Source organism: Micromonospora sp. NPDC049051 (genome assembly GCF_043197575.1).
In the GTDB taxonomy this organism is placed as follows: domain Bacteria; phylum Actinomycetota; class Actinomycetes; order Mycobacteriales; family Micromonosporaceae; genus Micromonospora.
In genome coordinates, this window is sequence record NZ_JBICTL010000006.1 from 115343 (window position 1) to 230685 (window position 115343).

A 115343-nucleotide genomic window follows, 5' to 3' on the forward strand; every position below is an offset into this window, starting at 1 on the left:
CCGCGGCGGCCTTCGCGTTGGTCTTCGGGGTGGCCGCGCTGATCAGCGTGCTGACGGTGATCCTGTCCTGGATCGGCCTGCTGCTCGGCATCATCGGCGTGATCCTGGGCATCGTCGGGCTCAAGATGGCCGCTCGGCCCAACGTGACCGGCCGGGGCGTGGCGATCGGCGGCCTGGTGCTCAGCGCCCTGGCGGTGCTGATCGGGCTGGCCTTCGCCGCCGGGGTCACCACGTTCCTCAACGACCAGAGTGCCGTCGACCGGATCCAGCGAGAGGTCGACGACCTGCGCGACCGCCTCGACAGCTGACCGGGCGCCTCCGCCGCCGTCGGGTGCGGTGTCGCGGACGCGCCGCCGCACGGAACCGGTGCGCTGATCGCGCTGCGCCGGCACGGGTGTCCTGATCGCGCTGCGCCGGCACCGGTGTCCTGATCGCGCTGCGCCGGCGACGATGGCGGCACAGCGCGATCCCCCGTTCAGGTTGGCCGGTGCCGGACGGTTGCCGGTCCGTCGACTCCGGGTGCGACCAGCATCCCCGGCCGACGGCCGGAACGGCGGTCAGCGCATCGAACCTTGCGCATTTCTTGAGCTGCCGTCCGGCTGGTGGCGATCTTCGCGGTCGACCCCCTGAACGCAGGTGGTCCGGCGCGCGGCCGCCGGGGACGACCGTTTGACGATGCGGTCGTCGGGTAATCGCCGGAGCTGACCCGACATGAGGAGGGAACCATCCGATGGCTGCGCAGACCAAGGTCGCGGTGATCTACTACAGCGCCACCGGCATCACGTACCAGATGGCGCAGGCGGCGTGCGAAGCCGCCGGTGAGGCGGGTGCCGAGGTACGGCTGCGCAAGGTGCGCGAACTGGCGCCCGACGAGGCGATCCGCTCCAACTCGGGCTGGCACGCGCACCACCTGGAGACCCAGGACGTCCCCGAGGCGCAGCTCGACGACCTGTCCTGGGCCGACGTGGTGATCTTCGGGACCCCGACCCGGTACGGCGTGATGGCCGCCCAGCTCAAGCAGTTCATGGACACCACCGGGCCGCTGTGGTCGCAGGGCGCGCTGGCGGACAAGGTCTACTCCGCGTTCTGCTCGACGGCCACCTCGCACGGCGGGCAGGAGGCCACGCTGCTGTCGATGTTCCACGTCTTCTACCACTGGGGCGGGGTCGTGGTGACCCCCGGGTACACCGATCCGAGCCAGTTCGTCGCCGGCAACCCCTACGGCGCCTCGCACACCAGCAACAACGGCGAGACCGCGCCCGACGACATCGCGCTCGGCGCCTGCGCGCTGACCGCCAAGCGGGCCGTGCAGATCGGTGCGGCGCTGAAGGCGGGCCTGGGCGGCTGAGCCGTCACCACCGGCGGGCCCGCGCTGCCAGCTCAGGCGCTCGGGCCCGCCTGCCGCATCAGGTGGCGGGACCGCCCGGACGACCGGATGGTCGGGTTCCCCCGGACGACCGGGTGTCGGGCCGTTGTGGACCGACGGCCCGGGCGAGGGCTCTCGACCCGTCCGGACCGCCGGTCGCAGCACCTCTACCCCCCGATCGGGTCGGCTAAGCACGCTCGGCCGCTCCCGACGGCGTTCCCGGCCGCCGTGGAGGCCTGCGTCGCCGTTCCGGCCGCCGTCGACGTCCGCGGTGCCTTCCCAGCCGCCGTCGAGGGCTGCGCTGCCTCCCCGGTCGGCGTCGAGGGCTGCGCCGGCAGCAGCCCGCTCAGCAGATCGGCCAGCACGGCCATGCCGTCGGGGCTGAGCACCGACTCCGGATGGAACTGCACCCCCACGAACCCCCGCCCGCGCAGCGCGTGCACCGCGCCGTCCGCCGCGTCGCGGGCGAGCTCCACGGGGCCGTACCCGGTGGTCAGCCGGTCGGTGTCGGCGCGGGCGGTGAAGGTGGAGTAGAAGCCGACCCGGCGGCGAGTGCCGAAGACGTCCACCTCCCGCTGGAGCCCCTGGTAGGGCGCGTCCCGGCGGTGCGGCGCCAGCCCGAGCAGGCCGGCGAGGAGCTGGTGCCCCAGGCAGACGGCCAGGGTCGGCCGGCCCCCGGCGAGCAGATCGGCGAGCAGCCCGCGCATCGTCCGCATCTTCGGCTCGGTGCTGCTGCCCGGGTCGCCGGGGCCGGGACCGACCACCACCAGGTCGTACGTGTCCACCGGACCGGCGGCGTGCCACGGCCGCAGCGTCACGGCCAGGCCGAGCGCGCCCAGCTGGTGGGCCAGCATGCCGGTGAAGGTGTCCTCGCCGTCGACGATGAGCGCCCGCCGGCCGGCCAGCCCGGGCAGGACACCGGCACCGGGTGAGCGCTGGTCCAACCAGAACCGCGCCAGCGGCGTGTTGCGCGCGGCCAGCGCGGCCCGCACCTCCGGGTCGTCGGCGAGGCGTACGGCGGGATGCGGCCCGGTGTCGGGCGCCTGCGGGCCGAGACCCAGCGCGGCCAGCACGCCGGCCGCCTTGGCGTGCGTCTCGGCCACCTCGCCCTCGGCGGTCGAGTGCCGCACCAGGGTGGCGCCGACCGGCACCCGCAGCTCGCCGGCCGGCGAGATCTCGGCGGTACGGATCAGGATCGGGGCGTCGAGGGTCTGCCGGCCGGCGTCGTCGCGCCCGAGCAGCGCCAGCACCCCGGCGTAGTAACGCCGCCCGGTGCGTTCGTGCCGGGCGATGACGCGGCAGGCGTTCTCCATGGGGCTGCCGGTGACCGTCGGCGCGAACATCGTCTCCCGCAGCACCTCCCGCACGTCCTTCGTGCCCCGGCCGGCGAGCAGGTACTCCGTGTGGGCCAGGTGGGACATCTCCTTGAGCAGGGGCCCGACCACCTGGCCGCCGTGCTCGGCGACCGTGGCCATCATCTTCAGCTCCTCGTCGAGCACCATGTACAGCTCCTCGACCTCTTTGGGGTCGGCGAGGAAGCGCAGCAGCGCGGCGCGGTCGGCGTCCGCGCCGGTGTGCCGGAAGGTCCCGCTGATCGGGTTCATCATGACCAGGCCGTCGTCGACGCTGACGTGCCGCTCCGGACTCGCGCCGACGAGGACGCGGGTGCCGGTGTGCACCAGGAACGTCCAGTACGCCCCCCGCTCGCCCGTCAGCAGCCGGCGCAGTGCGGCCAGTGCGGCCACCAGCGGCGGGCCCTGCACGGTGGCGCGCAGGCAACGGTGGATGACGAAGTTGGCGCCCTCGCCGCGCCCGATCTCCTCGGCGAGCACCCGGCCGACGGTGGCGGCGTACTCGTCGTCGGTGACGTCGAAGCCGGCGTCGGCGGTACGGACGGGCACGTCGGGCAGCGCGGCGAGCGCCTCGGTCAGGTCGAGGCGCCGATGCCCGGCGATCTCGAGGAACTCCAGCGGGGCGCCGTCGTCGACGCACGCGAAGCCCCGCTCGGTGACCTGCCGGTAGGGCACCAGCGCCAGCGTCCGGGGGCCGGGCGCCCCGTCGGGCAGGGGCAGGTCGGCGAGCCGGTCGGCCGTGCGTACCGTGCCGGTGAACAGCTCCAGGTGCGCGGCGCCCTCGCGGCGGACGAGCGCGAACGGGCCGGGGTCGCCGCCGGCGCCGGCGGTGGCGAGCAGCTCGGTCAGGTCGGTCATCAGGTCTCCTCGGGCCGGGCGGCGCCCGGCGGGGCGACCGGGAGGGCCGGGAAGAGACCGGCGGCCGCCTCGTCGGGCGGCCGCGTGGGGAAGCTACGCGCGGGGGATGGCCGCCGGGTCGGCGGGCCACCAGCAGGACAGGTGCGCGAGCATGCGATCACCCTACGGTCCCGCGCCGGCACCGGAAAGCCGATCGGGCGTACGGCCCACCGGCTGGGACGACGGGACACGGCACACCGGGTAACTTGACCCGCGATGAACATTCTCGCGCTCGATCTGGGCACCTCCTCGGTACGCGGACTCGTGCTGGACGCGGACGCCCGGCCGCTGCCCGGCGCGCTGAGCCGGCGCAAGGTGAGTCTCGTCGTGCGCGACGACGGCACCGGCACCCTGGACGGCCCCGGCTACCTGGCCTGCCTCGCGCAGTGCCTGGACGAGTTGGCGGCCGGCGGGCACCTGCGTGACGTGTCGCTGGTGGCGACGTCCGCGCAGTGGCATTCGGTGGTGCCGATCGGCACGGACGGCGCGCCCCTCGGGCCCGTACTGACCTGGCTGGACACCCGCCCGGAGGCCCCCGCCGGGGCGGTCGGCCCGGCGGACCCGGAGGACTTCCACGGGCGTACCGGCACGTGGTGGCACCGCTGCTACTGGTCGATCCGGCTGCCCTGGCTACGCGGGCACACCGGCGGCCGGATCGCCCGGTTCGCCGGCCTGGCCGAGTACGTGCTGGGCGAGCTGCTCGACGCGGCGCCCATGTCGATCTCCCAGGCCTCCGGCACGGGCCTGCTGGACCTGCGCACGCTGGACTGGGACGCCGAGGCGTGCGCGCTGGCGAACAGCCGGGCCGACGAGCTGCCCGAGCTGGCCACGACGGGCTGGCGGGGTCGGCTGCGCCCGGCGTACGCGCGGCGCTGGCCGCAGCTCGCCGACGCACCCTGGGCCGGCCCGGTGGGCGACGGCGGGGCGTCGAACGTCGGCTCGGGCTGCGTGCGGCCGGACCGGGTGGCGGTGACGGTCGGCACGTCGGCGGCGGTACGGCTGATGCAGCGTGTCCCGGCGGGGCAGGCCATGCCGCCGCTGCCCGCGGAGCTGTGGCGCTACCGGGTCGACCACGAGCACGTGGTGACCGGCGCCGCGTACTCCTCCGGGGGCAACCTCTTCGCCTGGGCCGACCGGGAGCTGCGGCTGCCCGGGGGCGACGAGTTGCAGGCGGCCCTGGCGCGGGTGCCGTACCGGGGTGGCCTGCCGGTGAACGTCCGCTTCGGCGGGGACCGGCCGCCCGGGAGGGCCCCGGCCGGCTCGGGTGTCCTGGGCGGTCTGAGCTTCGACACCACCGCCGTGGAGATCCTGGCGGGGCTGATGCGGGGCCTGTGCGACCTAGTCGCCGCCGACCTCGCCGTGCTGGAGTCCAGCGTCGACAGCCCGGTGGAGGTGGTGCTCGGCGGGGGAGCGATGGCGGCCTCCGCCTGGTGGCGTACGGCGTTCGCCGCGGCGCTCGCGCCCCGGCCGGTGTGGTACGGGCGCAACCCGGAGGTCGGCGCGAGCGGCGCGGCGCTGGTGGCCCTGGGACGCGTCGGTGACGCTTCGCGGCTCGCCGCCATCGTCCGGACGGATGAGCCCGGCTCACCCTCCCAGTAGCACCTCAACCCGACCCGTTGACACAGCTCGCGGGCCTGGTTGGATGGACTCCGCTCCCCGGCTCGCGGCGGACGCGGGACAGGGAGGCGGTAGGAGTGGGGGTAGGTCCGGAAGCGTCCGGCGGGGCGCCGTCGCCGCACCGTCGACGCCGGTTCGACGTCCGGGTCGTGCCGCACCGCCGCCGCTCCCCGTTCCGCCTGCGGGACTGGCGGATGCGGACGAAGCTCGCCACGGTGCTGGTCATCCCGTCGGTCGCGTTCCTGGTGCTGGCCGGCGTGCAGACCCACACCCTGGTGGGGCGGACGACCGCCCTGGGCGACTTCGCGCAGCAGGTGGGCATCGGCCGGGAGATCGTGGCGGCGGTGCACCAGCTCCAGCAGGAACGCGATCGGGCCGCCGGTGAGCTGGGCGAGCTGCGCCGTGGCGGCGCGGGCGCCGACCGGGACGCCGCGATCGTCATGTTGAAGCCGTTGCAGGCCGCCACCGACGAGGCGCTGCGCGACCTGCGTCGGGCCGCCGCGCCGCTGGCCGACGCCGACGCCTCCTGGCGGGTCTCCTACCTGGAGGTGTTGCAGGCCTACGACCAGGTCGTCTACATCCGGGCGGCGATCCCCCCGGCGGTGCTGGGCAGCGACACCATCCTGAGCCACTACCACCGGGCCGTCGACGCGCTGCTGCGCCTGCTCGCCGAACCCTCCCCGGGCGAGGAGCGGCCGGCCCTGAGCGACGCGGTGCTGCGCTACGTGCAGCTCGCCCGGGTCAAGGAGCTGTCCTCGCGGGTGCGGGCCGAGCTCTACGAGGCCGCCCGCGCGGGTCGCTACGGCGTGGAGGACCAGGTGCTCCTGACCGACCTGCGCGCCCAGCAGTTGACGGCAATGGGCGCGTTCCGGGTCGCCGCCACCGCGGAGCAGATCCGCCGCTACGACGACACCTCGGCGGACCCGGCGTTCCTGGCGGCGGCCCGGCTGGAGGAGCAGAGCCTGCCGACCGGCGGCGTCGCGCCGGCCGTACTGCCGGCTCCACAGTGGTGGGCGGCCAGCGAGCAGCGTCAGGAGCTGCTCCGCCGGGTCGAGGCGTCGGTGCTCGGCGACGCCGTGGCGCAGGCCGACGAGGTGAGCACGTCGCAGCTGCGGACCACCCTGCTGGTCGTCGGCAGCGTCGTGACGGTGCTGCTGGTGGCTCTGCTCATCTCCGTCCTCGTCGGTCGGTCGATCGCCCGGTCGATGCGGCTGCTGCGCGGTCAGGCGCTGCGGATCGCCCAGCTGGAGCTGCCGGACGCCCTGGACCGGCTGCGTACGGTCAGCGGTGGCGTACCGGCGATCGAGGTGCCGCCAGCGGTGGTCCGTTCGCTCGACGAGATCGGCGAGCTGGCCGAGGCGTTCGTCGCGGTGCACCGCAGCGCGGTCAACGTCGCCGTCGAACAGGCGACCACCCGGCGCAACGTCAACGCGATGTTCGTCAACCTCGCCCGGCGCAGCCAGGTGCTCGTGGAACGCCAGTTGGAGCTGCTCGACGAGCTGGAGCGCGAGGAGAGCGACCCGGACCAGCTGGAGAACCTCTTCAAGCTCGACCATCTGGCCGCCCGGATGCGACGCAACGACGACAGCCTGCTGGTGCTCGCCGGGACGGAGTCGACCCGCCGGTGGAACCGGCCGGTGGGGCTCCGCGCGATGCTGCTCGCCGCGAGCGCCGAGATCGAGCAGTACCAGCGGGTCCGGCACGGGACGGTGGCCGACCTGCACGTCGTCGGGCACGCCGTCGGTGAGCTGGTGCACATCCTCGCCGAACTGCTCGAGAACGCCACCTCCTTCTCCCGCCCGGACACGGTCGTGGCGGTCACCGCCCGGGCCGAGGTCGCGGGCGCGGTCATCGAGATCACCGACCGGGGGCTCGGGATGAGCCCGGCCGCCCTGGCGGGGGCGAACGCCGTGCTGGCCACCCCGCCGGCCGCCGACGTGGCGACGGTCGAGCGGATGGGCCTGTTCGTGGTCAGTCATCTGGCGGCCCGCCTCGGCGTCGAGGTACGCCTGGACGGCGGCGAGGACGGGCTCGTGGCCCGCGTACGGCTGCCCGGAGATCTGCTGGCGCCCGCGCCGGACCGGGAGACGCCCGTGCCGGCGCGGATGCTGGCCGCCACCGCGGCCGGTGCGCCGCCGGCCGGCGAACTGCCGGTGGCCGGTCGGCCACCGGTGTGGGTCGGGCCGCGGCCGGCGGTTCAGCGGCCGGTGGCCGGGCGCCCTCCGGTCCCGCCCCGGCAGGCCCGCTCGGTCCCGGTGCGCGCCGACGACGTGCTCGCCCCGGCGGCCCGGCCGCCCGCGTCGACCGGTGGGGGTTGGTGGTCCCGCGAGGGCCCGGCGCCCGGTCCGGCACCCGGGACCTCACCCACGCCGCCGGCCGTGCCGGTCACGGGTGGGACCAACGAGCGTGGTCTGCCCGTCCGGGTGCCCATGGCGCAGCTCACCGCCAACACCCGGCCGGCGCGGTCGGAGCCGTCGGCGGTGCACCAGGATCCGGACCCGGAGGCGGTCGCGGGGATGCTGTCCCGGTTCTACAGCGGGGTACGGCGGGCCGAGGCCGAGGAGACCACGGAGATTGTCATGCCGCCGGGCGGCGTACGCACCGAAGGGAGACAGCGATGACGACGTTGAGTCGGGAGGCCCGCGACCTGAGCTGGCTGGTGAGTGGGTTCGCGGAGCGGGTGCCGGGGGTGGTGCACGCGATCGTGGTCTCCTCCGACGGGCTGCTGGTCGCGATCTCCGACCATCTGCCCCGGGACCACGCCGACAAGCTCGCCGCGGTGACCTCGGGGCTGATGAGCATCACGGCGGGGGCGGCGCAGATGTTCGACGGGGACGTCGTCAAGCAGACGGTCGTCGAGATGGGGCGCGGCTACCTGCTGGTCATGCAGGTGCGCGACGGGTCCATCCTGGCCACCATGGCCGGGTCGGAGGCCGACATCGGCGTGGTCGGCTACGAGATGGCGCGGCTGGCGAAGCAGGCGGGGGAGATGCTCACCCCGGCGCTGCGGGCGGAACTCCAGCAGGCCCTGCCCCGCTGAGCGGGCCGCCGCCCCACCCCGGTGCCGGTTCCGGCGCCGGGGTGGGGTGCTCCGCGGTCAGAGGCCGTTGGCGGCGATGACCTGGCGGTACCAGTGCGCGCTGCGCTTGAGCACGCGCCGCTGGGTCCGGTAGTCCACGTAGATCAGGCCCCAGCGCTCGTCGTATCCGGCGTCCCACTCGAAGTTGTCGAGCAGGGACCAGACGTGGTAGCTCTCCAGCGGCACGCCGGCGGCCAGGGCCCGGTGGGCGGCGGCGAGGTGTTCGCGCAGGAAGCTCACCCGCCCGGCGTCGTCGACCGTGCCGTCGGCGGCGAGGACGTCCGGGGTCGGCAGCCCGTTCTCGGTGACGGTCAGCGGGATCGGACCGTAGTCGCGGGTCACCCGGGTCAGCATGTCGTACATCCCGTCGGGGTAGATCTGCTGCCAGGGGGCCTGTGAGGTGGGCCAGCGCGGGGTCGTCGCGCCGTCGCCGGTGACGTAGTACGGCGTGTAGTACTGCACGGCGAGCAGGTCCACCGGGGCCGAGATGGTCGCGAGATCGCCGTCGCGGATGCCGCGGACGAGCCGGCTGTCGGGGCCCAGGTCGTCCAGCACGTCCTGCGGGTAGCGGCCGGTGAGGATCGGGTCGAGGTAGAGGCGGTTCTCGTAGCCGTCGTAGAGCCGGGCGGCCCGGGCCGCCTCGGGCGAGTCGTCGGCGGGGTAGCAGGGGTGCAGGTTGAGCGCCGGGCCGATCCGGCCGGCGCCGGTGGCGCGGTGCGCCGCGACGGCGAGCCCGTGGGCCAGGTGCAGGTGGTGGGCGACCAGGTACGCGGCGGCCGGGTCCTGCCGGCCCGGGGCGTGGTGTCCTTCGAGGTAGCCGTTCTGCACCACCGTCTTCGGCTCGTTGACGGTCAGCCAGACCGGCACCCGGTCGCCGAGGGCCTGGAAGACGATCTCGGCGTAGTCGGCGAAGCGGTGGGCGACGTCGCGTGACTCCCAGCCGCCGGCGTCCTGGAGGGCCTGCGGCAGGTCCCAGTGGAACAGCGTCGCCATCGGCGCGATGCCCCGGTCGTGCAGCCCGTCGACGAGGCGGCGGTAGAAGTCCAGCCCGCGCTGGTTGGGTGCGCCGGTGCCGTCGGCCTGCACGCGCGGCCAGGAGATGGAGAACCGGTAGCTGTCCAGCCCGAGGCCGCGCATCAGGTCCAGGTCCTCGGCGTAGCGGTGGTAGTGGTCGGCGGCGACGTCGCCGGTGTCGCCGTTGCGGGTGCGGCCCGGGGTGCGGCTGAAGGTGTCCCAGATCGACTCGCCCCGGCCGTCCTCCTTGGCCGCGCCCTCGATCTGGTAGGCGGAGGTGGCCGCTCCCCACCCGAAGCCCGGGGGAAAGCGCAGCCCGGCCGCCGCTTCGTCGGTCCGCGCCGTGGCGTCGGCGCTCCGTTCCCCGTCGTCTGCGGCGGCTGTCGCGGTGCCGGTCGTGGCGGCGGGGGCGGTGGCGGAGAGCGCGGCGCCGTGGGGCGGGCGCGGGGTGGGCATCGACATCGGTTCTCCTCATGGTCTGCGTGGCCACCGCCGGGCCGGGAGCGCTCCCAGCATAGAGCAGGGGACCCGTCGCGGTCGCTCCCGCCCGACAGGGGTGGGGGCGACAGGGGTGGTGGAGGGGATGTGTCGTACGCCCACGCGGGAGCGGGCCGGCGGCGGCGCGCCGGCGCTCGGATGGCCGGCCGCGGGACGCCGGGGCGCCGGGGGCGCGGGGCGTCGACCGGGCGGTACGGGCGGGACAGCGGACGAGGCCGGTCGGAACGGCGACACGGCCAGTCCCGTCGGCCTCTGTTCCCATCGGGGATGGGGGATTAGTGTGTGGGGACGGGGGAGGGCAACCCCCGTCCCCACCATTGCTGCACACGCACGGGCGGAATTGGCGTCCTGTCGTGCGTGTCGCGCGGGAGCCGGGCCACGCGAGTGGCTGGAGATCCACCTCCCTCCATGTTCGGTGGGATGGCTGACGGCGGTGTCCGGGCTGGCCCGCCGTCAGCCCTCGGGCTGAGTCCTCGAGTCGGCCGGGTGGCCGACCCAAGTGATCTTCTAGTTGGAACTCCGTCGATGGAAGCGCTCCCATCGACCGATGCTGCGACTGTAACGCCCGTCACGACTTTGTGAAAGCCCCAAAACGAGATCGAAACATGTTGCTGTGTCAGTGCGTCGCTGCCATTGTGGGAGCGCTTCCATGCGTGGCACACTGTCGCCACCGCGACGCGGAGCCAGATCGCGCAAGCGTGGGTCGCCGAGGGCAGCCGGTGTCTCCGGTACGGCATCCGACGCAGTCGGTGGAGTTGCCCCGCAGGGGCGCCGCCCGCCGCACCCCGGCCCCGGGCCGGGGCGACCACCATCCCGGGCGCCTCGAATCCCCGTTCGCGGGAGGCGCCCCGCCGGGACCTTCGCGTCCCCGGCCAGGTCCGAGGAGACACCGCGCACATGAGAAATCTGGCAAGACGTCGCCGCCTGGCGATGGTCGCCGCCGCCGCGCTCGCCATCGGCGGGGTGACCCTGCCGGCCGGCGCCGCGCAGGCCGCCCCCGCCTGCGACGTGGTCTACGCGACCACCGACTGGAACAACGGCTTCACCGCCAACGTCACCATCAAGAACCTCGGCGATCCGATCAACGGTTGGACCCTGAAGTTCGCCTTCCCCGGCGACCAGCGGGTGACCCAGGGCTGGTCGGCCAGGTGGAGCCAGACCGGCAACCAGGTCACGGCCACCAACGAGTCCTACAACGGCAGCCTCGGCACCGGCGCCTCGACCAGCATCGGCTTCAACGGCTCGCACAGCGGCACCAACCCGAAGCCGACGTCGTTCTCGGTCAACGGCGTCACCTGCGGCGGCGTCCAGCAGCAGCCGCCGACGGTCGCGCTGAGCGTGCCGGCCGGCCCGTTCGAGGCCCCCGCCGACGTGCCGCTGAGCGCCACCGCCAGCGACCCGGACGGGACGATCAGCAAGGTCGAGTTCTACCGCAACGGCCTGCTGGTCAACACCGACACCACCGCACCGTACGGCTACACGCTGGAGGACCTGCCCGCCGGCGCGTACACCGTGCAGGCCAAGGCGTACGACAACGCGAACCTGACCGCCACCGCGGAGAAGTCCTTCACCGTCACGGCCGCCTCCGGGCCGGTGCTGGTCGCCACCCCGTCGGCGGTGAGCGTCGCCGAGGGCGGCAGCTCGCCGGTCAACCTCAAACTCAGCGCCGCGCCGACGGCCAACGTGCCGGTCTCCCTCGCCCGCACGGGCGACACCGACATCACCGTCTCCCCGGCCTCGGTGACGCTGACCCCGAGCAACTGGAACACCGGGGTCAACGTGACCGTCGCGGCGGCCGAGGACGCCGACACGCTCGGCGGCACCGCCACCATCACCGCCTCGGCCACCGGGTACGCGCCGCTGGCGATCACCGCCACCGAGATCGACAACGACACCGGCGGCGGGGACGACACGTACGTCAAGCGGTTCCTCGACCAGTACGGCAAGATCAAGAACTCGGGCTACTTCAGCCCCGAGGGCGTGCCGTACCACTCCATCGAGACGCTGATCGTCGAGGCTCCCGACCACGGCCACGAGACGACCTCCGAGGCGTTCAGCTTCTGGCTGTGGCTCGAGGCGCAGTACGGCCGGGTGACCCAGAACTGGGCCCCGTTCAACAACTCCTGGACGGTGATGGAAAAATATATAATTCCGAATCATTCAGACCAGCCGACGGCCGGCGCGGCCGGCACCCCGCAGTACGCCGCCGAGCACGACCTGCCCAGCCAGTACCCGTCGCAGCTCGAGGCGTCCGTGCCGGTCGGCCAGGACCCGCTGCGCTCGGAGCTGCAGAGCACCTACGGCACCGGCGACATCTACGGCATGCACTGGCTGCTCGACGTGGACAACACCTACGGCTACGGCCGCTGCGGCGACGGCACCACCCGGCCGGCGTACATCAACACCTTCCAGCGGGGCACCCAGGAATCGGTGTGGGAGACCGTGCCGCAGCCGTCCTGCGACACCTTCGCCCACGGCGGCCGCAACGGCTACCTCGACCTGTTCGTCAAGGAGGCGAACGCGCCGGCGAAGCAGTGGAAGTACACCAACGCCCCCGATGCCGACGCCCGCGCCGTGCAGGCCGCGTACTGGGCCCTGACCTGGGCCAAGGAGCAGGGCAAGGAGGCCGACGTGGCGGCCACCGTGGCCAAGGCCGCGAAGATGGGCGACTACCTGCGCTACGCCATGTTCGACAAGTACTTCAAGAAGATCGGCAACTGCGTGGGCGCCAGCGCCTGCCCGGCCGGCACCGGCAAGGACTCGGCGCACTACCTGATGTCCTGGTACTACGCCTGGGGCGGCGCGTACGAGACCAACCAGAACTGGTCGTGGCGCATCGGCTCCAGCCACAACCACTTCGGCTACCAGAACCCGTTCGCGGCCTGGGCGCTGACCAACGTCAACGAGCTCAAGCCGAAGTCGCCGACGGCGGTCACCGACTGGACCAAGAGCCTGGAGCGGCAGCTGGAGTTCTACACCTGGCTCCAGTCCGCCGAGGGCGGCATCGCGGGCGGCGCGACCAACAGCTGGGGCGGCAACTACGGCCAGCCCCCGGCCGGCACGTCCACCTTCTACGGCATGTACTACGACGTCGACCCGGTCTACAACGACCCGCCGTCGAACCAGTGGTTCGGCATGCAGGCCTGGTCGATGCAGCGCATCGCCGAGCTGTACCTGCAGACCGGCAACGCCAAGGCCAAGGCGCTGCTGGACAAGTGGGTGCCGTGGGCGATCGCCAACACCACCCTGGGCACCGACTGGTCGATCCCGTCGGACCTGAAGTGGACCGGCCAGCCGACCACCTGGAACCCGACCAACCCGCAGCCCAACACCGACCTGCACGTCGAGGTCACGGTCAAGGGCCAGGACGTCGGCATCGCCGCCGCCTACGCCCGCACCCTCATCGCGTACGCGGCCAAGTCGGGCAACGCGGCGGCGAAGAACACCGCCAAGGGGCTGCTGGACGCCCTGCACGGGGCCAGCGACGCCCAGGGCGTCTCCACGGTGGAGAAGCGCGGCGACTACCGCCGCTTCGACGACGTCTACGACGCCGGCACCGGTCAGGGCCTCTACGTGCCGCCGGGCTGGACGGGCACCATGCCCAACGGGGACGCCATCGCCGCGGGCAAGAGCTTCCTCGACATCCGTTCCTTCTACAAGAACGACCCGGCCTGGCCGAAGGTCCAGGCGTACCTCGACGGCGGTCCCGAGCCTGAGTTCCGGTACCACCGGTTCTGGGCGCAGGCGGACATCGCCATGGCGTACGCCGACTACGGCAAGCTGTTCCCCAACGGCTGAACCGGCTCCTCCGGGTGGGCGGCGCGGCCCGCCCACCCGGGGACCGACCGGGCCTGGGGGAACGTCGAACGCCCGGTCGGTGGACGGCCCGACTCCCACGGTCGGGCCGGGGTGGGCCGGTCAACCGGCCGACGCAGCGGGGCAGCCGGCCCACCCCACCGACACCCGGATACGCACCCGACGCGAAAACGCCCGAAAAACCGGCCGGCACGGGATCACGTACGAGGCCGGAACGGAGTAACGTACGTCACCGGAGAGGCCGCTCCCCCCGTGGCGGCCTCTCCCTTATTCTTCGCCGGCGCGGCCGCTCACGTCTGCCGCCGGCTCCGCCGGCCTCCCGGCCGCGACGACCGGGTGGCGCAGCCCCGGATGACCGGCCGGCAGCGACCGGCGCACCACCACCCAGCTCACCGCGAGCACCGCCGCCACCAGCGGCCAGGACAGCGCGACCCGGGCCACCGTCAGCGCGACCACCTGGCCGCCGAGCCACAGCGGCAGGAACACCGCCACCCGCAGCACGTAGGTCGCCGCCCACACCCAGCTACCCCGGCCGTACGCGCGCAGCAGCGCCGGATCCCGCCGCCACCGGGTCCGCTGGCCCAGTACGGCGCCCACCACCACCCCGAGCAGCGGCCAGCGCACCACGATGCTGACCACCCAGGCCAGCGTGCTCGCCGCGTTGGACAGGAGTTGGACGAGGAAGAAGTCCTCGGCGCGACCGGTGCGCAACGCGATCAGCGCGGCCACGCAGACGGCCAGCAGCCCGACCAGCACCGAACGCGGGCGGTCGCCCCGGCGCAGCCGCCAGCCCGCCAGCGCGGCACCCGTGAGCACCGCCGCGCCCACCCCGCCCCACAGCGAGTGACCGCCGAGCAGCCAGCCGAGCGCGAACGCCACCGGCGGCAGGCTGGCGTCGACCGCGCCCCGGCGCCCGCCGAGCAGGTCCGCGAACGTTTCCGTCCGGTCCGCCGGGGCCGCCGCACGATCCGGTGTACGCGTCACCGTAACCTCCTCACGTCCGCCATCAACCTAGCCGTCCCGGACCGGCAGGCCACCCTTCGTCGGGGCGGTGCCTGCCGCTACGGTGTGCGGGTGCGAGCGACGGCGAGGGGTTGGACGGCGGTCTGGTTGGTCGTCCTGGCGATCGTCCAGACGGCGGCCTTCCTCGCGGTCTGGCGGGTCGCCGTGCACGTCGAGATCGGCCAGTGGGTCGACACCGTCGCCCTGACCGGCAACCGGATCGGGCAGGACCGCATCGACGGTCCGGTGGACCGCATCCTCAACGCCATGTCGGTCGTCTCGCTGCTGGCGGCGACCGCGGTGATCGGCTTCATCGCGCTGATCCGGGGCCGGATCGCCCTGGCCGTCACGGCGACCCTGCTGATCGCCGGCGCCAACGCCACCACCCAACTGCTCAAGTACGGCCTCGCCCGGCCCGACTTCGGCATCGACCCCGAACGCATCTACGCCGGCAACAGCCTGCCCAGCGGGCACGCCACCGTCGCCGCCTCCGTCGCGGTGGCCCTGGTGCTCGTCCTGCCCCGCACGGTACGGGTCTTCGGCGCGTTCGTCGGCGCCGGCTACGCCGCGATCGCCGGGGTGGCCACGCTCTCCGCCGGCTGGCACCGGCCCAGCGACGCGGTGGCGGCGTTCCTGGTCGTCGGGGTCTGGGCGGCGCTGGCGGGGCTGCTGCTGCTGATCACCCAGCGGGAGCAGGCGCAGGTGGAGTCGGCCGACGCCCACCGGGTCGCCGCGACGGTGCTCGGTGTCAGCGGGCTCCTGGCGGTGGTGGCCTGCGGGCTCGCGCTCGCCTGGCTGGTCGACCTGCGCGCCACCCCGCCCAGCGAACTGGCCCGCCGGCCGCTCTTCGTCGGGTACGCCGGCAGCGCCGCCGGGATCGTCGGCACGATGGGCGTGGTGATGGCGCTGGTGCTCGCCGCCGTGCACCGGCTGGTGCCCCGGGTCAAGGGCTGAGCGTCCAACGGAAGCAGCGGCCACCATCGTGTCCCGCCCGTGGGCGGAGGTCAGAAGGCCGGTTTGGCGTGCTCAGGAGGTCGCCTGAGGGCCTGAAGCTGGTCGAGGACGGCGATGATCAGCAGGATCGTCGCGGCCGTAGCAGCCAGCGCCAGCGGAGGCGTGTCGGACAGCAGTTGGCCCGTGGCGAGCAGTGCGGCGATGCCGATGACGCGCCGGCGGGACACTCGATCGAAGACCAGGTACTCCAGCCGGCTGCGTCCGAGCAGGAAGAGCACCGGCCCGCCGATGATCATTACCCGCCAGGACGGGAAGGTGAAGTCGGTGTGGTGGTGATGCACCAGGTAGTTGCCGATCGCGGTGGCCACCACCCCCAGCACCATCACGCCGTGCGCGAAACCGACGCGCCGTCCCCAACCCGCCGGGTCACGGCTGCGCTCGAAGGCGTCGGCGAGCAGGTCCCCGACGCGGAAGAAGTAGATGCGCCACAACAGCACCGTCGTGAAGAACGCCACCAGTAACGCGGCCGTCTGGTAGCCCCTGCGCGGACCTGCGGAGTATTCGATGCCGACCGCCAGAATGGTCTCCCCGAGCGAGATGAGCAGGAACTGTGGAAACCGGTCGGCCAGGTGCTGGCCCCCGTACCGCCAGGTCAAGGTCCGTTCGCGGCCGAGGCCCGGCACCGGCCACCCCAACCGGGCCGCCCCCAGATCCACGGCGACCGCTGCCGTCCACCACGCCACCCGGTTCCCGCCGGAGGCGAATCGCCCGACGATCCAGAACACGGAACTGACCGCGTACCACACCATGGCCCGCGCGTACTGGCGACGCAGCGCGTGCGAGTCGAGAAAGAGCACCAGCCCGGCCAGTCGGCCGAACTGCACCGCCACCAGAGGCACCGCGAACGCCAGCCCACCCACGGTGAACGCGTCAGGAACCGCCGCACCCATGAACAACAGGCCCAACGCACTGCCCACCACCACAAGCTGGGTACCGGGCCAGCGGGGCGCGAAACGCGCGGTGAGATAGGCCGTCGTCGTCCACAGCCACAGCAACGGCGCGAACAGCAGCAGCGTGCGCCCGACGTTGGCCCATCTCGGCGCGAACTCGTCGTTGTCGAACCCGGGCACGGCCTGCGCGACCAGGCGGGTCAGCGCGAAGACCATCACCAGGTCGAAGAACAGCTCGACGAAGGTCGCCTGCTGCCCACCGTTGGCCTCCCGCAGCAGACCTACGTGTGCCCCCTCACCTCTGCGTCGACGTCTGCCATGCCAAGCTGCCACCGTTCCATCACACCCGGTGCCGCCCGCGCGCACGTCAGAACGCGCCAGAACCACTCCCATCCGCCCTGACCGCTCGCCATCCCGCCGTACCCGGCCCCGGATGGGGTCCCATAGGCGCGCGCTCGCGGGTGCGCGAGGGGTCGGGCGTACGGTGGGGGACCGTGGAGGGCGTACGGTCGGCGTTCCGGGACGAGTGCGAGTGCCTCGGTGAGGTGCTGCGCGGCGTCGACGAGGCGGATCTCGACCGCCCGACCGCCTGCCGGCCGTGGACCGTACGCGAACTGCTGGCCCACGTACGCACCGGCGCGGGCCGGTTGGTCGACATGCTCGCCGCGCCGGCGCCGTCCCACGCGCGGGTGGACGCCGCCGGCTACTACGGCGCCGCGAAGTTCACCCCGCCCGTGGACGCCGCCCGCGTCGACGCCGGCCGACGGGAAGCCCGGGAACTCGACGGTGCGGCCCTGGTGACCGACTTCGACCGGGCCTGGCGCGCCGCCCTCGACGCCGTCGACGCCGCACCGCCGGGTCGGGTGGTCCGCACCCGGCACGGCGACGCGATGGCGCTCGGCGAGTTCCTGCGTACCCGCGTCGTGGAGGTCGGCGTGCACGGCCTGGACCTGGCGGCGGCGCTCGGGCGGCGGCCGTGGCTCACGCCCACCGCGGCGCAGGTCGTCGCCGATCTGCTGACCGACGGGCGGCCGGTCCCGCCCGCGCTGGGCTGGGACCGGCTCACGCTGATCCGCAAGGCGACCGGCCGGGCCGACCTCACCGACCGGGAGCGGGCCGCCGTCGACGCCAGCGGCTTCCGCTGGCTCTCCTTCGGCGGCTGACCCCCGCCGACCGATGGACCCGGGCGGGCGGAGAGGGCGAGGAAGAGCGCGGCGCCGAACCCGGCGGGTCAGGCGTCGGCGCCGAGCGGGTCCGCCGCCGGGCGGGGGGCGGGCACGTGCGGAACGGCCTTGCGCAGATGGTCCAGCACGACCGGGTCGATGCGGCCGGGCACCAGGCGCTCCTCCAGGTTCTCCAGCCCGGCCCAGGAGAAGAGGGCCTCCTCCGGCCCTGCCGGATCGACCGGGTGCCCGAGCGCGGCCAGCAGCGCGCCGACCTCGGCGGCGACCGCGCCCGTCAGGTCGAGCAGGGTGGCCGGGTCGGGCCGGGTGAAGAGCAGGGTGTGCACCGCGAGCAGCCGACCCAGCTCGGTGACCGGGTCGGGATGGTCGTCGACCCGAAGGTCGACCAGGACGTCGCCGGTGCCGTCGTAGCCGCCGCCGCGCTCGACCACCAGCAGCCCGGCGCTCTGCCGGCCGCGCCGGTCGCCGCCGGCCTGGTCCCCGGCGCGCAGCGCGGCCAGCAGCCGGTCGGCGAACGGCAGCGCGGCCCCGCCCAGCCAGGCGTCGCGGACCGCGTCGATCACCTGCGGGCCAGCCAGGATGTTGCCCTGCGCGCTCCAGCCGTCCCCGGCCTGGCCCCCGGCCCAGGGATGGCAGGCGGGGCCGGTCCAGGTGGCGCCGGCGCCGGTGGCGGCGACCACGCCGAGCTGGCGGTGGTCGCGGTCCGGGTCGGCGGCGACCAGCCCGGCCACCACGTCGGCGGCGGCCACCCCGGTGCGCAGCAGCGTCAGCCCCTGCGGCCGGTAGGCGAGGTTGACGTGAGCCTGGGTGGCGAGCGCGCCGACCTCGGCCTCGGCGGCCGGGACGAGCGCACCGGCGGCCAGGAACCGGCTGGCCACGACGACGCCGTGGCGGCGGCCGTCGTCGGAGCGGGCGACGAGCGAGAAGGTCACTCCTCGAGATTAGTTCCAGCGGAACAGGAACGCGGCGACGGTCGCACCGGCGACCGCGGTGATCGCCAGGCCTACCAGGTTCGACGCGTCGACCGAGGCCCCCGCCCAGGCGCTGGAGAGCGCCTCGACCGTGGCGCCGAACGGCAGCCACGCGGTCCTCCGGGCCGACGGTCGCGCCACCGCTTCGCCGCCACGCGTACGTCCGCTGGCTTCATGAGTGTGGGATCCTCAACGGGATCTTGCTCTGCGGCCCGGCGAACGGGCACCATCGACCGATGACGAAGCGATGGGGCATGACCGTGCCGCTGGACGGCATCCCGCTCGCCGAGCACGCCGCGGTCTACGCGGCCCTCGACCGGGCCGGCTTCACCGACGTGTGGTCCTCGGAGGTCAACGGGGCGGACGCGTTCACCCCGCTGGCGCTCGCCGCCGCCTGGCAGCCCCGGCTGCGCCTGGGCACCGCGGTCACGCCGGTCTTCACCCGGGGTCCGGGCCTGCTGGCGATGAGCGCGGCGGCGCTGGCCGACGCCGCCCCGGGCAGGTTCGTGCTCGGCATCGGCGCGTCCTCGCCGGTCGTCGTCGGCAACTGGAACGCCGTGCCGTTCGTCGAGCCGTTCCGCCGTACCCGCGACGTGCTGCGGTTCCTGCGGGCGGCGCTGTCCGGCGCGACGGTCGACGAGGAGTACGACACCTTCGCCGTGCGCCGCTTCACGCTGGACCGCAAGCCCGCCGTGCCGCCGCCGCTGCTGCTCGCGGCGCTGCGCCCCGGGATGCTGCGCCTGGCCGGCGCCGAGGCCGACGGCGTCATCCTCAACTGGCTCGCCGCCACCGACGTGCCCCGGGCGCTGGCAGAGGTGGGCGAGCGGCGCCCCGGCTTCGAGGTGGCCGCAAGAATTTTCGTCTGCCCGACCGAGGACGCTGCGCACGCCCGCGCGCTGGGGCGCCGGCTGATCACCAGCTACCTCACGGTCCCGGCGTACGCCGAGTTCCACCGCTGGCTGGGCCGCGAGGAGGTGCTCGGGCCGATGTGGCGGGCCTGGGCCGCCGGGGACCGGCGCGGCGCGGGCGCGGCGGTGCCCGACGAGGTGGTCGACGCGCTGGTGCTGCACGGTTCGCCGGAGCACTGCCGCGAGCAGGTCCGCCGCTACGCCGACGCCGGCGTGGACGTACCGGTGCTGGCCCTGCTGCCCACCCCCGAGGCCGCCGCCGGCGGCGCGGCGGCGCTGGGTGACCTGATCGTGCGCCTGGGCGGGGGTGGGTCGCGGTGAACCTCACCGACCGGGTCGTGGTGATCACCGGCGGGGCCGGCGGCATCGGCGCCGCACTGGCCCGCCGCTTCGTCGCCGAGGGCGCCGCGGCCGTGGTGGTGGCCGACCTCGACGCCGACGGGGCCCGCGCGGTGGCCGACGGGCTCGGCCCGGTCGCCCACGCCGTCGGGCTGGACGTGACCGACGAGGAACAGGTCCGCGCGCTGGTCGCCGACACCGAGCAGCGGTACGGGCGGATCGACCTGTTCTGCGCCAACGCGGGCGTCAGCTCGGGCGGCGGGCTGGAGGTCGACGACGCCGGCTGGGACCGCGCCTGGCGGGTCAACGTGCTCTCCCACGTCTACGCGGCCCGCGCGGTGCTGCCGGCGATGCTCGCCCGGGGCGGTGGCTACCTGCTGCACACCTGTTCGGCGGCGGGCGTGCTGACCTCGGTCGGCGACGCCCCGTACGCCACGACCAAGCACGCCGCCGTGGGCTTCGCCGAGTGGCTCTCCGTCACCTACCGCGACCAGGGGGTCCGGATCAGCGCGCTCTGCCCGCAGGGCGTGGACACGCCCATGCTCGCCGACGGGCTGGCCGCCGGACACCTGGGCGCCCGCGTCGTGGCCGCCTCGGGTGCGGTGCTCACCGGAGAACAGGTCGCCGACGCGGTGGTCGCCGGTCTCGCCGAGGAGCGCTTCCTGATCCTCCCGCACCCGGAGGTCGCCGACTACGCGCGCCGTAAGGCCGAGGACCCGGACGGCTGGCAGTCCGGCCTGCGCAAACTCGTCCGTCGCCTGAGGGCTTAGCCGCTGCCGTCGGGCGGAGGTCGACCGGCGACAGTGCAGGTCCGGCCGGGCCGTTTCTCGGCGGCGTGGCCGAAAGTCGTGCCGCGCGTGGGCGTAGCGTGGGCCGCGCCCGCCCGCGCGGCCCGGGCCGAATCCGCCGCGGCGGTGTCGGACCCGTCCGCTGCCGGCGGCGAACCGTAAGGACCAGGAGGCTCATGTCCCGCAGCAGTAGGTCGGTGGGCGTTCTCGTCGTCGACGACCAGGTGCTGATCCGCGCCGGCCTGGCCGCCCTGCTCCGGGCCGCTCCGGGGATGCGGGTGGTGGGCGAGGCCGCCGACGGCGCCGAGGCGGTGGCCGTGGCAGCCGCCACCCGGCCCCACGTGGTCCTCATGGACATCCGGATGCCTGGCCTCGGCGGGATCGCGGCCACCCGTGAGATCATCGCCGCCGCCGGGGACGATCCGCCCCGCGTCCTCGTGCTGACCACGTTCGACACCGACGAGTACGTCTACGACGCGCTGCGGGCCGGGGCCAGCGGTTTCCTGCTCAAGGACACGCCCCCGGAGCGGCTGCTGGCCGCCGTCGCCACCGTGGCGCGCGGGGACATGCTTTTCACACCCCGTGTGGTCCACCGACTCGTCGAGTCCCTTGCCGCCTCCGCCGCGCCGCGACCCGATGCGGCGCCGGCCCTCGACGTCCTCACCGGACGGGAGCGGGAGGTGCTGCGGCTGGTCGGCACGGGCCTCGACAACTCGGAGATCGCCGGGCGACTGATGATCGCGGAGGCGACCGTCAAGACCCATCTGAACCGGACGATGGCCAAGCTCGACCTGGCCAGCCGGGCGCAGGCGGTGGTCCTGGCGTACGAGTCCGGTCTGGTCCGGCCGGGCGAGAGGGCGTTCAGCGATCTGCCCTAGCTGCATGTCCTGCCCGCTTTTTAGGCGATTTGCTCCGCACGCTGCGCTTCTTCGCTCTGCAAGCGCGATCAGGGAGTCGGTTTGGTCGGCAGTCAGGGCGGTGTTCCGTCTGGTCTGGGAATACGCGCCAACCTCCCTGAAAGAACGGGAGGTCGGCGCGAATGGCGCTGTCTGGTGTGGTTGATCCGACTGGACGGGCGGAAGGCGTTACCCGGGTGAGTTGCCCGAAGCGCGTCGGGGCCGATGGAGCCCGACGTTGACCGCTCGGCGGTGGGCCCCGCTGACCTGCGGTTCACCGGCCAGCCCGCCCTCCGCGCGGAATTGCGAGTGGTTTTCGACGCGATTCTGTGCGTGCAGCGACCGGTATCGCCGGGAAAAGCCGCCCCGCGACTTCTCCTCGTGCCGCACGGTGCATGCCTACTGCGCGACCGGCGTCATGAGAGGGGCCTGGCGAAATCGGACACGGGCTGACCGGGCGGGGCCGGGTCGAAGAAGGATCGCGAGCCGAGGAGCCACCCGACGAAATGAAGCGCGGGTTGGGTGGCGGCTGCGATGAGTGCCCCGCCGCCTAGCCCGCGACCATAAGCCCTCCCCGCTGGCCGTAAAGTCATGATCCACTTTGCCGAGACGGCATCCTGGCCAACCGCATAACCGGCGAAAGCGCACCAACTTGGCGAGTGATCCGCTAACCCCACAAGGCGCGAAAGGCATGAATAAAAACGCTCTCTCAGGCAAAGCCGAAATTCGCTGTCCGCCCCGACAACCTCGCCCTCAGCGGACGCGGCCACCCCGTCCGCGAATACAGTCGGATAGTTTGCACTTCCTTGCCCATAGGCCCGTCGGCAAACCTGTGGCAGGATTCGATGATGAGCGCCATCGAAAACACAGTCGACGCCCTTGAGGTATTGGCGCAGGGCGATCCGAAACTGCTCCATACCGAGCTCGCGCAACGCCTGCTCCACTCGGCCATCCCAGCCCGGATGGCCTACACGTCGACCGATGGCTCGCCGAGGGTCATCCCGGTGTGGTTCCACTGGACCGGCGAGGAGATCGTGACAGCCGCCAAGATCGCCGGCCCGGGCGTGCGCCGTCCAGCGCGCCGCATCGCGGCCCTGCGGGCCAACCCGCACGTCGCCATCACCATCGACACAGAGGAGTTCCCACCGGAGATACTCCTGATCCGGGGACTGGCCACTGTCGACGAGGTCGCCGGCGTCGTCGACGAGTACGTCCTCGCCACCCAGCGGTACGTCGACGCGGAGGTGGCCAGCGCCATCCTCGGGTTCGTGGGCGGCGCGGGCACGCGGATGGCGCGGATCGCGGTGCGTCCCACCTGGGTCGGCCTCCTCGATTTCCAGACCAGGCTGCCCAGCGCCCAGGTGGCCGCCACGGAGTGAACGGTCAACGGGTCCGAGCGGCGAACGACGAGGCGGACAAGCGCGCGAGCGTGGAAGTCGGGCGCGTCGTCGGCTGATGTCGACGCGCGACCAGGTGCCGACGGGGCGGCCTCCGTCGCCGTCGGACTTCCCGTGACCGGCGTCTCCACGTACGCCAGGACCGTTCGCCAGCACCCGCCGGGACGCGCATCGAAGTGCGCGGACCGGCGGGTCGTCCCTCGGCGTCCGCCTCGGCCTGGAGCGGTGCGAGCCGCGTGGCTGCCCGGCAGTGGGACCGTCAGGTGGTGACGGTGACGGCGATCACCGGCTGGGCGCGGGTCAGCGGGGTCGTGACGCAGTCGCCTTGAAGGGCGACGCCCGACACGACGGTGCCGGTCAGGCCGCCGGCGAGGGTGGCGGGGAGTGGGGCGATGCCGGTCTCGGTGAATTGTCCGGCGATCGTCTGCATGCCCGCCGTGGTCGGGACCTTCAGCACGAAAATTCCGGTGAAGACGGCTTCGGCGCAGGAGCCGACACCGTGCAAGGCGTCGCCGAAGTGGCCAGGACCGGTGACCGGTCGGCCGTTGACGGTGCCGGTGCACACGGCGGTGCCGTTCGGCCCGTGGCTGGTGACGACCTGGTGGCGTGGCTCCATGGTCAGGCCGGGGTACAGGTTGATGGTCAGGGTGATCGAGCAGGTCAGATCGGCGTCGACCGTTGTCTGTGGCGTCGCGGCGGCGGGGGTGGCGGGCGCGACGCAGAGCGCGGCTGCCGCCAGGGTGAGCAGGCGTGGCGCACGCCGCATACGCCGGCCCGGGGTGCTCATCATTAATTCCTCCTGTGAAGGTCGACGGTTCGGGTTGGGCAATTTACCACGCAGACCACTGAAAGCACGGTCGTCGTGGCGACAAACGTTTATGTTCCGATTGCCCGGCCGGTGGACGCATACCGGATTTACCCCGAAGTAGTCACTTGATCGCGGTGGTAAATCGACATCCAGGCGGTCATCCCGCCAAAAGTAAAGTCGGTTGAATGCGGCCGGGATGCGTTGAGTGGGGCGGGAATGAGCATTTTGTTGGGAAGGTCGGGGCGGGGCGGCGCTGCCAATCCAGGCGTGGCGGGCGCGCCCAGCGGAACAGGACGTCACGGACCGGTGAATGGTTCTCCATGCCCGTGTCCCCCGTGCGGCCAGACCTCGCCGCGCGGGCCGAAGTGCGCAAGAAAGAAGATGCGCGCGGTGGCCGGTAGCCGCACGATCAGCCCAACATCCAGCTCGGATCATGCCAGCCGAGGCAGGGCGGGCCCTACGTCATGACGAAGCAACCTGCCGAAGAGCTGCTCGCACGGAAAGGAACGCCGGATGTCCCAGCAGATCGAAGCCGCGCAGGCCGAGGTTGACCGCGCGTCGGGAACTGAACGGCCGTGGTGGCGGCAGCCACCGATGATCGCCCTGTGGGTGCTGGTGCTGGCCACCCTGATTTACATCTGGTCGAACTACATCGCACTCGACCGCAGCTTGGCGAAGGTGCAACTGCCGGCCGCGTACCCGCTGAAGTATCCCATGGTGATCGCGCACATCTTTTTTGGCTCGGTCGCGTTGGTTGCGGGATCGTTCCAGCTATGGGGGACATTTCGGCGCAGGTATCCGACGGCGCACCGTTATCTCGGGCGGGTCTACGTCTTCGGCGGGGTGCTGCCCGGGGCGGTCTCCACTGTGGTGCTCCTGGGCTACACCGGCGGGCCGGGATTTGTGGGCCGCAGTGCGCTGGGGACGCTGTGGGTGATGACGACCGGGATCGCGTACTACATGGTCCGGCGCCGCCGGTACGCCGAGCACCGCCGTTACATGATCTACAGCTACGCGCTGACGCTCGACGCCTTCAGCGTCCGGGTGCTGGCCCTCGTCATCCCGGCGATCATGGGCTTGCAGAACCTCGACCCGACCATCTTCGTGGAGAGCGTCTCCTGGCTCGGCTGGCTGTTCAACCTGCTCGTCGCACACTGGTGGATCGAGCGCACCCGCCACCCCCAGCGCAAGGCCGTGCGGCCGGCCTAGATCTCCCGTACCCCATCGGAACTGCCCAGGGCATCTGCCGGAGCCGGTCACCGGGAGCTGCCCTGGAGTTCCTGGACAGGACGGGACAGCAGACAGAACTCGTTGCCTTCAGGATCGGCGAGCACGACCCAGCTCACGTCGGAGGGCTGTCCCACGTCGACGCGTCGCGCGCCGAGGGCGAGCAGCCGGTCGAGCTCCTCCTCAGTGGAGACGCCGTCGGCGCGCAGATCGAGGTGCAGCCGGTTCTTGATCGCCTTGCCCTCCGGCACCGCCACCACGTCGATCATCGGCCAGGAACGGTCGGCGGCCGCGATGGTGATCACCTCGTCGTCCTCGTCGACCACCTGCCAGCCGAGAACCGCGCACCAGAAGTCGGCGATCGGTCGTGGTCGTACGGCGTCGATGGCGATGACGGCGAGGCGGCTCGGCATGCCCTCATCTTCACCCACCCGCGGCGGCCCGGCAGCCCCGAAGGGTGGCGCGCCGTCGATCGGGCCTCAGGCGCAGGACGTGTCGGCCAGATCGGCCGGTCGGCGGGCCCAGTCCGGGATCCACACGTCATCGCATGTCTGCGGTCCTGAGGCTCGCAGGTGGTCCCGCAACGCGGTCAGCACGGGATGTTGGTCCCCGGTGCGCATGAGCAGCATGTGCGGGTACCGTCCAGGTGAGCGCGCACGCTCCGCTAGGCGGCCCGGACCGGGGGCGACGGCCGCCGACCGGTGACGAGCGGGCCCGCTCCTGGCTCTACGCCCGTATCGGCCGCGCCGACCGCCGGCTCGTGCCTGTCGGGTAGGACGACTCCGACGGGCAGGCTGAGGGTGACGGTGAAGCCGCCGCCCGGGGCGGTGCCGGCGTAGAGGCTTCCGCCGTACAGCCGTGCCCGCTCGCGCATGCCGGCGAGACCGTGGCCGTGCGCCGGCCCGCCAGGCGCCCCGGGACCGTCGTCGGCGACCCAGATGGTCAGCCGCTCCGACTGGCCGTAGTCGAGCGTCACGCTCGCCCGGGCGCCGCGCGCGTGCTTCAGGACGTTCGTCAACGACTCCTGCACCACCCGGTACGCGCACAGGTCCGCCCCCGGTGGCAGCGGGCGGGGCGAGCCCACGACCACCACCGTGACCTGCACGCCGGCGGCCCTGATCCGCTCGACGAGTTCGTCGAGCCGGCCCAGCCCCGGTGCGGGGTCGCGGCCGTCGCCCTCGCCTCGCGGGTCGGTGTCGGACACCCGGAGCAGGGCGAGCATCCGGCGCATCTCCTCCAGCGCTTCGTGGCTGCTGTCGGCGATGGTGTCCAGTGCCGCGCCCACCGTCGGCGGATCGGTGGCGAGGACGTACCGGGCCAGGCCGGCCTGCACCGAGATCACCGACATGTGGTGGGCGACCACGTCGTGCAGCTCGCGGGCGATACGTATCCGTTCCGCGACGACCGCGCTGCGGGCCCGGGCCTCCCGCTCCCGGCGCAGCTCCTCGGCCAGGGCGAGCAGTCGGTGGTTGCGGTCGGCCAGCCGTCGGGCCCCGGCCCCGAACAGCCAGGCCACCAGAGTCGCCACCAGCGCCTGCGCGAGCGCCGTCCACGGCGTGTAGACCTCGATCACCATGCCGCTGTAGAAGATCACCGTGGCCGTCGCCGCGGCCCCCGGCACAGCGTTGCGGGTGGGACGCGTCGCGGCCACGGTGTACATCGCGAGCAGCGGCCCGAACAGGTTCAGGCTGGGCACGTAGCCGAGGTTGAGGAACCACGCCACCGCGGCGCAGCAGGTCAGCAGGACGGCCATCGGGGCGCGGCGGCGTGCCGCGAGCGGGATGTTGGCCAGGCAGGTCAGGACCAGCGCGGCGGCGTCGAACTCGCGGAAGCCGGGCAGTTGGTAGTCACGCCCCATCCAGGCCGTGACCGTCACGATGGCGGTGGCGACCGCCGCGTCGACGACCGTCGCGGGCACGTCATGCAGTCGTTGCCGGAGCCGCTCACGGTGTGACACCGGTAGATCCTAAGTGGCCGATGCGACGCCCGGCGACGGTGACGGGGCCGGTGTGTCAGGTACCGCGCCGGTGGTAGGTGCGCGCTGGTCCGTACCGCGCAGGTGGCAGCGGAAAGCCAACTCGTCGGTTGACGCCCGCCACGGAACGTTGCGGAAGTATTCCGGCCAGACCGATCCCGACGGAGGTACGACCATGAGGATGCGCCGGTTCGTCGCGGCCGTGACCGCAGCGGCAGCCACGACGTTCGGTGCGGTGGCTGTTGCTCCGGCACCCGCCCAGGCGGCGACCAGTTGGAGCCTGAGCGGCACCGTCGGGGACGCCTACGGCGTCTGGGCGCACGGCACCTGGTGGTGGTCCGGCGGGCGCCTGTACCTGGAGGTGAAGGTCAAGGACACCGTTGCCGACGGTCGAGCGGCCATCTTGATCCTCAACGCCGAGTACAACGACGGCGGCACGCGGAGCGAGACCGTGATGAACCGCGGCGGGTCAGGCACGACCGTCACCCGGGAGTTCAATTTCGCTGGGAACGTCACCAAGATCATGGGGTACGAGTGCGCCCTGGCCCCCGGCGAGGGCTACGTCGGCCCGGAAGCCCGAATCTGGTGACGCGAATCGTTCGACCGCCGGGGTGCGGTCTCCCGCACCCCGGCGGTTGGGGTAGGCCCTGCTGAGGCCGGTGGCCGACCTCATCCTCCGGGCCGCTCACAGCCGGACGATCTGACCCACGCGTGGCGGCGTCCGGCCGGCGAGCGTCTCCGACCAGGCGCGTCGCAGGGCCTCGGAGCCGGTGTCGACCCGGACGTCGAGCCACCCGTCCACGACGCCGGTGAACCGCTGCCAGGCTTCGGCGAAATGCCGGTCGAGCCCGTCGCGGCCCCATTCCTGGCGGCGCTTGCGGATCCGTACGGGCGCGAAGAAGACCTCCCCGGCGGCGTCGGCGTTCGGGGTCTGGGTGGTGAGGCCGACCGCGACGTCCCGCACGAGCAGGTCGCCGAGGCGTGCCCGTAGGGCGGCGCGGGTGGCGGGGGAGCCGGACAGGTCGAGATAGACGGTCGGTACGGCGTCGAGGGCGGCGATGTCGTCGTAGGTGAGGACGTCGTCGTAGCAGCCGAGGGACTGCGTGAACGCGAGGTTGCCGGGGGAGGTGAGCCCGATCAGGCGGGGGCCCCGGCCGTGCAGTTCGAAGGCGGCGGCGTACGCGGTCTTGCTGGAGGCCGACGACAGCACCAGGGCCGTCGCCCCGTAGAAGTCGTCGTCGACGACCTGGTCGGCCAGCATGAAGGAGGTGAAGAACAGCGGCCGGAAGAGGACCAGCAGGTCCTCATGGTCCGCCCGGTACGCCGGGTCGCCGGTGGTCGACCGGTACCCGTTGTACGGCGAGGGCAGGTCGGCCCGGTGCTCGCTCGCGTCGCGGAACCCGGCAGCGTCCACGCGGTCCGGACGCACCAGGAGGTGGCCCGCCGGCGGGAGGTAGCCGTAGACCCGCTGCCCGACGGTGACCCCGTCGACCGCCGACGCGACCACCTCGGCGAAGCCCCACAGCGGCGGAAGTCCCCACTGTGGTCCGAGCCCGCGGGGGCCGGGCGGGAAGAACTGCCAGTAGCGCATCGCGTCGCCGAGCACGGCGTAGGTCACGTTGTTGGCGGTGAGGCCGACGCGGTCGACCCGCAGCAGCGCCTCGCCGTCGTTCGGGGTGGGCGTCGTGCCGTCGACGAGGGTGGTCCGGCTCAGGTCGTCGCGGGCCACGGCGAAGGTCCAGGAAGCAGGCATGATGCGACGCTAAGCAGCCCCCGAGGCCGAGACAAGTGCACTGTGAGTGCAAAATCCCACTGTCCGACCGGGTTGACGGAGCGCGGACTCAGCGGGGCCAGCGCAGGGGACCGGGGCGTACCGACCAGAGGAGCCGGCGCCACCAGGGGCGGGCGGCGCGCAGCGCGGCGACGTACTCGCCGGCCGTCGCCACCGCCCGGGCCGCCTGCTCCGCGCTGGCCGTACCCGGGGCGAACGCCGTCTGGTTGAACAGCCCCGCCAACTCCTCGACGCCGGCCTCGGTGGGGAGGACGGCACGGGCATGGGCGGCGATCTCGGAGGCGGAGAGGTCCTCGCCGATCGGGCTGCCGGCCAGCCGCAACGCGTCGGTGACCTCCCGCCAGGCGCCGGCGATGCGCTGGCCGGGGTCACCCCGCTCGAACCGGGTGCGGGTCAGCACGCGGCGCATCAGCAGCAGCGTGAGCAGGGCGGCCACGACCAGCAGCAGGGTGCCGCCCGTCGCGCCGCCGACCAGCAGCGCCGTCGACGGTCCGGCGTCGGCCGGCCGGCCCGGCGCGGCCACCGGCTCCGGCGGCACGGTCGGCTCGGTCGTGGGCTCCGGCACCTCCGACGGGGGCGGGTCCTCCGGCGTCGGGCGGAAGTCCTCCTCGACCGGGCGCGGCTCCTCGTCGGGGCGGGGCAGCGGGTCGAACGGCACCCAGCCGAGGCCTTCGAAGAGCACCTCCGGCCAGGCGTACGCGTCGCCGGCGCGGACCGGACCGTCGGCGGCGGGACGGAAGCCGACCACGACCCGGGTCGGCAGACCGGCCAGCCGGCCCAGTACGGCGAACGCCGCCGCGAACTGCTCGGAGGTGCCCCGCTGGCCGCCGGCGTTGCGGGGTCCGAAGAGGAAGAAGTTCAGGTTCGGGTACGCGTGCCCGCTGGGCGCGTCGGCGACGAGACGGTAGTGCTCGGCGAGGAACTGCTCCACGGCGGCGGCCCGGGCGTACGGGGCGCCGTTGGACTCGGCGAGCTGGGCGGCGAGGCGGCGCAGCGGATCGGGTACCCCGTCGGCGACCCGCAGCACCCGGGCCACCTCCTCACCGGCCGGCACCTCCGCCGTGGCGAGCAGGTTGGCGTCCGGTGTCTCCAGCGTCGACGTCACGCGGTAGCGCAGCCCCGGGAGCAGCCCCTCCGGCCGGATGAGCGTCCCCGTCGTCGGGTCGTACGCCACCCGCGCCCCGGTGACCTCGCGCGGGGTGGCGACGGCGGGCAGCAGCCGGCCGCTCAACCCGGCGACGGTGACCTCCTGGCGTACCGTCTCCACGGTGCTGTCGCCGGCCGGCGCCGTCACGGGCAGGATCCGCCCGGCGTTGCGGTAGGTGGCGCCGACCCGCCAGGTCACCCCGTCGTAGTCGCTGAGCACCGCCAGCCGGATCGGCACCGGGCGGGCGGTGGCGGCCGGCGCGGGAGTCGCCCCCGGCTCGGACGCCGGCACGGGGATCGGCGGGCCCGACCGTTGCGTGCGGACGTCGAGCAGCTGCTGGTCCGGGTGCAACGCCCAGCCGGAGATGCGGATGAGCGGGTTCTCGTCCAGCGTCTCCACCTGCGGCGGCTCCACGTACCGGCGGGGATCGACCGGCCGCCCGTCGACCTGGCCGGCGAGCAGCGGACCGAGCAGCGCGACCAGCCCGACCACCACCGCGAGGCCGGCGGCCGAGGCGGCGGCGAGCCGGGCCCGCACGGCTGCGCGCACCGCCGGCGCCAGCCCGGCGGCCGGATCGGCGCCGACCGCACGGCGTGCCGGAACCGCCAGGCCGAGCAGCGCCACGGCCACGAGGGCCAGCGTCGGCCCGATCGCGGGATCGGCGTTCGGGCCGACCACGTAGAGCGCGGCGGCGTAGAGCAGCACCGGCGGCAGGTAGCCGAGCAGCACCCGGCCCGCCCGCATCGCCACCTCCGCCGCGGCGAGACCGGCCAGCCACGCGGCCACCAGCGGCACCAGCACCGTGTCGGGGGTCGGCTCCACGGGGATCATCGCCGTCAGCAGCCGGGGGATGCCGTTCGCGGCGGCGTCCGCGGTGACCTCCGCCAGGCTGCCGGGCAGTTCGGCGCGGGTCGCGGTGAGCCGCAGCGACCAGGCCGTCCAGCCGAGCATCGCGAGCACCGAGACCGGTGCGACCAGCCACGAGGGCAGCCGGCGGGCGGCCACGCTGACCAGCACCGAGCCCACCGCCGCCCCGAGCACCAGCCAACTCAGCAGCGGGCCGGCGTAGACCCGGCCGAGCACCGCGCCGGCCAGGCCGATCATCGCGATCAGCGCCAGCGGCACCGGGACCGGGACCGCCCGCAGCGCCCGCCCGAGCGCCCGCATCACCCCGGCCGCCCCACCGCCACCGGCTGGTTCGGGGGCGCCGCCGGCCACCGTCACCACCTGCGCACCCCGTCCCACTCGGCGGCGAACGCCGCGCCGTCCGCGGCGTCGATCACCACCAGGCCGGCCGCGCCCGACGGCGCCGGCTCCGTCGCCCCGAAGAACCCCACGACCACCGACGGGTACGCGGCCCGCAGCGCGCCCACCGCACCCAGGTCGTCACGGCCACCCGGCCCGGTGAGGAAGACCAGCGTGTCGCCGAGCCGCTCCCGCCGCAGCCGGGCGGTGGCGGGCTGGAGGTCGCCCGCGTCGGCGAGCCCCGCCGCCGCGAGCCGGTCCAGCGGCCCGTGCGCTCCCACGTCGTCGCCGGCCGGTTCCGGGGCGACCAGCAGCAGCACCACCGGCAGCGCCTCGCGGTACGCGGCGACCAGCACCGAGGCGGCGGCCTCGCACGCCGACTCGAACGACTCGGCGACGCCGTCGAGGCGTTCCGGGTGGGCGACCGCCCGGTTGTCCAGCAGCACCACCAACCGGGGCAGGCTGGTGTCCACGTTCTCCCGCACCATCAGCTCGCCCACCCGGGCGCTCGTGCGCCAGTGCACCCGGCGCAACTCGTCGCCGACCACGTACTCGCGCAGCGAGTCGAAGGTGATCGACCCGTGTGGCACCTTGTCCACCCTGCCGTCCAGGCTGCGCCCCGCGCCGGTGGGCACCGCGTTCAGCGGGTGCACGCGCGGGTGCACCCAGACCGGCACCGTGCCGCCGTACGGGCGGGCCAGCGCCACCAGGCCCAGCGGGTCGCGCCGGGTCACCCGCAGCGGCCCCACCGGCACCACCCCCCGCCGCGTGGTCGGCACCTCGTAGCGGACCGTGGTGTCACGGCCCGGCCGCAGCCGCAGCAGCGGGACCGGGACCGTCCGGTCCCCGCACCGGTCCTCGGCCACCAGGCTGGCCGCCCGCAGCCGTCCGGCGTTGCGCACGGTCAGGGTCATGGTCGCCGGCTCGCCCCGCGCCACCCGGTCCGGGTCGGCGCTGCGGGTCACCTCCAGGCGGGGCCGCCAGGCCGCCGACAGCACGGCGTAGCCGACGGCGATGCCGGCCGCCGCCCCGAGCACCGTCAGCTCCGGGTACGCGAAGCGGAAGCCGACACCGAGCAGCACGACGGCGGCGACGAGCAGCCCGACACAGCGGGCGGTGAGCGCGGACACCGGCGTCGCCGGTCAGCCCTGGACCGGGGCCGGCCGGCCCGAGGGCAGCGGCACGGGCACCGAGGCGACCGCCTGGCGCAGCACCTCGGCGGCGGTCACCCCGCGCACCTGCGCGTCGGGGGTGAGCAGCAGCCGGTGCGCGAAGACCGGCTCGGCCAGGGTTTTCAGGTCCTCCGGCATGATCCAGCCGCGCCCGTCGATCAGCGCGTACGCGCACGCCGCCCTGGTCAGTGCGATCACGCCCCGGGGACTGACCCCGACACGTACCTGCTGATGGTTGCGGGTGGCCGCGGCCAGCCGCACCGCGTACGCGTAGAGCGGCTCGGCGATGTGCACCCGGCGGGCCATCCGGACCATCTCCCCGACGGTGGTCGTGTCGGTGACCGCCGTCAGCGCCTCGGGGGAGCGGACCGTCGCCCCGCGCAGCACCTCCACCTCGACCGACTCGTCGGGGTAGCCGACGGAGAGCTTCACCAGGAACCGGTCGAGCTGGGCCTCGGGCAGCCGGTAGGTGCCGTCCATCTCCACCGGGTTCTGGGTGGCCACCACGAGGAACGGCTGCGGCACCGGGTGCCGGACCCCATCGACGGTGACGGTGCGTTCCTCCATCACCTCCAGCAGCGCCGACTGGGTCTTCGGCGACGCCCGGTTGATCTCGTCGGCGATGACGATGTTGGCGAACACCGGCCCCGGGTGGAACTCGAAACCGCGGGTGGCCTGGTTGAAGATGGTCACCCCGGACACGTCGGAGGGCAGCAGGTCGGGGGTGAACTGGATGCGCCGCCACTGCCCCTTCACGGTGGCGGCGATGGCCCGGGCCAGAGTGGTCTTGCCGACCCCCGGCACGTCCTCCAGCAGCACGTGCCCCTGGGCGAAGAGCGCCGTGAGCGCCAGCCGGACGACCTGCGGTTTGCCGAGCACCACCGCGTTGACGTTCTCGGCCAGCTTGGCGGCGAGGGCGGCGAAGCCCTGCACCTCCGGCTGGGTGAGCGGTTCTGGGGGGTTCACGGCGGTGGTGCTCCTTGCCTGGGTGGGTCAGCAGGTGGGCAGGACCTTGATGTCGTCGCCGCCCTCCAGGTTGAGCCAGGCCCAGGGGATGTAGTTCCTGCCCCTGTACTCGACCTGCACCCACCAGGTGCTCTGCTTCTGGTTGTTGTAGATCCAGGAGTCGACGTGCTCACCCGACTTCCTGCAGTACGCCTTGAGTCGGGTGCCGGGCTTCGCCCAGCCGACCTGCCGGTCGTTGTCCTGCCGGGGCACCGAGAAGATCTCGTTGCCGTTGCGGCCGTCGACGTCTTTGTCGCAGTACGTGCGCTGGTCGCCGTCCGGCCCGTTGCGGCAGGTCGCGATCCCGTAGAGGGCGCCGGTGGCCTGGGCGCGGGTGGCGGTGCCCTTGCCGGCGGCGTTGCTCGCCGTCACGGTGAACGTGTACTTCGTGCCCGGGGTCAGGCCCGTCATCGTGATGCTGGAGCAGTTGCCGGTCTTCGCCGGCTCGCCGCCGGTGCCCAGCGAACAGGTGGCCTTGCCGCCGCCGGCGTCCACGGTGAACGTCACCGTCGCCGAGGTGGCGGTGGCCGAGGAGCCGGTGACGGTGATCCGGGGCTCGGCCACCGTACGGGCCGTGGTGGTGGCCTCCGGGCCGGGTCCGGCCTCGTTGACCGCCCGCACCTTCACGGTGACGTTCTGGCCGTTGCCCAGCCCGTCCACGGTGGCCCGGGTGTCGGTGACCTCGCTGCCGCGCCCGCCCACGTCCACGAGGTACTTCGTCACCGGGCGGCCGTTCGCCGTCGCCGGGGACCACTGCACCGCGACGGCGCCCGGCCGGTCGGCCACCGTGCTCGCCCGCAGCTCGGCCGGGCGCTCCGGGGCCGCGTACGGCACGACGGTGTTGCTCACCGGCGAGGCCGCCGAGCCGGCGCCCCGGTCGTTGACCGCCACCACCGTGAACGCGTACTGCGTGCCGTACTCCAGCTCGCCCGCCGGCACCACCAGCTCGGTCCGGCGGGACTCGCCGGCGGGGGCGTTGGTGCCCGCCGAGGTGGCCGTCACCACGTACTTGGCGATCCTGTTGCCCTGCCCGTTCGCGGCCGGCCACTTCACCAGCACCGTGCCGTCCGGACGCTCCTGCGCGGTGACGGCGGCCGGCGGGTCCGGCACCGCGGCCGTCGGCGTCACCGGATTGCTGGTACGCGCGGGACCGTCGCCCTTCGCGTTGACCGCGTGCACCGAGAACCGGTACGTCTCGCCGTTGGTCAGGCCCTTGATCTCCACGGCCCGCTGGTTGGCGCCCACCTGCACGCGCTGGCCCGCGCCCTGCACCACGTACCGGACGATCTCCGCGCCGTTGGCCGGGGCCGGCCGCCAGCTCACCCGCGCCTGCGCGTTGCCGGCGGCGGCGGTGACGCCGCGCGGCGCGCCCGGCTTGCCGACCTCGGGCTTCTTCGGCGGAGGCGGCGGCGGGGGCGCCGGTGGCGGGTCGCCGCCGAGCACGTCGTTGGCGTACTTGTCGACCTCGCGGACCTGGTGCCGGTCGTCCACCACCTGCGCGGTGGCCGAGTCGGGGGCGTTGATGAACAGGTGGTTCTCCCGCACCTCCAGCTCCAGCGGCCCGGTGCCCCGACCCCGGATGGTGCCGACGAGCTGCCCGCCGGAGTCGAACGCGTAGACCGTGCCGGACGCCTCGTCGGCGCAGTAGTAGCGGCCGGCCCACGCCACGGCCGGGCTGAGCTTGTCGCCCGTGCCCGGCACGGTGAACGCCCGCACCGCGCCGCCGTCGTCGACCACGTGCACCCGCCGCTCGCCGGGGACCGTCACGGGCACGTCCGGCCCACTGGTACGCGCCGGCAGGGCGCCCGGCGCGGTCATCGTCAGCGGCGTGGTGCGGACCTTTCCGCGCTGCACGGTGACCAGCGCCCCGGCGGTACGGTCCAGCACCGCGACGCCGTCGTCCAGGGTGGAGACGACCAGCTCGTGGCTCGCCGCCGCGACGTCGTACGTCTCGACCTTCTTCGGGCTGAGGCCGGCCCCGGCGGGGGCCGCCGACGCGGGCGCGGAGGGCAGCGGCGCGGCCGTGACCGCCGAGACGGTGCCCTCGCTCGGCACCGCGATCCACAGTCGTCCCTCGCCGTCGAAGGACCCACCGGTGATGCCCGGCGGGTAGCGCACCGGCTCGCCGACGGGGGTCAGCGACCGTGGGTCGAGCTGCCGGACGACGCCCTGCACGGCATCGACGACGAACGCCGCGTCCTCGTGCAGGGCGACGCTGACGCCCAGCCCCGGGGTCGTCGGGGTGGTGGCGGTGATCTGGAGGGTGGCCAGGTCCAGCGAGCTGACCTGGCCGGTGTTCAGGTCCCGCAGGACCAGCAGCCGGTCGGTCTGGGCGACCTGCACCGGGTGCCGCCGGGCGCCCGGGACCCCGACGCGGGTGTCGACCCGCGCGGTGATCCCGTTGACGCGGGCCAGCTCGCTGCGCGCCGCACTCCACAACCAGGAACTCGCGTCGTGGCTCGCCACCGCGTTGTCCGCCGCGCCGAGACCGTGCACGGTGAGCCCCATGGCGGCGAGCAGCGCGGCCACCGTCGCGATGGTGACGAGCCCGCCGCGCATCCGGCGGGGCCGGGGACGCGGGGAGCCGGCGGTTCCGGCATCGTCGATGGTGGCCACTACCGGCTGCCTCCCGTGTCGTCCCTGGCAGGTGGCGCGCCATGTCCGGCGACCCTCCCCTGAGCCGGCTGCCATCATATGGCCCGGTCGGAGGCGGGGAAACCCGCACCGTCCCCCTGTCGACACCCAGCGTGTGCGCCACGCCGTAGTGGACGGTCAGCTCGACGGCGTGTCGTTCTCCCGTTGCGTGCAGACCTGCCCGGACGTGGCGAACGAGTTGGTCGAGTAGACCGCCAGCACGGTGAAGCAGTAGTCGACCCGCGAGTTCAGGCCGTTGACCGTGTAGCTGGTCTGGCCCGGGTCCACGGTGGCCATCACGCCCAGCGCCTGCCCGACCCGCCCGCCGGCGACCATGAACGGCACTCCGCCGCCCGCCGGGTCCGTCCAGTTGAGGGTGACCGTCGCCGACTGGTCCTTCAACGTCAGCCCGCCCGGCGGGGGACCGGCGGCGGTCGCCGAAGATCCGGGGGCGGCACCCGGCGAGGCGGGCCCCGCCGGCGGTGCCGCCTCCCGGTTGAGCAGCAGCACGCCCACGCCGACGACCGCCGCGACGGCCAGGACCGCGACGACCACCGCGACGATGACCGCCGTCCGGTTCCGGCCGCCCTCCTCGGGCTCCGCCATCATCGGGTACGCCGGTGGCGGCGGGACGAGGGGCGCGGGCGGGGAGGCAGGGCGGCCGGCAGGCGTGCCGGCGCGCACCGGCTGCGCCTTCATCGGGAACGTCTCGTCGATGTCGAGGTACGCCGGCGGCAGGTCGTCGACCTTCTCCCGCTCCGGCTCGACCGGCTCCACCTCCCCCCGTTCCCGCTCGGACTCCGCCCGTTCCAGTTCCTCCTCGACGTCCGTGTGGTCGGCGTCGACGCCGGTTTCGGTCGCCGGGCCCGTCAGCGCCTGCGGCGGGGCCGTGCTGCTCCACGGCGGCGCGGACATGCTCCACGGCGGTGCGCTGACCGACGGGCCCCCGGGCGGCGCGCTCACCGGCTGCGGTGGCGCGCTGAACTGCGGCACCGGAGCAGGCGGCGCGCTGACCGGCGGCGGCATCACCGACGGCGGTGGCGGGATCGGGGGCAGCGGCGGCGAACTGACGCCGCGCGGCGGCGCGCTGAAGGGTGGACTGCTCGTCGGCTGGACGGGCGGTGCGCTGACAGGCGGCGCGGGCGGTGCGCTGACCGGTGGGCTGCTCGTCGGGTGGACGGGCGGCGCGCTGACGGGCGGCGCGGGCGGTGCGCTGACCGGTGGGCTGCTCGTCGCGTGTGCCGGGGGCGCGCTGACGGGTGGCGCTGGGGGTGCGCTGACGGGTGGGCTGCTCGTCGGGTGTGCCGGTGGTGCGCTGACCGTCGCGGCGGGTGTCGCCGGCGGCGGCGCGTCGGCTGGTGGCACCTCGGACGACCGCGCGGGGCTGACCGGCGCATCCATCCTGGCGGAAGCACCGGCGGCGCGAGCGATCTCCTCGGCGAGCAGCGGCTCGATCTGCTTGACCTGGATGGTCGGCTTGGCCCACCCGGGCGCCGGACCGGCCGGGCGCTCGGGCACCTCCGCCTCCGGACGTGCCGCCTCCGGACGTGCCGCCTCCGGACGTGCTGCCTCCGGACGTGCCGCCTCCGACGCGGGAACGACCGGTGCCTCGACGGAGGGCCTGGCGGGCCGCGCGGGCTCGACGGCAGTCGCCGCTGGCTCGAAGGGCGGCGTACCCACCGACGACGGTGGGGTGGCGGGCGGCTTGCTCGCCGCCGCCGACGGAGTTGCGGGCGGCGTGCTAGCCGGCGACGAGGGGGTTGCGGCCGGTCCCGCGGGCGGGGCGCTCACCGACGGCGGTGGGGCCGTGGTCGTCGTACCGGTGGCGGCCGGCGCTTCGGCTGCGGCCGCCGAGTGGCGTGGGGTGGGCGGAGCGGGCGGTGCCGCGGTCGTCGGCGACGACGGCGGGGCCTCCGGTACCGGCATGGCGGGCGGCGGAGCTGTCCTGGGGGACGGAACGACCGAGGCCACCCCGGCCGCCGCCGGCGGGGCGGGGCGGGGCGGGGGCTGCGGCGCCGGGGTGGACGGGCCCGGCTGGGCCGGACCGGGGGGAGGCGCCCAGGGGGACTGTGGCGGCGCCGGTGCGGGGCGTTGCGCGGGAACGACCGGAGGCGGCGGTACGGGCAACTGCGCCGGGGCGGCGGTGGACGCCGGCGGCACGATCGGGGGCGGCGGTATGGGCGCCACCGGGGTGTGCGGCTGCGCCGGGGCAGCCGCCGAGGTCGGCATGGCCGGAGGCGGCGGTACGGCGGCACGGGCCGGCCCCGGTGGCGCGGGCACGACTGGCGGCGGCGGGATCGTCGGTGGTGGCGGAATCCGCTGCGGCGGAGCGGCGTACGGGGTGGCCTGCCCCCGACCGGGAGCATGGGGTACCTGCGGTGGGGCTGGTACGTGCGGCGGTGGCACCGGCGGGGCCCAGCCCTGCTGGGGCGGGGCGGGCACCACAGGCGGGGGCGGAACCTGGGCGGCCTGCGGCGGGCCCGGGTACGGCTGCGGTGGTCCGGGCGGCACCTGCGGCGCGTAGTCGACCTGCCGGGGCACGTACGGAGACGCCGCAGGGTGTGGCGCGGGAGTAACGGGGGTGGCCCGCCCCACGCCGCGTACGCCCGGAACGGGTGGCGGCGGGACAGATGGGTTGTGCGGGTGTGCCGGCGCGGCAGGCGGGCCACTGGCGACGTGCGGCGGGACCGGCTGCGCGGACGGCGGCTGCGGCGGGCCGACCGAGGCCGGCTCGTGCGGTCGCCAGGCGGTGGAGAGCACCGCCAGCGACATCGTCGGCTCGGAAAGCGCCGACGTGGCGGGCCGCGCGAGCGGTGGGGCAGGCTGAGGGGCGGGAGCGGCGTCGCCGAGATACTGCCGTGCCGTGCGTACCGCCGGGTGGTCGACGCCGAGCACGGCGGGCCCGAGAGTGGCGACGCGGGTGTAGTTGCGGCGCGCCTCGTGGCGGTTGCCCAACTCGTCGGCCACCGCCGCCAGTTCGAAGGAGATCGCCAGCATCAGCGGATCGGACGGCGGCCAGAGCCGCTCGCCGTCGGCGAACGCCTCCTCCAGCACCCGGCGGGCGGCACCCGGGTCGTCCGCCTCCCGGTGCAGGCGGGCCAGCAGGTGCGCGGTGCTCAGCACATCCGGGTGATCCTTGCCGTACGGCGGTCGGGCGGAGCCGACGGCGTCGGTGAGCAGTCGGCGGGCGGAACTGAGATCGCCCGCGGCGCGCAGGGCGAGGGCCCGGTGCTGCACGGCGGCCAGGGGAGAGGGATGGGACACGTGGCCATGCTGCCGCGTGAGGCCCGCCGGACGCTACCCAGGCTCGCCGCTTTGTCACGGTTCGCGCGCGGCGAGAAGCCTTTCGACCTGGGTTGCTCCACCCCACGGAAGCCGATGTGCATGATCCACCCGGGGCGTGTACAGTAACTCCCCGTGCGGCCCACCAGGGCGGCCGACGGGTGAAAGATCACCTCGGCCGACACGGTAGGCTGGACGAGCAGGTCCGGGTGGCGGAATGGCAGACGCGCTAGCTTGAGGTGCTAGTGCCCGTATAGGGCGTGGGGGTTCAAGTCCCCCCTCGGACACAAATTTGCGGCATCCATGCCGTCTCTTACCTACTGGTGGTCAAGGCTCCTTGACCACGTGAATCTGATCTTCGCGACCAACCTCGCTGACCCTGTGTCGGTCGACGGCGGTGGTCGCTGTGGTTGAGCCCTCTCTGACTTCTGTCGTTCCCCCGGTTCTTCTGCCGGACCGTGGGCGAAGCAACCCTCGTGACTCCCACGCACCCCTGCGACGGGCTCCGTTACCGATGCCAGCGGTCGCGCAGCAGCGGACCGAGGCAAAGGTGTACCGCTAGCGGCGGTCGATGCCAGCGGCCGAATCCGTGATCAAGGCATCGTCCGTGCCCTGGCGTGGGAGCCGGGTGCCCGACTGGAGATCCGCGAGAGAGCCGGCGTCATTGTCGTGCGTCGGGATCCTGGTGGAGTCTTCGCTCTCACCGGTCAGGGACACCTGTTGCTGCCGGCTCCGGTGCGGCACTGGTGTGGGCTCAACGCTGGGGATCGGACCCTGTTGACCGCCGATCCTGTCGCGGACTTGCTCGTGGTGTATCCGCCGATGGCCTTGGACGACATGGTCGCTCAGGCTCAGCGTGCGGTGTTGGGTGGTGATGAGGCGTGAGCCCGGCGATGGCGGGCAGGGCGGAGTTGGATGCCGCGCGGGGTTGTTGCTGGCGCGGGTGGGGATCTCGCCGGCGGATCTGGTGGGGGCGGCGTCGGATCGTCCGGCGGCGCCGACGTTCGCGGAGTACGTGCCGGTGGTGGCGGTTGCGGTCACGGCCCGCACGCGGCGGGCGTACGGTTCGTACTGGAAGCGTGTGGTCGAGCAGTGGGGTCAGCGGCGTATCGATGAGCCGACGCCGTCGGAGATCGAGCGGTTGGCGGAGGATGTCAAGGCGCATGTGGTGGCTCGGCGCAACGCGCGGGGTGGACGCAGTGCGGCGGAGCACCTGATCGCGGCGTTGCGCTGTCTATACCGGCGGGCGGTCGCTGACGGCCTCATAACCGAGGCAGACAATCCCGCGTTGAAGGTGGCGAAGCCGCGGCGGTTGCCGAGTACGCGGCGGGCGTTGGCCGACAGCCGTCTGGCGGAGATCAATAAGGTGGCGGCGTCCACGGGCGATGATCCAGCGTTGGACAGTCTGCTGCTGCGGTTGCACATCGAGACGGCGTGCCGTCGGGGTGGGGCGTTGGCGTTGAGGCCGGTGGATCTGGACCCGGATCAGTGTCTGGTCATGTTGCGGGAGAAGGGCGAGACGGTGCGGTGGCAGCCGGTGTCGCCGACGCTCATGCGGTACCTGCAGCGGCATGCGGAGCAGCGGCACGCGAGCGGGGCAGGGCCACTGTTCCGGTATCGCAGCGGGCAACCCATCACCTACCGGCGATATGACCACCTGTGGGTGCGCATCGGTGAGCGCCTGCCATGGGTGCACGCCCAGCAGATCAGTACGCACTGGTTGCGGCACACAACCCTGACGTGGGTGGAGCGGAATTTCGGCTACGCCATCGCCCGTGCATACGCCGGACACCCGGGCAGCGGTGGCGACGCCGGCACCACGGCCACCTACGTCCGAGCGACAGTCCACGAAGTCGCCGCCGCACTCGCGGCACTTACCGGTGAACCGCACCCGTTGGCGTGAAGCGGGCCCGGAACAGGTCTCCCCAACAGAAACAGGCACGATGACCCGATGAGCAGCCCCTACGAGACCGGCAGATTCACCAACATCCGTCCCGACGAGGTCAGCCACGTCACCACGCACACCGACGCCGCCGACATCGTCGGCCGGATGCTCACCGACCTTCGCGCCCACCCCACCGAGTGGGAGAACCACACCCTCGAACGCTTCCTGGGCGCACTCGAGTCCTCACTCAAAGCCCTGCCCGGCCTCTACCTGAACCGAGGAGAAGACTTCCCCGACCAGCCGACCTGGAAGCAGTTCACCGAGGCCCTCATCATGGCCACCGGCCGCGAATAGCCGCCCGGCAGCAGCGCTGACCGGGTCGTGGGATCAGCCCGCAGGCGCGGGGAGCAGCCCGGGGTGGGCTTCGCGAAGTCGATCCCCCCGGATTCTCCCCGTGTATGCGGGGAGCAGCCTGCGGCCTTGGGATTAGAAGTTGGATCCCGGCCGCGTGATTGCGGGTGATGGGTAATCCATAGGGGTGTCTCGGGTCCAGTCCAAAGTAGCGCGACATCTCGTAGGCGAGGGCGTCAGAGGTGTCGAGGAGTGGCGCCATGACGGACACGACGACCTCAGTTTCCGACCCTTCGAGGCCACTGACGAGCCAGCCGCGGCTGTGAGCTGCACCCGAGAACATATGCCACAGATTCGATGCGGGGGTGAATCGGCTGACGAGTTGTGTCACGTTCGGCGTCAGGCTTGAACTTTCGCCGCTGTAGGTGACGCGGGCGGTTTCCTCGGATTTGTCGCCGCCCTTCGCCTTTAGGTCAAACCCGGCGCGCGTCATGAGGTCTCGTCCGAGGCTGCGTGCGCCTCCCACCCGCTCACGCTCCTCCTGTGCCGCCACTGAGTCCCCGAAGCTGTCGAGTGCCGACGTGGGCTCCTGCCCGTCGTGGAGCAGCCGGCCCGCCCAACGGGCGAGCCGCTGTTCGGTCGGCACCTGGGCATCGACGAGCCAGCACGTGTTGATGACCGCCTCGTACACAGACCGGGCGAGGGCCATAGCGGGGAGTGGCAGCAGCCGTTCCGCTTGAAGGACGACGCCCACTCCCGTGAGATGTTCCTCGGCTGCCTTGAGGTTGTGGATGGCGGCTCTGTGAACCCACCATCGGAGCCCGAGCAGGTCATGCTTCTCGTGGTGCTTGTTGATGTGATCAAGGTCGGCATGTGCAGGAGTGTCAGGCGGCGGATCGTCGACGAGCTCGTGCCCTCGTCTCAGCAGAGCAGTGACGTGCCGGACTTGGTGTGTGAGAACGCGCGAGGCCAGAACTCGGCTGTGGGGCTCCACGCCGAGAGGTTAAACGAGCCTAGGCAGAGGCTGGATCGTGGTCAGCCGTTCAGCGGCATCGAGTCCTGCCGGTCGCACGAGATGCAGTCGCCAGGACACTAGAATCTGGTGTGAGTGACTTTTGTGCTCAAACGGGTGCCCGCTTCGTTGGCGCCCTGCTTGCCTGGCTCCGCTGAACGCACGGATCTGCCGCGTGCCGGGGGGTACCGGCCCTGCTTCGCTCACCGCGGTAGGGCGATGTTGTGCCTGCGAAAAAGACCGTCGAAGAAGGCCGTGACCAGAGGGCGCGCCTGGCCCTCGTCGTGGAGTTCGTTCGTGCCGAACCGATAGACCTCGTAGCCGGCAAGGGTGAGGTCACGGCTGGCGGCCACGGTACGCGCGTACTCATTGCCATCCGGGAGCCAACGCCGTTGGCCATCTGCGGCCTCCCGCTCGCTTGCGTAGTGCGTCTGACCGTCGACCTCCAGCACAATTCGGGCGCCTGCCGGTGCTAGCAACAAGAAGTCCACTTATGGTGCGCAGTGAATCGGCCTAATCGGACGGTCGTGGGGCTGTGATTCAATGGATCACCAGTCGAGGATGGGAGGCTGCGGCCTCGGCGGGAGCTCGACCACGTCCGCGACGGCGAGGAGCTTGGCGGCGACGTCCTCTCCTAGGTCCGCCGCAAGGCGCTCGCGGTTCGACGCGCATGCGATCCAAGAGCTGCCCGCCCGCCCCGCCAGCCTTTCGGCAGCGTCTACGACTGCCCCCTGGTGTACAGCCATCAGAGCCTGGATCTCCGGCTCATCGGGTTCGCGTTTCTTGACGCCGGCCACGCTGTCGCTTCGGTCGGTCAGATTGTCGAGGAAGATCACCGGCAGCGCTTGCTCGATGAGGTGCGGGTTGTAGTCGCGGGCCATTTCGTACGCCCGGTACGCGCCCAGGTTGGCCGGTGGGTAGCCGGCGGCCAAGAGGCGACGGAGGGCGGCGTACGCGGTGTGGGTCTTCCCGGACATGAAGGGGCCGAGATGCAGGAGGCGAGACCTGGAGCCGGCAAGGATGGCGCTGCACCAGCGGTCAACTTCGGGTAGAGAGGTCTCGGCGTCGGCGTAGTGAGCAGGGATGAGGTGCTCAGGCACTGGCCCTCCTGTCGGTGATGGTCTGCTGGTTGCACTCCGTAAGCACCGTACTGCGGAGCCAGATGTGTTGGACGCCTCGCCTGTGCCGGGCATGTCGCAGGGGCAGCCGAGGCCGGTGCAGAGGCACGGGTTGTGTGGTCCGCCTCCGGGCTGGCGGGTGCCGGCGCAGACGACGGTCCAGGCGTCGACCGGGCCGGCGGTCTGCACCTCGAGCGCGCGGGCTCCGCACGCGGGGCAGGCCGGGGTGCCGGGTACCATCGCGCGGGCCGGCCGGACGCCACAGGCCTCCCGGGCCCAGTGGTCTTCGTCGGCCAGGTGTCGGTGGACGAGGGCCGCGGTGCCGGGCTGAAGGTCGGGAATGCAGCTCCGAATGCGGTCCAGCGCGTCGGCATGGGGTGGCAATGCGAAAACCGCGTTGGCGAGCCAGGTCAGCTTCCGGTCGAGCCGTCGGTGCATCTCGGCCCATCGGTTGCGTCGGGTGGGCCGGTGGTCGGTGGCGATGACGACCATGCCGGGGGTGGGGTCGCCATCGCCGCCGAGGGCGTGTCGGCGGCCCCAGGCCGGGGAGTGGAGGAGGGCGGGGGCTTCGAGCTGCTCGGCGGCGATCTGGGCGGCTTCCTCGTCGGCGAGGTGGTGGAGGTGGGCGCGTGCCGCCTGGAGGGACCAGGCGGCAGCGGGGCGTGCAGGTGGTGCGGGGTCATCGGGCCTTCCGGGTGGTGAGCAGGTTGATGGCGGTGCAGCCGAGCCAGGTGGCGGCCACTGCCAGGAGGAGTGCGGCGGCGAGGTTGCCCCATGCGCGGGCTGCGGCGTCCAACGCGAGGGCGTGGACCGCACCCGCCACCAGTGCGGCGGTGGAGGCGGCCAGCAGTGACCGGAGCGAGGGGTGGGGACATCGTGGGCGGGAGAAGGCGCGAGTTCCACCAGCGATCCCGATTGGAGTCTTCGGATTACCATGCGTGAGCATGAAGGATGCGGCTCCCTGGATTGCTCTCTACGCCGCCGCGGTTGCTACAGGCGGCGCGGTATGGGCGGTTTTCTCGTATGTACTAGCTGGCGGCCGAGTGAGGGTCCAGCTCCGAGCTGGCGCGATGAGCCGTGACGGCAAGATCCTCACTGCGCCTGAAATTGTTGCGCCCCGCTGGGTCGACCAGATGGTGCGGCTTGGATTCGACCGACCCGTCATCGCTGTGCACGTCACCAATTGCGGTCGGCAGCCTGTAACTATCAAGCAATTGAATCTCGAATGCCGACCTCCGGTGGCTGAGCTTCACTTCGGGTCTGATTCGACAGGAGAGCGAGTTCCCCGCAGGCTTGAAGTGGGTCAGTCGGTGGAATGGATATTCAGGTTAGATCGAATGATGGTTTCGTCTGACGCGTGGGTGGGTGAGGTAGTTCAAGAAGATCCAGAAGTCATCGCCTACACGCCCCATGATCCAGAAAGTGTTATCGCGTCGGTAACGCTCCACAATGGCCGAAAGCAGGAAAGTCATGAATTCCTGTCTGCGTCCATGATTGACGAGCTGCAAAGAATCTCTATACAGCGGGATCAGGCGGGAGTGGCACGTCGGTGCGCGATGAGGCTTGGCCAGTTCCTCGAAAGTTGGGTTTACCTTCAGCAGATGGAGTCGGCGTCCGCAGGTAGGCTGGCGTCCGTAGGCAGGCTGGCGTCGGCGGGGTGGAGGGCGTACAGGCATGCGGTCACCTCGTCGGTCCGCCGTCACGACGGCAGTCAGTTTTAGGCGGCCCCAGTTCGCCGTCTGAGACCTTGGTGGCGTCGGCGATGCGCCCGGCGAGTCGGGTGGCGAGGTCGTCCGGCTCCTGCGCGCGACACGGGGAACCGAGGCCCGGCGGCAGGGCGTCGACAGCGGCAACAAGGCGCTCTCCGAGGGCGCCGAAGGTGGCTCGCAGGGTCGCGTTGCCGCCGCGCTCGGCGGCCCTGTACCTGCCGAAAATTTCATCCGCGCTGGTCAGGCGGCGTGTTCGTACTCGTGGAGGATGCCGCCGAGGCGGTCGCTTCGGTGGATGTTCAGGCGGGCGAGATGGTCCGGGTCGGTGATCGGTTTAGGCAGTGGCGCGAGTGGCCGGACGTTGGCGATGCCCTGATGAGGGCGATGCTCGTTGTAGAAGACCTCGTATTCGCGGAGTGCGTGTAGCAGGTGCCGCTGGTTGAGAATCAGCGTCCGGTCGAGGAGTTCACGCCGGCAGGTCCGGACCCAGCGTTCCACGATCGCGTTCATCCGGGGTGCCCGTCCCGGCGCGGACGACGCTGATACTGGCGTCGGCGAGGATGGTGTCGAACAGGGCCGGGTACTTGCCGTCCCTGTCCCGGATCATGTATTTCACCCGGCAGCTGGCGTCTTCCAGGTCCATCACCAGGTTACGTGCGGTCTGGGTGACCCAGCCTGCGGTGGGTGCGCGGTGGCACCGAGGATTCGGATCCGGCGGGTGGCGTGTTCGATGACGGCCAGGACGTAGAGGCGGGTGCCGGTCAGGGTGGTCGTTTCGAAGAAGTCGGCGGCGATGACGGCGTGGGCCTGGGAGCGTAGGAACGTCGCCCATGTGCTGCTGGTGCGCTGAGGTGCCGGATCGACGCCCGCTTCTTTCAGGATCTCCCAGACGGTGGACGCGGCGACCTTGACGCCCAGGACGAGCAGTTCACCGTGGATGCGGCGGTATCCCCAGGCGGGGTTCTCCGAGGCCAGACATAGGACAAGCCGGCGGATCGACCGGACGGTTCGTGGCCGCCCGGCCTGGAGAGGCCGGGAACTCCTGGCATGCCGCCGGGCGAGCAGGTCCCGGTGCCAGCGCAGCACGGTCTCCGGGCGGACCAGCAGCCGCAGGTGGTTCAGCAAGGTTCGCGGTAGCGGATGCAGCAGGGCCGCAAGCCACGCCCGATCCGCTGGGGTGAACCGGACCCGTTCACCGTGCAGTTGCCGTTCGAGCACCATGATCTGGTGTCGCAAAGCGAGGATCTTGGCGTCCTTGTCGCGGTCGCTCATCGGTAGCAGCCGTAGCAGGGCCACAGTGTTGATCACGCCGAGGTACGCCAGTCGAAACAGCACACCCCATCCTCGCGCAGCGCCCAACGTAGACGGGCCTTCACGATCCAGCCGAGAGGTTCCACGTCTCACCGGAGCCATCCACCGCGATGATCAAGACTGCTGTGGCCAGGATGGATGAGGTTCTCGGCACCCACAACGCCCACAGCGCGTCAGGGCGCAGCGCGGAACTCGCCGTTCGACCGGAGTCTTGATATCGCTAACATCACTTGGCATCGATTTCCCTGACCGGGGTCGCCGGCCCGGGCACCCAGTCGGGATGTCGCGGTCCGGCGGGGCCGACGCCGGCTTCTCGCTCGCCGAACCCCATCTCGCGACCGTGCGCCCCCGGCGATGCGCGCCGCCCCCGGCGCGCTCCGACTGTGCCCCGGAGGTGTGGGCATTGAGGCGCCGGCACGTATTGACGAACGGGATGTTATCGCTCACTCTCGATGTCGAGGATGACGGCACCTGTGGCTCACCGGGCGAGCTCGCTGGCCGAACCTCGCGTCCAGGGCATCCCAGGGGTGAGCGGACGTCGCTTCAGGACCATCAGCAGCTGTGTGCGACAGCCGGTCCGACTGCCCGTGCCAGCGCGGACCGGCCGACGACGACCGGCGGAGCGCACCTGAACGGCGTCGCCATCCACCTGTCTGACCGTCCGCGAGCCGCGTCCGCCGTCCCGGACCGGCTTGCCCGAGCGAACTGGCACATCACCACCACCGGATTCACTGGAAAGGAATGCCATGAGACCCAAGAGAACCCTGCTGTCGACGATGGCCCTCGCCGTCGCGTTGACCGCGGGTATGACGGTGACGCTGGCCCCGACGGCCAGTGCCGGGACGACCCTGAAAGCGTCCGCCGCCGAGAAGGGGCGCTACTTTGGCGCGGCCGTCGCAACGGGCAAGCTCTCCGACAGCCAGTACGTTGGCATTCTCAACCGCGAGTTCAACAGCGTCGTCGCCGAGAACGAGATGAAGTGGGACGCCACCGAGCCGCAACAGGGTCGGTTCAGCTACACGGGCGGTGATCGTCTCGTCAGTCACGCTCGGGCCAACGGCATGAGCGTGCGGGGTCACGCCCTGCTCTGGCACGCGCAGCAGCCGGGTTGGGCGCAGAGCCTCTCCGGTAGCGCGTTGCGCAACGCCGCGATCAACCATGTCACCCAGGTCGCCACCCATTTCCGAGGCCAGATCCACTCCTGGGACGTGGTGAACGAGGCGTTCGCCGACGGTGGCAGCGGCGCTCGGCGTGACTCCAACCTGCAGCGCACGGGCAACGACTGGATCGAGGCGGCGTTCCGCGCCGCCAGGGCGGCCGATCCCGGCGCGAAGTTGTGCTACAACGACTACAACACCGACGGCGTCAATGCGAAGTCGACCGGTATCTACAACATGGTGCGGGACTTCAAGTCCCGGGGCGTGCCGATCGACTGTGTCGGTTTCCAGTCCCACCTGGGCACCTCGCTCCCGGGTGACTACCAGGCCAATCTGCAGCGCTTCGCCGACCTCGGGGTCGACGTGCAGATCACCGAGCTCGACGTCATGACAGGCTCCAACCAGGCCAACATCTACGCCACGGTCACGCGCGCTTGTCTGGCTGTCTCGCGCTGCAACGGCATCACCGTGTGGGGTGTGCGGGACAGCGACTCCTGGCGCGGCACCGACGACGCCCTGCTCTTCGATCGATCGGGCAACAAGAAGCCGGCGTACACCTCCGTCCTCAACGCCCTGAACGAGGGTGGCAGCCCACCCACTACGCCGCCGCCGGGCTCCCCGGTGGACACCAGTGCCTGGTACGTGCTGGTCAATCGGAACAGTGGCAAGGCGTTGGACGTATACAACCTTGCCACCAATGACGGTGCGCGGATCACGCAGTGGGCGCGGAACAACGGCAACCAGCAGCAGTGGCAGTTCGTGGACTCGGGTGGCGGCTACTACCGGTTGAAGTCCCGGCACTCCGGCAAGGTGCTGGACGTCTACAACTTCTCCACCTCCGACGCCGCGGCGATCGTGCAGTGGAGCGACGGCAACGGCACCAACCAGCAGTTCCGGCTCGCCGAATCGGCCGGGGGTTACGTGCGTGTGATCAACCGCAACAGCGGCAAGGCCGTGGAGGTGCAGAATGCGTCCACCGCCGACGGGGCGAACGTCGTCCAGTACACCGACTGGGGCGGCAACAACCAGCAGTGGCAACTGATCCGTATCGGGTAGCTGGTCCTCCGTCCGGTGGCGCGGACGGCATCCGTTCGCGCCACCGCAGGCGGGCAGCCGGCCAGGGACGTGCGCCGGTGGCCGCTTCGCGCTCGTACGACGAACACCGTGCTGACGCTGGACGTCAGCACGCACGCCAGGCCATCCGCGTGCGTTCCGCTTGCGGGTGACCCCGACCAGAGGAGTGGACCATGAGTGCCATCGGTGCGGCTCGTCCCGCCCTTCCACGGAGACATCGCTGGCGGTCAGGGCTGGCCGCAGCGGCTGCGGCGGTCATCGCGGCCGGCACGTTGGTCGCCGTGAACGCGGCCCCTGCGGCCGCGGCGACCGTGGACACCAGCGCCTGGTACATCTTGCTGAACAGGAACAGCGGCAAGGCGCTAGACCTGTACGCCTCGGCCACCAACGACGGTGCGCGGATCAGCCAGTGGACGCGGCACGACGGGGCGAACCAGCAGTGGCAGTTCCTGGACTCGGGTGGCGGCTACTACAGGCTGAAGTCCCGGCACTCCGGGAAGGTCCTCGACGTGCACAACTGGTCGACCGCCGACGGCGGAGCGATCGTGCAGTGGTCCGACACCAACGCGACGAACCAGCAGTTCCGGCTCGCGGACTCGGACGGCGGTCACGTCCGGCTGATCAGCCGGCACAGCGGCAAGGCCGTGGAGGTGCAGGGTGCCTCCACCGCCGACGGTGGCAACATCGTGCAGTACTCCGACTGGAACGGTGCCAACCAGCAGTGGCAGCTTGTCCGCGTGGACAGCGGCAACCCGCCGCCGGGAGGCGCCGGGTGCGGTAGGGCACCGACGCTGTCCAGCGGCACGCACACGATTCAGAGCAACGGCAAGAGCCGCTCCTTCATCCTGCGGGTGCCCACCAACTACAACAGCAACAACCCCTACCGGCTGATCTTCGCGTTCCACTGGCGCGGCGGCACCATGCAGGAGATATCCTCGGGCGGCACCAGCGGGACGGCCTGGTCCTACTACGGGCAGCAGGAGCAGTCGAACAACAGCGCGATCTTGGTCGCGCCCCAGGGACTCGGCAACGGCTGGGGCAACGCCGGCGGTGAGGACGTCACCTTCGTCGACGACATGATCCGACGGATCGAGAGTGACCTCTGCGTCAACCCGAGGCAGCGGTTCGCCCTCGGCTTCAGTTGGGGCGGCGGCATGAGCTATGCGCTCGCCTGCGCGCGGGCCACCGTTTTCCGAGCGGTCGCGGTCATCTCCGGCGCACAGATCAGCGGGTGCAGCGGCGGTACGCAGCCCATCGCGTACTTCGGGCTGCACGGCATCTCGGACAACGTCCTGAACATCTCGCAGGGGCGGTCGTTGCGCGACACGTTCGTCCGGAACAACGGTTGCACCGCCCAGAACCCGCCCGAGCCGGGGCCGGGCAGCCGTACGCACATCACGACCACCTACTCCGGTTGCAGGGCCGGCTACCCGGTCCAGTGGGCCGCGTTCGACAACGGTCACATGCCCGGACCGGTGGACGGGACGTACGCCGAGAGTGGCGTCACCACCTGGACCAAGGGTGAGATCTGGAGGTTCTTCGCGCAGTTCTCGTGACGCAGACGGGTCAGGCGGCGCCGATTCCCGCGACGCGGGGGCCGGCGCCGCCTGACGTCGGGCCGGGATGGCGAGGATCCTGAGCGCCGGCCTCCTGGCCGGGTCAGCGTTGCAGGCGGGCCGGCTTGGCCGAACCGCTGCGACGGACCAGCCAGGCCTCGGTGATGTGGGTGAACATGGCCTCGGCCGCGCCGTCCGGGTCGTGCGCGGCGATGCGCTCGTAGATGCGCCGGTGGCCGCGGTTGGACGCCACGCAGCCCGTCGGTCAGATCCCACAGCAGGCCCTGCCGGGACTCCGCGCCCGCCGGGAAAGGGTGACGACGGTGGCGGCTCAGGCTGCCGACGAGTTCTCTGGCGCAGTCCCGTTGCCAGTGCCGGGAGGTGACCCGGTTCTGGTGCTCGACTGTCGACATCCGGCCTTGGAACGCGAACCGCAGACCACGCGGCCGTCGGGTAGGTGGCTGTGGACCGGCCTGTGGCTGGCTGCTGAGCCGTCGAGTCAGGGGATCCTCGAGATCGTCACGCTGGTTGTCCGACACGCCGATATTCCTACGAAGGATCTCCGCGGTCGAGTCGGACAACCAGTCCGCTGGTGCTGGGGACTGGCCGGACCGTGAGGCGTACGCGCTGACCGCCTGACGATCTTCAGTATTGATTGTTTCCTATTGTCACGCTACGGTGATCGCACCTTGCACTGAGTTGACCACGGGGGTTCGCATGTTCGGTCGTCGGGTTCCTGCTGTCTCCATCAGGTGAGAGGCACTCCAGACCTTCTGTTCGTCACTGTCAGTGCCGCTGTGCGTACCCATCGGTATTTGGTCGTTCGACCCGGCCTTCGGCTACGGAGCAGCCAACCGCTGCTCTGACCTGCACCGACCACCACGGCCAACACCATTCATCCGCTGATCTCGGACCTCGGAGGTACCGGTGCGGGTACTGCTGCGCACAAACACGTCCTTGTTCATCCGTTCCCGTCCGCTCCGGGCCGCTCGTAGCGGCTTCGCCGCCTCGCTCGCGGCGGTGCTGATCCTCAACCTGCTCCAGGTGCCGGCGCTGGCGGCGGGCCCGGCCCCGTACCAGCGGCCAACGCCGGTTCCGGTCCCGAAGGTGCCGGTCACCGAGGTTCCCGTGCGGTCACCCTCGACGGTACCGGCCAGGCCGGACGCCAGCGCCAAACCGGCGCCGGTCTGGCCGGCGGCCGGCAGCGCCGTGGTGGCCGTGCCCGCCGGAACCGGGCGCGCACCGGCCCAGGCCGGGAGTTTGCCGGTCCGGGTCGCCGCCGCCCCGGCCGTTGCCGGCTCGACAGCCGGTCCACCCGCGCGGGTACGCGTCGACGTGCTCGACCGGGCCACCACCGCCCGCGCCGGGCTGCGCGGACTGGCGCTGCGCCTGGCCCGCGCCGACGGGATCACCGGCTTCGGCCCGACCCGGGTCAGCATCGACTACGCCCCCTTCGCCACCGCCTACGGTGCCGACTGGTCCAGCCGGCTACGGCTGGTCAGCCTGCCCGAATGTGCCCTGACGACCCCGCAGCAGCGCAACTGCGTCGGTACGCCCCTGCGGTCGACGAAGGACCTTGCCAAGCGGACCGTGACAGCTGACGTACCGGTGGGCGCCGGCAGCCTCTTCGCGCTGACCGCTGCCGACTCCGGGCCGTCCGGCGACTACGCGGCCACCCCCCTGCAGGCGTCGGCGACCTGGTCTGCCGGCGGTAACTCCGGCACGTTCGCCTGGTCGTACCCGATGCGGGTGCCGCCCGCGATGAGCGGGCTGGCCCCGAAGCTGGCCCTGGCCTACTCGTCCCAGTCGGTCGACGGCCGGCACGCCGCCTCGAACAACCAGCCGTCCTGGGTGGGCGAGGGGTTCGAGCTGTCGGGTGAAGGTTTCATCGAGCGCCGCTACAAGCCGTGCCTCGACGACATGGACGGATCGGCGAACAACGACGAGGAAACCGGCGACCTGTGCTGGGAGACCGACAACGCCACCCTCACCCTGGGCGGCAGCTCCGGTGAGCTGATCTACAACGCCACCGAGCAGCGCTGGCACCTGCGTAACGACGACGGATCCCGGATCGAGCGCAAGTCCGGGGCCAGCAACGGCGACAACAACGGCGAGCACTGGGTGGTCACCACGACCAGTGGCATCCAGTACTGGTTCGGGAAGAACCGGCTGCCCGGCTGGGTCACCGACGATCCGGAGACCAACTCGACCTGGACCGTGCCGGTCTTCGGCAACGACCCGAACGAGCCGTGCCACGCCACCGCGTTCGCTGACTCGGACTGCCGCCAGGCGTGGCGGTGGAACCTCGACTACGTCGTTGACCTCTCCGGCAACTCGTACTCCTACTGGTACACCAAGGAGACCAACAAGTACGGCCGTAACCTCGACCCGGACGACGAGGTCAGCTACGACCGGGGTGGCTGGCTCGACCGGATCGACTACGGCACCCGCCGCGTCGCCGACGTCGACTCGGTACTGGACACGCCGGCCCCGTTCCGGATCGAACTCGGGGACGGCAACCGCTGCCTGAGCGACTGCACTACCCACGACGAGACGCACTGGCCGGACACCCCGTGGGACAGGGAGTGCACCGGCACCTCCTGCCCGGAGAACTTCTCACCCACCTTCTGGCGTACGAAGCGGTTGTCCACGGTGACCACCCAGATCCGCAGCGGCACCGGCTACGCCGACGTCGAACGGTGGAACCTGATCCACACTTTCCCCGACCCCGGGGACGGCACCCGCGCCGGGCTGTGGCTGGACCGGATCTCGCACACCGGCCTGGCCGGCGGGACCGCCGCCACTCTGCCGGACGTGGAGTTCACCCCCGTCCAGCTCGCCAACCGGGTCGACACCCGGGACTTCGCCGCCGCGATGAACTGGATGCGCATCACGAAGATCCGCAACGAGACCGGCGGCACCCTGAACCTCACATACTCCGAGCCGGACTGCGTGGCGGGCCAGACCCCGACGCCACACACCAACAACCGGCTCTGCTATCCGGTGATCTGGACTCCGGAGGGCTACCCGGCCCCGCGCACCGACTGGTTCCACAAGTACGTCATCAAAAAGATCTTCGAAATCGACCACACCGGCGGAGTGGCACCGCAGGGCAGCCCACGCGTCATTCGGACCTACGACTATCTCGACGGCGCGGCCTGGCACTACGCCGACGACGAGGGTCTGATCGAGAAGGAGGAGAAAACCTGGTCCGACTACCGGGGCTACGGCAAGGTCACGGAGACCATCGGTGATCCGGGGGAGCAGACGTACACCGAGACCCGCTACTTCCGTGGCATGCACGGTGACCGGGCGGCACCGGCCGGCGGCACCCGCACGGTGACCGTGGACGGCATCAACGACGAGGACTGGTATGCGGGCGTGACCCGGGAAACCCGGACGCTCAACGGGGTCGGCGGTCCCACGGTCTCCCGTCAGACCATGATTCCCTGGGCCTCCTCCCCGGCGACCGCAACCCGCACGATCAACGGTGACACGGTCACCGCCCGGTTCAGCCGGGTCGCGACCGTCACCAGCTACACCACGCTCGACGCGGGGCGCGGTGAGCGGGCCACCACGGTCACCACCGGGTACGACAGCTACGGCATGGCCGTCAGCGTCGACGACTCCGGTGAGGACGGCAAGCCCGGCGACGAGCAGTGCACGAAGACCGACTACACCCCACGAAACGACACGAACTGGTTGATGGACCGGGTGCACCGCACGCAGAAGTATGCGCTGAAGTGCGCGGACACCGGTGGCACCCTGACCGCGGCGGACGTCATCGGCGAGACCCGCACCTGGTACGACAATAGTTCGACGTTCGAGGCCACCCCCACCGCCGGGCTGCCAACCCGGGTCGAGGAGATGGCGGACTGGAACTCCGGGGCGCCGACCTTCACCACCGTCACGCGCACGGCCTATGACGCCCACGGGCGGGTTACCTCGTCCTGGGACGCGATGAACTACGAGACGAAGACGGCGTACACCCCGACGCTCGGCGGGCCGGTCACCGCGACCACGCTGACGAATCCGCTCGGCCACAAGACGACCACGACACTGGACCCGGCGTGGGCGTCGGAGACCTCGGTGGTGGACCCGAACGACAAGCGCACCGACCTGACCTATGACGGACTCGGCCGGCTCACCGCGGTCTGGCTGCCCGGCCGGGACAAGGCCACTGACAGCGCCAACGTCACCTTCGGCTACACCGTCCGCAACGACGCGAGCACCGTGCTCGCCACCAACCGGCTCAACGCCCAGGGGGCGTACGTCACCTCGTACGCGATGTTCGACGGGCTGTTGCGACCCCGGCAGACCCAGGCGCCCTCGCCTTCCGGTGGGCGGCTGCTGACCGACACCTTCTACGACAGCGCCGGGCGCCCCGCGCGGTCCTACGGGATCTACCACGCGGCCGGAACGCCGGGCACCACGCTGGCGACCGCCACCGAAGCCGCCTTCGTGCCCAACCAGTCCCGCAACGTCTACGACGGCACCGGCCGGATCACCGCCACGGTCTTCCAGCCCTACGCCGCCGAACGCTGGCGCACCACCACCTACTATGCGGGGGACCGCACCGACACCACCCCACCGTCGGGGGGTACCGCCAGTGCCTCGGTGACCGACGTACGCGGCCGCACGGTGGAACTGCGGCAGTACCACGGTGCCGTCCCCACGCCGGCCACCGCGGGCAGTTGGGATGCCACCACCTACGCCTTCAACCGCAAGGGCCAGTTGGAGGGGGTCACCGATCCCGCCGGCAACGACTGGGCCTACACCTACGACATCCGTGGTCGCAAGACCGGAGCCGTGGACCCGGACACCGGTTCGACCTCCCTGACCTACGACAACGCCGGGCGGATCACCCTCAGCACCGACGCCCGGAGCCGGAAGCTCGCCTACGGCTACGACCCGCTGAACCGCAAGCGTGCTGTCTACGAAAACCAGATCGGTGGCACGCCGCGGGCCCAGTGGGTCTACGACACCGTGGCCAAGGGGCAGCTGTCGCAGTCCGTCCGGTACGTGGGCTCGGCCCAGTACGTCTACAAGGTGACCGCCTACAGCGACACCTACCAGCCTGAGGCGACCGAGGTCGTCATCCCGGCGTCGGAAACCGGCCTGGCCGGCACGTACACCTCCGACAACAGCTGGAACGTGGACGGCTCGCTGGCCTCGACGACTCTGCCCGCCACCAACGTCAACGACCTGCCCGCCGAAACCCTCTCCTACGGTTACGACAGCCTGGGGTTGCCCACCACCCTCAGCACGCTCTACGGGTCGACCAACTCCTCGTACGTCGCCGACACCGACTACAACGCGCTCGGTCAGCCAGAACAGTACGAGCTGTACACCGGCACCGGTGGTCGGGTGTTCCAGGCGTTCACCCGCGAGTTGGAGACCGGCCGACTGACCGGCGCCCGTACCGACCGGGACTCGGCAACCCCGAACATTATCGCGGACCGCCGCTACACCTTCGATCCGGCCGGCAACATCACCGGTGTCAAGGACGTGGCTGCCGACCCGGTCGACGACACCCAGTGTTTCGGCCACGACCACCTGCGCCGGCTCAGCCAGGCGTGGACCCCGACCTCCGGCGACTGTTCCGTCGCACCGAACGCGTCCCTGCTCGGCGGGCCCGCACCGTACTGGCACTCCTGGACCTTCGACAGCAGCGGCAACCGGAAGACCCAGTCCGTACACAGCGCGAACGGTGCGGCGGTCACCGACTACCACTACCCGGCCGCCGGTGGCGCACGACCGCACAGTCTCACCAGCACCAGCGGTGCCCAGAGCGGTAGCTACACCTACGACCTGTCCGGCAATACCCTCACCCGTCCGACTACGGGAGCTGGCACCCAGACTCTGGTCTGGGACGCCGAAGGGGACCTGGAGACGTCCACCGACGCCACCGGGCAGACCCGGTACATCTACGACGCGGACGGCAACCGCCTGGTCCGCCGGGATCCCGCTGGCCGGACCCTCTACCTGCCGGGGCAGGAGATCCGCTACAACACCGCGAGTGGCACCACCACCTGCACCCGCTACTACGGCTTTGCCGGTTCGACGCTCGCCTCCCGTACCGCCGCCGGGCTGACCTGGCTCTCGGCCGACCATCAGGGCACCTCGCTGGTCGCGGTCGACGCCGGGTCGCAGCAGGTCACCCAGCGCAGGCAGACGCCCTATGGGACCGCCCGTGGCGGCGTTCCGGGATGGCCCAACAGCCGGGGATTCGTCGGCGGCACCGTCGACAACACCGGGCTGACCCACCTCGGAGCCCGCGAGTACGACCCGACGATCGGACGCTTCATCTCGGTCGACCCGATCCAGGATCTCAACGATCCGGTGCAGTGGAACGGCTACACCTATTCCAACAACACGCCGGTCACCATGAGCGATCCCAGCGGCCTGCTCGGGTCGGCCAGTTGCGCCCCCGGCATGGTGGGTGGTCCCGGTGCCTGTACCGGTAACGAGAACGGCCCCGGGATCAGTCCCGGTTCCACCGGCGGCTACCACACGAGCATCAAGACCTATCCCGGCGGCACCACGGTGACGCGTAGTAACGGTCGGACCTGGATCAACGACTTCGAGGTACCTGAAGAGGACCTGCGACACGTCCCGGACGCACCCACCGTCGACCAGATGGCAGCCGGTCTTGACCGCTACCACTCCGAGCACCCCGTGTTGGAGGAGGGCTGGGTCGACCGGTACAGCGATGAGGTGACCCGGGCCGGCCTGCTGCTGGCTACCAACAACGGATACATCAAGGGATCAGGCCAGTTCAAGCTGTGGGTGCACGGTGTCAGCGGCCAGATCACCCCGGAACTGGGCGGGATGCACGGCATCGTCGGCCCACGCGGGCCCCGGGGAGGACCTGGTCCGCGTGGTCCTCGGGTACATGGGTGCAACAGCTTTGCTGGCGACACGGAAGTCCTGCTGGCCGCCGGGGACACCAAACCGCTCGAAGAAATCGAGGTCGGTGACGTCGTACTGGCTACCGACCCGGAGACCGGCGAACAGGGGCCGCGTACCGTCACCGCGGTCTGGGTCCACGACGACGAACTCCGTGACCTGGAAGTGACGGGAGGGCGCCTCCGAACGACCGAGGACCATCCCTACTGGAATGTGACCGACCAGCAGTGGCAGCTCGCCAGCGAACTGGACCCCGGTGATCTGCTGCGTGCGGCGGACGGTTCAGAGGTCGAGGTCTTCGGCTTCATCAAGGGCGGCAGCCGGGTGGCCCTGGCCTACAACCTGACCGTCGATGACATCCACACGTACTATGTGGTGGCCGGCAAAACTCCGGTACTCGTACACAACACAGGCCCGTGTCTTGGGCCGGTGCAGAACCCATCGCGTGGCAGCACCGCACGACGAGACCACGTCGATTGGGAGGAGGATTTGCTGCTGGAGGTGAGACATAATCCGGCAGCCGGTGAGAGATTGGTGAAGGTTCCACAAACGGATCCGAGATGGCCGGCTGATAAGGGTTGGCAGAAGATGACGCAGACGATTGATGGCGTGGAAATTCATTACCAGTACCAAGCTACAACAGGTGCAGTTGACGACCTCAAGGTGAAGGACTGGGTTCCGGGGGCGGCCGACTGATGGCTATGCAGGTCATCTGTATTGGAAATCGTGGCAGCGACTTGCCAGGACCGGTCCTAAGCCTCAGCGGAAACTTCGAGTCAACTAAATTTCAGTTGACGGTCGACGGCGCCTATGCGGTTTACGCAATGGCGATCAGTCGAGGAAATCTCATGCTCCTTGTCCTCAACGACAGTGTTCGACCGGTCTGGGCTCACGTCGAACTGTTCCGTTTTACCGATGCCGCGCTTCCTTTTGATTGGAGCTTCGCTAAGCGAGAAGAAGGGATGCATGGAATTAGTGCGCTGTGGGGATATCGCAGCATGATTGAAAACCCTTCGCACAATGATGGCTTGATGGAGCGTGAGCGTAGCGCATGGAGGGACTTCCTGGTGGACAATGAACGGGCATCGAGGGAGGGGCCAGATCAGGAGAAGATTCGTTCGCTGAGCAAAGCGTTCAATTCTGGTCGTACCTTTTTAAGGCCTCCCAACGCGGGATAGCTTGTCGGCTGAACCAATATTCGCGCTGACCCGGATATTTCAAGCTCTGAGCATGTTTGCCATTTGCCGGCGGTGATCGTCGCGTTGCGCAGACGAGTTGAGGACCTGTGATCGCATTGATGACGAGCTGGCGGTGGTGGTGGGTGGCGGCGGTGGTCCTCGCAGTCGTCGGCTGCGGGCGGGCGGAGTCGGGGGACCGCCCGGTTCCACCCGACAACTCCGCACAGATCTGTGGGGACGTCAGGATGATTAACGAGCGGTACGTCGCCGGTGGTGCGCCGGAGGGTCGCGCCTACCTCGATGCGGTAGAAGCGGCGTACACCGGCGCCCCCGGCGCGGCTGATGTGGCCGACTTGCGTCGCGGCTATTTCGAGGCATGGGCCGCGCAACTCCGTCCACTGGTGGAGCGGGTGAGCGACGAGCGACTCCGCGTCGTTCTGCGTCACTACACCGACCTGCTTCGCCAGCAGGCGGCGGGCAGCGCTGATGCGACGGGAACTGATCTGATCAGGGTGCAAAAAGAACTGAATGAGGTCTGCCTCGCTGGTTGAGCAGGCGGGTCGCCTGTTTCTCCGATCGCTCCGAGTCTGGCAATTGTGCTGTCGGTGCGGATGTCAACGGCTCCGTGGCATCCTCTCAAGTCGACTGGCGTAAAATATTGACGCCTATGAGAGTTTATCTGTACGTTGAGCGCGCCATGACGTTGGATGATCACGGGGGCCCCTCATGTTCGGTGTGCCTAGAGTGCTGTCCGCTGCGCGGATGTGGAAACGGTCCAGGTGGTCTGCGGCGGCGGTCGCGGCGGCGGTGGCGGGGACGGCGCTGATCGTGCCAACCACACCTGCTGCGGCGCAGCCGCCAGCCCCGCGCTGTGTCGATGCGCAGCCCGACGCCGCAGCCGCGCGGAGCATGCTGGCCGCCTGCGGGCGGCCCGTGGAGATCCTGTCGGAGCGCACCGAGTACGCGCAGACGTTCCTCAACGTCGACGGTTCCCGCACTCTGGAGCAGAGCATCGAGCCGGTGCGGGTGCGTAAGGGCAACTCGTGGGCTCCGGTGGACACCACACTCAAGGCGTCCCCGGACGGGATCGCGCCGCGGGCGACGGTCCTGCCAATGGTCTTCTCCTCCGGCGGGGACGGCCCGTTCGCACGCCTGCGCGACGGCGACCGGGAGTTGTCGATGACCTGGCCCGGCAAACTGCCGGCGCCGGTGCTGGAGGGCGCCACCGCGATCTACCGGGACGTGCTGCCCGAGGTGGACCTGCGGGTCACCGCGCAGCCGTTGGGCTTCTCCGAGGTGTTGGTGGTACGCACCCGGCAGGCGGCGGCGAATCCGAAGCTCGCGTCCCTGCGGTTCGGTCTGGCCACCAGGGGAGTCGCTGTGGCCGCCGTCTCCGGCGGAGGCCTGGCCGCGCGGGACAGTGCGGGGAAGACCGTCTTCACCTCGCCAGCTCCGTTGATGTGGGACTCCTCCGACCCCGAGTCGGCAGCGGGCGGCCCGGCGGAGGCCAGGAACGGGAAAGAGCGGCAGCTCAGCCCGAAGCCCAAGCCGACCTCCGGGGAAGCCGAGCCGAACCGGTCCGCCGGTGCGCCGGGCCAGGCCGGTGCGCCGGAGGGCTCCCGGCGGTCGGTGATGCCGGTCAAGGTGGGTGACGGTGCGCTGACCATCGTGCCGGACCAGGCCATGCTGGCCGACCCGGGTACGAAGCTGCCGATCTACATCGATCCGTCCTGGACCGGCGGCATCGTCGACAACGCGTGGACGTCGGTGTGGAGCAAGCACAAGTCCAGCTCGTTCTGGAAGAACTCCTCGGCACTGAACAACGGCTCGACGTACGGGTCTGCCGGTGCCGGTCGCACCGAGGACTGTTCCGGGTGCAGTGACCACATCATCCGCTCGATGTTCCGGATGAACACCAGCGCGGTGCGGGGCAAGCACATCCTCGCCGCGGAGTTCCGCGTCGAGCAGCGGCACGCCTGGACGTGCAACCCGAAGACCAACGCGAAGCTGTGGATGACCGGGTCGATCTCGTCGTCGACGACCTGGAACAACCAGCCCACCTGGTACAGCGCCTACACGGCACAGACCCCGGGCAACCGCAAGTACGGGGCGGCGCACGGCTGTCTCGGTACCGGCACCATCGAGTTCAACGTCAAGACGATGGTGACGAAGGCAGCGGCGAGCAACTGGTCCACCCTGACCGTCGGGCTCAGGGCGATCGACGAGGGCACCAAGGGTCAGTGGAAGCGGTTCAACCACTCCTCGCCCAAGCTGGCGATCACCTACAACACCAACCCGAACGCGCCGTCGGACCGCAAATCCGACGGCAAGGTGTGTGCCACCGGCAGTGCCCGGCCGTACGTGCTGTCCACCACGCCGGTGCTGGCCGCGAAGCATTCCGACCCGGACACCGCGCAGCAGTCGCTGACCACCTGGTTCTACTGGTGGCCGGTGGGCGGGACCCGCAACGAGACCAACAAGATCTCCCAGGCATCGGGTAATCCGTCGGCGGTGTCGAAGGCGATCCCGTCGGGCAAGCTGGTCGACGGCTCGAGCTACGTGTGGCAGGCGCGTACCTGGGACGGCACACACTACGGCGGCTGGTCGGGCACCTGCGAGTTCACCGTCGACGCGACATCACCGTCACCGCCGAGTGACATCGCCTCCACCGACTACCCGGACAACGGTACGCCGCACGGCGGGGTCGGTGTGTCGGGCGCGATCACGATCGCGGCGCCCGCTGTCCGGGCGTACGAGGTGAAGGAGTATGCCTACAGCCTGGACTCGGGAGTGTTGACCGCAGCCAGGACGGTGCCGGCGCGGACCACCGACTACGGTGCCTCGCTCACGATCGTGCCGTTGCACGACGGGGTCAACACCCTCTACGTCTGGGCCCGGGACCACGCGGGCCGGTACTCGACCCCGGTCACCCACACCTTCAGCGTCCGCGCCGGCTCCGGGCCGGCCGCGCAGTGGAACTTCGACGAGGCCAGCGGCAACGCCACCGACGTCACCACCCACAACAACACCGCCACGCTTGCCGGCAGTGCCGGACGGACGACGGGCCGGGGTGGCGCGGGCAGCGCCCTGTCCCTCAACGGCTCGACCGCCTACGCGGCCACCGCGGGCCAGCTCACCACCCCGCACCCGGACACCGGCGTCGCCACACCGGTGCGTACCGACGCCAGCTTCACCGTGACGGCGCGGGTGAAGGTCACCTCCACCACCTCGGTGACCGGCCAGCGGACCGTGGTGGCGGCCAACGGCTCGCGGGTGTCCAGCTATTCGCTGGGCTACTCCGGTCCGGACAACCGCTGGCGGTTCGCCATGAACGGCACCGACGCCGACAACCCCGGGGTCTACTCGGTGTTGTCCAACGTGGCCCCCACCGCCGGGAAGTGGACCCACCTCGCGGCGACGTACGACGGTGGCACCAAGCAACTCACCCTGTACGTCAACGGTGTGGCCCAGACCGCGACCGCCACCCAGGTCGGCGGGTTCAACGCCATCGGCCCGGTCACCATCGGCAAGCGTAAGTGGAACGGCGTCGACGACGGCTTCTTCAACGGCGCGGTCGACGACGTGCACATCTACAACTTCAAGGAGACCGCGACCAAGCTGGCCGAGTTGGCTGTGCCCCTGCAGCCGGCGGTGTCGTTCCCGAACGGCACCGAGGCGACGGCCGGTGGGCAGCTCCAGGTCATCTTCAACGCCGGTGGCGACACCAACATCACCAAGTTCCGGTACAGCGTCGGCGGCACCGCGCTGGACACCGAAGTGAACGCCGCCGCCGCAGGCGGGACCGCCACAGTGACCCTCAACGTCGGCACCACCAACGGTGAGCGGCCGATCCATGTGGTCGCGGTCGACGACGGGGGCCGTGTCGGTGGCATGTCCCGGGGACTGTTCACGGTGAAGCCCACCGCGTTCCTCAACGGACAGGTACTTGATTTCACCACCTTCCTCCCGGTGGCCGGCGCCACCGTCAGGATGGAACCGGGCGGGCTGCAGACGGTCACCGCTGCCGACGGCGGGTACTCCTTCACCGGCTTCGCGCCCGGCATCTACACCCTCCACGCCGCCGTCGGCGGCCGGTGCGGCCTGGCCGGCAGTGGGTCGGTCGAGATCGACGGCCAGGGCAACTACCTGGAGCTGTACCTCTTTCCGCACACCGACGACCTGGGCCACACCTGCTCGGAGCAGACGGCCGCGTTCAGCACGGCCGGCAACGCCCTGGCGTTGACCGGTGACAACGCGGTGACCAGCGTGAACCTGCCGTTCGCCTTCCCGTTCTACGGGTCGGCGTACCGCAACGCCTGGGTGGACACCAACGGGCTGCTGTCCTTCACCGACCCGGGTGGCTCCCACCCGTACACCGGCGGTGGACAACTCCCGGCCCCGGCGGACCCGAACGCGCTGCTGGCACCCTTCTGGGACGACCTGGTCGTCGACGCCTCGGCCAGCGTGCGGACCGCGACCACCGGCACCGGCGACGACCAGCGGTTCACCGTCGAGTGGCGCAACGTGCACCGTAAGGGCAATACCGCACAGCGGCTGAGTTTCGCGGCTGTCCTGGCCCCGGACGGCACCGTGACCACCAGCTACGACCAGCTCGACAACGATGCCGAACGCGGCGCCAACGCGCTGGTCGGCATCGAGGCCCCCGCCGGTGAGGACGGACTGCCCTACTCGGCCGACGAGCCGGTGCTGACCACGGGCAGGACGATCACCTTCGCCCGCCCTGCGGCGGTCGACCCGCTGGAGAAGCACAACCTTTCCGGCACCCTGGTCGACGCGGTCGGCAACCCGGTGGTCGGAGCCACCGTCACCCTCGACCCGAGTGGGTTGACCGCCACGACCGGCGCGGGTGGAGCGTGGAGCTTCACCGGTCTGGTCGCCGACAGCTACACCGTATCGGTGAAGATGGCCGGCCGGTGTGGCACCGCCGCACGCAGCCAGGTCGAGCTGGCCGCGGACACCGTCCGTAACCTCCAGCTCGGACCGGACCACGGTGGTCTCGGGTACGCCTGCACCACCGGTGCCTCGGGCTACGTCGCGGCCTCCACGGTGCTCGCACTGACCGGCGACGACGCGGTCACCATGGTCACCATGCCGTTCCCGGTCACCTTCCACGGGCGGTCGTACAGCCAGGGCCGGGTGCACACCAATGGCCTGATCAGCTTCGGCAACGCGTCCGGTGAGCCGGATACCTGGGCGAACCCGACGATGCCGACGGCTACGGCACCGAACGCGCTGGTCGCCCCGTTCTGGGACGACCTCGAGGTGGACGCCTCGGCGAGCGTGCGTACCCAGTCCATCGGCACCGCCCCCAACCGGTCGTTCGTGGTCGAGTGGCGCAACGTCAACTTCCGACCGCCGAACGCCGGGCGGCTGACCTTCGAGGTCATCTTCCACGAGGATGGCCGGATCGCCTTCCACTACGGCACCATGACCACCCCCACCGAACAGGGAGCGGCCGCGACCATCGGGTTGGAGAACGGCTCGGGTACGGTCGCCGCGCTCTACTCCTTCCAGGAGGCGGCGCTCACCGGCAACAGTTCGATCACCTACACCCCGGCCCCGGTCGGCTCGGTCAGCGGCACGCTCACCACGGCGGTGACCGGTCAACCGGTCTCCGGCGCGACAGTGACCCTCAACCCGGGTAACCGCAGCACCACCACCGGCGCCGACGGCAGCTATCAGTTCACCGGCGTCGCGGTCGGCGAGTACACGCTCGCCGCGTCCACCGGCGACGACCGTTGTGCCGGGCAGTACGCCAAGGAGACCGTCAACCACCCGGGCGGGGTCTCCGGGGTGGACCTGTCGGTGATGGTCGACGGGGACGAGTTCGGTTACAAGTGCACCACCGGCGCCCAGACCTTCGTCCCCGGTGACGTGGTCGAGGGGTGGAGCGGTGATGAGACGGTGTGGCCCAAGAACCCGCCCTTCCCGGTCAAGCTCTACGGCGAGTCGTACACGTCGGCCTGGATCAGCGCCAACGGCCTGATCAGCTTCAAGGACCCGGCGTACTTCGGGTGGATCGGTTCGGTGCCGGGCACCCTTCCGTCGCCGGCCGCCGAGGGCTCCCCGAACGCCGCCGTCTACGTGCACTGGGACGACTGGGTCGTCGACTCGGAGGCGAAGATCGCCACGAAGATCAGCGGCACCGCGCCGAACCGGCAGTGGGTGGTCGAATGGCGCAACGTCCACCTCTTCGGGGACACCAACACCCGGGCCACCTTCGAGGTGATCTTCAGTGAGGGCGGGGACATCACCCTCGCCTACAGCGGGATCGACCCGGCCAAGCCGGTCGAGCAGGGCGCCGAGGCGACCGTCGGCATCGAGAACGCCAGCGGGTCGCTCGGCTTCCAGTACCTGCACAGGGAGGCGTGGCTGGCCAGTGGGCAGGGAGTGACGTTCAAGCCCAACCCGCCGGGATTGGGTTCGGTCACCGGCGTCGTCACCTGCCAGGGCACGCCGGTCTCCGGGGCCAGCGTCACGGTGGCCGGCCTGTCGGCCACCACCGCGGCAAACGGCACCTACCAGGTCAACAACGTGCCGGCCGGATCGTACGCCGTGATCAGCACGGTATCCGCCGGCGCCTGCAAGGGCTCCTCGGTCCACCAGGTCGTGGTCGGCACCAACACCCAACAGGTTGTCGACTTCGCCCTGGCGACCACCCCGGCTGGGGCCGGCTACACGGTGACCGAGCAGCCCGTGGCGTACACCCCGGCGGACACCACGGTCCTGCCGATCACCGGGGACGACGCGTACACCCAGGTCAGCCTGCCCTTCCCGGTCACCCTGTATGGCCAGACGTACACCACCGGCTGGGTGGACATCAACGGTCTGGTGACCTTCGTCGACCCGGGTGAGCCGTCGCCGGACGCCTGGCCGATCCCGTCGGTGGAGAGTCCGGAGGAACCGAACGCCGCGCTCTACCCGTTCTGGCACGACTGGGTGGTGGACGCAGGCGCCAGCGTGCGGACCTCGGTCCGGGGCACCGCACCGAACCGCCAGTTCGTCATCGAGTGGCGCAACGTGCACTCGTACGAGGACCCGCTCACCCGGGTCACCTTCCAGGCGATCATCGACGAGGCCGGTGGGTACAGCTTCGCCTACACCGACAACGACGGGACGTTCCTGGAGCGTGGCGGCGGCGCCACCATCGGTATCGAGAACGGCGACGGTAGCTCCGCGATCCAGTACACCTACCGGCAGCCGGTCCTGCGACCGAGCTTCGGGCTGCGGTTCAACGTACCGACGCCCTGACCGTAGCGCCCGACGGATCGTCGGGTACCGGCTGGTCTGCCGGTACCCGACGATCCACCTGCCCGGGTCCACCGGCAGATCGTTCACAGTGCCGGCGGGCAAGGCTCCGCCGGGTCACAGCCGGCCGGCGGCCTTCAGGCCCAGTACCGGTCGGCGACCTCGGACGCCAGGCCCGCCACCGGACCCTGCACCACGTGCATTCCGTACCGGGTCAGGGCCCGGGCACCCGGTCCAACTCGACGAGACTCCGCTCGGCCGCCGCCACGTGCAGACCGCCGGCCCCGGCGCGACCGGCGGCGAGTACCCGCAGCGACGGGTCCTGCACGGCGGCGACCAGCATGGTGTTCCGGGCGACGAACTGCGGCAGCACCGGTTGCAGCCCTTCCCGAGCGCGCCGGGGTCCAGGGCGGCAAAGCGCAGCAAAGTGTTGATTAAGGTCAATAGGTGAATTAACGTTCTGGCCCCTTGCAAGTTGCGCGTCACTGCGCGCGGCGGTCGCCAGCCGATTCGTTGATTTCTGGTGGCCGGCTCAAATGTGGCGCAAGTCACACAATCGCCGCGTGTGGGGCTGCTGACTTCCTGGCGTCCCTGGTCTGGGTTGCGTCTTTGACCGGGCTGACATTGCCAAGCAGCCCCGCACAGCGCCTCCCGGTAGCCGTCGAAGCGCGTGGACTTCATGGAGCTGAATGGGCTTCTGGGGGATGATCAATACTCGCAAGAGGTGGCTCGTTCAGCGGTCCGGCTTTCAATACCGTGACCAGATGCCCGACTTGATTCTGCCGACTATCCGCCTGCACGCCGCGTTCGTGGAATGCCGCGACGACTGGGGCCCTGGCCTCCACGAGGACGGCTTCGGCCTGGGGGCCGACGACGACGTGGACTCGCCCGAAGGCTTCGCCGCTTGGGTGCACGAGCGGGTCCGACTGACCCATCCGGCTGGCGACCCCTGCCCTGACGAACAGCACGGCTCACCCCGGTGGATCGTCGAGAACGGCCACGTACTCGGGGCAATCGCCCTGCGGCACAAGTTCGACGACGAGATCGGCCAGATCGGCTACGGCATCCGGCCGTCCGCGCGCCGCCGAGGACTGGCGAGTTGGGCACTCGGCGAGATGCTCAAGGAAGCTCGCATCGTCCTGGGCCTAGAACGCCTCCTCATCCCCTGCCTGGCCGACAACATCGCATCAGCCCGGACGATCGAACGCAACGGCGGCGTCCTCGAGGACATCCGCGACACCGAGCACGGTCCAGTGCGGCGCTACTGGATCGTCTTGGATCGGTGATGGGTCACGCATTGCGCACGGCAACCCCGCTGGGACCGAATCCAGGAACCACTCGTCTTGAGCCAGGACGGCCCCGAAGGTGCGGACCGTGTTGGATGTGAAGCCGTACCGGGACGCGCTCGCGCTGCCAGGGTTGCGGCCCCTGCTGCTGGTCGCGATCCTGGCCCGGGTACCGGTGGCGGCCACCGCGGTGGTCATGACGCTGCACGTCCTCGATCTAGGTCACCGGTACTTCGCCGCCGGACTCGTCGGGTCCGCGATGACGGTCGGTTCGGCGCTCGGCGCCCCACTGCTCGGCAGGCTGGTCGACCGGCGTGGCCTGCGACCGATGCTGCTGCTGACCACGGCGGTCTCGGCGCTGTTCTGGGGAACGGCACCGGTCTTGCCGTACCCGGTGCTGCTCGGTGCCGCGTTCGTCGGCGGACTGCTCACTCTGCCGGTCTTCTCGGTGGTCCGGCAGTCGATCGCCGCCCTGGTCCCGCTGGCCCAGCGCCGTCAGGCGTACGCGCTGGACTCGATGTCGGTCGAGTTGAGCTTCATGGTCGGGCCGGCGGGGGCGGTGGCTCTGGCCACCAGTCTCTCGCCCACCCTGACCCTGTACGCCGTCGGCGGAGGGATTGTGCTCGCCGGACTCACCCTGCTGGTGCTGAACCCGCCGACCCGGGCGAGTGACGAGGAGCCGACGCAAGCAGAGAAGCTGCCCAGGCGGCAGTGGCTGACCCCCCGGCTGATCGGGCTGCTCACCGGTGGCGCGGCGGGCACGCTGGTGATCGCCGGCATCGACGTGTCGGTGGTGGCGGTGCTGCGCGACGCTGGTCAGGTCGACTGGACCGGTGTGGTGCTGGCGCTCTGGGCGGCGTGCTCGTTGATCGGTGGCTTCATCTACGGGGTGCTGTCCCGTCCGGTGCCGTCGCTGATCCTCACCCTGGTCCTCGGTCTGATCACCATTCCGGTCGGCCTGGGCAGCGGACAGTGGTGGCTGCTCGCCCTGATGCTGCTGCCGTCCGGAGCGCTCACCGCGCCGACCGTGGCAGCCACCGCCGACGCGGTGAGCCGGCTGGTGCCGGCGAGCGTACGGGGTGAGGCGATGGGCCTGCACGGATCGGCCATGGTGATGGGGGTGGCCGCCGGTGCCCCCCTGGCCGGGGCGGTGATCGATGCCACCGGGCCGGCCTGGGGCTTCGCCGCGACGGGCCTGCTCGGCGCGCTGATCGCGCTGGCGGTACTGCCGACCCAGTCGAGTCACCGCCACTCCAGAGCCGCGGCGGAGCCCACCGTCATCCCCACCGCCGCTCCCCGCTCGATTCCGCCCCCGCTCGATCATCGATCTAGACGAGCCGGAGTACCGCTACCCACAAACACACCTGAGCGGGCACCAGACCAGCCATCCAATCACACGCTGTGACGGATCCTTCCTCGCGACCGGGCACTCGCACTAAACGAATACGCGATTCTGCCAGTCCCGGCGCGCGGATCATTCCGGTTCGTGGGCCGCTGCGGGCGCGTCCCGCCCTCGCCGCCGCGATCCAGTTCTCGCTCGGGCATCCCGCCCGTGGCGAGCGTCCTGGTGAAGCCCGAGCGTGGCCGTTCCGACGGCACGACGATCGACCGTTCATATACGTGCATCAATCTCTGGTATATCGTCCTTCGGGTATATGTCAGCCTCTCAGCCCCCCTCTGGAGCGGACATGATGAGTACTCGACGCTGGCTCGGTACCGCCACGGCGGTCCTGCTCGTTGCCACCATGGCCAGCACCGTGCCGAGCGGCGCCCACGCCGCGTCGGCCAACGACGTCACCGCCGCCGTACAGCAGAAGCTGCTCGCGGAGGCAGTCACGGCGGACCAGGCGTTTCGGACCGCCGATGTGGCGGACACCCGGGTGAACGTCACCCGCAGGGACGGCCGGGCCTGGGCCTTCGGCACCGCCGTGCTCGTCGCCCCGCAGGGAGAGGACCTCCACCCGTCCGGTTGGCTCTTCGTCGCCCGTCAGCAGCGCGGCGGCTGGCAGGTCGCCTTCGAGGGCGAAGCCACCTTCGCCGAACTGACTGCGGCCGCGCCCGCCTCCGTCGTCGCTGAGCAGGAGAGGGACACCTTCACCGCCCCCAAGACGATGGCCGCCAACGGGGACTTCCGCACCGGCATGCGCCTGCCGTTCACCGTCGGCCAGTCCTGGATCCTCCGGGGCGGCCCACACGGCTGGTCCGGCTCCCCGCGACCGTTCAGTTCCATCGACCTCTACGGCGGTGACGAGCGGGTGCTGGCCGTGCGCGCCGGCACCGCGTACACGATGTGCAAGGGTTGGATCCGGGTGGTCCACGACCGGGGGTACGCCACGGACTACTACCACCTCTGGAACAACATCAACGTCGACGGTGCCTCCGTCTCGGCGGGCACCTTCCTCGGCAACACCGGCACCGACATCACCTGCGGCGGCTCCGCCAGCAGCCGGCACGTGCACCTGGGGCTGCGGCAGAACAGCGCGTACGTCGCGGTCGCCACCCACAACCTCGGCAAGTGGGTGCCGCGGGAGGGCAGCACGGCCTACGAGGGCTACGCGCTGCACGGCTCGAAGCGCGTGAACGTCAAGGGCACGCTCTACAACTACGGCGCGCTCGGCTTCACCGAGGGCATCGTCGACAGCAACGGCGGCACGTCGGTCAGCCGGCGGTCCGGGCCGGGCACCGGGTACGGCGTCGTCGGCTCGATCGCGGACGGCGCCACGGCGGCCGTGGCCTGCTCGGCGAACGGCACCACCCACAGCGGCCGCTGGGGCACCACCGCCCTGTGGAACCAGCTCACCGACGGCACCTGGATCCCCGACGCGTACCACTACACCGGAGCGGCCAACCCGGTCAACGGCTGGTGCTGACGCGCCGCGCCGCCCCGCCCGGTGCCGGTGATCGGTAGCGCCAGGGTGAGTGGTCGAGTAGCCGCGTCGTGGCGGCGCTGCGTCTCATAGCCGGGACTGCCAGTCACCTGGAGCCCTCGTGCTCTCGGCCCGGCCGGGCCTGGAACGTGGTCGGCCAGCGAGGCCGGCGACCCGTCCCGCAGGCGACCGGTCAGCGCGGCGGCCGGCAGGGAGCGGCCTGGCCCAGGCTCACTGCGGTCTCCAGCATGAGCGCATGCACGAACGCCTGCGGCAGGTTCGCGCGCAACTGCCGCTGCTGCACGTCGTATTCCTCGGTGAAGAGCCCCGGCGGACCGCAGGCGGCCCGGTTGCGCTCGAACCACCGATTTGCCTCGACGACATCGCCGGCCTGCCATGCGGCGAGCGCCGCAGCGAAACCACAGAGCAGGAAAGCGCCTTCGGCGTCGCCCAATGGACGGCTGTCGGGACGGAACCGGTACAGGTAGCCGTCGCACTCCAGATCTGCCAGTACGGCCTGTCGGGTGGCCTCGGTGCGTGGGTCACCCTGCGGTAGGGCTCCCCGGATGCCGGGGAACAGCAGCGCAGCGTCGACCCGCCCGTCGTCGTAGGCCCGCTGCCAGCGTCCGGAGGGGTGCAGACCGTGCCCGGCGGCGTCGGCGAGGATGGCGTCGGCGAGCGAAACCCACCGCCCGGCGAGCCCGTCCGGCGCGACCTGGGCGGCTGCCCGCAGCCCGGCCACACACATCAGCTTCGAATGCGTCCACTGCCGGGCGGGCAGCTCCCAGATCCCTGAGTCGGGTTGACACCAGCGGTCCCGGATGATGTCAGCCGTCAGCTTCAGAGCCCGCCACGATGTGTCGTCCAGACGGTCGTGCTGACCGGCGGCGGCCAGCAGCAGCAGGATCTCGCCGAAGACGTCGAGCTGCAGCTGTGTGCCGATCCAGTTGCCGACTCGTGGCGCCGCGCCCGGGTATCCCGGCAACGATTCCAGCCTGCGTTCCTGCGGTACGGGGCCGCCGTCGACGGTATAGGCGGGGGAGAGGCGGTCCCCGTCGTCGAGCACCCGTTCGGTGAGGAAGGCGACTGCGTCGTCCAGCAGGTCGTACCGGCCGATCAGGCCAGCCGCACGGCCGGCCAAGGACTGGTCTCGCAGCCAGGCGTAGCGGTAGTCGTAGTTGCGTCCGGCGAGTGCCCGCTCGGGCAGCGAGGTGGTGGCCGCCGCCACCATGCCCCCGCCCGGCCGGGTCAGGCCGCGCAGCACCGCGTACGCGAAGACAGCATCCCGTTGGGCCGGCCCGCCGGCCAGTGGCGGCACCGACCTCCGCCACGAGAATTCGGTGGTGCGCCACGATTCGGCCGGGTCTGGCGGCTCGTCCGTGAACGGCTGTGCCGAGATCTCCAGCACCAGATCGTGCCGGCCGCCGGCTGGCACCCTGAGCTCGCCGCAGAGCGGGCCGTCGCTGGTCGGCCCGAGCGGCTCGCCCCCGCTGTGGCGTAGGTGCAGGCCGCCCGAGCGGGCCCACCACAGCGGTCCGTCACGACGCACCTCACGTACCGGAGCGCGACCGAAGTCAGCTTGCGGGTCGAGACGGACGCGGACCAGCGCGTCCTGATCCAGCGCGCGAATCTGCCGCAGCAGCATCACCCGCTGCCGCTCTGCGGGGAACAGCAACGCCTCCCGGCATTCGATGATCCCGCTCGTGGTCACCCACCGGCTCACCCAGACGAGAGACCCGGGCTCGTAGTGCCCACCCCACACGAACCGCTGGTTCGCCGGCGTCACCAGGTAGTCACCCGGGCCGCCGAGCAGGCTGCTGAACACGGGTGAGTCCGCCCATCCGGGGGCACAGAGCCAGCTCACGTTTCCGTCCGGACCGACGAGCGCGCCACGGTACCCGTCGGCGAGCAGCGCGTATTCGCGTAGCACGTTCGGTGCACGGTCGTCTCCATCGGGCCGCCCGCCTCGCCTCACCGTCCGCACCTCCCCGAGCATCGCGCGCACCGCTGCCCCTGGTCTTCCCACACCTGCCCGCGACACACGGGCCCGCAGCCCGATCCACCACCCCCGGCCGCAGCGGTAGCCCAGGGACGGGAGAGGCGACCCGGGAGCGCCTGAGCTCGCGTTGTCGTGCTGCAGACACCGCTGCCAGGGTCGATCAGGAGACCAGCAGCCGGCGGATCTCCGCGGCGGCGGGGTGCCCGGGCGCAGTGGCGAGGAACCGCCGCAGCGTGGCCGACGCCTCCTCGGGACGGGTGGCGCGCTGGGCCAGGCCCAGCACCAGCAGCCCCTCGGGTGAGTCGGGCGAGTTGGTGAGCACCTCCAGCGCGGTCTGCTCCGCGCCCGCGGCGTCGCCGGACCGCAGCAGGGCGAAGGCGAGGCGTAGCCGGACGGCGTCGTCGGGGAGTTCCCGCAGCACTTCGCGGTACATCTGAGCGGCGGCGTCGTACCGTTGCTGGGCCTCCAGGTCCTGCGCCAGCCGAAGCACGACCACCGCCGGGTCGGTGGTGGTGGGTTGCGGCGCCAGCCGGTCGGCGGCCACGGCCACGGCCACCACCAGGACCGCCAGCCCGGCGGCGGAGAGCCACCAAGCCGCCCGCGGCCGTCCCCCGGCCCGCGCCGAAACGTCGTCCGGGCTGCGGCATCCGCCGTTCCGCTGGCGGGGACGCAGGGTACGCAGCGCGGCGGTGCCGGCGCCGAGCAGCGCCACCGCCGGGACCACCCACAGCAGCGGCGCGGCGCGCAGGGGCGGCTGCGCCAGCACCTCCTCGCCGTACCGGTCGACGAACCACCGGCGGACCTCCTGCGGGCTACGGCCCTGGGCCACCTGGTCGGCGATCACCTGCCGCATGGACGCGGCGATCGGAGACCGCGAGTCGGCCACCGACTCGCCCTGGCAGGCGGGGCAGCGCAGCCCGGCGGCGATCGCTGCGGCGGGGTCGGCCCGGTCGGCCGGCCCCGCCGACCGGACCAGCCCGGCGACCGCCAGCGCGACCAGCGTCGCCAGGCCCAGCGCGACGAGTAGGCGGCGGATCACCCTGACTCCAGCCTCGGGGACAGATGGTCCTGGAGCCACTGCCGGCTGACCACGCCCGCCTGGTGGGCCACGATGCGCCCGTCGCGGTCCACGACGAAGGTCTCCGGTACGCCCCGGACGCCCCACGCGACGGCACGGGTGCCGTCCGGGTCGGGCAGCACGGTGAGATCCTCGGCGTGCGTCTGCTTCAGCACCGCGCGTACCGCGTCCGGGCCGTCGCGTAGGTTGAGTCCGACCACCTGCAATCTCTGCGGGGACCAACGCCGGGCGGTCTCGACCAGCAGCGGCAGTTCCTCCCGGCACGGCCCGCACCACGAGGCGAAGACGTTGACCACGACGACGTGCCCGCGCGCCGCCGCCAGATCGAACCGGGCGCCGGTGAGGGTGGTGCCGGTCAGCGGGGGCGCGGCGACCGGCTGTCGTCCGACCTCGCCGGGCTCGGAGTGGTGCCCGGTGGCGAGGGCGATCCCGAGGCCGACGGCGAGCAGCAGGACCGTGGCCGGGGCCGGCCTCATCCGCCGCCAGGACCGCCTGGCTCGCGCGCTCACGCCGACACTCCGGCCGCGGCCACGGATGCACGCTGCCCGGCCGCTTCCGTGCGCCGCTCACGTCGTGTCCGTGCCGCGCCGTTCAGGGCGATCAGGCCGCCTGCGGTGGCGACCGCGCCGCCGGCCCAGATGAGTCCGACGAACGGGTTCACCGCCACACGTACGGTCGCGCTGCCGCCGTCGTCGGACACGGCGACGAGGGTGAGATAGACGTCGCGGTGGAGGCCTTCGTCGATCGCGGGCACGGTGACGGCGGCATCCCGGGCCGGGTCGTAGCGCAGTTCCGGCACTGCCGTGTGGGAGGTGCCACCCGCGGACACCGCCAGCCGTGCCTGCACGGCCATCCGGCCGCCGGCGGAGCCACGCTGCACCGACACCAGTCGGGCGGACACGTCGGCCACCCGCAGCGTCTCGCCGACCCGCAGGGTCCGCTCGTCGGCCCGCCCGTACGCGGAGGAGGCCGTGACCCCCACGGCGACGAGGGCGAGTCCGGCGTGCGCCAGCACCGCGGCCCAGCGGCGGGGGCGCGTGGCGAGCAGGCCGGTGAGGACGAAGGCGGCCGCCCCGAAGGCGGTGAGCGCCGTGGGTCCGGGCCGGCTGAGCTGGCCGACGGTGGCCACGGTGGCCAACGCCGCGGCACCGGGCAGGGCCAGCCGGCGCAGCGCGCCGGCCCGGTCCCGTACGCGCAGCGCGGGGGTGACCCCGGCCAACAGGAGCACCACCACGGCCAACGGGACCGCGGTGCGTTGGTAGTAGGCGGCGCCGACGCTGGTCCGGCTGCCGGTGAGTGGCTCGCTGAGCAACGGCTGCACGGTGCCAATCAGCACGACGGCGGCGACGGTGACCAGCAGGACGGCGTTGGTCAGCGCGGCGGTCCGCCGGGACCACAGCGGCGTGGCGCCGTGGGCCGGCGCCGGTTGCCGGCGACCGGTGAGGATGGTGGCGGCCAGCACGGCGAGCAGGACGAAACCAAGCAGCAGCGGCCCCAGCGGCGAATCGGTGAACGCGTGCACGCTCGCCACGGCCCCGGAGCGGGTCAGGAAGGTGCCGAGCAGCACCAGCAGGAAGCCGGCGCAGGCCAGCACGCTGTTCCAGCGCTCCCGCCCCCGGCCGCCACCCAGGCTGGTGTGCAGAAAAGCGGTGGTGGTCAGCCAGGGCAGCAGTGAGGCGTTCTCCACAGGATCCCAGGCCCAGTAACCGCCCCAGCCGAGGACCGCGTACGACCACCAGGCGCCGAGGACGATGCCGGCGGTGAGCGTGCACCAGGCCACCAGCGCCCAGGGGCGGGCCCGCCGGACCCAGTTCCGTCCGGCTGTTCGGGCGAGCGGAGCGGCCAGCGCCAGGGCGAACGGCACCACCGCGCCGAGGTAGCCGGCGTACAGCAGCGGTGGGTGCACGCCCATCGCCGGGTGCTGTTGCAGCAACGGGTTCGGTCCCGGCCCGTCCAGGGGCACCGGGTTCACCGCGCGGAAGGGGTTGGCCGCGAAGGTGGACAGCGCGAAGAACAGGGTGGTCGCCACACTGACCACGACCATCGCGTAGGCGCGCAGCCGGTCCGGTCGTCCGCGCGCGAACAGGGCGCCGTACCCGCCGAGGACCAGTAGCCAGAGCAGCAGGGACCCGTCCATCGCCGACCACAGGCTGGTGATCGTGTAGTAGGTGGACACGTGGCGGCCACCGTTCTCGGCGACGAACCGCACGCTGAAGTCGTGGCTCAGCAGTGCCACCTCCAGCAGGAGGCAGGTTCCGGCGGCGGCGAGCAGCGCCCCCAGCGTGGCCAGCCGGGCCGGCCGGGCCGGCACGCCGAGCAGGGCGACCCGCAACCAGAGCAGCGCGGCGAGCGCGGCGGCGAGCAGTCCGGCGGCGAGGCCGCCGGTGCCGAGGTCACCGAGCATCGGACGGTTGCGGGTCGGCGGGGGAGGAGGGACGGTATTCGTTGCCGTGGCGCACCAGCACCTGGTCGGCGTCGAAGACCCCGTCGGTGCCCAGACGCCCCTCGACGACCGCGTCCTCGCCCTCCCGAAAAGCCTGCGGGGGCACGCCGCGTTGGCGTACAGGCACCCGGTGACCGGCGTCGGCCAACTGGAACACCACGAGGTCACCGTCGTGGCGCAGCGAGCCGGGGACGACCTCGCCGCCGAGGCGGATGCGCTGCCGCCCGGCCTCGGGGTCGCTGAGCACCTCACTCGGGGTGCGGTAGTAGATGAGGGTGCCGCGCAGAGCGCTGGTGACCAGCAGACCGCCGATGGCGAGCAGCACCGCGACCAACAGGAGACGTCCGGGTCGGCGGATCATCTCACCCGCGCCAGGCCGCGTCGGGTGGTGCCGGCCCCGGTCGTCGATGTCTCGGCTGCGACTGCGAGCCGGCGCTCCAGCCGCAGCGTGCGGTGTGCCAGGACGAGGAGCGCACCGGTGCTCGCCGCCGCCACCGCGAGCAGCAGCGCGAGCGCCATCCGCGGGTCGATCGGCGGTTGTCCGGGAGCGAGGACGGTGGCCTGTTGGTGCAGCGAGCGCCACCAGAGCACCGAGAAGTGGACCACGGGGACGAGCAGGAAGCCGGCGATGCCGGCGAGGGCCGCCACGCGCGCGGTCCGCCGGTCGCCGCCGTCGGTTCCGCCGACGCGTTCGGCCAGTGCCCGGCGGAGGGCCAGATAACCGATGTACGCCAGCAGCAGCAGCGCGGTGCTGACCAGCCGCGGGTCCCAGGCCCACCAGGTGCCCCAGACCAGATGCCCCCACAGCGATCCGGTGCCGATGGCCGCCGTGGTGAGCGCTACCCCGATCTCCGCGCTCGCCCGGGCGATGCGGTCCCAGCGCAGGTCCCCGCCGATCAGGTGGGCGACGCTGGCGGCCAGAACGGCGGCGAACGCCAGATACGCCACCCAGGCGGCGGGTACGTGCAGGTACATCAGCCGTTGCGCCTGTCCCTGCACGGCGTCGGCCGGTGCCAGGAGTCCACCGGTGAGCCCGGCCGCGGCGGCGAGCCCGCCGGCGATCCAGGCCGTCGTGCGGCGCGCGTGGGCGCCCCGTGGATTGTCGGCGGTCAAGTCCGCGGTGGTTGGCATGATCTTCCTGTCCGCGCCGTCGGCGCTTGCCCAGCTGGTGCCGAACATCAACTGTAAACGGACGAAAGCTGATACCAGCGACATGTGGGTAAGAGAGGATATAAACCTCAGTAATCGCTAGTGTCGGTGCCGGTGGATACGAGAGGCGATGCGACGACGCACCCCGGACCACAGCGCCGCCGAGGGCTGCTCCCGGTCGTGGTGCTGGGTGGCGGGTTGGCCCTCGCCGGCTGCTCCGCAGGTGCGCCGTCGACACTGGACCCCGCAGGCGCCGGGGCAGGGCGGGTCGCCAACCTGTGGTGGCTGCTGTTCTGGATCTCCATCGCCGTATTCGCCGAGGTCATGGTCGTGTTGGCGTGGGCGCTGCTGGTTCGCCGCGGCCCCCACGTCCGCATCCGGCACGGGCAGCCGCTGCGTTTCGTCACCGTCGCCGGCGCGGGCGTACCGCTGGTGATCCTGGTGGCCGTCTACGCCATCGGCCTGCGCGACCTCGCCGCGCTCGGCGACGACCCGGGCCCGCACGCGCCGACCATCGAGATCACCGGCCACAAGTGGTGGTGGGAGGTACGGGTCCCGGGTGTCGACGGTGCCACCGCCAATGAGCTGCACATCCCGGTGGGGGAGAAGGTGCGCGTCCGGCTGCGTACCGCGGACGTGCTGCACAGCTTCTGGGTGCCGCAACTGATGCCCAAGACCGATCTCATCGCCGGCGAGGTACGGGAAACCTGGCTGCACGCCGAACGGACCGGCAGCTACCGGGGTCAGTGCGCGGAGTACTGCGGCACCCAGCACGCCCACATGGCCTTCATGGTCGTCGCTGAACCCCGGCCGGCATTCGACGCCTGGGTGGCCCGGCTCTCCGCGCCGGCTCCCGCCCCGCAGACCGACGCCCAGCGCCGCGGCAAGGAGGCGTTCGTGCGGGGCACCTGCGCCGGCTGCCATGCCGTCCGCGGGACCGACGCGAACGGCCGGGTCGGACCAGACCTGTCCGACGTCGGCTCCCGCTGGAGCATCGGAGCCGGGGCGGTGCCCAACGACGGCGGCCACCTCGGCGGCTGGATCGCCAACTCGCAGACGGTCAAACCGGGCAACCGCATGCCGCCGCAGCCGGTGGAGCCGGGCCGGCTGCCGGACCTGATCACGTACCTGCAGTCGCTGAAGTAGGCGGAGGGAGGGAAGGATGTCCACGACCGCGACACCGGCGTCCGGCGTCAGCCGGGAGGAGTTGGCGGCACTGGAGGCGCACTGGGGGGAACGTCCCTCGCTGCGCTCCTGGTTCAGCACCGTCGACCACAAGAGGATCGGCCGGCGCTACCTGGTCACCGCCGGCTTCTTCTTCACCCTCGCCGGCCTGAGCGCGCTGGCCATGCGTACCCAACTGGCCCGCCCGGAGTCCGGGCTGCTCTCCCCGGAGGAGTACAACCAGCTGTTCACCATGCACGGCACGGCGATGATCTTCCTGTTCGCCACCCCGATGCTGTTCGGGTTCGGCAACTTCCTGGTTCCGCTGATGATCGGCTCCCGGGACATGGCGTTTCCGAAGCTCAACGCGCTCGGCTACTGGGTGTTCCTGTTCTCCGGGCTGTTCATGTGGGCCAGCCTGCCCTTCGGCGCCGCCCCCAACGGCGGCTGGTTCGCCTACGTGCCGCTGACCGGGCGCACGAACACCCCCGGCCTGCACATGGACGTCTACAGCCTGGGGTTGCTGTTCCTCGGTATCGCCACCACCGCCGGATCGATCAACTTTATCGTCACCGCGCTCAAGCTGCGTGCGCCCGGCATGTCGCTGAACCGGGTGCCGCTGTTCGTCTGGGCGATCGTCGCCACCGCCTTCATGGTGATCTTCGCGCTGCCGGCGCTGAACCTCGACAACGCCATGCTCTTCCTCGACCGGCGCTTCGGCACCCACTTCTTCGACCCCGACGCCGGCGGCAACGTGCTGCTCTGGCAACACCTGTTCTGGATCTTCGGGCATCCCGACGTCTACATCATCGTCATGCCGGCCCTGGGCATCGTCTCGGCGGTGCTGCCCGCGTTCACCCGGCGCGGCGTGGTCGGTTACCCGCTCATCGTGTTCGCCATCGTCGCCATCTCGATCATCTCGTTCGGCGTCTGGGTGCACCACATGTTCGCCACCGGCCTGCCACGACTGTCGTACAGCTTCTTCAGCGCGGCCAGCGCCATCATCACCATCCCGTCGGGGATCCAGATCTTCGCCTGGCTGGCCACGATGGCGCTTGGCCGGCTCGTGCTCAAGGTGCCGATGCTGTTTCTGATCGGGTTCATCGTGACGTTCGTACTCGGCGGGTTCACCGGGACGATGTTCGCGCTGACCGCCTTCGACCAGCAGGTCACCGATTCCTACTTCGTCGTGGCCCACTTCCACTACGTCCTCATCGGCGGGGCGGTGTTCCCCATGCTCGCCGGCATCTACTACTGGCTACCCAAGATCACCGGCCGGATGTACCACGAGAAGCTCGGCCGGTGGGCGTTCTGGCTGGTCTTCGCCGGCATGCACGTCACCTTCTTCCCCATGCACCTGTACGGGCTGTTCGGCATGCCCAGGCGGGTCTACACCTACCGCAGCGAGCCCGGCTGGGACGGCTGGAACCTCGTCAGCACCGGCGGGTCCTACCTGCTCGCCCTCGGGCTGCTGCTGGTGCTGGTCGGCGTGGTGCACGCGATCCGCCGTGGGCGGCCCGCACCGCCGGACCCCTGGGGCGGCGACAGCCTGGAATGGTCCACCGACTCACCGCCCAAGCCGTACAACTTTCCCGTCCTGCCCGAGGTGCGCAGCGTGCATCCGACGTGGGACGCGGCCAGCCGGGAATCCATCGACGGCGGCGTCACCGGGGACCGGATCCTCGCCGACGGACGCAGGACACTGGTCACCAGCGAACTCGACGGTCGCCGCGAGCGGGCGGTGGAGATGCCCGAGTCCTCTCTGCAACCGCTGCTGCTCGCCTCGGCGATGCTGGTCTTCTTCATCGCGATGCTCGTCGCCTGGTATCCGGTCGCCGCCGTCGCGGCGACCGCCGTGGCGGCCACCATCGCCGTCTGGCTCTGGCCACCCCGACAGCCCGAACGGGAACTCGGAGTGCAGCCATGAGCGTGCGGGGAGGCGTTGCCGCCACCACCGGCACGGAGGCGCTGACCACCGAACTGCCGGTGGGCCGGTCGACCGGCTGGTGGGGAATGGTGATGTTCGTGGCCACCGAGGCGACCCTGTTCGCCTGCCTGCTCGGCAGCTATTTCTACCTGCGGTTCCAGTACGGCGGACCGTGGCCCCCCGACGGCATCGGCAAACCTAAGCTGCTCGTCCCGCTGGTCATGACCGCGGTACTGCTCCCCAGCAGCCTGCCCGTCATCTGGGCTGAGCGCGGCATCCGCAAGGGGCAACGCTGGCGGATGCGCTCCGGGCTGGCTGCCACCATCGTCCTCGGCGTCACCTTCCTGACCCTGCAGGCCGGCGAGTACGCCGAGAAACTGCGCGAGTTCACCATGACCACCAACGCGTACGGCTCACTGTTCTACCTGATCACCGGGTTCCACGGCCTGCACGTGCTGGTCGGCCTGACCATGATCAGTTGGCTGCTCGCCGCCTCCCTGCGCGGTGGCAGCTTCGGCGCCCACCGCCACGAGCGGGTACGCAACGCGGCCATCTACTGGCACTTCGTCGACCTCGTCTGGGCAGCGATCCTGTTCACCGTCTACCTGTCGCCGAGCCTGTGATGAGCACCCACCCCGGCCCCCGCGCCCGCCTCGCCGGTGGCTTGCTCTTCTGGTATGCGGTGCTCGGCGGCGCGATCGCCTGGGCGGTGCACCTGCTCGCCGCGTGGAGCGTGGACGAGCTGGCTTGCGCCGGCGGCCGGGAGCAGATCGGGGCGCTGCCGCTGCGGGCCGTCATCGCGGTCGCCATAGTGCTGCCCGCCCTGGCGACCGTCGGTGCCCTGCTGGCCGCCGCGCTCGTCTGGCGGCGCACCACGCACCCGCCGAACGGGCTCGACGAGCGGCCGGTGGGCCGCGGCCGGATGGCCGCGGTTGTCGCCATCTGGTCCAACCTGCTGTTCCTGACCATCATCGTGCTGGGCGGCATCGCCCTGCTGGTGCTGCCGCCGTGCCTGCGCTGAACGCGACCGGCACCACCACCGGCGGCGACGACATGGTGGCCGGGCTGCTCGCCATGCTGCTCGCCGCCACCCTGGCCCTGCTCGCCGCCGGCTACGGCAGGGGAGTGCACGAGCTGTGGGCGCGCCGGGGACCCGGCCGCGTGCTGTCCGGCTGGCGGGTGGCTGCCTTCGGCGCCGGCCTGCTCTGCGTACTCGCCACGCAGGACGGGCCCCTCACCGACCTCGCCGAACGGTCCTTCGCCGGACACATGACCCAGCACATGCTGCTGCTGCTCGGCGCCGGCCCGCTGCTTGCCGCCGGGGCCGCAGGCCTGCCGCTGACCCTGGCCTGCCCGTCGGCGCCACGCCGCCGGCTGGCCCGGCTGCGGGTGTCCGGGCCATTCCGCTGGCTTCGGCGACCGGCCGTGCTGGCGCTCACCGCCGGCGGAATCCACGCCGTGGCGCTCTGGTTCTGGCATCTGCCCACGCCGTATGCCAGCGCCGAACGGCAGCCGGTCGCGCACGCCGTCGAGCACCTCTGTTTCATCGGCTCGGCCTGGTTGCTGTGGGCGCCACTGGTCGGAGCACCGCGGCACCGGTTGCCAGTCCCCGCCGGAATGCTGCTGCTGGTGGGCGCAACGCTGCCGGCGTCCGCGCTCGGGGCGGTGCTGACCTTCGCACCGCAGCCCATCTATCCGGCGAGCGTCCTCGGGCCCGACCCGCTGGCCGACCAGCAGCTGGCCGGGCTGCTGATGTGGGGACCGATGGACGCGGCGGTGCTCGCCGTCACCCTGACCGGGTTCCTGCGCTGGCTCCTCGGTATGCAGCGGCAGCGCCCCGAGCGGGTGACCTCACCCGAGTCCGCCCGCCCGGCGGTGGCCCACAGCGGCAGAGTCGTGCCATGAGCCGCAATCTCCACCGCTGGCTGCTGTTGGTGGCGCTGCCGTTGCCGCTCACCCTGCCCGGCTGCGCGCGCACCTCCGCGCCGCCACCGCCGGAGGTCCGCGACGGCCGGCCTGACCGGGGCGCCACGCTCATCGCCCAGTACGGCTGCGGCTCCTGCCACACGATTCCCGGCGTCAACCGGGCCAACGGTCTCGTCGGTCCCCCGTTGACCCGGTTCGGCTCACGCTCGTACATCGCCGGGAAGCTGGTGAACAACGCCGACAACCTGCAGCACTGGATCACCGACCCGCAGGCGGTGGTACCCGGTAACGCGATGCCGGACCTGGGCGTGAGCCCGGTCGACGCCCAGGACATCGCCGCCTACCTGTACACGCTGGACTGAGTCGTGGGCACGGGGACGTACCGGTTGACGCGCCGGTGGTGGCACCCGGGACGAGCGGTCGCCCTCGGTGCGGCCCTCAGCCTGGCGGCCGGTCCCGCAGCCCTCGCCGCTCCCGCGGCCCCCACGCCCTCCGGTTCCGCCGCACCCGCTCCGAGCGGCGCGGCGCGCGGTGGTGGGCGGGGGGAGGAACTGTTCCGGCAGAACTGCGCCAGCTGCCACGGCCAACAGGGGCAGGGTGCCCAGCGCGGCCCGTCGCTGGTCGGTGTCGGACCGGCGTCGGTGGACTTCCAGCTCTCCACCGGGCGGATGCCGATCCCCGACGAGATCCAGCAGCCGCGCCGCAGCGAACCGGTCTTCTCCGCCGACGAGATCGCTGCCCTGGTCGACCATGTCGCCAGCTTCGGCGGCGGCCCCCAGATCCCCCGCGTGGCGCCGGGCAACCTCGCCGCCGGCCGGGAACTGTACGCCGCGAACTGCGCTCCGTGTCACGGCGCCACCGGCTCCGGGGCGCCCCTGACCAACGGCTGGATCGCCCCGCCGCTGTACGAGGCGACCTCGGTGCAGGTCGCCGAGGCGATCCGGGTCGGTCCCGGTCTCATGCCGGTCTTCCCGAGCCAGGTCCTCACCGACGAGCAGGTGAACGACCTGGCCACCTACGTCCGGCGACTGCGCGCCGAGGACCTGGACCGGGGCGGCAACCCGGTGGGCCGGCTGGGGCCCCTGGCCGAAGGACTCGTCGCCTGGATCATCGCCCTTGGGCTGCTCGTGGCGGCGGCCCGCTGGTTGGGCGGGAGAGCGGGCGAATGAGCCGGCGTGCACGAGTGCCGGCCGCGCCACCCACAGTGAACGGCCGGATCATCCTGTCCTTCCTGGTCAGCGCGGCCGGTGCCGTCGGCTTCGCGGTCACCTACGGTCTCGGCGGCCAGACCCAGTGGGAAGGGGTCTGCCTGGGGGTGGCGTTCGCCGGGTTGGCGACGGGCCTGGCAATCTGGGGACGACGGCTGGTGCCGGTCGGCGGCTACGTCGAGGAGCACGAGGGCTTCACCTCGCCCCCCGCCGAGCAGGCCCTGACCGCGGCGGTGTTCACCGCACCGGACAGCCCGATCCGCCGCCGTGGTCTGCTCGCCACGCTCGGGCTGGCGCTGACCGCGCTCGGCGTCGCCGGGTTGTTCCCCCTCCGGTCGCTGCTGCCGTGGGACCGCACCGGGCCGGTACGGGCGCGCAGGGACACCCCGTGGGGGCCAGGTGTGCGGCTGCTGACCGTCGACGGACGGCCACTGCGGCCGGCGGACGTGCCGGCCGGCACCGTGGTGGGGGTGTTTCCCGAGGGCGGCACCGAGGCCGGCGACGCCCCCGCCTTCGCGGTACGGCTGCAGCCCGAGCGGTTCAGTCGGCCCCCGTCGGCCGGCCACCTCGCGGGACTGGTCGTCTACTCGCTGCTCTGCACCCACGCGGGCTGCCCGGTGCGGCTCTACCTCAAGGGAACCGGCCGGCTGCTCTGTCCCTGCCACCAGTCGTCGTTCGATCTGTTCGCCGACGCCACCCCGGTTGCCGGGCCCGCTGCCCGGCCGCTGCCCGGCCTGCCCATCGAGGTCGGACCCGACGGCTACCTGCGCGCCAGCGGCGACTTCACCACGCCGCCCGGCGCCGGCTTCTGGAGCCGGCGATGATCTTCGACCGGCTGGCCCGCGCGATGGACGACCGGCTGCGGCTCTCCCCGCTGACCCGTCGGGCGCTGGCGAAGGTGTTCCCGGACCACTGGTCGTTCATGCTCGGCGAGATCGCTCTCTACTCCTTCGTCGCGCTCATCCTCACCGGCATCTACCTGACCCTGTTCTTCGAGGCCAGTTCCGCCGACCGCGTCTACCACGGTTCGTACGCCCCGCTGGACGGCACCACCACCTCCGCGGCATACGCCTCCACGGTCCGGTTGAGCTGGGACGTCCGGGCCGGGCTGCTGATCCGGCAGACCCACCACTGGGCAGCCCTGATCTTCGTCGCGGCGATCCTGGTGCATCTGGTGCGGGTCTTCTTCACCGGCGCGTTCCGCAAGCCTCGGGAGCTGAACTGGCTGGTCGGCGTGACCATGCTCCTGCTGGCCCTGGCGAACGGATTCACCGGCTACTCCATGCCCGACGACCTGCTCTCCGGTCTCGGCCTGCGGATCATCGTCTCGGTGGTGGAGTCGATCCCGCTGGTCGGTTCCTGGCTGGCCGCACTCGGCCTCGGCGGCGAGTTCCCGTCCGACGAGATGATCCCACGGATGTTCGTCACCCATGTGCTTCTGGTCCCCGCGGTGCTGGTCGCCCTCGTCTCCGTGCACCTGGCGATGATCGTCCGGCAGAAGCACAGCCAGTTCCCCGGCCCGGGGCGTACCGAGCACAACGTCGTCGGCTCCCGGCTCTACCCCAGCTACGCCCTGCGGTCGCTGGCGCTGTTCCTCTGGGTGCTGGCGGTGCTGTTCGCCCTCGGTGGACTCGTGCAGATCAACCCGGTCTGGCTCTACGGGCCGTTCGCCCCGGCCGAGTCCACCTCACCCGCGCAGCCCGACTGGTACGTCGCCTGGGGCGACGGGGCACTTCGACTGTTCCCCGCCTGGGAGATCCACATCGCCGGCCACCTGGTGCCGGCGCCGTTCTTCCCCGGCGTGGTCCTCGGCGGCGTCACGTTCCTCGCCCTGTACGCCTGGCCGTTCATCGAGCGGTGGTGCACCGGCGATCGCCGCCCACACCAGCTGCTCGACCGGCCCCGCGATCACCCGGTCCGGATGGGCGTGGGCGTGATGGCCCTGACCTTCTTCGGGGTGCTGGTCGTCGCGGCCGGCGACGACATCCTCGCCCGGCTGCTCCGAGTGCCGGTGTACGACCTGCTCAACCTGCTGCGTGTGCTGGTCCTTGTGCTGCCGGTGCTCGCGGGGGCCTCGGCTTTCCTGGTGGCCCGGGCACTGCGTCGCGGCGACGCGGCCCGCCTGGGTGAACTGACTCGGGCCGACCTGCGGGCCGCCCGGCAGCCGTCGGACCCCAGCGACGCGGAGGCCATGGCCGACGAGCCGGAACTGCCGGCGCCGGACCGCCCGGGGGAGCGGATCGAACTGTGGCCCGACGGCGACGTGTGGCGCTGGCGTTACCGCGACGAGCCGGCCGGCGTGGCGATTCTCGGCAACCGCGCGGTGCTGAGCGAGCAGGAGGCCGCCGACGCGGCCCGGCTCGCGTACCCCGGGATCGACCACGTGGCGGTGCCCGGCCCGCCCCCGCCGTCGCGCCGGGTCCGCACCGCGCTGCGGCGGTGGGGCAACGCCGCGCTGGGCGTCTCACTGCTGACGGCGGCCCTGCGGCAGCGGCGTGACCGACAGCGTGGCGTGGACGGAGACGAACCGGAGCGGCGGTGAGCGCGGTCTGCACCGGCCCGCACCGCCGCAACCTGCGGGTGGGCGCGGGGAGGCGGCGTTTGGTGCCGGCCGCGACGGGTACGGCTGGCAGCAGTGGGACCGGCAGAAGGGGCGGCAGGGGAATGGACAGGGGCCGGATGGGTGACGTCGTTGTCGGCACGGCCGGCAATGTGGCGGGTGCGGTCGTCGATCCCCGGGAGGGCTTGTCCCGGCTCCGCGCGGTCGCCACCGGGCGTACCGTCAGCATCCTGGTCGTCGGGCTGATCATCGGTTATCTGGCGACTCGCCTCGGCCGCCGCAGGTGACCCTCCGCGGGTCCGCCGACCCGGAGATCGGGCCGACCTGACCGACCTGTTCAACGTGCCGCACGATGCCGGGCGACAGTTTCAGATGCTGTCGCGCCCGTGAGGTTCGGGGGCTGCCCAGGTGCGCTGGCCTCCGCTAAATGCGGTCATTTCGGAGTTATCGGTGAGGGATCCGGCTGGTTGCCGGAGAATTCAGGGCGGCCATGACCGCCTCGCGGCAGGTGAGTAGGGGTCTGCTGGCACCCCGTCTCCGATAGAGCGGCCGGAGCGGAAGGGATCGCGGTCCATCGGCCCGAGCGGGTCGACGTCGACAGGGCCGCGAACCGGGAAACTCCATGATCGGGAGGCGTGAGGTGCAGGAGATCGTTGGCGAGAGCGTGGCCCGACGGTTGGTGGAGTGGGGCGTCGACACCGTCTTCGGCCTGCCGGGCGACGGCATCAACGGCCTGATGGAGGGATTCCGCCGGCAGCGGGAGAAGCTCAGGTTCGTCCTGGTGCACCACGAGGAGGCAGCCGCCTTCATGGCCACCGGTTACGCCAAGGCCACCGGCCGTATCGGCGTCTGTGCCGCCACGTCGGGACCGGGAGCCATCCACCTGCTCAACGGGCTGTACGACGCGAAGCTCGACCATGTGCCGGTGCTGGCGATCACGGGCATGCAGGAGACGTCGGTGCTCGGCTCGCATTACCAGCAGGAGGTGCACACCCCGCTGCTCTATCAGGACGTGGCGGCCTACAACCTGATGGTCACCAATCCGCAGCAGGTGCCCGGAGTGGTGGACATCGCGATCCGCCACGCCCTTGCCATGCGGACGGTGGCCCACCTGACCTTCCCGAACGACGTGCAGGTCGCCGCAGCCGACGAGGACCCGTACCGGCACGTCAGCCCGGGTGAGCCGCCGATGAGCAGGGCGGTGGTGTCGCTGCCGGCGGTACCGGCGGAGCAGGCCGATCTGGCCCGGGCGGCGGAGGTGCTCAACGCCGGCACGAAGGTGGCCATGCTCGTCGGCGTGGGCGCCCGGCACGCCCGTGACGAGGTCATCGCGGTGGCGGAGGCGCTGGCCAGCCCGATCGTCAAGACGCTGCCGGGCAAGATGGTGGTGCCCGACGACCATCCACTCACCACCGGCGGCCTCGGCCTGCTCGGCACGAAGCCGAGTGAGGCACTGATGGAGGAGTGCGACACCCTGCTCATGGTCGGCACGTCCTTCCCGTACGGGAAGTACCTGCCGAAGCCGGGGCAGGCCCGCGTGGTGCAGATCGACATCGACGCCAGCCTGATCGGCATGCGGTTGCCGGTCGACGCGGCGCTCACCGCCGACGCCCGGCTGGCGTTGCAGCAGTTGCTGCCGATGCTCCAGCACCGGTCGGACCGGTCCTTCCTGACGAAGTACCAGCGGGAGCGGGATGCGTGGCGTTCGGACATGGTCGCGCTACAGGATCCGGCGCGGGAGCCGATCGCCCCGCAGTACCTGATCAGCTGCGTCGACGAAGCGGCCACCTCCGACGCGATCCTGACCTGTGACTCCGGCACCATCGCCACCTGGGCGGCCCGGCATTGGACCATCCGGGGCGGGCGGGAGTTCTACCTGTCGGGCAACCTGGCCACGATGGCGCCGGGCCTGCCGTATGCGGTCGCCATGCAGCACGCGTATCCGGGCCGGCAGGTGATCGCCTTCGTCGGTGACGGCGGGTTCGCCATGCTGATGGCCGAGTTCCTCACCGCCGTGCGGCACGAACTGCCGATCAAGGTGATCGTCAACAACAACAACTCGTACGGGCAGATCCTCTGGGAGCAGATCATCCTCGGCTATCCCGAGTACGCGGTGCGACACCGCCAGCCGGAGGCAGACTTCGGCGCCTGGGCCCGCGCCTGCGGCGGCTACGGCGCGAAGGTCACCGACCCGAAGGCGTTGCCCGAGGTGATTCGGGAGGCCCTCGCCCACCCGGGCCCGGCGCTCGTGGACTGTGACGTCAACCCGAACGAACCGCCGATGCCCGGAAAGGTCAGGTACGACCAGGCGAAGCACTTCACTGAGGCGTTCCTGCGCGGACAGCCGCACAAGGTCGCGACGCTGGCCACCGTCACTCGAGACAAGCTCAACGAGCTGCGGTCATGACCCGGGTCGCCGCTACACCGGTCGCGCTGCCCGACCCGGTGACCCGGGCGCCCGCGCCGGCCACGGGCGTGGACCTCGACGCCCTGGCCGCACGGCTGCGCCCCGTGGTCGACGGCGAGGTCCGGTTCGACGCCGGCTCACGCGGCGCCTACTCCACCGACGGCTCCAACTACCGCCAGATCCCGCTCGGCGTGGTCGTGCCCCGTACCGTCGAGGCCGCCGTCGCCGCGATCGAGGTGTGCCGCCAGACGGGCGTGCCGGTGCTGTCCCGCGGTGGCGGCACGAGCCTGGCCGGCGAGTGCACGAACACCGCCGTCGTGATCGACTGGTCGAAGTACTGCAACCGGCTGCTCGACGTGGACGTCGAGGCGAAGACCTGCCTGGTTGAGCCGGGCATCGTGCTCGACACGCTCAACGAGTTGCTGGCCCCGTACGGGTTGGAGTTCGGCCCCAAGCCGGCGACCCACAACCACTGCACCATCGGGGGGATGATCGGAAACAACTCCTGCGGGGCGACGGCACAGCGCACCGGCAAGACCGTCGACAACCTCGTCGAGATGGAGGTACTGCTCTACGACGGCACCCGGATGTGGGTCGGCGAGACCAACGACGAGCAGTACGCCGAGATCCAGCGCCGGAGCGGCCGCCAAGCCGAGATCTACCGCCAGCTGCGGGCGCTACGGGACGAGTACCTGAGCGACATCCGCACCCGATACCCGGACATCCCCCGGCGGGTCTCCGGCTACAACCTGGACAGCCTGCTGCCGGAGAGGAACTTCCACGTCGCGCAGGCCCTGGTCGGCTCGGAGAACACGTTGGTCACCGTGCTGCGGGCCCGGCTCAAGCTCGTCCCGGTGGTCCCGGCCAAGGTGATGGTCTTCCTCGGCTACCAGGACATCGCCGCCGCGGCCGACGACGTGAAGCACATCCTGCCGCACAACCCGATCGCCCTCGAAGGGCTCGACGACAAACTGATCAACTTCGAGAAGCGCAAGCACATGCACCCCGCCGCGGTGCACCTGCTTCCGAAGGGCGGCGGCTGGTTGATGGTCCAGCTCGGTGGCGACACACCGCAGGAGGCGGAGGACGCCCTCGCCCGGATGCTCGCCGCGATGCGACGCGAGGCCGGGCCGCATGTGCACCGATTCGACGACGAGGCCCACGAGGAACAGATGTGGCGGGTCCGCGAATCCGGCCTCGGCGCGACCGCCCGCGTGCCCGGCGAGGACGACACCTGGGAGGGCTGGGAGGACTCAGCCGTCCCACCGGACCGGCTCGGCGACTATCTGCGCGATCTCGACCGTCTGTTCCGGGAGTACGGCTTCGAACAGGCGTCGCTGTACGGGCACTTCGGACAGGGCTGCGTGCACACCCGGATTCCGTTCAAGCTGACCACCGCCGACGGCGTGCGTCAGTTCCGCTCGTTCATCGAGCGCGCCGCGGACCTCGTGGTGTCGTACGGCGGATCCTTCTCCGGGGAGCACGGCGACGGACAATCCCGGGGCGAGTTGCTGCCAAAGATGTACGGCGAACGACTGGTCCGCGCGTTCGGCCAGCTCAAGGCCATCTTCGACCCGGACGACCGGATGAACCCGGGCAAGGTCGTCGGCCCCTACCCGCTGGACAGCCACCTGCGGATCGGGGTCGACTACAACCACGGCGGCGTGCTGACCCACTTCCGTTACCCCGATGACTCCGGCAGCTTCGGCCGGGCGGTGCTGCGCTGCGTCGGCGTCGGCAAGTGCCGGCGACAGCACGGCGGCGTCATGTGCCCGTCGTACATGGTCACCCGGGAGGAGGAGCACTCGACCCGGGGCCGGTCCCGGCTGCTGTTCGAGATGCTCGACGGCACCGCCCGGGGCGGGGTCATCGGCGACGGCTGGCGCTCCGAGGCCGTCCGGGACGCCCTGGACCTCTGCCTGGCCTGCAAAGGCTGCAAGGCGGACTGCCCGGTCAACGTCGACATGGCGACGTACAAGGCGGAATTCCTCTCCCACCACTACCAGGGGCGGCTACGCCCCCGGTCGCACTACTCGATGGGCTGGCTGCCGGCGCTGGCCGCGGTTGCCGCCCGCGCGCCACGCGTGGTGAACGCGCTGACCCAGGCACCCGGACCGGATCGGCTCGCCAAGCTGGTCGGTGGCATCGACCGCCGCCGGGACATCCCCCTCTTCGCGCCGGAGTCGTTCCAACGCTGGTTCACCCGCCGGACGCCGAACGGGGACGGCTCCCGCGGCGAGGTGCTGCTCTGGCCCGACACCTTCACCAACCACTTCCACCCCGGCGTCGGGCAGGCCGCGGTCGAGGTGCTGGAGGCGGCCGGCTGGCGGGTGCGGGTGCCGGACCAGCCAGTCTGCTGCGGCCTGACCTGGATCTCCACGGGCCAGCTCGGCGTCGCCAAGCGGGTGCTCCAACGGACCGTGGACGCACTCCGTCCGCATCTGCGGGCCGGCACCCGGGTGGTGGGCCTGGAGCCGAGCTGCACGGCCGTGTTCCGCAGCGACGCCCACGAACTGTTCCCCGACGACGAAGATGTCTCCCGGCTGCGGAAGCAGACGGTCACCCTGGCCGAGCTGCTGCACGAGCACACGCCGGGCTGGCGACCGCCGTCGCTGCCGGCGCATGCGCTGATCCAGACACACTGCCACCAGCACGCCATCCTCGGCACTGCCGCCGACCAGGCAGTACTCACCGCAGTGGGAGTCCAGGCGGACATCCTCGACTCCGGCTGCTGCGGACTGGCCGGCAACTTCGGCTTCGAGGCGGGGCACTACGAGGTCTCCGAGGCGTGCGCCGAGCGGGTTCTCCTCCCGGCCGTCCGGGCCGCCGCCGACACCGACGTCATCCTGGCCGACGGTTTCAGCTGCCGTACCCAGGTCGCGCAGGGAGCCGCCAGCGGTCGGGGGGCGATCCACCTCGCCGAGCTGCTCCGCGCCGGTCTGCACGGCGACCCGGTCGACGACCGCCCGGAACAGCGGTGGGCGCGGCGGCCGGACAAGCCCTCCCGCACGGCCCGGCTGTTCGCCGCCGGACTCGTCGGCCTGGCCGCGCTCGCCCCGGTCATCGCGCTGGCCGTTCGGCAGCGGCGGCGGTGACCGGCCTTGCGACTCGACGCGGCGGCATACCGGGTGCCGACCGACGCACCCGAGGGAGACGGCACCCTCGCCTGGACCGACACCACCCTCGTGCTGGTCCGAGCGGCGGCCGACGGCGAGACCGGCACCGGCTGGACGTACGGACCGAGCGCGGTGGTGCCGGTCGTCACCGACCTGCTCGCACCCGTGGTGGCGACACTCGACCCGGACGACGTGCCGGCCGCGTGGTCAGCCATGCAGCGGCGGCTGCGCAACGCGGGACGGCCCGGCGTGGCCGGGCTGGCGCTGTCCGCCGCCGACTGCGCGATCTGGGACCTCAAGGCCCGCCGCCACGGCCTGCCGCTGGCCCGCCTGCTCGGCACCGCCCGCCGGCAGGTCCCGGTGTACGGCAGCGGCGGCTTCACCACCTACGACGCCGAGCGTCAGCATCGGCAGCTTTCCGGCTGGGTGCACGACGAGGGCATCCCACGGGTGAAGATCAAGATCGGGGAGTCCTGGGGGACGGAGGTGCCCCACGACCTCGCCCGGATGGCGGCCGCCCGGCGCACCATCGGCGACGACGCCGAGCTCTACGTCGATGCGAACGGCGGCTACCAGCGCAAGCAGGCCGTCCGGGTGGCCCTGGCGGCCGCCGACCTCGACGTGCGCTGGTACGAGGAACCGGTCAGCTCCGACGACCTCGTCGGGCTCGGTCTGCTCCGCGACCAGGTGCTGCCCGACGTGGCGGCCGGCGAATACGGCTTCGACCTGGCCTACTTCCACCGGATGGCCCCGTACGTCGACTGCCTCCAGATCGACGTCACCCGGTGCGGCGGGATCAGCGAGTTCCTGCGCGCGGCGGCCGTCGCCGACGCGGCCGGCCTGGAGGTCTCCGCGCACTGCGCACCCCACCAGCATCTGCCGGTTGCCGCCGCGACGCCGAACCTGCGGCATCTGGAATGGTTCCACGACCACGTGCGGATCGAGTCCATGCTCTTCGATGGAGCGGTGCCCGCGGCGGGAGGCAGCGCACCGGCAGTGCTGGATCGGCCCGGTCACGGGCTGGAACTGCGCGAGACTGAGGCGGAGGGGTACCGGGTGCGCTGAGCGCGCCGGAAACAAGCAACCGATGGACGGGGCGAACCCCGCCAGGCTGCGCAGCAGCCCGCGGCGTCCCGTTGGGCGGGGCGCCACCGGGCACGCGATCTCCAACGCCGAGTCTCACCGGCCGACGTCGCGGGGGACGGGCAGGGCGTAGCGGTCGGACAGCTGCGCCGCGACCTCCTCGGCCGTTCTGGCCCGGGCCCTCGTGATGGCCCACTCCCGCGTCTCACCGCATGGTCGCAGGGACGACGCGTGCCGGTTCGCCGGACACCTCGACTCGGCGCGGTTACCTCGTCGGGTACCGGGTAGCTGGCGGTAGAGGCCAGGCCGGGAGGGGCGACATGCGGCGATCCGGGCGGGACGCAGGGGTTGCGGTGATCACGGGAGCCAGCGCCGGCGTGGGCCGGGCCACCGCCCGGCTGCTCGCCCGGCGGGGAATCGCCATCGCGCTGCTGGCCAGGGGGCGTACGGGGCTGGACGCCGCCGCAGCCGAGGTAGGCGCGTACGGCAGCCGGGCACTGCCAATCGAGGTGGACATGGCCGAGTACGACCAGGTGGTCGCGGCCGGGCAGCGGGTGGAGGACGAACTGGGGCCGATCGACCTGTGGATCAACGACGCCTTCAGCTCCGTGTTCTCGCCCTTCCAGGAGACCCGGCCGGAGGAGTTCCGGCGTGCGATGGAGGTCACCTATCTGGGGTACGTGCACGGCACCCGGGTCGCGCTGGCCCACATGACGCCTCGGGACCGAGGGACGATCGTGCAGGTGGGATCGGCGCTGGCGTACCGGGGAATCCCTCTGCAGGCCACCTACTGCGGGGCCAAGCACGCGATCGTCGGATTCACCGAATCGCTGCGCTGCGAACTGATGCATGACAAGAGCAATGTGAAAGTGACAATGGTGCACCTGCCGGCAGTCAACACGCCCCAGTTCGACTGGCTGCTGACCCGGTTGCCCCGGCATGCCCAGCCGGTGCCGCCGATCTACGAGCCCGAGGTCGCCGCCCGAGCGATCGTAGGTGCTGCGGACCGGCCCGGACGCCGTGAGTACTGGGTGGGCATCTCCACTGTCCTGACCATCCTGGGGAATCGGATCGCTCCCGGGTTGCTCGACCGGTACCTGGCCCGGACCGGGTACCAGTCGCAGCAGACCCGGCAGTCGACCGATCCGCGCCGGCCCGCGAACCTGTGGCACCCGATGGACGGCCCGAACGGCCACGACTTCGGCGCGCGGGGCAGTTTCACCGGGCGCTCACACCGCCACAGCCCTCAAGCCTGGATGTCCCGCCACCCCCTGGTCACCGCAGCCGGCCTGACCGTGGCGGCCGGCGCACTCGGCACCCTGGTCGCCACCCGTGACCGTCATGCGGCCGAAGCCAATTCCTGACGTCGTCCTCGGTGACCCCATTCAGCACTCCGGCGGCATTTAAGGATGCCGATGCGATGCCACGCATGCGGCCGACGTCGCCGGAGCCTGTGCGGACCTGCAGCGGAACAGGCCTGCCAACAGCAGCACAGCGAGTTGAAACGTTGCAAGCCCTAGCTGAAAGGCTGTTAGGACCGGATCCCGACAGATCGCAGTCAATCCGGAAATCAAAGACCATCATCGAATCTGCAACGCCACACGTCGATGTTTTGGGGCTGCGATGGATGACACGCTGCGGATTCGGGTGGAGGCCGGCGCTCAGGCCACTGCCCTCCTTGGCTGGCTGCGGGCCGAGCCAGAGCTGAGCGGCTACGTCGACCGAGATGCATCGCCGCCCACAACGGGCTCGCTGGGCACCGTGACGGACGTCCTGGTCGTCGCGGTGGGCTCCGGCGGGATCGCTACGGTGCTGGCCAGCGCTTTGGTCTCCTGGATTAGGCGGCGCACTGGCAGCGCCGAGATCACGGTCACTCTGTCCGACGGCAGCTCGATCGAGATCAGGGCCACCGACGTGCACGGCCTCGACGCGGACGGAGTCGCAGCCCTGGTACGTCAGGTGCGCGCCGCGATCGCCGGAGCGCCGGCCAGCGATGGCTGAGACCGTGCCTCCCGGCACGCGGGTCCTGATTGTGGCGACCGGAACCCATGTCGAGGGCTCGGTCCTGCCGGACGTGCCCGCTGCGGCGACCACCGCGCATGACCTGAGAAGGGAGTTGATCCTGCGCCGCGTGGTCGTGCCCGGGAACGTGCGGACTCTGCTCGACCCGAGCGATCCGGTCGCGTTCGGCGAGGCGGTTATCGCGGTGGCCGAGGAAGCCGACAGCGTGCTGATCGTGTACTACGTGGGCCACGGGCTCGTCGGCCTCGACGGCAGGCTGTACCTGGCCACCAAGATCACTGACCATCTGACGCGTGGCCTGGAATTCAAGGCTTTCCCCTACGCGGTTCTGCGGGCAGGGCTCGCCGCCTCCCGAGCGCGGTCGATCGTCCTCGTGCTGGATTGTTGCTTCTCCGGTCGCGCGGATCCTGGCTTCGGTGGGGTGGCCGGATTGTTCGACCAGGCTGACGCCCAGGGCGGTTTCGTGCTGGCCTCCGCCGCGCCGGAGGAACTGGCGCTCGCGCCTGAGGGCGAGCGGAACACCGCGTTCAGCGGCAGGTTCCTCCGGTTGCTGCGCGAGGGCGATCCCGGCGGGCCTCCGCTGCTGACCTGGGATCACGCTTTTCGGTATCTGTCGCGGCATCTGCGGGACACTGGTTTCCCGCCGCCACACCGCCGGTCGCGGGACCGGGCTGGCGAGCTGGTCCTTGCGGTCAACGAGGCTTACCAACCGCCTTCGGAACCAAACCGGCCGGTCGACCCCGAGGACGAGGACCGGGCGTCGGACTTCTGTCCGTTCCAGGGCTTGGCCTCGTTCGGCGCGGACGACGCGCGGTACTTCTTCGGCCGTGACCGGTTGGTCACGGAACTGGTTGAGCGGATGTCCGCCCAACTGGTGGCGGACGGACCGGTGATGGTCGTCGGCCCGTCTGGAGCAGGGAAGTCCTCGCTGTTACGTGCGGGACTGCGACCGGCCCTGGACCGAGGGCTGCCGGCCGCACCACAGGTGCGGGGCTGGTCGCATCTGCTGTTCAACCCCGGCGAGCACCCGGTACGAGAGCTTGCGAGGGCCCTCGGCCACACGTTCGGCGGGGACCCGCAGGAGATCCAGACAGCGTTGACCAAAGACCCGCATTCGATCACCAGCTACCTGCGGCGACCTGGCATGCTGGCGGACGGACACCAGTTGGTCCTGGTCATCGACCAGTTCGAGGAGTTGTTCACCCTCTGCGTCGACGAACGACAGCGTGAGGTGTTCGTGGCGAACCTCGTCGCCGCGTGCACTCGCACTGCGGAGGCTGACGCTCCGCCCGCCGTCGTGATCCTTGGGCTGCGCGCCGACTTCTACGGACATTGCGGTCAGTACCCTGCGTTGGTCGATGCCCTGCGCGAGGCCCAGGTGCTGGTCGGCCCGATGACGACGGGCGAACTGCGAGACGTGATCGAAAAGCCGGCGTACCTCGCCGGACTGGCCTTGGAACCGGGACTTGTCGATCTGGTGCTGCGGGACCTGCGGACCGGCGGGCCCGGCGCCGGCCCGGCGCTGCCGCTGCTGTCGCACGCACTGCTGTCCACCTGGCAGAACCGAGTGGGTCGAACGCTGACCATGGCTGGCTACGAGGCGGCCGGAGGGATCTGGGATGCCGTTGCCCGCACCGCCAACCACACCCACGACCGGCTCGACGAGGACGGCAGGGCGGTGCTGCGCCGCGTTCTGCTGCGCATGGTCCGGCTCGGCGACGACACGGAGGACACCCGCCGCAGAGTCCCCCTCACCGAGTTTGACGAAGACGGACCGGCTGCGCCGGCGGTGCTCGATGCGCTGGTACAGGACAGACTGGTCACCGTCGACAGCGAGACCGCCGAGCTCAGCCATGACGCGCTACTGCGCCACTGGCCTGAACTGAAGGGCTGGATCGAGGCCGACCGCGCGGGCCTGTTGGTCCGCCAGCGCTTGCACGAGGCCGCGGAGGCCTGGGAGCGCGACGGTCGCGACCCTGGCGCGCTATACCGTGGCGTCCGGCTTGACGCGGCCCAGCAGTGGCTCGAGGAGTTCGGTCACGTTCACGGAACGACCGCCGAAGCGCGGGCGTTTCTCGAGGCGAGCATCACCCAGGCGCACGCCGAGCGGCGGGCCGTCCAACGCCAGGCCAGGCGGCTGCGGGTACTGGCCGGCATGCTGGCGATCTTCCTGGTGGCGACTGCCGCCGGGGGTGGCACGGCCCTGTGGCAGCGCCAGGTGACAGCCCAGCAGCGGGACCTGCTCGCCTCCAAAGCCGTCAGCGCGACCGCCGATCGGCTCCGAAGCACAGACCCTGGCCTGGCCCTGCAGCTTGCGCTGGCCGCCCGCCGGGTCGCCGACACACCAGAGGCCCGGACCAGCCTGCACAACGCCGCGGCTGCACCGTACGACATCCACCTCGACGGGCACACCGCAACCGTGACCCGGCTCGCCTACCACCCGGGCCGGCACCTGCTGGTCAGCACCGCAGAAGACCACACCGTCCGGCTCTGGGATATCAGCGAGCCGAGCCGACCCAGGACAACAGCCGTGCTGCCCACCCCGGCCAGGTCGGACGTGGTCCTCAGCCCGGATGGCCGACTGCTGCTCGCAGGGCAGACCGGCACCGCGCAGCAACTGTGGAACGTCGAGGACCCGAACAAACCGGTGGCGCTCGCCGCACTGGGCATCGGGCCCAGCCACGTCGCGTTCAGCGCGAACGGACGCACCCTGTTCGCCCTGAACAAGGCCACCCTGACCCGGTGGGACCTCACCGACCCCGGGCGTCCGGTCGAGGTCGATACGCTGCCCGTCGGGCTGGCGGACGTCAGGTCCGTCTCACTCAGCGCGGACGACCACACCCTCGCCGCTGCGATCGACCCAGGAAACGGCGAGTACGCCGTCCGACTGTGGAACGTGACCGACCCGCGTCGGCCAGTGCTGGCGACCACTCTCGCGGACGCCGACGCGCTCTCGGTGGCCTTCAGCCCTCGCAGTCCGATACTCGCGGTCGGTAACACCGGTACTGGGGTGGAGCTGTGGGACACCACCGATCCGAACCGGCCCACCCAGCCGCGCAAGACCAGCATCACCAAGGGTTTCGGGGCGGTGGCGGCCCTGAAGTTCCACCCCGACGGCCACGCTCTCGCGGCGGGCGTGTCCGCCACGACCGGCAACCGCATCGAGCTCCTGGACGTCAGCGATCCGGCGGCTCCGAAGACGACCGCCGAATACCCCGAGCCCACACTCGTCAACCAACTGGTGTTCGGCGATGACCCGGCAACCGTCTTCAGCATCGGCGAGGAGAACAACTTCATCCGGTTCTGGCGGCCCGCCCTCAACACGCGGTGGCCGGTGAACGAACCTGTCGACGCGCGCCAGATCACCTACAACGAGAGCCAAGTCCTGGTGCTGCCGAGCGACGCCCAAAAAGGGGAGTTCACGTTGTGGCGCACCAACGGATTCCGACAACCGCACCAGGTCGGCGTCCTGAAGACCGGGACGGAGGACTCGAAAGTGCTCGCCGTCGATGACCGCCTGCTGGTTGAGTACAGTCGGGAGGCGCCTGTCCGGCTGTGGGACATCACGGACCCGGCGCACCCCGTGCCGCGCGCCTCCCTGGCCCAGGTCGGGGGGAAGAAGGAAGCGCCCTTCCACTCCATCGTCAGCGACCTGACCGCCGCCGGCCGCCTGATTGCCGTCAACACCGACGACGGCCGGATCCACCTGTGGGATGTCACCAACCCGGCAGCACCGACTCCACTGTCCACGGTCCCGCAGCCTGACCTGCCCGGTGGCATCTTCTTCATTCAGGGCGGGCGTACCCTTGCCGTCATCGACGGTGGCGCCACCGGCGGCGTTCTCTTCTGGGACGTCGCCGACCCCCGGCGGCCAACCGGCCCCACCTCGGTGGGCACCGACAGTGGTATCCATCAATCGAACGGGTTCAACAGTCGGCTCGCAGCGACCGGATCCGGCTTCGACCTGAAGCCCGTTTGGCTGTGGGACATCAGCGACCCGGCACACCCCGTCGCCGGGGCGCTCCCGCCGAGCATCGTGCGCGGCCTCGCAATGAGCCCCGACGAGCGCACCCTCGCCACGGCGACCGACAACAGCATCGACCTGTGGAACATCGAAGACGTACGAAAGCCGGTGCAGGTCGGCCACATCACGGTCACCATCCCCGTCAAGCTCACTTTCAGCCCCGACAGTCGTCTGCTGGTCGCCCAAAGCGGCGAGAGGCGTTCCCGTTGGTTCGACAATGCCAGCCAACTACAGCTCTGGGATGTTACCGACCCGGCCCGCGTCGCGGAGGTGGCCGCTCCGACAGTGCCGGTCAACCTCGCGTCAGTGGGCTTCAGTCCCGACAGCAGCACCCTGTACGTCGCCGGCGACCGCCAGCTTCTCCTCCTAGACCCAAACATGGACAGTCTGACCCGGCGGCTCTGCGAGGCGGTCGGGGACGCTCTCTCCCTGGAACAATGGCGGCAGTACTTCCCCGGAACGCGATATGACCCGCCCTGCCAGCGGTGACCGGGAGTGCGGATGCGAAGTGACACTCACCGGTCGGACACCTCGATGTCTATCAGGGAATCTCGGTGAATTCTCTGGTTTCGTCATGGTCTGTCTCCCTCCCGGTCGGCGGTCGGTGAGACAGACCGTAGGAGCGTGAACCGCCGCTTCTGTCGCTGCAGGCCCTCACAACACCTCGCACCTCCTCACGCGGTCCCACATCGCAGCGCTGACTCGGCAGCCATCGATCAGAGCAGCGTCCCTGCTGGCCGCCGCGGACGCGGCCGGGATGATCGCCCAGCCGCGTGCTGGACAGCGCGGCCCCATAGCCCTTTCCGATCGCCCACCAACTACCGACTGCGCGCGGTGCCGGCAGGGCGTACGCGGCGGAGGCGATCGGCTGAGGCGGTCAGTGGACCGTGATCCGCTGACGGGCTTCGAGTCGTCCCCGCACGCCGGGGGTGCGGTCGCCGAACACCGTTCACGTCGCGGGAACGTGATCCAGGTTCAGTTGGTGCCAGCGCTCGGCGGTGATCAGGTGCAGGACCGGACCTCGGCCGACAACCGTTACGTGAGCCGGAAGCGGGGTCCCGTCCGGTAGGACGAGCCGGTGTGTGCCGACGACGCGCATCGTTTCGCCGTCGAGTTCCCCCACGACGAACCGGTCGTGCTGCTGCCCGTACCCGCCGAGGAGCCCGATCCGGGTGCCGGCAACCGCCAAGGCCTTGGCCCCGTCGGTCTGATTGCGCCACCCGGTGACGTCGTCGCCGTGGATCCGCACGATCGGGAAGCCGCTGTAGTAGCAGGTCCAGGTCGCGTCGTCGCTGACGTTGAGGGCGTAGCAGTCGTCGATCGCGCCCGCGTCATTGTCGACGTGGGACGGGAACCGCCACGTCGGCTCCAACTCCGGCGAGAAGCGGACCAGGCCCATGTTGCCGAGCGGTGGCGGGGCGTCGCCGCTACCCCAGCCGTAGTTGCCGTACACACCCTCGTCGAAGTACCCGACCCACACGTCACCGGATGTGGTGGTGAGGACGTGCTCGATACCGTCACCGAGGGTCGCCTGGGCCTCGATACGTCCGTTGCTGTCGTAGATCACGCCGTTGCGGTCCGGGCCATCGGGGCGCCACCGGCATCGGGCTCCGACCACCAGCATCCGACCGCCCGGCAGGGGCTGCGCCGTCGGGTGGGCCAGCGTCAGCCCAGGCAGTGACATGACATCAACGGCGTCCCCGGTCTGCCGGCTGACCCGGACCGGTACGGGACGGTCGGTGGCCGGATCCGGAAACGTCGCCCAGCCAGGCTGGGTGGTGACCGATCGCAGCGCTGCCTCGTCGGCCGCGTTCGACCACAGCGCGACGAGTTCGCCGGCGGGCCCGATCGACGCCGACACCAGCACGTCGCCTTCCGCGGGCCGCACGAGCGGCACACCCTCGTCAAGCTGCCACCTCGGCGAGGTCTGGGTAGTTTGCTCCCTGCTACGCCGGCGACCGTTCCCCCATTTCATCCGAGTACCTCATCACCCGTCGCGTCCGACCGCCAGCCGATTCCACCAGGGCGACCGACGCCAGCGGAACAAGCGCAGACCCCCAAGCGGGAGCCCTCAGGCGCGCAGTCCTTTCCCGGTAGCCACGATGGCCTTCCCGAACCATGTTGCGGTGTCGGTTGCCGAGCGGCTCCAGACCGCGACGCACTGGATCACCCGATCGTGGTGCAGGCATCCGTAGCGGTGGGGGAATGACGTGCCGTCGGGGAGTGTCATGGTGGCGGTCACTGCCCGGCCGGGCGCGTCGAGCCCGGCCGGTAGGTCGGTGGCGGTATGCCCGTCAGTGACCTGGCCCTCCTCCACGTCCTGGTCGCAGGCCTCCAGCAGGTCGAAGAGCCGCCGTACGGATTCGCTGGCCATCGCTTCGCTCGCATAGACCACGGTCTGTTGGTAGACCTCGACGAACTCTCCCGGTTCGGTGTCGGCCGGGGTGCCGAAGACGCGCGCCACCGCGACCAGTCGCCGATCCAGCATCGGCATCGGTTGGCCGCACACCACCCCGTCGGAATCCAGTCTCTCGTCCACGTGGGCAGGCTTCTCGGCCAACCCGACCAGGCTTCCAGTGGCGGCGAGGCGGTCTCGCAGTTCCCGCGCGGCACCGCCGTCACTGGGCGAGGGAGCGACCAGGGCTGTGGCCGATGTCGTGGGTGCCGACGCGTCTGCCGCCGTAGTCGAGTCGCAGGCGCCGACCGAGGTGAGTACGGCCAGGGGAGCCGTAGGGGCAGCGAGACGTCGATGAATGGCGGCGAGCATACGTGCCGCACGTCAGTCGATTCGCCGGGACGCTGAGCGGGCCCAGCCGGACCGCCGCGTGCGGGTGTCCCCGGGGTGAAGCCTGCCCGGGGACGGCCGATGGGCCGGGCCGTGCGGCCCGGCCCATCGGGTTCGCGCGTCAGGTCGACGCGCTCACCGTCAGGTCAGCTCAGCTTCTGCGCGAGAGCGACGGTGGCGCCGCCGTGCTCGTACGAGACGAGCAGCGAGGTGCCGGCCGGAAGCGGGCCGCTCAGCGGCAGGACGAGGGTGCCGTCCTTACGTAGGCTGGCCTTGGCCTCCGCCACGACCTGGGTGCCGTCCCAGACGAAGACCCGGGCGGTGCCCGCCTTCTTCACCTGGAGCTGCACCGACACCTTGCTGGCGGTACGGGTGACCTTCTTGATCTTCACGGTGTTGTCCGCCAGCTTGGCGTAACCGCCCGGTGCCACCCCGTCCGAGACGGACTGCAGGAGAGTCTGGGGCGAGTCGACGCTCTGCGCCGCGGTGTCGGGCATGATCGGCGCCTTCGGCGCCGACGGCTTCGCCGCCAGGCCCGGCAGGGTCGCGTTGCCCCAGCGCCACGGGTCGGCCCGCACGCCGCTCCAGGTCGACCAGCCGACCCGGGTCTGCGCGGTCAGGTCCTGCGTGTCCGAGTCGTTGACGAGGATGTTCAGCCCCATCCGGCTCGGGTCGATGTTGTCCGGCAGCACGCTGAACGGAATCTTGACCTCGATCCGGTAACCGGTGTACGGCTCGCTGGTCACGACGGAGGCGATCTGGACACCCGGTGCGGTCTCCGGGCCGCCCTGGTGGTTGTCCCGCTCCCGGGCGAAGCACGGCGGGTTGCCGTTGGCCGGGTCCTTCGTGGCCGGGAAGAGCGCCATGTTGAACACCGTGGAGGTGTTCGCCGAGTTGCCGCGCGGGTCGATGCCGAACTCGATGTTGTCGTTGCGTCGAGGACGCTTGCAGTCCTCCGGCGGCAGGACGGTGCCGAGCACGTCGTCGGTGATGTTGAAGACGGCGTACAGGGCGTCATCGGTGTGGGTGAGCTGGGCGGTGCCGGAGATGTCCGACGCCGGGGCGGCGGTGCCCTCCCAGCGGGTCGAGATGTCGATGACCTCGCCGGTGTACTCGTGCTCGTCGGCGTGGCCGTCGACGGTCGGCGCGGTGGTGGCCTTCGGGATCGTGGTGACCGGGACCAGGTTGAACGCACCCGGCTCGGTCGCGCTGCCACCGGCGTAGCTGGTCTCGATCTGCACCCGGTAGGCGCCGTTGTCAGGCGCCCGGTTGGCCGTCGGCAGCGACGTGTCGGTGTTGGTGACCGTGAAGGTCACCGAGGTGCTGGCGCCCGGCTGGAGCCCGGTGTACGGCAGCTGCTGCTCGGCCACCGAGAAGCCCGCGGGGACGTTCAGCTTGACCGCTCCGGACTGGACCTGGGTGCCGTGGTTGGTCAGGTTGACCTGGACGCTACGGGTGCCGCCGCTGGGGACGTTCAGCAGGGACTCGATGAGCGCGTCGAGCTGCTGGGTCTTGTTCCGCACGGTCCACTGGCGGAAGTCGGCGATCTCCTCCAGCGGCTCCAGGGTGCCGCGCACCGGAGCGGTGCCCTGCACCCGGGCGCTGCTGGTGCCGCTGCCGTCCTTCTTGCTGGTCAGCGTGGCGTTGATCCGGAAGCGGGCACCCACCTGTACCTGCGCGGGCGGGGTGACCGTGAAGGTCTTCACGACCTCCTTGCCCGGGCTCAGCGTGCCGACGTTGCCGTTGCCGCTGACCGTCCAGCCGGCCGGGACGTCCAGGGTGACCTTGGCGCCCTGGATGGCCTTCTCGGCGTAGAGGACCGTGTCCACCTTGATGGGCTGGCCGGCGAGGGCCTCCCAGTTGTGCGGACGCACGTGGATCTCGGTGCCGAGCGGCAGGCCGCCCGGGGCGCGGACGGTGGCACCCTGGAGCGCACCGGTGCCGGCACCCTCGTTCGGGGCCGGGTACGGGGTGCGGGTGTCGATGAGCGTCAGCCGGTTGCAACCGATGTTGGCCGGGTTGGTCGTCGGGAAGGAGCTGTTGCCCCAGCCCTGCGACACGTACTCCCGGCGGGCCCAGGTCTGGACCGTGTTCCACCGGGTGCCGTCGTAGCGCGCCGACTCGTAGCCCTGCCAGGTGCCGAAGACGACCTCGCTGGCCTCGTTCGGCGTGAACGTGGTCTCGCAGGCGGGGCCGTTGGTGCCGGTGGTGCCGCTGCCACCGGTCTGGAAGATGCGGGAGACCCGCCAGGGCTTGAGCCCTTCCTTCTTGATCTGCTCCGGGAACGCCTTCGGGTCGGCCGCCGCGTAGAAGGCCTCCACGGCCAGCATGGCCGCCTTCTGGTGGTTGCCGTGGTTGCCCTGGGTCGCCGAGGGGTTCATCGTGAGGATGACCTCGGGCTTGGTGGTACGCAGGACCCGCACGATCCGCGACAGCGTCTCCTGGTAGCCCCAGACCTCCTCGGTCAGGGGGGCGCTGGCGGTGTACCAGAAGTCGAGCGCGTCCAGGTTGTAGATGTTGTCGATGCCGGCCCAGCCGACGGCCTTGCGCTCCTCGTCCTCCCGGATGAGCCCGAGTTCGGGCCCCTCCTCGAGACCGGTGGCGTTGCCGCCGCCCTCGCCGCGGGTGGTGGTGATGACGCCGGCCTTCATGCCGTGATACTCGTTCCAGTATCCGAGCATGCCGAGCTGGCCGGCCTCGTCGTCCGGGTGGGCGCCGATGAACATGATGTCCAGGTCGATCGGCTTGTCGGACTTCTTGGCCTGTTGCTTCGGTGCTTTGTGCTCAGGGTTGGCCTGGGCCGGAGTGGCCAGGCCCAACGACAGCAGACCGCACATGGCGATCGCCGCTGTGGTGCGCCATCTCATGGGCATACCTCTTCGTCTCGAAGCGAGAGTGCTGCGGCTGGGGACGGTTACGGGCCCGGCACGGGCCGACTGACACGTGACTCGTGCCGGGCCGTACTGCAGACAGCTGTCCACTGAGGACCGTCGGGTCCCCACGGTCGTGGTGCTCGACAACGGGATGGTGACGTACGCGCACCGTCACGGCGTGAGCGGTGCGTACGGTGGCGACGGGTCGGGCCACCGGAAGGCCTTCGGGCCGTAACCTAGGGATCTTGCTGAGGCGTCGTCAATAGTCCTGGACGACTTTCTTCCTTATTCGAAGAAACGATCTGCCCTGCTCAGGTGGTCCGCTGCTGCGCCGGTCGCGATCTCTGGGCAACCTTTGTCCGGCTTTGGGTACCCAATGTGGACGCGAGGGCCCGACTTTGCGCGTCATGTCGGGGTAGCCCGGCACGCCCCGCTTGCGGATTCGGAACTTTCCGCTGGTCGAGCGGTTGAGATCATCTCGTTACTTGACGGCGGATTTTTTTCGCACTAGGAAGAAAGTGTGTCTGACAAAGCCCCGACCAGCCCGGTCAGCCGTGAGCGGTCCCGTGAGATCAAGCGTCTCTCGGTGATCATGGCCGCCCGGCAGGCCCGGCGGTTGTCCCGGGTCGACCTGGCCGAGATGACCGGCCTTTCGGCGGCCACCGTGACCGCGCTCGTGCGGGAACTCGTCGCCGAGGGCTACCTCATCGAGCGCGGCCCGGGCGCGCCCACCACCGGCCGTCCCCGGGAGATGCTCGAGTTCAACCCCCGCGCCGAGCTGGTCGCGGCGGTGTCGCTCGAGCCGCCCCGGATCAGCTGCGAGATCGCCGACAGCGAGGGCGCGGTCATCGCGCACCGCGTCGCGCGGCTCGGCGACGACGTGGTGGAGACCGTCTGCGAGTTCGTCCTCGACCTGGTCGGCGACAACCTGCCGTCGCTTCGCGGCGTCGCGATCGCGGTGCCGGGGGTCTCCAGCAACGGCGCGGTACGCCTCGCGCCGTCCGTGGGGCTGGTCGAGGCGAGGCCGATCGGCGAGTCGGTCCAGCGGCGGCTCGGCGTACCCGTGGTCGTCGACAACGACGTCAACCTCATGGCCGCCGGCGAGTGCGTCGCCGGCGCCGGCGCGGACGTGGCCAACCTGTTGCTGATCCACGTCGCCGACGGCATCGGCGCCGGGCTCGTGCTCGACGGCAAGGTCCGCCGGGGCGCCAGCGGAGCGGCGGGCGAGGTGGGCTTCCTTCCCCTGGGCGCCGCACCCGAGCGCCGCTACAGCGGCGTCGGCGAGTTCGAGGCCCGGTGGTCGGTCAACGCCATCGCGGAGCGGGCGGTCGCGCTCAACCCGGGGCGCCGACCCGAGTCGCCGGTACGGGAGCTGATCCAGCTCGCCGCGACGTCGGCCCCGGCCCGCGAATACCTCGACGAGGTCCTCAGCGCCTGGGCCCGGCTCATCCTCTCCTGCGCCTGCGTGGTCGATCCGGGGCTGGTGCTGCTCAGCGGCGCCGCCGCGGAACTCGACGACCCGGCGATCGAGCAACTCCAGGCTCTCGTCTCCGCCCGGACCCCGGCCCCCACCGAGGTGCGCCGGGCCACCCTCGGCGACCAGGCCGTGCTGCACGGAGCGATCAGCTACGCGCTGTCGGCCGCAGTGCCCCGACCCTCGCTTCCCTGACCCTCACCTGACCCCCGGCCCCCGACAACCCCCGACACCGACACCCCACCACAGCCCATCACCACCGCCGCCGTCGCGGCGGCCGCGTCCGTACCCCGGACGAGCGGCCGCGGCGCGGTGCGACGCGCCCCGGTCCGTGCGCGACCTGCGGATCTCCGACCCGTCCGGGAGCCGGCGAACCATCGGCGCCCCGGGTCGGGGACCGCACACCGTCTCTTCCCGCTTTCGATAGTTCCCCCTTCGAGTGGAGGTACCTGATGAAACGTCGTTTGGTCCTGGCCGTCGCGTTCAGCACGCTGCTGGCCGTCACCGCCTGCGGCGGCAGCGACGACGACAAGGACGCCGGCTCCTCCGGCTCCGCGCCCGTGGAGAAGGTCGTCATCTACAGCGCCCGTGACAAGTCGGTCACCGACTACGTCGTCGAGCAGTTCACGGCCAAGAACCCCGAGTACAAGGGCAAGGTCGAGGTGCTCAACATGGGCGCCCAGGAGGTGCTGGAGCGGGTCCGCGCCGAGAAGGCCAACCCGCAGGCGTCGGTCTGGTGGGGCGGCACCCAGCAGGGTCTCGCCGCCGGTGCCTCGGAGGGCCTGCTGGAGGCCTGGCAGCCGTCGTTCGCCTCGAAGATCGACGCGCGGTACAAGGACGCCGAGGGCCGCTGGTTCGGCGAGATCCTGCTGCCCGAGGTCATCATGTACAACAACAAGGCGCTGACCCCGGAGACGGCGCCGAAGGACTGGGACGACCTGATCGACCCGAAGTGGAAAGACAAGATCATCATCCGGGACGTGGCCGCCTCCGGCACCATGCGCTCGATCTACGCCTCGATGATCCAGCGCTTCTCGGCCGACGGATCCAACCCGCAGCCCGGCTACGACTGGCTGCGCAAGCTCGACGCCAACACCGTCGAGTACGCGGCCAACCCCAGCGACCTCTACCTGAAGATGTCGCGTGAGCAGGGCGTGGTCAGCGCCTGGAACCTCCAGGACATCCTGCTGCAGGCCAACGAGAAGATGCCGTTCAGCTACGTCATGCCGGCCTCGGGCGCCCCGGTGCTCGTCGACGGTGTGGCCGCCGTCAAGGGCGGCAACAGCGAGGGCGCGAAGAAGTTCCTCGAGTTCCTCTTCGACGACTCCCTGCGGGCCAGCCTGGCCAAGGACTACTTCCAGATCCCCGCGGTCGAGATCGCCGAGAAGCCCGAGTGGCTGACCAAGCTCGACCTCAAGCCGATGGACGTCGACTGGGACGTGATCGGCAAGAACGAGACCGCCTGGATCACCCACTGGAACGCCCAGATCAAGGGCAAGGGCTAAGACGCTCGGAACCGGGCCGTGCCACGGCACGGCCCGGCTTCGTCCTGGAAGGACCCACGAAATGATCGATGTCCGACTGACGGCGGTCAGTAAGCGCTTCGCCAAGTCGAGCGACTCCGCGGCGGTCGATGACGTCACCATCACCATCGGAGCCGGCGAGTTCTTCACGCTGCTCGGGCCGAGCGGTTGTGGCAAGACGACGACGCTGCGGATGGTGGCCGGCTTCTACTTCCCGACCTCCGGGCACATCCACTTCGGCGATGACGACGTCACCCGCTGGACGCCGAACAAGCGGGACACCGGCATGGTGTTCCAGAACTACGCGCTGTTCCCGCACATGACGGTGGCGCAGAACGTCGCGTACGGGCTCAAGGTCCGCCGGGTCTCCCGCGCCGAGCAGGCCCGGCGGGTCGAGGAGGCACTCGCCCAGGTGCACCTCGCCGGGTACGGCGACCGGCGCATCGACGCGCTCTCCGGCGGCCAGCAGCAGCGGGTCGCGCTGGCCCGGGCCCTGGTCATCCGCCCCCGCACCATGCTGCTCGACGAGCCGCTGTCCAACCTCGACGCGAAGCTGCGCGAGGAGACCCGCGCCGAGATCCGGCGCATCCAGCGGGAGAGCGGCACCACCTCGATCTACGTCACGCACGACCAGGCCGAGGCGATGGCGATGTCCGACCGGATCGCCGTCATGCAGTCCGGCCGGGTCCAGCAGGTCGGCTCTCCCCACGAGATCTACTACCAGCCCGCGAACGCGTTCGTGGCCCGGTTCATCGGGCGCAGCAACGTGCTGAGCCTGCCGGTGGTCAGCGCGGGGGAGAAGCGCGTCGGCGTACGCCTGCCCGGCGGCGCCACGATCGACGTCGGCGCCCCCACCGGACACGGGCTCGCCGAGGGCGACACCGCGCTGGTCTCCGCGCGCCCCGAGCACATCGCGCTCAGCGGCGCCGACGACGACACGGCGGCCATGCGCGGCCGGATCAGCCACGTCGAGTTCACCGGCATGGCCACCCACATCAGCGTCGACGTCGACGGTGACGACGTGATGGCCGCCCTGGTCGACGCGCCGGCCGGCATCCGGCTCGGCGACGTCGTGGGCCTGCGGCTCGTACCGGAGCGCCTCTGGGTGGTCAAGCCGTGACCGCTGCGACCCGACCCGCCCCCGGCTGGGCGGCGGCCCTCGGCCGGCGCCTGGCCGGCGGGGCCAACTCACGATGGTTCCCCTACCTGCTGGTGTTGCCACTGATCCTGGTGCTCTGGGGCTTCGTCGTCCAACCGATGTTCGCCACCTTCCGCGAGAGCGTCAGCGCCAACGGCACCGACAACTACCTCCAGTTCCTCTCCTCCTCCGGGGTGGCCCGCGAGTCGCTGTTCACCTCGCTGTTCATCTCGGCCGCCAGCGTGCTGCTCTGCGGGGTCGTCGGCGTGGCGATGGCGTTCCTGCTCAAGCGGTTCCACTTCCGCGGCCGGCGGCTCATCGAGGCGTTCATCCTGGTGCCGGCGGCCCTGCCGCCGCTGATCGGGGCCGTCTCCTTCCAACTGCTCTACAGCAACATCGGCATCGTGCCGCGCGGCCTCCAGGCGCTGCTCGGCACCGACAAGCCGGTGCTGGCCTTCGACGGCATCGCCGGTGTGCTCGTGGTGCACACGTTCACCATGTACCCGTTCTTCTTCCTGGCCGCCTCCGCGGCGCTGGCCGGGATGGACCCCTCGGTCGAGGAGGCGGCGTACAACCTCGGCGCCGGCCGGGTACGCGTCTGGCGGACGATCCTGCTGCCGATGCTCACCCCCGCGCTGATCTCGGCGTCGCTGCTGGTCTTCATGACGTCGCTGGCGTCCTACACCGCGCCACTGCTGTTCAACGTCAGCCAGACCATGACGATGCAGATCTACATCAACCGCACCAACGGCGACCTGCCGATGGCCTCGGCGTACGCCTCCGTGCTCGGCATCGTCTCGATCATCTTCCTGCTGGCGATGCGCTGGTACGAGGGACGGCGCAACTACCAGTCGCAGTCCAAGGGGATCTCCGCGGTCCGGCGGGAGATCACCAACCCGGTCGGCCGCTGGCTCGCCCCGCTCGCCTCGGTGCTGGCCACGCTGGTCCTGCTCGCCCCGGTCGGCGCGATCGCGCTCGTCGCCTTCTCCGAGGACCGGTCCTGGACCACCGAGGTGCTGCCGCCGACGTACACGTTCGAGAACTTCGTCACCATCTTCACCGACCCCAAGGCGTTCCAGCCGATCCTCAACTCGGTGCAGATGAGCCTCCTCGCGGTCGTGGGCTGCGTGGTGATCGGCGTCCTGATCGCGTACGCGGTGCGGCGGCTGAAGTTCGTCGGGCGCGGTCTGCTCGACGTGGCCGTCATGATCGCCTGGGCGCTGCCCGGAACGGTCGTGGCGATCAACCTGATCTCGGCGTTCAGCACCGGCAACGCGTTCAGCTTCGGACAGGTGCTGGTCGGCACGTTCTGGATCCTGCCGCTCGCCTACTTCGTGCGCTTCCTGCCGATCGTGTTCCGGTCCAGCTCCGCGACCCTGGCGCTGATCGACCCGTCGCTGGAGGACGCCGCCCGCAACCTCGGCGCCTCCTGGCTGCGTGCCTTCTACACCATCACCGTACGGCTGATGCTGCCCGGCGTGCTCGCCGGCGCGCTGCTGGCGTTCGTGCACGGCGTCGGCGAGTTCGTCGCCTCGGTGCTCATCTACACCTCCTCGACGGTGCCGATCTCGGTCGCCATCAACAACCGCATGTACTCCTTCGAGCTGGGCACCGCGGCGGCCTACGGCATGCTCCAGGTGCTGCTCATCTTCGTGGTGATGTGGTTCTCCGGCCGGCTGGAGAGCAGCCGGACCGCGACCCGGAGGGCCGAGCAGTGGACGAACTGATCGAGCGGTGGCGGACCGGGGGAGGACTGCTCCCGGTCACCCGGGTACCCGGCCACGCGTTCGCCGCCGTGACCGAGGCGGCCGACCTCGCGGTGCTGCCGGTCGGCGCGGTCGAGTGGCACGGTCCGCACCTGCCGATCGGCGCCGACCTGATCCTGGCCGAGGGATTCGCCGGGGAACTGGCCACCGGCTCCGCCCGGGCCGTGCTCTTCCCCGCCGCGCCGTACGCCGCCTGCCCGGGCCAGACCCGGCCCTGGCCGGGCACGGTGGCGCTGCGGCCGGAGATCGCCGTCGGCTACCTCGGCGACGTGCTCGGCGGCATCGTCGAGGCGGGCTTCACCCGGCTGCTCGTGGTCAACGGCCACGACGCCAACATGTCCACCGTCCGCGCCGCGATGGAGTGGGTGTCCGGCCGGCACCGGGCCAGCATGATGCTGGTGAACTGGTTCCAGCTCCTCGGCCCGGACGAGACGGCCGAGATGTTCGGGGACCTGCCGGCCCGGGGGCACGGCGGCGCGTACGAGAGCTCCGCCGTGCTCGCCTTCGACCCCGGCGCGGTACGCCTGGCGGCGGCGCCGGACCTGCCCCCGAAGCCGAAACTGCCCACCCCGTACCCGTACGTGCTCGTGGAGTCACGGCCCGACCCCTGGCAGGGTTGGTCGGGCCACGTCTCGCTGGCCGGCGAGGAGGCGGGCGGCCGGATCCGCCGGACCGCGGGCGCACGCCTGCGCGAGGTGGTCGACGCGTGGCTCGCCGCCCCGCTGCCCGGACCGCCCGGAGCCGACCGGCCGGAACAGACGACCGGATGACCACGCGCGGCACGCCGCAGGACAACGCACCGCCTCGGGAGGCCACCATGACCCCGTCACTGACCGTCTACCAGCAGCACCACCTCCGCGTCGTGTTCGAGCACCACGTCGCCCACCTCTACCCGGCGATGGTCACGGCCAGCCAGGCCCACGTCGTCATGCTCGCCGAGCAGGGACTGATCTCCGCCGAGTCCGCCGCGACGATGCTGCGCGGCCTGGTCGTCCTCGCCGGGGAACAGCCCGCCGAGCTGGAGTACGACGGCAGCGTCGAGGACGTCTACTACACGCTGGAGAAGCGTCTCGCCGCCGCCAGCGGGATCGAGGTGTCGCAGCTCAGCGTGCAACTGGCGCGCAGCCGCAACGACCTCGACGCCGGCGTCTTCCGGATGGTGCTGCGCGACCAGCTGCTCCAGGTGCTGGACGCGCTGCTGGCCACCGGCCGCACCGTGCTGGACCGCGCGGACCGGCACGCCGACGTCGTGATCACCGGCTACACGCACCGCCGCCCCGCCCAGCCGACGAGCATCGGGCACGTCTTCGCCGGCTACGCCGAGGCGCTTGCCGGCGAGGCGGCCGCCTACGCCGACCTGCTGGACGAGATGAACCGCTCGCCGCTGGGCTCCTGCGCCTTCGCCGGCACCGACCTGGACATCTCTCCCCGCCGTCTCGCCGACCTGCTCGGCTTCGACCAGCTCATCGTCAACTCGTACGAGGCGGTGGCCGGCGCCGACCACCTGGTCCGGGTCGCCACCCTCAACGCGCAGGCGCTCGCCACCGGCGCGCGGCTGGCCCGCACCCTGATGGACTGGCTCAGCTGGGGCTGGGTGGTCACGCCCGCCGAGTTCACCCAGGGCAGCAGCATCATGCCGCAGAAGCGCAACCCGGTGGTGCTGGAGCACCTCGTCTCGATGGCGGGCGCCGCGGCGGCCGACGCCGCGAGCGTGCTCAACAACGTCGGCGCCGCCTGGTGGGAGGACTCCAACAACGCCACCACCGACGTGCAGGCCCGGCTCTGGGACGGCGACGACCGGGCGTACCGGTTCTTCTCCCTGCTCGGCGGGCTGATCACGGAGCTGGACCCGCTGCGCCCGCCGACCGCCGAGGAGATCGTCGCCTCGGGTGCCACCACCACGGCCGCCGCCGACGCGCTGGCCCGCCACGGCGTGCCGTTCCGGGGCGCCCACTCGCTGCTCGGCCGGCTGGTACGCGGCGGCGCGCCCGCGACCTGGACCGCGGAACTGGTCCGGTCGACCGCGGCTGACCTCGGCCTGGGCGACCAGCTCGACGACGCCGCGGTACGGGATCTGCTGGCCGCCGCGGTCCGCCCCGAACTCGTGCTGCGCCGGGCCCAGGCCGACGGCCCCGGCGAAGCCGCCGTCCGCGATCAGGTCGGACGACTGTCTACAATGCTGGATGCGGTGCAGGCGCGGGCGCAGGCGTTGCGCGACCGGCTGACCCGTGCCGACGCGGCTCTCGCCGAGGCGGTCGCGGCGAGGGTAGGCCCGTGACGGGGCGACAGACGCAGCAGGCCGTGGTCGCGGACGTCGTGTCGCGGCGACCACGAGAACTGGACCGACGGCCCGAAGGGCGATTTGACATCACCATGGAACGACCGGCAAATCCACGGCTGCTCGGCATCGACTTCGGCGGCACCAAGATGGCGATCGGCGTGGGCGACACCGACGGCCGGCTGCTCGTCTCCGAGCGCCTGCCCACGAACGCCGAGCAGGGTGCGCAACAGGCCCTCACCCGGGCCCTCGACCGGGCGCGCGAACTCGCCGACCAGACCGGCGGCACGATCGTCGCGGCCGGCATCGCCTCTCCCGGCGTGGTCCACGACCACGGCATCGAACTGGCGCCCAACGTCCCCGGCTGGGAGCAACTGCGGCTGGCCGAGGCGGTCCGCGCCCACCTGAACCTGGCACACGTGCGGGTGGCCAACGACCTGAAGGCCGCCGCCTACGCCGAGCTGCGGCTCGGGGCGCTGCGCGACGTCGACCCGGGACTGGTGGTCGGGCTCGGGACCGGGGTGGCCGCCGCGGTCACGATCAACGGCGAGGTGCTGCCCGGCCGCCACGGCGCGGCCGGGGAGATCGCCTACGGCCTGACCGACCACAGCTGGCCGCCCCGCCTGGAGCCGATGCTGGAGGCGACGTTCTCCGGCCGGGCCCTGGACGAGCTGGCGCAGCGGCTGGGAGTGACCGGCCGCGCCGCCGGCCTCTGCACCGTCGCGGAGCAGCCCGGCCGGGTACGCGAGCAGCTTCGCCAGCGCGTCGACGAACTGGCCCGTCAGCTCGTCACGTGCTGCCTCCTGCTCGACCCGCAGCGGATCGTGCTGGTCGGCAGCGTCGCGGGCAACGACCTGGTGCGGGAGATGCTGATCGAGCGGCTCACCCACACGCTGCCGTACCGACCGGACATCGTCCTGTCCGACTTCCCGCAGGACGCCGCGCTGCTCGGCTCGCTCGCCATGGCGACCGAGGCCCAGCCCGCGGTGGTCTGAGCGGCACGCGGGGCGCGGCGAACCGGCGCCGGGCGGGCGTGCGGGGGCACCCCGCCCGGCTGCCCGGCGTCGACCCCGCACAACTTCCCGCCGCCCCTGGCAGCCGGTCATACCGAACCACAAGCAGGAGCCCGTGGCCCGGGCGAACGGCGGGACGCAGTCAACCCGGCAACTGACACACGCGAACACGTCCGCCGGACGCGGGTCGCCGGGTGAGTTCCCCGCGCCCCACGCCCGGCGGTGGGCAGAGCTGGTCTACCGCGCTGTTGGGCGCGGTCCGTCACACGTCACGGTCAGTGGCCCATGACGAGATCCATCACCTCACTGCGCAGCTTGCCGAAGAGCGGTTCCTGCTTGGTGAGGATCTGGTCGCGGTCCCGGGGGAGCGGCACGTCCACGGTCGCCTTCACGGTCGACGGGCCCTTGCTGAGGACCACCACCCGGTCCGAGAGATAGACCGCCTCATCGATGTCATGCGTGATGAAGAGGATGGACTTCTGCCATTCCCGCCATACCCGCAGCGTGAGGTCTTCCAGGCTGATCCGCGTCTGCGCGTCGACCGAGGCGAACGGCTCGTCCATCAGCAGGATCTTGGGCTTGTTGATCAGCGCCCGGGCGATGGCAACACGCTGCTGCATGCCGCCCGACAGCTGCCACGGATACTTCCCGATCACGGAACGCGGCAGCCCGACGGCCTCCAACAGACTGTCCACCGCGCTGCTCACGCTGCTGCGGCTCGCCCCGGTACGGCGCAGCGGCAGGCCGATGTTCCGCTCGACGGTGAGCCACGGGAACAGCGACCGGCTGTAGTCCTGGAACACGATCGCCATGTCCTCGGACGGGCCGTCGCCGATGGGCTCGCCGAACGTCCGGACCTGGCCGGCGGTGGGCCGCAGCAGCCCGGAGATGCAGTTGAGCAGCGTCGTCTTCCCGCTACCGGACGGCCCCACGATGGAGACGAATTCACCGGCGTACACCTGCAGGTCCACCTGCTCGATGGCCAGATGGTCGACCCCGTTGGTGGTGTACGTCTTGGACAGCCCCTCCACGACCAGCGCGGCCGCAGTGGTATCCGCGTTGCTCATGCCTATCTCCCTACCGTTGGCCGCCCGCGGAGCGCCCACCGCTCATACAGGCCGAAGAGTGCGTTGAACAGGATGCCGATCGTGCACGCCATCACCACGCCGGCGAACATCTTGGGGGTGTCGAACTTGTACTGCTGAAGCAGAATCTGGTAGCCGACCCCGGACGTGGAGGCGTACAACTCGGAACTGACCATCAGCACCACCGCGACACCCAGACTGACCCGCGCCCCCGCCAGGATGCGCGGCAGCGCCGCGGGAAACACGACGAACCGGTAGCGGTCGACCCGGCGCAGCCCGATCGCCCGCGCGCTGTTCAGGGCCAACCGGTCGACGTTGGCCACCCCGTCCATCGTGTTGAAGATGACCGGCCAGATCGAGCCGAACGCGATCACGAAGATGGGCATCCGGTCGTTGATCCCGAGCAGCACGATCGCGATCGGGATGAGCACCACCGCCGGTGTCGCGACGCCGAGCCGGACCACCGGCGCGCACAGCCACTCCAGGCGTTGACTACGGCCCAGCGCCATCCCGACGAGGATGCCCACCGACAACGCGAGGGCGTAGCCGAGGACCAGCCGGAACATGCTCGCACCGACATCCGCGACGAACGCGTCGGAGACGAAGAGCCGGTCTGCCGGGCCGCTCAACCACAGCTCGACGAAGGCGGTCGCCACCCGGCTCGGCGGTGGGGTGAACGAGGAGTCCCGCCAGCGCAGCAGCAACTCGGCCACGAGCACCAGCGCGATCACGAGCCACACGTAGGAGACGACCCTGACGACGATCCTGCGCACTGTCTCACTCCTGCCTGGACGGGCGCCAGCGGATCAGGCGCCGCTCGGTCAGTTGGGCCGCGATGTTGAGCACCATGCCGGTGATGCTGACTGCGAGCACACCGGCGTAGACCGAGTCCACCCGTTGCGCCTCCTGATAGCTGACGAGCACCGTGCCGACGCCGGTGGTGGCGCCGAGCAGTTCCGCGCTCAGGGTCACCACGAACGCGATGCCGGTGGCGATGCGGATGCCGGTCACGACGTACGGCAGCGTGGTCGGCAGCAGCACCCGACGCATCGTCTCCACCCGGCCGAACTTCAGTGCCCGGGCCACCTTCAGCGCGAGCGGTTCGACGCTGCGTACGCCGTAGATGGTGTTGACCAGGATGATCCAGAAGACCGAGAAGGTCACCACCGAGATCTTCATCTGGGGCCCCAGGCCGATGAGGACGATCGCCGCCGGGATCAGCGTCACGACCGGCATCGCCCGGCCGATGTCGATCACGAGTGAGCTCGCTCGGGCCAGCGGCTCGAAGTACCCGATCAGCAGGCC

The 115343-nt window shown here is 71.2% G+C and carries 87 protein-coding genes, 1 tRNA gene and 1 pseudogene (2 of these 89 running past the window's edge); 53 read left to right on the forward strand and 36 right to left on the reverse strand.

Going from position 1 to position 115343, the window contains the following annotated elements; translation table 11 throughout:
- Together ACGFIR_RS24620 and wrbA are read left to right on the forward strand one after the other, a co-directional pair.
- A protein-coding gene (locus tag ACGFIR_RS24620) for a DUF4190 domain-containing protein (RefSeq protein ID WP_393147376.1) crosses the window boundary here: on the forward strand, positions 1-308 show its 3' portion. It extends 82 nt beyond the left edge of the window; the window shows 308 of its 390 coding nt (coding positions 83-390); its start codon lies off the left edge, out of view; its stop codon occupies positions 306-308.
- 422 nt (positions 309-730) lie between these two features.
- The gene (gene wrbA / locus ACGFIR_RS24625) at positions 731-1348 is read left to right on the forward strand and encodes an NAD(P)H:quinone oxidoreductase (protein WP_393002731.1); all 618 of its coding nucleotides are present in this window, start codon (positions 731-733) and stop codon (positions 1346-1348) included.
- Between the two features lie 185 nt (positions 1349-1533).
- On the opposite strand, the gene ACGFIR_RS24630 is transcribed toward wrbA, so the two are convergent.
- Complete coding sequence (locus ACGFIR_RS24630) at positions 1534-3576, reverse strand: anthranilate synthase family protein (protein WP_393147378.1); 2043 nt, start codon at positions 3574-3576, stop codon at positions 1534-1536.
- A gap of 255 nt (positions 3577-3831) precedes the next feature.
- Between ACGFIR_RS24630 and ACGFIR_RS24635 the strand changes: the two genes are divergently transcribed.
- From ACGFIR_RS24635 to ACGFIR_RS24645, 3 genes are all read left to right on the forward strand, one after another.
- Complete coding sequence (locus ACGFIR_RS24635; RefSeq protein WP_393147380.1) at positions 3832-5214, forward strand: FGGY family carbohydrate kinase; 1383 nt, start codon at positions 3832-3834, stop codon at positions 5212-5214.
- Positions 5215-5309: 95 nt separating this feature from the next.
- Positions 5310-7853: a nitrate- and nitrite sensing domain-containing protein gene (locus ACGFIR_RS24640; protein WP_393147382.1), complete on the forward strand. Its 2544-nt coding sequence runs from the start codon at positions 5310-5312 to the stop codon at positions 7851-7853.
- 5 nt (positions 7854-7858) lie between these two features.
- On the forward strand, positions 7859-8272 hold the full coding sequence (locus ACGFIR_RS24645; RefSeq protein ID WP_393002947.1) for a roadblock/LC7 domain-containing protein: 414 nt from the start codon (positions 7859-7861) through the stop codon (positions 8270-8272).
- 57 nt (positions 8273-8329) lie between these two features.
- Here the strand turns inward: ACGFIR_RS24645 and ACGFIR_RS24650 are convergent, their stop codons facing one another.
- A complete protein-coding gene (locus ACGFIR_RS24650) occupies positions 8330-9787 on the reverse strand; it encodes a GH1 family beta-glucosidase (RefSeq protein WP_393147384.1) in 1458 nt (485 codons plus the stop codon).
- A gap of 942 nt (positions 9788-10729) precedes the next feature.
- Here ACGFIR_RS24650 and ACGFIR_RS24655 point away from each other — a divergent pair.
- The gene (locus ACGFIR_RS24655; RefSeq protein ID WP_393147725.1) at positions 10730-13621 is read left to right on the forward strand and encodes a glycoside hydrolase family 48 protein; all 2892 of its coding nucleotides are present in this window, start codon (positions 10730-10732) and stop codon (positions 13619-13621) included.
- 285 nt (positions 13622-13906) lie between these two features.
- Here ACGFIR_RS24655 and ACGFIR_RS24660 read toward each other — a convergent pair whose 3' ends face one another.
- Positions 13907-14623: a DUF3159 domain-containing protein gene (locus ACGFIR_RS24660; protein ID WP_393002741.1), complete on the reverse strand. Its 717-nt coding sequence runs from the start codon at positions 14621-14623 to the stop codon at positions 13907-13909.
- 84 nt (positions 14624-14707) lie between these two features.
- Here ACGFIR_RS24660 and ACGFIR_RS24665 point away from each other — a divergent pair, with 84 nt between their 5' ends.
- A complete protein-coding gene (locus ACGFIR_RS24665; protein WP_393002743.1) occupies positions 14708-15595 on the forward strand; it encodes a phosphatase PAP2 family protein in 888 nt (295 codons plus the stop codon).
- Positions 15596-15645: 50 nt separating this feature from the next.
- On the opposite strand, the gene ACGFIR_RS24670 is transcribed toward ACGFIR_RS24665, so the two are convergent.
- Complete coding sequence (locus ACGFIR_RS24670; protein WP_393147386.1) at positions 15646-16878, reverse strand: low temperature requirement protein A; 1233 nt, start codon at positions 16876-16878, stop codon at positions 15646-15648.
- Between the two features lie 128 nt (positions 16879-17006).
- Between ACGFIR_RS24670 and ACGFIR_RS24675 the strand changes: the two genes are divergently transcribed.
- Positions 17007-17708 (forward strand): maleylpyruvate isomerase N-terminal domain-containing protein, encoded by a 702-nt coding sequence (locus ACGFIR_RS24675; protein WP_393147388.1) that lies wholly within the window; start codon positions 17007-17009, stop codon positions 17706-17708.
- A gap of 68 nt (positions 17709-17776) precedes the next feature.
- Here the strand turns inward: ACGFIR_RS24675 and ACGFIR_RS24680 are convergent, their stop codons facing one another.
- Complete coding sequence (locus ACGFIR_RS24680) at positions 17777-18661, reverse strand: DUF1028 domain-containing protein (protein ID WP_393147390.1); 885 nt, start codon at positions 18659-18661, stop codon at positions 17777-17779.
- A 9-nt stretch (positions 18662-18670) separates the two neighbouring features.
- Complete coding sequence (locus ACGFIR_RS24685; protein WP_393002751.1) at positions 18671-18841, reverse strand: hypothetical protein; 171 nt, start codon at positions 18839-18841, stop codon at positions 18671-18673.
- Positions 18842-18954: 113 nt separating this feature from the next.
- On the opposite strand from ACGFIR_RS24685, the gene ACGFIR_RS24690 reads away from it, so the two are divergent.
- The 4 genes from ACGFIR_RS24690 to ACGFIR_RS24705 all read left to right on the forward strand — a co-directional run bounded on the left by ACGFIR_RS24690 (position 18955) and on the right by ACGFIR_RS24705 (position 23010).
- Positions 18955-19929: an LLM class F420-dependent oxidoreductase gene (locus ACGFIR_RS24690; RefSeq protein WP_393147727.1), complete on the forward strand. Its 975-nt coding sequence runs from the start codon at positions 18955-18957 to the stop codon at positions 19927-19929.
- Positions 19926-20717 carry an SDR family oxidoreductase gene (locus tag ACGFIR_RS24695; RefSeq protein ID WP_393147392.1) on the forward strand — a complete coding sequence of 264 codons (792 nt, stop codon included), beginning with the start codon at positions 19926-19928 and terminating at the stop codon, positions 20715-20717. The genes ACGFIR_RS24690 and ACGFIR_RS24695 overlap by 4 nt, the downstream gene beginning before the upstream one ends.
- A 194-nt stretch (positions 20718-20911) precedes the next feature.
- Entirely contained in the window at positions 20912-21613 is a 702-nt protein-coding gene (locus ACGFIR_RS24700) for a response regulator (RefSeq protein WP_393147394.1), read from the forward strand.
- Between the two features lie 866 nt (positions 21614-22479).
- Complete coding sequence (locus ACGFIR_RS24705; RefSeq protein WP_393002757.1) at positions 22480-23010, forward strand: pyridoxamine 5'-phosphate oxidase family protein; 531 nt, start codon at positions 22480-22482, stop codon at positions 23008-23010.
- A gap of 277 nt (positions 23011-23287) precedes the next feature.
- On the opposite strand, the gene ACGFIR_RS24710 is transcribed toward ACGFIR_RS24705, so the two are convergent.
- Positions 23288-23857 carry a hypothetical protein gene (locus tag ACGFIR_RS24710; protein WP_393147396.1) on the reverse strand — a complete coding sequence of 190 codons (570 nt, stop codon included), beginning with the start codon at positions 23855-23857 and terminating at the stop codon, positions 23288-23290.
- A gap of 492 nt (positions 23858-24349) precedes the next feature.
- On the opposite strand from ACGFIR_RS24710, the gene ACGFIR_RS24715 reads away from it, so the two are divergent.
- On the forward strand, positions 24350-25045 hold the full coding sequence (locus tag ACGFIR_RS24715) for a DUF2306 domain-containing protein (RefSeq protein WP_393002761.1): 696 nt from the start codon (positions 24350-24352) through the stop codon (positions 25043-25045).
- Positions 25046-25092: 47 nt separating this feature from the next.
- On the opposite strand, the gene ACGFIR_RS24720 is transcribed toward ACGFIR_RS24715, so the two are convergent.
- A complete protein-coding gene (locus ACGFIR_RS24720; RefSeq protein ID WP_393002763.1) occupies positions 25093-25476 on the reverse strand; it encodes a VOC family protein in 384 nt (127 codons plus the stop codon).
- A gap of 251 nt (positions 25477-25727) precedes the next feature.
- Entirely contained in the window at positions 25728-27020 is a 1293-nt protein-coding gene (locus tag ACGFIR_RS24725) for a sensor histidine kinase (protein WP_393147398.1), read from the reverse strand.
- A gap of 199 nt (positions 27021-27219) precedes the next feature.
- Between ACGFIR_RS24725 and ACGFIR_RS24730 the strand changes: the two genes are divergently transcribed.
- Positions 27220-27627, forward strand: a complete 408-nt coding sequence (locus ACGFIR_RS24730; protein ID WP_393002767.1) for a hypothetical protein — start codon at positions 27220-27222, stop codon at positions 27625-27627.
- A gap of 96 nt (positions 27628-27723) precedes the next feature.
- Here the strand turns inward: ACGFIR_RS24730 and ACGFIR_RS24735 are convergent, their stop codons facing one another.
- The 6 genes from ACGFIR_RS24735 to ACGFIR_RS24760 form a co-directional block, all read right to left on the reverse strand.
- On the reverse strand, positions 27724-28791 hold the full coding sequence (locus ACGFIR_RS24735; protein ID WP_393002769.1) for a DUF2855 family protein: 1068 nt from the start codon (positions 28789-28791) through the stop codon (positions 27724-27726).
- 88 nt (positions 28792-28879) lie between these two features.
- Complete coding sequence (locus ACGFIR_RS24740) at positions 28880-31081, reverse strand: transglutaminaseTgpA domain-containing protein (protein ID WP_393147729.1); 2202 nt, start codon at positions 31079-31081, stop codon at positions 28880-28882.
- Between the two features lie 116 nt (positions 31082-31197).
- Entirely contained in the window at positions 31198-32352 is a 1155-nt protein-coding gene (locus ACGFIR_RS24745; protein WP_393147401.1) for a DUF58 domain-containing protein, read from the reverse strand.
- 12 nt (positions 32353-32364) lie between these two features.
- Positions 32365-33360 carry an AAA family ATPase gene (locus ACGFIR_RS24750; protein WP_393002773.1) on the reverse strand — a complete coding sequence of 332 codons (996 nt, stop codon included), beginning with the start codon at positions 33358-33360 and terminating at the stop codon, positions 32365-32367.
- Between the two features lie 27 nt (positions 33361-33387).
- A complete protein-coding gene (locus tag ACGFIR_RS24755; protein ID WP_393147403.1) occupies positions 33388-36015 on the reverse strand; it encodes a fibronectin type III domain-containing protein in 2628 nt (875 codons plus the stop codon).
- A 156-nt stretch (positions 36016-36171) separates the two neighbouring features.
- A complete protein-coding gene (locus ACGFIR_RS24760) occupies positions 36172-36948 on the reverse strand; it encodes a fibronectin type III domain-containing protein (RefSeq protein WP_393147731.1) in 777 nt (258 codons plus the stop codon).
- Between ACGFIR_RS24760 and ACGFIR_RS24765 the strand changes: the two genes are divergently transcribed.
- Positions 36947-38557, forward strand: a complete 1611-nt coding sequence (locus ACGFIR_RS24765; RefSeq protein ID WP_393147745.1) for a hypothetical protein — start codon at positions 36947-36949, stop codon at positions 38555-38557. The two genes, ACGFIR_RS24760 and ACGFIR_RS24765, sit on opposite strands and share 2 nt — an antisense overlap.
- A 569-nt stretch (positions 38558-39126) precedes the next feature.
- On the opposite strand, the pseudogene ACGFIR_RS24770 reads toward ACGFIR_RS24765, so the two are convergent.
- A pseudogene (locus ACGFIR_RS24770) lies at positions 39127-39297 on the reverse strand (hypothetical protein); the annotation flags it as partial.
- 221 nt (positions 39298-39518) lie between these two features.
- Here ACGFIR_RS24770 and ACGFIR_RS24775 point away from each other — a divergent pair.
- The 4 genes from ACGFIR_RS24775 (at position 39519) to ACGFIR_RS24790 (ending at position 42647) form a co-directional block, all read left to right on the forward strand.
- A tRNA-Leu gene (locus ACGFIR_RS24775) sits at positions 39519-39602 on the forward strand.
- A 587-nt stretch (positions 39603-40189) separates the two neighbouring features.
- Positions 40190-41218 carry a tyrosine-type recombinase/integrase gene (locus ACGFIR_RS24780; protein WP_393147733.1) on the forward strand — a complete coding sequence of 343 codons (1029 nt, stop codon included), beginning with the start codon at positions 40190-40192 and terminating at the stop codon, positions 41216-41218.
- Positions 41219-41266: 48 nt separating this feature from the next.
- Positions 41267-41554: a hypothetical protein gene (locus tag ACGFIR_RS24785; RefSeq protein ID WP_393147405.1), complete on the forward strand. Its 288-nt coding sequence runs from the start codon at positions 41267-41269 to the stop codon at positions 41552-41554.
- Between the two features lie 595 nt (positions 41555-42149).
- On the forward strand, positions 42150-42647 hold the full coding sequence (locus ACGFIR_RS24790; RefSeq protein ID WP_393147407.1) for a hypothetical protein: 498 nt from the start codon (positions 42150-42152) through the stop codon (positions 42645-42647).
- 119 nt (positions 42648-42766) lie between these two features.
- On the opposite strand, the gene ACGFIR_RS24795 is transcribed toward ACGFIR_RS24790, so the two are convergent.
- On the reverse strand, positions 42767-43054 hold the full coding sequence (locus ACGFIR_RS24795; RefSeq protein WP_393147409.1) for a hypothetical protein: 288 nt from the start codon (positions 43052-43054) through the stop codon (positions 42767-42769).
- A 57-nt stretch (positions 43055-43111) separates the two neighbouring features.
- Complete coding sequence (locus ACGFIR_RS24800; protein WP_393147411.1) at positions 43112-43663, reverse strand: hypothetical protein; 552 nt, start codon at positions 43661-43663, stop codon at positions 43112-43114.
- 486 nt (positions 43664-44149) lie between these two features.
- Here ACGFIR_RS24800 and ACGFIR_RS24805 point away from each other — a divergent pair, with 486 nt between their 5' ends.
- The gene (locus tag ACGFIR_RS24805) at positions 44150-44383 is read left to right on the forward strand and encodes a hypothetical protein (protein ID WP_393147413.1); all 234 of its coding nucleotides are present in this window, start codon (positions 44150-44152) and stop codon (positions 44381-44383) included.
- Here ACGFIR_RS24805 and ACGFIR_RS24810 read toward each other — a convergent pair.
- Complete coding sequence (locus tag ACGFIR_RS24810) at positions 44361-44504, reverse strand: hypothetical protein (RefSeq protein ID WP_393147415.1); 144 nt, start codon at positions 44502-44504, stop codon at positions 44361-44363. The two genes, ACGFIR_RS24805 and ACGFIR_RS24810, sit on opposite strands and share 23 nt — an antisense overlap.
- A gap of 121 nt (positions 44505-44625) precedes the next feature.
- Between ACGFIR_RS24810 and ACGFIR_RS24815 the strand changes: the two genes are divergently transcribed.
- Positions 44626-45402, forward strand: coding sequence for a hypothetical protein (locus ACGFIR_RS24815; RefSeq protein WP_393147417.1), 777 nt, complete (start codon positions 44626-44628; stop codon positions 45400-45402).
- A 228-nt stretch (positions 45403-45630) separates the two neighbouring features.
- Here the strand turns inward: ACGFIR_RS24815 and ACGFIR_RS24820 are convergent, their stop codons facing one another.
- Genes ACGFIR_RS24820 through ACGFIR_RS24830 form a run of 3 tightly spaced genes read right to left on the reverse strand, consistent with a single transcriptional unit; the run spans position 45631 to position 46662 of the window.
- A complete protein-coding gene (locus ACGFIR_RS24820) occupies positions 45631-45900 on the reverse strand; it encodes an integrase core domain-containing protein (protein WP_393147419.1) in 270 nt (89 codons plus the stop codon).
- Positions 45857-46033: a hypothetical protein gene (locus tag ACGFIR_RS24825; RefSeq protein WP_393147421.1), complete on the reverse strand. Its 177-nt coding sequence runs from the start codon at positions 46031-46033 to the stop codon at positions 45857-45859. Before ACGFIR_RS24825 ends, ACGFIR_RS24820 begins: the two co-directional genes overlap by 44 nt.
- Complete coding sequence (locus tag ACGFIR_RS24830) at positions 46033-46662, reverse strand: hypothetical protein (protein WP_393147423.1); 630 nt, start codon at positions 46660-46662, stop codon at positions 46033-46035. The genes ACGFIR_RS24825 and ACGFIR_RS24830 overlap by 1 nt, the downstream gene beginning before the upstream one ends.
- An 815-nt stretch (positions 46663-47477) precedes the next feature.
- On the opposite strand from ACGFIR_RS24830, the gene ACGFIR_RS24835 reads away from it, so the two are divergent.
- Both ACGFIR_RS24835 and ACGFIR_RS24840 read left to right on the forward strand, forming a co-directional pair.
- Entirely contained in the window at positions 47478-48914 is a 1437-nt protein-coding gene (locus ACGFIR_RS24835; protein ID WP_393147425.1) for an endo-1,4-beta-xylanase, read from the forward strand.
- 191 nt (positions 48915-49105) lie between these two features.
- Complete coding sequence (locus tag ACGFIR_RS24840; RefSeq protein ID WP_393147427.1) at positions 49106-50488, forward strand: RICIN domain-containing protein; 1383 nt, start codon at positions 49106-49108, stop codon at positions 50486-50488.
- A gap of 103 nt (positions 50489-50591) precedes the next feature.
- Here ACGFIR_RS24840 and ACGFIR_RS24845 read toward each other — a convergent pair whose 3' ends face one another.
- Complete coding sequence (locus tag ACGFIR_RS24845; protein ID WP_393147429.1) at positions 50592-50741, reverse strand: FCD domain-containing protein; 150 nt, start codon at positions 50739-50741, stop codon at positions 50592-50594.
- A 704-nt stretch (positions 50742-51445) separates the two neighbouring features.
- On the opposite strand from ACGFIR_RS24845, the gene ACGFIR_RS24850 reads away from it, so the two are divergent.
- From ACGFIR_RS24850 to ACGFIR_RS24865, 4 genes are all read left to right on the forward strand, one after another.
- On the forward strand, positions 51446-58093 hold the full coding sequence (locus ACGFIR_RS24850) for an RHS repeat-associated core domain-containing protein (protein WP_393147431.1): 6648 nt from the start codon (positions 51446-51448) through the stop codon (positions 58091-58093).
- A complete protein-coding gene (locus ACGFIR_RS24855) occupies positions 58093-58575 on the forward strand; it encodes a hypothetical protein (RefSeq protein WP_393147433.1) in 483 nt (160 codons plus the stop codon). The genes ACGFIR_RS24850 and ACGFIR_RS24855 overlap by 1 nt, the downstream gene beginning before the upstream one ends.
- Positions 58576-58820: 245 nt before the next feature.
- Entirely contained in the window at positions 58821-59126 is a 306-nt protein-coding gene (locus tag ACGFIR_RS24860; RefSeq protein ID WP_393147435.1) for a hypothetical protein, read from the forward strand.
- A 211-nt stretch (positions 59127-59337) separates the two neighbouring features.
- Entirely contained in the window at positions 59338-65847 is a 6510-nt protein-coding gene (locus tag ACGFIR_RS24865; protein WP_393147437.1) for a carboxypeptidase regulatory-like domain-containing protein, read from the forward strand.
- Positions 65848-66058: 211 nt separating this feature from the next.
- Here ACGFIR_RS24865 and ACGFIR_RS24870 read toward each other — a convergent pair whose 3' ends face one another.
- Positions 66059-66217, reverse strand: a complete 159-nt coding sequence (locus ACGFIR_RS24870; RefSeq protein WP_393147439.1) for a hypothetical protein — start codon at positions 66215-66217, stop codon at positions 66059-66061.
- A gap of 391 nt (positions 66218-66608) precedes the next feature.
- Between ACGFIR_RS24870 and ACGFIR_RS24875 the strand changes: the two genes are divergently transcribed.
- The 3 genes from ACGFIR_RS24875 to ACGFIR_RS24885 all read left to right on the forward strand — a co-directional run bounded on the left by ACGFIR_RS24875 (position 66609) and on the right by ACGFIR_RS24885 (position 70000).
- A complete protein-coding gene (locus ACGFIR_RS24875; protein WP_393006392.1) occupies positions 66609-67130 on the forward strand; it encodes a GNAT family N-acetyltransferase in 522 nt (173 codons plus the stop codon).
- 97 nt (positions 67131-67227) lie between these two features.
- Positions 67228-68535 carry an MFS transporter gene (locus ACGFIR_RS24880; RefSeq protein ID WP_393147735.1) on the forward strand — a complete coding sequence of 436 codons (1308 nt, stop codon included), beginning with the start codon at positions 67228-67230 and terminating at the stop codon, positions 68533-68535.
- Positions 68536-68818: 283 nt separating this feature from the next.
- Entirely contained in the window at positions 68819-70000 is a 1182-nt protein-coding gene (locus tag ACGFIR_RS24885; protein ID WP_393147441.1) for a peptidase M23, read from the forward strand.
- A 190-nt stretch (positions 70001-70190) separates the two neighbouring features.
- Here the strand turns inward: ACGFIR_RS24885 and ACGFIR_RS24890 are convergent, their stop codons facing one another.
- From ACGFIR_RS24890 to ccsA, 6 genes are all read right to left on the reverse strand, one after another.
- The gene (locus ACGFIR_RS24890) at positions 70191-71993 is read right to left on the reverse strand and encodes a glycoside hydrolase family 15 protein (RefSeq protein WP_393147443.1); all 1803 of its coding nucleotides are present in this window, start codon (positions 71991-71993) and stop codon (positions 70191-70193) included.
- Between the two features lie 163 nt (positions 71994-72156).
- Complete coding sequence (locus ACGFIR_RS24895; protein WP_393147445.1) at positions 72157-73035, reverse strand: cytochrome c-type biogenesis protein CcmH; 879 nt, start codon at positions 73033-73035, stop codon at positions 72157-72159.
- Positions 73032-73583 carry a TlpA family protein disulfide reductase gene (locus tag ACGFIR_RS24900; RefSeq protein ID WP_393147447.1) on the reverse strand — a complete coding sequence of 184 codons (552 nt, stop codon included), beginning with the start codon at positions 73581-73583 and terminating at the stop codon, positions 73032-73034. Before ACGFIR_RS24900 ends, ACGFIR_RS24895 begins: the two co-directional genes overlap by 4 nt.
- A complete protein-coding gene (locus ACGFIR_RS24905; RefSeq protein ID WP_393006400.1) occupies positions 73580-75478 on the reverse strand; it encodes a heme lyase CcmF/NrfE family subunit in 1899 nt (632 codons plus the stop codon). Before ACGFIR_RS24905 ends, ACGFIR_RS24900 begins: the two co-directional genes overlap by 4 nt.
- Positions 75468-75878, reverse strand: coding sequence for a cytochrome c maturation protein CcmE (locus ACGFIR_RS24910; RefSeq protein WP_393147449.1), 411 nt, complete (start codon positions 75876-75878; stop codon positions 75468-75470). Before ACGFIR_RS24910 ends, ACGFIR_RS24905 begins: the two co-directional genes overlap by 11 nt.
- Positions 75875-76648 carry a cytochrome c biogenesis protein CcsA gene (gene ccsA, locus ACGFIR_RS24915; protein ID WP_393147452.1) on the reverse strand — a complete coding sequence of 258 codons (774 nt, stop codon included), beginning with the start codon at positions 76646-76648 and terminating at the stop codon, positions 75875-75877. The genes ACGFIR_RS24910 and ccsA overlap by 4 nt, the downstream gene beginning before the upstream one ends.
- 132 nt (positions 76649-76780) lie before the next feature.
- Between ccsA and ACGFIR_RS24920 the strand changes: the two genes are divergently transcribed.
- From ACGFIR_RS24920 to ACGFIR_RS24995, 16 genes are all read left to right on the forward strand, one after another.
- Positions 76781-77812 carry a c-type cytochrome gene (locus ACGFIR_RS24920; RefSeq protein WP_393147454.1) on the forward strand — a complete coding sequence of 344 codons (1032 nt, stop codon included), beginning with the start codon at positions 76781-76783 and terminating at the stop codon, positions 77810-77812.
- A gap of 16 nt (positions 77813-77828) precedes the next feature.
- Positions 77829-79757: a cytochrome c oxidase subunit I gene (gene ctaD, locus ACGFIR_RS24925; RefSeq protein WP_393147456.1), complete on the forward strand. Its 1929-nt coding sequence runs from the start codon at positions 77829-77831 to the stop codon at positions 79755-79757.
- The gene (locus ACGFIR_RS24930) at positions 79754-80380 is read left to right on the forward strand and encodes a heme-copper oxidase subunit III (RefSeq protein ID WP_393006410.1); all 627 of its coding nucleotides are present in this window, start codon (positions 79754-79756) and stop codon (positions 80378-80380) included. Before ctaD ends, ACGFIR_RS24930 begins: the two co-directional genes overlap by 4 nt.
- Positions 80380-80778, forward strand: a complete 399-nt coding sequence (locus ACGFIR_RS24935) for a hypothetical protein (RefSeq protein ID WP_393006412.1) — start codon at positions 80380-80382, stop codon at positions 80776-80778. The genes ACGFIR_RS24930 and ACGFIR_RS24935 overlap by 1 nt, the downstream gene beginning before the upstream one ends.
- Positions 80766-81662 carry a cytochrome c oxidase assembly protein gene (locus ACGFIR_RS24940; protein ID WP_393147458.1) on the forward strand — a complete coding sequence of 299 codons (897 nt, stop codon included), beginning with the start codon at positions 80766-80768 and terminating at the stop codon, positions 81660-81662. The genes ACGFIR_RS24935 and ACGFIR_RS24940 overlap by 13 nt, the downstream gene beginning before the upstream one ends.
- Complete coding sequence (locus tag ACGFIR_RS24945) at positions 81659-82045, forward strand: c-type cytochrome (protein ID WP_393147460.1); 387 nt, start codon at positions 81659-81661, stop codon at positions 82043-82045. Before ACGFIR_RS24940 ends, ACGFIR_RS24945 begins: the two co-directional genes overlap by 4 nt.
- 3 nt (positions 82046-82048) lie before the next feature.
- Positions 82049-82852, forward strand: coding sequence for a c-type cytochrome (locus ACGFIR_RS24950; protein WP_393006418.1), 804 nt, complete (start codon positions 82049-82051; stop codon positions 82850-82852).
- A complete protein-coding gene (locus ACGFIR_RS24955) occupies positions 82849-83715 on the forward strand; it encodes a ubiquinol-cytochrome c reductase iron-sulfur subunit (RefSeq protein WP_393147462.1) in 867 nt (288 codons plus the stop codon). Before ACGFIR_RS24950 ends, ACGFIR_RS24955 begins: the two co-directional genes overlap by 4 nt.
- A complete protein-coding gene (locus tag ACGFIR_RS24960; RefSeq protein ID WP_393147464.1) occupies positions 83712-85433 on the forward strand; it encodes a cytochrome bc complex cytochrome b subunit in 1722 nt (573 codons plus the stop codon). The genes ACGFIR_RS24955 and ACGFIR_RS24960 overlap by 4 nt, the downstream gene beginning before the upstream one ends.
- A 137-nt stretch (positions 85434-85570) precedes the next feature.
- Entirely contained in the window at positions 85571-85738 is a 168-nt protein-coding gene (locus ACGFIR_RS24965) for a hypothetical protein (protein ID WP_393006424.1), read from the forward strand.
- 353 nt (positions 85739-86091) lie between these two features.
- Entirely contained in the window at positions 86092-87858 is a 1767-nt protein-coding gene (locus ACGFIR_RS24970) for a thiamine pyrophosphate-dependent enzyme (protein ID WP_393147466.1), read from the forward strand.
- Positions 87855-90953, forward strand: coding sequence for an FAD-binding and (Fe-S)-binding domain-containing protein (locus tag ACGFIR_RS24975; RefSeq protein ID WP_393147468.1), 3099 nt, complete (start codon positions 87855-87857; stop codon positions 90951-90953). The genes ACGFIR_RS24970 and ACGFIR_RS24975 overlap by 4 nt, the downstream gene beginning before the upstream one ends.
- Before the next feature lie 6 nt (positions 90954-90959).
- Complete coding sequence (locus ACGFIR_RS24980; protein WP_393147470.1) at positions 90960-92039, forward strand: enolase C-terminal domain-like protein; 1080 nt, start codon at positions 90960-90962, stop codon at positions 92037-92039.
- Positions 92040-92377: 338 nt separating this feature from the next.
- Complete coding sequence (locus tag ACGFIR_RS24985; protein WP_393147472.1) at positions 92378-93421, forward strand: SDR family oxidoreductase; 1044 nt, start codon at positions 92378-92380, stop codon at positions 93419-93421.
- A gap of 259 nt (positions 93422-93680) precedes the next feature.
- Positions 93681-94058 (forward strand): hypothetical protein, encoded by a 378-nt coding sequence (locus ACGFIR_RS24990; protein WP_393147474.1) that lies wholly within the window; start codon positions 93681-93683, stop codon positions 94056-94058.
- Positions 94051-98592, forward strand: coding sequence for an AAA family ATPase (locus ACGFIR_RS24995; RefSeq protein WP_393147476.1), 4542 nt, complete (start codon positions 94051-94053; stop codon positions 98590-98592). Before ACGFIR_RS24990 ends, ACGFIR_RS24995 begins: the two co-directional genes overlap by 8 nt.
- 460 nt (positions 98593-99052) lie before the next feature.
- Here the strand turns inward: ACGFIR_RS24995 and ACGFIR_RS25000 are convergent, their stop codons facing one another.
- The 3 genes from ACGFIR_RS25000 to ACGFIR_RS25010 form a co-directional block, all read right to left on the reverse strand.
- Positions 99053-99991 (reverse strand): hypothetical protein, encoded by a 939-nt coding sequence (locus ACGFIR_RS25000; RefSeq protein ID WP_393147478.1) that lies wholly within the window; start codon positions 99989-99991, stop codon positions 99053-99055.
- Between the two features lie 183 nt (positions 99992-100174).
- Positions 100175-100642: a hypothetical protein gene (locus ACGFIR_RS25005; protein ID WP_393147480.1), complete on the reverse strand. Its 468-nt coding sequence runs from the start codon at positions 100640-100642 to the stop codon at positions 100175-100177.
- A gap of 392 nt (positions 100643-101034) precedes the next feature.
- Positions 101035-103755 carry a sugar-binding protein gene (locus ACGFIR_RS25010; protein ID WP_393147482.1) on the reverse strand — a complete coding sequence of 907 codons (2721 nt, stop codon included), beginning with the start codon at positions 103753-103755 and terminating at the stop codon, positions 101035-101037.
- Between the two features lie 526 nt (positions 103756-104281).
- On the opposite strand from ACGFIR_RS25010, the gene ACGFIR_RS25015 reads away from it, so the two are divergent.
- From ACGFIR_RS25015 to ACGFIR_RS25045, 7 genes are all read left to right on the forward strand, one after another.
- Entirely contained in the window at positions 104282-105430 is a 1149-nt protein-coding gene (locus ACGFIR_RS25015; protein ID WP_393006442.1) for an ROK family transcriptional regulator, read from the forward strand.
- A 257-nt stretch (positions 105431-105687) separates the two neighbouring features.
- A complete protein-coding gene (locus ACGFIR_RS25020) occupies positions 105688-106740 on the forward strand; it encodes an extracellular solute-binding protein (protein WP_393006444.1) in 1053 nt (350 codons plus the stop codon).
- A 61-nt stretch (positions 106741-106801) separates the two neighbouring features.
- Positions 106802-107878 carry an ABC transporter ATP-binding protein gene (locus tag ACGFIR_RS25025; protein WP_393006446.1) on the forward strand — a complete coding sequence of 359 codons (1077 nt, stop codon included), beginning with the start codon at positions 106802-106804 and terminating at the stop codon, positions 107876-107878.
- Complete coding sequence (locus ACGFIR_RS25030; RefSeq protein WP_393147484.1) at positions 107875-109623, forward strand: ABC transporter permease; 1749 nt, start codon at positions 107875-107877, stop codon at positions 109621-109623. Before ACGFIR_RS25025 ends, ACGFIR_RS25030 begins: the two co-directional genes overlap by 4 nt.
- Positions 109611-110432, forward strand: coding sequence for a creatininase family protein (locus tag ACGFIR_RS25035; RefSeq protein WP_393006450.1), 822 nt, complete (start codon positions 109611-109613; stop codon positions 110430-110432). Before ACGFIR_RS25030 ends, ACGFIR_RS25035 begins: the two co-directional genes overlap by 13 nt.
- 47 nt (positions 110433-110479) lie before the next feature.
- Complete coding sequence (locus ACGFIR_RS25040) at positions 110480-111940, forward strand: argininosuccinate lyase (RefSeq protein ID WP_393006451.1); 1461 nt, start codon at positions 110480-110482, stop codon at positions 111938-111940.
- Positions 111941-112035: 95 nt separating this feature from the next.
- A complete protein-coding gene (locus tag ACGFIR_RS25045; protein WP_393006453.1) occupies positions 112036-112935 on the forward strand; it encodes an ROK family protein in 900 nt (299 codons plus the stop codon).
- Between the two features lie 293 nt (positions 112936-113228).
- Here the strand turns inward: ACGFIR_RS25045 and ACGFIR_RS25050 are convergent, their stop codons facing one another.
- The 3 genes in view from ACGFIR_RS25050 to ACGFIR_RS25060 are tightly spaced (at most 4 nt apart) and all read right to left on the reverse strand, a layout consistent with a single transcriptional unit that may run on beyond the window.
- Positions 113229-114020 carry an ABC transporter ATP-binding protein gene (locus ACGFIR_RS25050; protein WP_393006455.1) on the reverse strand — a complete coding sequence of 264 codons (792 nt, stop codon included), beginning with the start codon at positions 114018-114020 and terminating at the stop codon, positions 113229-113231.
- Between the two features lie 2 nt (positions 114021-114022).
- Positions 114023-114811 carry an ABC transporter permease gene (locus ACGFIR_RS25055; RefSeq protein WP_393006457.1) on the reverse strand — a complete coding sequence of 263 codons (789 nt, stop codon included), beginning with the start codon at positions 114809-114811 and terminating at the stop codon, positions 114023-114025.
- A gap of 4 nt (positions 114812-114815) precedes the next feature.
- A protein-coding gene (locus ACGFIR_RS25060) for an ABC transporter permease (protein WP_393006459.1) crosses the window boundary here: on the reverse strand, positions 114816-115343 show its 3' portion. It continues 258 nt past the right edge of the window; 528 of the gene's 786 nt are visible here — the last part of the coding sequence; the start codon falls outside the window, past its right edge — the gene reads right to left on this strand; the stop codon is at positions 114816-114818.

Coding starts and splice junctions, on each gene's coding strand:
- ACGFIR_RS24720 (WP_393002763.1), bottom strand. CDS start 25,476: ATGCCGAGCCGCCTCGCCGTCATCGCCATCGACGCCGTACGACCACGA.
- ACGFIR_RS24630 (WP_393147378.1), bottom strand. CDS start 3,576: ATGACCGACCTGACCGAGCTGCTCGCCACCGCCGGCGCCGGCGGCGAC.
- ACGFIR_RS24960 (WP_393147464.1), top strand. CDS start 83,712: ATGATCTTCGACCGGCTGGCCCGCGCGATGGACGACCGGCTGCGGCTC.
- ACGFIR_RS25050 (WP_393006455.1), bottom strand. CDS start 114,020: ATGAGCAACGCGGATACCACTGCGGCCGCGCTGGTCGTGGAGGGGCTG.
- ACGFIR_RS24990 (WP_393147474.1), top strand. CDS start 93,681: ATGGATGACACGCTGCGGATTCGGGTGGAGGCCGGCGCTCAGGCCACT.
- ACGFIR_RS24945 (WP_393147460.1), top strand. CDS start 81,659: ATGAGCCGCAATCTCCACCGCTGGCTGCTGTTGGTGGCGCTGCCGTTG.
- ACGFIR_RS25020 (WP_393006444.1), top strand. CDS start 105,688: ATGAAACGTCGTTTGGTCCTGGCCGTCGCGTTCAGCACGCTGCTGGCC.
- ACGFIR_RS24905 (WP_393006400.1), bottom strand. CDS start 75,478: ATGCTCGGTGACCTCGGCACCGGCGGCCTCGCCGCCGGACTGCTCGCC.
- ACGFIR_RS24765 (WP_393147745.1), top strand. CDS start 36,947: ATGCTCCACGGCGGTGCGCTGACCGACGGGCCCCCGGGCGGCGCGCTC.
- ccsA (WP_393147452.1), bottom strand. CDS start 76,648: ATGCCAACCACCGCGGACTTGACCGCCGACAATCCACGGGGCGCCCAC.
- ACGFIR_RS24700 (WP_393147394.1), top strand. CDS start 20,912: ATGTCCCGCAGCAGTAGGTCGGTGGGCGTTCTCGTCGTCGACGACCAG.
- ACGFIR_RS24930 (WP_393006410.1), top strand. CDS start 79,754: ATGAGCGTGCGGGGAGGCGTTGCCGCCACCACCGGCACGGAGGCGCTG.
- ACGFIR_RS24975 (WP_393147468.1), top strand. CDS start 87,855: ATGACCCGGGTCGCCGCTACACCGGTCGCGCTGCCCGACCCGGTGACC.
- ACGFIR_RS24705 (WP_393002757.1), top strand. CDS start 22,480: ATGAGCGCCATCGAAAACACAGTCGACGCCCTTGAGGTATTGGCGCAG.
- ACGFIR_RS24830 (WP_393147423.1), bottom strand. CDS start 46,662: ATGAGCGACCGCGACAAGGACGCCAAGATCCTCGCTTTGCGACACCAG.
- ACGFIR_RS24985 (WP_393147472.1), top strand. CDS start 92,378: ATGCGGCGATCCGGGCGGGACGCAGGGGTTGCGGTGATCACGGGAGCC.
- ACGFIR_RS24855 (WP_393147433.1), top strand. CDS start 58,093: ATGGCTATGCAGGTCATCTGTATTGGAAATCGTGGCAGCGACTTGCCA.
- ACGFIR_RS24875 (WP_393006392.1), top strand. CDS start 66,609: ATGCCCGACTTGATTCTGCCGACTATCCGCCTGCACGCCGCGTTCGTG.
- ACGFIR_RS24635 (WP_393147380.1), top strand. CDS start 3,832: ATGAACATTCTCGCGCTCGATCTGGGCACCTCCTCGGTACGCGGACTC.
- ACGFIR_RS24935 (WP_393006412.1), top strand. CDS start 80,380: ATGAGCACCCACCCCGGCCCCCGCGCCCGCCTCGCCGGTGGCTTGCTC.
- ACGFIR_RS24715 (WP_393002761.1), top strand. CDS start 24,350: ATGTCCCAGCAGATCGAAGCCGCGCAGGCCGAGGTTGACCGCGCGTCG.
- ACGFIR_RS24760 (WP_393147731.1), bottom strand. CDS start 36,948: ATGTCCGCGCCGCCGTGGAGCAGCACGGCCCCGCCGCAGGCGCTGACG.
- ACGFIR_RS24890 (WP_393147443.1), bottom strand. CDS start 71,993: ATGCTCGGGGAGGTGCGGACGGTGAGGCGAGGCGGGCGGCCCGATGGA.
- ACGFIR_RS24780 (WP_393147733.1), top strand. CDS start 40,190: ATGAGGCGTGAGCCCGGCGATGGCGGGCAGGGCGGAGTTGGATGCCGC.
- ACGFIR_RS24735 (WP_393002769.1), bottom strand. CDS start 28,791: ATGCCTGCTTCCTGGACCTTCGCCGTGGCCCGCGACGACCTGAGCCGG.
- ACGFIR_RS24740 (WP_393147729.1), bottom strand. CDS start 31,081: ATGATCGGCCTGGCCGGCGCGGTGCTCGGCCGGGTCTACGCCGGCCCG.
- ACGFIR_RS25040 (WP_393006451.1), top strand. CDS start 110,480: ATGACCCCGTCACTGACCGTCTACCAGCAGCACCACCTCCGCGTCGTG.
- ACGFIR_RS24995 (WP_393147476.1), top strand. CDS start 94,051: ATGGCTGAGACCGTGCCTCCCGGCACGCGGGTCCTGATTGTGGCGACC.
- ACGFIR_RS24840 (WP_393147427.1), top strand. CDS start 49,106: ATGAGTGCCATCGGTGCGGCTCGTCCCGCCCTTCCACGGAGACATCGC.
- ACGFIR_RS24835 (WP_393147425.1), top strand. CDS start 47,478: ATGGCCCTCGCCGTCGCGTTGACCGCGGGTATGACGGTGACGCTGGCC.
- wrbA (WP_393002731.1), top strand. CDS start 731: ATGGCTGCGCAGACCAAGGTCGCGGTGATCTACTACAGCGCCACCGGC.
- ACGFIR_RS24690 (WP_393147727.1), top strand. CDS start 18,955: ATGACCGTGCCGCTGGACGGCATCCCGCTCGCCGAGCACGCCGCGGTC.
- ACGFIR_RS24910 (WP_393147449.1), bottom strand. CDS start 75,878: ATGATCCGCCGACCCGGACGTCTCCTGTTGGTCGCGGTGCTGCTCGCC.
- ACGFIR_RS24730 (WP_393002767.1), top strand. CDS start 27,220: ATGCGCCGGTTCGTCGCGGCCGTGACCGCAGCGGCAGCCACGACGTTC.
- ctaD (WP_393147456.1), top strand. CDS start 77,829: ATGTCCACGACCGCGACACCGGCGTCCGGCGTCAGCCGGGAGGAGTTG.
- ACGFIR_RS24815 (WP_393147417.1), top strand. CDS start 44,626: ATGAAGGATGCGGCTCCCTGGATTGCTCTCTACGCCGCCGCGGTTGCT.
- ACGFIR_RS24965 (WP_393006424.1), top strand. CDS start 85,571: ATGGGTGACGTCGTTGTCGGCACGGCCGGCAATGTGGCGGGTGCGGTC.
- ACGFIR_RS24785 (WP_393147405.1), top strand. CDS start 41,267: ATGAGCAGCCCCTACGAGACCGGCAGATTCACCAACATCCGTCCCGAC.
- ACGFIR_RS25045 (WP_393006453.1), top strand. CDS start 112,036: ATGGAACGACCGGCAAATCCACGGCTGCTCGGCATCGACTTCGGCGGC.
- ACGFIR_RS24865 (WP_393147437.1), top strand. CDS start 59,338: ATGTGGAAACGGTCCAGGTGGTCTGCGGCGGCGGTCGCGGCGGCGGTG.
- ACGFIR_RS24885 (WP_393147441.1), top strand. CDS start 68,819: ATGATGAGTACTCGACGCTGGCTCGGTACCGCCACGGCGGTCCTGCTC.
- ACGFIR_RS24820 (WP_393147419.1), bottom strand. CDS start 45,900: ATGAACGCGATCGTGGAACGCTGGGTCCGGACCTGCCGGCGTGAACTC.
- ACGFIR_RS25010 (WP_393147482.1), bottom strand. CDS start 103,755: ATGAGATGGCGCACCACAGCGGCGATCGCCATGTGCGGTCTGCTGTCG.
- ACGFIR_RS24860 (WP_393147435.1), top strand. CDS start 58,821: ATGATTAACGAGCGGTACGTCGCCGGTGGTGCGCCGGAGGGTCGCGCC.
- ACGFIR_RS24955 (WP_393147462.1), top strand. CDS start 82,849: ATGAGCCGGCGTGCACGAGTGCCGGCCGCGCCACCCACAGTGAACGGC.
- ACGFIR_RS24825 (WP_393147421.1), bottom strand. CDS start 46,033: ATGGACCTGGAAGACGCCAGCTGCCGGGTGAAATACATGATCCGGGAC.
- ACGFIR_RS24650 (WP_393147384.1), bottom strand. CDS start 9,787: ATGTCGATGCCCACCCCGCGCCCGCCCCACGGCGCCGCGCTCTCCGCC.
- ACGFIR_RS25025 (WP_393006446.1), top strand. CDS start 106,802: ATGATCGATGTCCGACTGACGGCGGTCAGTAAGCGCTTCGCCAAGTCG.